The organism is Acidobacteriota bacterium (assembly GCA_030697165.1).
GTDB lineage: Bacteria > Acidobacteriota > Vicinamibacteria > Vicinamibacterales > UBA2999 > 12-FULL-67-14b.
In genome coordinates this window covers 1-115,343 of the sequence record JAUYQQ010000004.1, presented here as the reverse complement: position 1 = coordinate 115,343, position 115,343 = coordinate 1, and the positions used below count along the sequence as shown (strand labels likewise).

Annotated in this window: 90 protein-coding genes (1 of these 90 running past the window's edge); 56 read left to right on the top strand and 34 right to left on the bottom strand. The window is 66.4% G+C overall.

The annotated features are described in order from the left end of the window. From Q8T13_04410 to Q8T13_04395, 4 genes are all read left to right on the top strand, one after another. A protein-coding gene (locus Q8T13_04410; protein MDP3716994.1) for an acetylornithine deacetylase/succinyl-diaminopimelate desuccinylase family protein crosses the window boundary here: on the top strand, positions 1-280 show its 3' portion. Its footprint begins 989 nt before the window's first position; the window shows 280 of its 1,269 coding nt (coding positions 990-1,269); its start codon lies beyond the left edge, outside the window; the stop codon is at positions 278-280. Between the two features lie 132 nt (positions 281-412). After that, a complete protein-coding gene (locus Q8T13_04405; protein ID MDP3716993.1) occupies positions 413-1,720 on the top strand; it encodes an aminotransferase class III-fold pyridoxal phosphate-dependent enzyme in 1,308 nt (435 codons plus the stop codon). Between the two features lie 183 nt (positions 1,721-1,903). Continuing rightward, positions 1,904-2,146 (top strand): type II toxin-antitoxin system prevent-host-death family antitoxin, encoded by a 243-nt coding sequence (locus Q8T13_04400; GenBank protein ID MDP3716992.1) that lies wholly within the window; start codon positions 1,904-1,906, stop codon positions 2,144-2,146. Beyond that, positions 2,143-2,532: a type II toxin-antitoxin system VapC family toxin gene (locus tag Q8T13_04395; protein MDP3716991.1), complete on the top strand. Its 390-nt coding sequence runs from the start codon at positions 2,143-2,145 to the stop codon at positions 2,530-2,532. The genes Q8T13_04400 and Q8T13_04395 overlap by 4 nt, the downstream gene beginning before the upstream one ends. Before the next feature lie 57 nt (positions 2,533-2,589). Here Q8T13_04395 and Q8T13_04390 read toward each other — a convergent pair whose 3' ends face one another. Beyond that, complete coding sequence (locus tag Q8T13_04390; protein ID MDP3716990.1) at positions 2,590-5,379, bottom strand: VWA domain-containing protein; 2,790 nt, start codon at positions 5,377-5,379, stop codon at positions 2,590-2,592. A 78-nt stretch (positions 5,380-5,457) separates the two neighbouring features. On the opposite strand from Q8T13_04390, the gene Q8T13_04385 reads away from it, so the two are divergent. Together Q8T13_04385 and Q8T13_04380 are read left to right on the top strand one after the other, a co-directional pair. Beyond that, the gene (locus tag Q8T13_04385) at positions 5,458-6,456 is read left to right on the top strand and encodes a YpdA family putative bacillithiol disulfide reductase (GenBank protein ID MDP3716989.1); all 999 of its coding nucleotides are present in this window, start codon (positions 5,458-5,460) and stop codon (positions 6,454-6,456) included. A gap of 12 nt (positions 6,457-6,468) precedes the next feature. Then, the gene (locus Q8T13_04380; GenBank protein MDP3716988.1) at positions 6,469-7,653 is read left to right on the top strand and encodes a thiolase family protein; all 1,185 of its coding nucleotides are present in this window, start codon (positions 6,469-6,471) and stop codon (positions 7,651-7,653) included. A gap of 9 nt (positions 7,654-7,662) precedes the next feature. Here Q8T13_04380 and Q8T13_04375 read toward each other — a convergent pair whose 3' ends face one another. From Q8T13_04375 to Q8T13_04340, 8 genes are all read right to left on the bottom strand, one after another. Further along, positions 7,663-9,780 (bottom strand): 3-hydroxyacyl-CoA dehydrogenase NAD-binding domain-containing protein, encoded by a 2,118-nt coding sequence (locus Q8T13_04375; GenBank protein ID MDP3716987.1) that lies wholly within the window; start codon positions 9,778-9,780, stop codon positions 7,663-7,665. A gap of 6 nt (positions 9,781-9,786) precedes the next feature. Continuing rightward, positions 9,787-10,917 (bottom strand): ABC transporter substrate-binding protein, encoded by a 1,131-nt coding sequence (locus Q8T13_04370; GenBank protein ID MDP3716986.1) that lies wholly within the window; start codon positions 10,915-10,917, stop codon positions 9,787-9,789. A gap of 174 nt (positions 10,918-11,091) precedes the next feature. After that, positions 11,092-11,802 (bottom strand): ABC transporter ATP-binding protein, encoded by a 711-nt coding sequence (locus Q8T13_04365; protein ID MDP3716985.1) that lies wholly within the window; start codon positions 11,800-11,802, stop codon positions 11,092-11,094. Next, on the bottom strand, positions 11,799-12,551 hold the full coding sequence (locus Q8T13_04360; GenBank protein MDP3716984.1) for an ABC transporter ATP-binding protein: 753 nt from the start codon (positions 12,549-12,551) through the stop codon (positions 11,799-11,801). The genes Q8T13_04365 and Q8T13_04360 overlap by 4 nt, the downstream gene beginning before the upstream one ends. Beyond that, positions 12,551-13,504 carry a branched-chain amino acid ABC transporter permease gene (locus Q8T13_04355; GenBank protein ID MDP3716983.1) on the bottom strand — a complete coding sequence of 318 codons (954 nt, stop codon included), beginning with the start codon at positions 13,502-13,504 and terminating at the stop codon, positions 12,551-12,553. The genes Q8T13_04360 and Q8T13_04355 overlap by 1 nt, the downstream gene beginning before the upstream one ends. Then, positions 13,504-14,364 (bottom strand): branched-chain amino acid ABC transporter permease, encoded by an 861-nt coding sequence (locus Q8T13_04350; protein MDP3716982.1) that lies wholly within the window; start codon positions 14,362-14,364, stop codon positions 13,504-13,506. The genes Q8T13_04355 and Q8T13_04350 overlap by 1 nt, the downstream gene beginning before the upstream one ends. A gap of 183 nt (positions 14,365-14,547) precedes the next feature. Next, entirely contained in the window at positions 14,548-14,991 is a 444-nt protein-coding gene (locus tag Q8T13_04345) for a MaoC family dehydratase (GenBank protein MDP3716981.1), read from the bottom strand. 40 nt (positions 14,992-15,031) lie between these two features. Beyond that, on the bottom strand, positions 15,032-16,780 hold the full coding sequence (locus Q8T13_04340) for an acyl-CoA dehydrogenase family protein (GenBank protein MDP3716980.1): 1,749 nt from the start codon (positions 16,778-16,780) through the stop codon (positions 15,032-15,034). An 81-nt stretch (positions 16,781-16,861) separates the two neighbouring features. Here Q8T13_04340 and Q8T13_04335 point away from each other — a divergent pair, with 81 nt between their 5' ends. From Q8T13_04335 to Q8T13_04325, 3 genes are read left to right on the top strand one after another with little or no spacing between them, the layout of a single operon-like run. Beyond that, positions 16,862-17,641 (top strand): glucose 1-dehydrogenase, encoded by a 780-nt coding sequence (locus Q8T13_04335; protein MDP3716979.1) that lies wholly within the window; start codon positions 16,862-16,864, stop codon positions 17,639-17,641. A 34-nt stretch (positions 17,642-17,675) separates the two neighbouring features. Next, positions 17,676-19,343 (top strand): long-chain fatty acid--CoA ligase, encoded by a 1,668-nt coding sequence (locus Q8T13_04330; protein MDP3716978.1) that lies wholly within the window; start codon positions 17,676-17,678, stop codon positions 19,341-19,343. Next, entirely contained in the window at positions 19,336-20,532 is a 1,197-nt protein-coding gene (locus tag Q8T13_04325; GenBank protein MDP3716977.1) for an acyl-CoA dehydrogenase family protein, read from the top strand. The genes Q8T13_04330 and Q8T13_04325 overlap by 8 nt, the downstream gene beginning before the upstream one ends. Positions 20,533-20,539: 7 nt before the next feature. Here Q8T13_04325 and Q8T13_04320 read toward each other — a convergent pair whose 3' ends face one another. Continuing rightward, entirely contained in the window at positions 20,540-20,848 is a 309-nt protein-coding gene (locus Q8T13_04320; GenBank protein ID MDP3716976.1) for a YciI-like protein, read from the bottom strand. Between the two features lie 2 nt (positions 20,849-20,850). Continuing rightward, positions 20,851-21,909 (bottom strand): branched-chain amino acid aminotransferase, encoded by a 1,059-nt coding sequence (locus tag Q8T13_04315; protein MDP3716975.1) that lies wholly within the window; start codon positions 21,907-21,909, stop codon positions 20,851-20,853. Positions 21,910-22,274: 365 nt separating this feature from the next. On the opposite strand from Q8T13_04315, the gene Q8T13_04310 reads away from it, so the two are divergent. The 15 genes from Q8T13_04310 (at position 22,275) to Q8T13_04240 (ending at position 41,698) form a co-directional block, all read left to right on the top strand. After that, complete coding sequence (locus Q8T13_04310; protein ID MDP3716974.1) at positions 22,275-24,554, top strand: glutamine amidotransferase; 2,280 nt, start codon at positions 22,275-22,277, stop codon at positions 24,552-24,554. A gap of 10 nt (positions 24,555-24,564) precedes the next feature. Then, complete coding sequence (locus Q8T13_04305; GenBank protein MDP3716973.1) at positions 24,565-25,356, top strand: DUF4159 domain-containing protein; 792 nt, start codon at positions 24,565-24,567, stop codon at positions 25,354-25,356. A 57-nt stretch (positions 25,357-25,413) separates the two neighbouring features. Continuing rightward, positions 25,414-26,436: a MoxR family ATPase gene (locus Q8T13_04300; GenBank protein MDP3716972.1), complete on the top strand. Its 1,023-nt coding sequence runs from the start codon at positions 25,414-25,416 to the stop codon at positions 26,434-26,436. A gap of 74 nt (positions 26,437-26,510) precedes the next feature. Next, complete coding sequence (locus Q8T13_04295; GenBank protein MDP3716971.1) at positions 26,511-27,419, top strand: DUF58 domain-containing protein; 909 nt, start codon at positions 26,511-26,513, stop codon at positions 27,417-27,419. Between the two features lie 2 nt (positions 27,420-27,421). Beyond that, a complete protein-coding gene (locus Q8T13_04290; GenBank protein MDP3716970.1) occupies positions 27,422-29,560 on the top strand; it encodes a BatA and WFA domain-containing protein in 2,139 nt (712 codons plus the stop codon). A 74-nt stretch (positions 29,561-29,634) separates the two neighbouring features. Further along, positions 29,635-33,315, top strand: coding sequence for a hypothetical protein (locus Q8T13_04285; protein ID MDP3716969.1), 3,681 nt, complete (start codon positions 29,635-29,637; stop codon positions 33,313-33,315). Further along, a complete protein-coding gene (locus Q8T13_04280) occupies positions 33,312-34,154 on the top strand; it encodes a DUF4159 domain-containing protein (protein ID MDP3716968.1) in 843 nt (280 codons plus the stop codon). Before Q8T13_04285 ends, Q8T13_04280 begins: the two co-directional genes overlap by 4 nt. 27 nt (positions 34,155-34,181) lie before the next feature. Beyond that, entirely contained in the window at positions 34,182-35,012 is an 831-nt protein-coding gene (locus Q8T13_04275) for a DUF4159 domain-containing protein (GenBank protein MDP3716967.1), read from the top strand. Between the two features lie 39 nt (positions 35,013-35,051). Further along, positions 35,052-35,261, top strand: a complete 210-nt coding sequence (locus tag Q8T13_04270) for a hypothetical protein (protein MDP3716966.1) — start codon at positions 35,052-35,054, stop codon at positions 35,259-35,261. Continuing rightward, positions 35,258-35,863: a nucleotidyl transferase AbiEii/AbiGii toxin family protein gene (locus Q8T13_04265; GenBank protein ID MDP3716965.1), complete on the top strand. Its 606-nt coding sequence runs from the start codon at positions 35,258-35,260 to the stop codon at positions 35,861-35,863. Before Q8T13_04270 ends, Q8T13_04265 begins: the two co-directional genes overlap by 4 nt. Positions 35,864-35,943: 80 nt before the next feature. Then, complete coding sequence (locus Q8T13_04260; GenBank protein MDP3716964.1) at positions 35,944-37,122, top strand: S1 RNA-binding domain-containing protein; 1,179 nt, start codon at positions 35,944-35,946, stop codon at positions 37,120-37,122. A 482-nt stretch (positions 37,123-37,604) separates the two neighbouring features. Then, positions 37,605-38,186 (top strand): hypothetical protein, encoded by a 582-nt coding sequence (locus Q8T13_04255; protein ID MDP3716963.1) that lies wholly within the window; start codon positions 37,605-37,607, stop codon positions 38,184-38,186. A 127-nt stretch (positions 38,187-38,313) separates the two neighbouring features. Then, positions 38,314-39,033, top strand: a complete 720-nt coding sequence (locus Q8T13_04250; protein MDP3716962.1) for a TIGR02391 family protein — start codon at positions 38,314-38,316, stop codon at positions 39,031-39,033. Positions 39,034-39,386: 353 nt separating this feature from the next. Then, entirely contained in the window at positions 39,387-40,160 is a 774-nt protein-coding gene (locus Q8T13_04245; GenBank protein ID MDP3716961.1) for a hypothetical protein, read from the top strand. A 1,004-nt stretch (positions 40,161-41,164) separates the two neighbouring features. Further along, positions 41,165-41,698, top strand: a complete 534-nt coding sequence (locus tag Q8T13_04240; GenBank protein ID MDP3716960.1) for a hypothetical protein — start codon at positions 41,165-41,167, stop codon at positions 41,696-41,698. Positions 41,699-41,990: 292 nt separating this feature from the next. Here the strand turns inward: Q8T13_04240 and Q8T13_04235 are convergent, their stop codons facing one another. The 4 genes from Q8T13_04235 to Q8T13_04220 all read right to left on the bottom strand — a co-directional run bounded on the left by Q8T13_04235 (position 41,991) and on the right by Q8T13_04220 (position 46,392). Then, on the bottom strand, positions 41,991-42,629 hold the full coding sequence (locus tag Q8T13_04235; GenBank protein ID MDP3716959.1) for an LON peptidase substrate-binding domain-containing protein: 639 nt from the start codon (positions 42,627-42,629) through the stop codon (positions 41,991-41,993). A gap of 64 nt (positions 42,630-42,693) precedes the next feature. Beyond that, positions 42,694-43,992 carry a hypothetical protein gene (locus Q8T13_04230; GenBank protein MDP3716958.1) on the bottom strand — a complete coding sequence of 433 codons (1,299 nt, stop codon included), beginning with the start codon at positions 43,990-43,992 and terminating at the stop codon, positions 42,694-42,696. Positions 43,993-44,057: 65 nt separating this feature from the next. Then, positions 44,058-45,581 (bottom strand): magnesium chelatase, encoded by a 1,524-nt coding sequence (locus Q8T13_04225; GenBank protein MDP3716957.1) that lies wholly within the window; start codon positions 45,579-45,581, stop codon positions 44,058-44,060. Between the two features lie 7 nt (positions 45,582-45,588). After that, the gene (locus tag Q8T13_04220) at positions 45,589-46,392 is read right to left on the bottom strand and encodes a hypothetical protein (GenBank protein MDP3716956.1); all 804 of its coding nucleotides are present in this window, start codon (positions 46,390-46,392) and stop codon (positions 45,589-45,591) included. A gap of 68 nt (positions 46,393-46,460) precedes the next feature. Here Q8T13_04220 and Q8T13_04215 point away from each other — a divergent pair, with 68 nt between their 5' ends. The 5 genes from Q8T13_04215 (at position 46,461) to Q8T13_04195 (ending at position 52,308) form a co-directional block, all read left to right on the top strand. Then, positions 46,461-47,270 carry a glycerophosphodiester phosphodiesterase gene (locus tag Q8T13_04215; protein MDP3716955.1) on the top strand — a complete coding sequence of 270 codons (810 nt, stop codon included), beginning with the start codon at positions 46,461-46,463 and terminating at the stop codon, positions 47,268-47,270. Between the two features lie 2 nt (positions 47,271-47,272). Next, complete coding sequence (locus Q8T13_04210; GenBank protein MDP3716954.1) at positions 47,273-48,229, top strand: threonine dehydratase; 957 nt, start codon at positions 47,273-47,275, stop codon at positions 48,227-48,229. Next, the gene (locus tag Q8T13_04205; protein ID MDP3716953.1) at positions 48,226-49,167 is read left to right on the top strand and encodes a DUF2157 domain-containing protein; all 942 of its coding nucleotides are present in this window, start codon (positions 48,226-48,228) and stop codon (positions 49,165-49,167) included. Before Q8T13_04210 ends, Q8T13_04205 begins: the two co-directional genes overlap by 4 nt. Then, a complete protein-coding gene (locus Q8T13_04200; GenBank protein MDP3716952.1) occupies positions 49,164-50,327 on the top strand; it encodes a hypothetical protein in 1,164 nt (387 codons plus the stop codon). The genes Q8T13_04205 and Q8T13_04200 overlap by 4 nt, the downstream gene beginning before the upstream one ends. Positions 50,328-50,400: 73 nt before the next feature. After that, positions 50,401-52,308: a PAS domain-containing protein gene (locus Q8T13_04195; GenBank protein ID MDP3716951.1), complete on the top strand. Its 1,908-nt coding sequence runs from the start codon at positions 50,401-50,403 to the stop codon at positions 52,306-52,308. A 31-nt stretch (positions 52,309-52,339) separates the two neighbouring features. Here the strand turns inward: Q8T13_04195 and Q8T13_04190 are convergent, their stop codons facing one another. Beyond that, positions 52,340-53,068: a uracil-DNA glycosylase gene (locus Q8T13_04190; GenBank protein ID MDP3716950.1), complete on the bottom strand. Its 729-nt coding sequence runs from the start codon at positions 53,066-53,068 to the stop codon at positions 52,340-52,342. Positions 53,069-53,201: 133 nt separating this feature from the next. Here Q8T13_04190 and aceE point away from each other — a divergent pair, with 133 nt between their 5' ends. The 6 genes from aceE to Q8T13_04160 all read left to right on the top strand — a co-directional run bounded on the left by aceE (position 53,202) and on the right by Q8T13_04160 (position 64,375). Continuing rightward, positions 53,202-55,880, top strand: coding sequence for a pyruvate dehydrogenase (acetyl-transferring), homodimeric type (gene aceE, locus Q8T13_04185; protein ID MDP3716949.1), 2,679 nt, complete (start codon positions 53,202-53,204; stop codon positions 55,878-55,880). A 2-nt stretch (positions 55,881-55,882) separates the two neighbouring features. Further along, entirely contained in the window at positions 55,883-57,244 is a 1,362-nt protein-coding gene (locus Q8T13_04180; protein ID MDP3716948.1) for a 2-oxo acid dehydrogenase subunit E2, read from the top strand. 128 nt (positions 57,245-57,372) lie between these two features. After that, positions 57,373-58,782 carry a dihydrolipoyl dehydrogenase gene (lpdA, locus tag Q8T13_04175; GenBank protein MDP3716947.1) on the top strand — a complete coding sequence of 470 codons (1,410 nt, stop codon included), beginning with the start codon at positions 57,373-57,375 and terminating at the stop codon, positions 58,780-58,782. 65 nt (positions 58,783-58,847) lie between these two features. Continuing rightward, complete coding sequence (locus tag Q8T13_04170; protein ID MDP3716946.1) at positions 58,848-61,325, top strand: DUF1592 domain-containing protein; 2,478 nt, start codon at positions 58,848-58,850, stop codon at positions 61,323-61,325. A gap of 3 nt (positions 61,326-61,328) precedes the next feature. Further along, positions 61,329-62,714 carry a DUF1552 domain-containing protein gene (locus tag Q8T13_04165; protein ID MDP3716945.1) on the top strand — a complete coding sequence of 462 codons (1,386 nt, stop codon included), beginning with the start codon at positions 61,329-61,331 and terminating at the stop codon, positions 62,712-62,714. Next, positions 62,711-64,375 carry an ankyrin repeat domain-containing protein gene (locus tag Q8T13_04160; GenBank protein ID MDP3716944.1) on the top strand — a complete coding sequence of 555 codons (1,665 nt, stop codon included), beginning with the start codon at positions 62,711-62,713 and terminating at the stop codon, positions 64,373-64,375. The genes Q8T13_04165 and Q8T13_04160 overlap by 4 nt, the downstream gene beginning before the upstream one ends. A 103-nt stretch (positions 64,376-64,478) precedes the next feature. Here the strand turns inward: Q8T13_04160 and lipA are convergent, their stop codons facing one another. After that, positions 64,479-65,357, bottom strand: coding sequence for a lipoyl synthase (lipA, locus tag Q8T13_04155; protein ID MDP3716943.1), 879 nt, complete (start codon positions 65,355-65,357; stop codon positions 64,479-64,481). A 179-nt stretch (positions 65,358-65,536) separates the two neighbouring features. On the opposite strand from lipA, the gene Q8T13_04150 reads away from it, so the two are divergent. Next, positions 65,537-66,232 (top strand): metal-dependent hydrolase, encoded by a 696-nt coding sequence (locus Q8T13_04150; GenBank protein ID MDP3716942.1) that lies wholly within the window; start codon positions 65,537-65,539, stop codon positions 66,230-66,232. 4 nt (positions 66,233-66,236) lie between these two features. Here Q8T13_04150 and Q8T13_04145 read toward each other — a convergent pair whose 3' ends face one another. Continuing rightward, positions 66,237-67,502 carry a response regulator gene (locus Q8T13_04145; protein ID MDP3716941.1) on the bottom strand — a complete coding sequence of 422 codons (1,266 nt, stop codon included), beginning with the start codon at positions 67,500-67,502 and terminating at the stop codon, positions 66,237-66,239. Positions 67,503-68,119: 617 nt separating this feature from the next. Between Q8T13_04145 and Q8T13_04140 the strand changes: the two genes are divergently transcribed. Continuing rightward, positions 68,120-69,025, top strand: coding sequence for a hypothetical protein (locus Q8T13_04140; GenBank protein MDP3716940.1), 906 nt, complete (start codon positions 68,120-68,122; stop codon positions 69,023-69,025). A gap of 48 nt (positions 69,026-69,073) precedes the next feature. On the opposite strand, the gene Q8T13_04135 is transcribed toward Q8T13_04140, so the two are convergent. After that, positions 69,074-73,054 carry a lamin tail domain-containing protein gene (locus Q8T13_04135; protein ID MDP3716939.1) on the bottom strand — a complete coding sequence of 1,327 codons (3,981 nt, stop codon included), beginning with the start codon at positions 73,052-73,054 and terminating at the stop codon, positions 69,074-69,076. A 99-nt stretch (positions 73,055-73,153) separates the two neighbouring features. Then, on the bottom strand, positions 73,154-73,738 hold the full coding sequence (locus Q8T13_04130; GenBank protein MDP3716938.1) for a TetR/AcrR family transcriptional regulator: 585 nt from the start codon (positions 73,736-73,738) through the stop codon (positions 73,154-73,156). Between the two features lie 106 nt (positions 73,739-73,844). On the opposite strand from Q8T13_04130, the gene boxC reads away from it, so the two are divergent. The 3 genes from boxC to Q8T13_04115 all read left to right on the top strand — a co-directional run bounded on the left by boxC (position 73,845) and on the right by Q8T13_04115 (position 77,827). Then, entirely contained in the window at positions 73,845-75,503 is a 1,659-nt protein-coding gene (gene boxC, locus Q8T13_04125; protein ID MDP3716937.1) for a 2,3-epoxybenzoyl-CoA dihydrolase, read from the top strand. Between the two features lie 12 nt (positions 75,504-75,515). After that, positions 75,516-76,943 carry a benzoyl-CoA 2,3-epoxidase subunit BoxB gene (gene boxB, locus Q8T13_04120; GenBank protein ID MDP3716936.1) on the top strand — a complete coding sequence of 476 codons (1,428 nt, stop codon included), beginning with the start codon at positions 75,516-75,518 and terminating at the stop codon, positions 76,941-76,943. 80 nt (positions 76,944-77,023) lie between these two features. Next, on the top strand, positions 77,024-77,827 hold the full coding sequence (locus tag Q8T13_04115) for an enoyl-CoA hydratase/isomerase family protein (protein ID MDP3716935.1): 804 nt from the start codon (positions 77,024-77,026) through the stop codon (positions 77,825-77,827). Between the two features lie 21 nt (positions 77,828-77,848). On the opposite strand, the gene Q8T13_04110 is transcribed toward Q8T13_04115, so the two are convergent. The 6 genes from Q8T13_04110 to Q8T13_04085 all read right to left on the bottom strand — a co-directional run bounded on the left by Q8T13_04110 (position 77,849) and on the right by Q8T13_04085 (position 85,102). Continuing rightward, positions 77,849-78,274 carry a hypothetical protein gene (locus Q8T13_04110; GenBank protein MDP3716934.1) on the bottom strand — a complete coding sequence of 142 codons (426 nt, stop codon included), beginning with the start codon at positions 78,272-78,274 and terminating at the stop codon, positions 77,849-77,851. A 15-nt stretch (positions 78,275-78,289) separates the two neighbouring features. Further along, positions 78,290-79,108: a DUF5777 family beta-barrel protein gene (locus Q8T13_04105; GenBank protein ID MDP3716933.1), complete on the bottom strand. Its 819-nt coding sequence runs from the start codon at positions 79,106-79,108 to the stop codon at positions 78,290-78,292. Positions 79,109-79,129: 21 nt separating this feature from the next. After that, the gene (locus Q8T13_04100) at positions 79,130-79,528 is read right to left on the bottom strand and encodes a cupredoxin domain-containing protein (protein ID MDP3716932.1); all 399 of its coding nucleotides are present in this window, start codon (positions 79,526-79,528) and stop codon (positions 79,130-79,132) included. 236 nt (positions 79,529-79,764) lie between these two features. After that, a complete protein-coding gene (locus Q8T13_04095) occupies positions 79,765-81,129 on the bottom strand; it encodes a sigma-54 dependent transcriptional regulator (GenBank protein MDP3716931.1) in 1,365 nt (454 codons plus the stop codon). Positions 81,130-81,153: 24 nt separating this feature from the next. After that, the gene (locus tag Q8T13_04090) at positions 81,154-82,911 is read right to left on the bottom strand and encodes an ATP-binding protein (GenBank protein ID MDP3716930.1); all 1,758 of its coding nucleotides are present in this window, start codon (positions 82,909-82,911) and stop codon (positions 81,154-81,156) included. A gap of 49 nt (positions 82,912-82,960) precedes the next feature. Next, complete coding sequence (locus Q8T13_04085) at positions 82,961-85,102, bottom strand: protein kinase (protein MDP3716929.1); 2,142 nt, start codon at positions 85,100-85,102, stop codon at positions 82,961-82,963. Positions 85,103-85,190: 88 nt separating this feature from the next. Between Q8T13_04085 and Q8T13_04080 the strand changes: the two genes are divergently transcribed. From Q8T13_04080 to Q8T13_04065, 4 genes are all read left to right on the top strand, one after another. Continuing rightward, positions 85,191-85,952 carry a helix-turn-helix domain-containing protein gene (locus Q8T13_04080; protein ID MDP3716928.1) on the top strand — a complete coding sequence of 254 codons (762 nt, stop codon included), beginning with the start codon at positions 85,191-85,193 and terminating at the stop codon, positions 85,950-85,952. 84 nt (positions 85,953-86,036) lie between these two features. Continuing rightward, entirely contained in the window at positions 86,037-86,297 is a 261-nt protein-coding gene (locus tag Q8T13_04075; GenBank protein ID MDP3716927.1) for a ferredoxin family protein, read from the top strand. 99 nt (positions 86,298-86,396) lie between these two features. Further along, positions 86,397-87,911, top strand: coding sequence for an aspartyl protease family protein (locus Q8T13_04070; GenBank protein MDP3716926.1), 1,515 nt, complete (start codon positions 86,397-86,399; stop codon positions 87,909-87,911). 44 nt (positions 87,912-87,955) lie between these two features. Next, entirely contained in the window at positions 87,956-88,426 is a 471-nt protein-coding gene (locus tag Q8T13_04065) for an acyl-CoA thioesterase (GenBank protein MDP3716925.1), read from the top strand. 71 nt (positions 88,427-88,497) lie between these two features. Here Q8T13_04065 and Q8T13_04060 read toward each other — a convergent pair whose 3' ends face one another. Continuing rightward, positions 88,498-91,602 carry a hypothetical protein gene (locus Q8T13_04060; protein ID MDP3716924.1) on the bottom strand — a complete coding sequence of 1,035 codons (3,105 nt, stop codon included), beginning with the start codon at positions 91,600-91,602 and terminating at the stop codon, positions 88,498-88,500. A gap of 263 nt (positions 91,603-91,865) precedes the next feature. Here Q8T13_04060 and Q8T13_04055 point away from each other — a divergent pair, with 263 nt between their 5' ends. The 4 genes from Q8T13_04055 to Q8T13_04040 are packed head-to-tail and all read left to right on the top strand — an operon-like array spanning position 91,866 to position 94,076. Next, positions 91,866-92,390, top strand: a complete 525-nt coding sequence (locus tag Q8T13_04055; protein ID MDP3716923.1) for a sigma-70 family RNA polymerase sigma factor — start codon at positions 91,866-91,868, stop codon at positions 92,388-92,390. Positions 92,391-92,400: 10 nt separating this feature from the next. Continuing rightward, on the top strand, positions 92,401-93,162 hold the full coding sequence (locus Q8T13_04050; protein MDP3716922.1) for a zf-HC2 domain-containing protein: 762 nt from the start codon (positions 92,401-92,403) through the stop codon (positions 93,160-93,162). Between the two features lie 4 nt (positions 93,163-93,166). Beyond that, complete coding sequence (locus Q8T13_04045) at positions 93,167-93,820, top strand: TlpA disulfide reductase family protein (GenBank protein ID MDP3716921.1); 654 nt, start codon at positions 93,167-93,169, stop codon at positions 93,818-93,820. A 31-nt stretch (positions 93,821-93,851) separates the two neighbouring features. Beyond that, positions 93,852-94,076 carry a hypothetical protein gene (locus Q8T13_04040; GenBank protein MDP3716920.1) on the top strand — a complete coding sequence of 75 codons (225 nt, stop codon included), beginning with the start codon at positions 93,852-93,854 and terminating at the stop codon, positions 94,074-94,076. Here the strand turns inward: Q8T13_04040 and Q8T13_04035 are convergent. Next, positions 94,073-95,233, bottom strand: a complete 1,161-nt coding sequence (locus Q8T13_04035) for a HAMP domain-containing sensor histidine kinase (GenBank protein ID MDP3716919.1) — start codon at positions 95,231-95,233, stop codon at positions 94,073-94,075. The two genes, Q8T13_04040 and Q8T13_04035, sit on opposite strands and share 4 nt — an antisense overlap. A gap of 299 nt (positions 95,234-95,532) precedes the next feature. Here Q8T13_04035 and Q8T13_04030 point away from each other — a divergent pair, with 299 nt between their 5' ends. The 3 genes from Q8T13_04030 to Q8T13_04020 are packed head-to-tail and all read left to right on the top strand — an operon-like array spanning position 95,533 to position 101,236. After that, entirely contained in the window at positions 95,533-96,585 is a 1,053-nt protein-coding gene (locus Q8T13_04030) for a histidine kinase dimerization/phosphoacceptor domain -containing protein (protein ID MDP3716918.1), read from the top strand. Next, positions 96,582-99,338 (top strand): histidine kinase dimerization/phosphoacceptor domain -containing protein, encoded by a 2,757-nt coding sequence (locus Q8T13_04025; GenBank protein MDP3716917.1) that lies wholly within the window; start codon positions 96,582-96,584, stop codon positions 99,336-99,338. The genes Q8T13_04030 and Q8T13_04025 overlap by 4 nt, the downstream gene beginning before the upstream one ends. Beyond that, entirely contained in the window at positions 99,335-101,236 is a 1,902-nt protein-coding gene (locus tag Q8T13_04020) for a response regulator (protein ID MDP3716916.1), read from the top strand. The genes Q8T13_04025 and Q8T13_04020 overlap by 4 nt, the downstream gene beginning before the upstream one ends. Positions 101,237-101,289: 53 nt before the next feature. Here Q8T13_04020 and Q8T13_04015 read toward each other — a convergent pair whose 3' ends face one another. From Q8T13_04015 to Q8T13_04000, 4 genes are read right to left on the bottom strand one after another with little or no spacing between them, the layout of a single operon-like run. Beyond that, a complete protein-coding gene (locus Q8T13_04015) occupies positions 101,290-102,480 on the bottom strand; it encodes an ABC transporter permease (GenBank protein MDP3716915.1) in 1,191 nt (396 codons plus the stop codon). Beyond that, positions 102,481-103,629, bottom strand: coding sequence for an FtsX-like permease family protein (locus tag Q8T13_04010; protein ID MDP3716914.1), 1,149 nt, complete (start codon positions 103,627-103,629; stop codon positions 102,481-102,483). Then, positions 103,626-104,312, bottom strand: coding sequence for an ABC transporter ATP-binding protein (locus tag Q8T13_04005; GenBank protein ID MDP3716913.1), 687 nt, complete (start codon positions 104,310-104,312; stop codon positions 103,626-103,628). The genes Q8T13_04010 and Q8T13_04005 overlap by 4 nt, the downstream gene beginning before the upstream one ends. 58 nt (positions 104,313-104,370) lie before the next feature. Then, entirely contained in the window at positions 104,371-105,591 is a 1,221-nt protein-coding gene (locus Q8T13_04000; GenBank protein MDP3716912.1) for an efflux RND transporter periplasmic adaptor subunit, read from the bottom strand. 217 nt (positions 105,592-105,808) lie between these two features. On the opposite strand from Q8T13_04000, the gene kaiC reads away from it, so the two are divergent. The 4 genes from kaiC to Q8T13_03980 all read left to right on the top strand — a co-directional run bounded on the left by kaiC (position 105,809) and on the right by Q8T13_03980 (position 113,493). Beyond that, positions 105,809-107,527, top strand: coding sequence for a circadian clock protein KaiC (gene kaiC / locus Q8T13_03995; protein MDP3716911.1), 1,719 nt, complete (start codon positions 105,809-105,811; stop codon positions 107,525-107,527). Then, entirely contained in the window at positions 107,524-107,811 is a 288-nt protein-coding gene (locus tag Q8T13_03990) for a circadian clock KaiB family protein (GenBank protein MDP3716910.1), read from the top strand. The genes kaiC and Q8T13_03990 overlap by 4 nt, the downstream gene beginning before the upstream one ends. Further along, entirely contained in the window at positions 107,808-111,044 is a 3,237-nt protein-coding gene (locus Q8T13_03985; protein MDP3716909.1) for a PAS domain S-box protein, read from the top strand. Before Q8T13_03990 ends, Q8T13_03985 begins: the two co-directional genes overlap by 4 nt. Before the next feature lie 127 nt (positions 111,045-111,171). Further along, the gene (locus tag Q8T13_03980; GenBank protein MDP3716908.1) at positions 111,172-113,493 is read left to right on the top strand and encodes a PAS domain S-box protein; all 2,322 of its coding nucleotides are present in this window, start codon (positions 111,172-111,174) and stop codon (positions 113,491-113,493) included. On the opposite strand, the gene Q8T13_03975 is transcribed toward Q8T13_03980, so the two are convergent. Continuing rightward, positions 113,450-113,653, bottom strand: a complete 204-nt coding sequence (locus tag Q8T13_03975) for a hypothetical protein (GenBank protein ID MDP3716907.1) — start codon at positions 113,651-113,653, stop codon at positions 113,450-113,452. The two genes, Q8T13_03980 and Q8T13_03975, sit on opposite strands and share 44 nt — an antisense overlap. 5 nt (positions 113,654-113,658) lie before the next feature. Then, positions 113,659-114,552: an SPFH domain-containing protein gene (locus tag Q8T13_03970; protein MDP3716906.1), complete on the bottom strand. Its 894-nt coding sequence runs from the start codon at positions 114,550-114,552 to the stop codon at positions 113,659-113,661. Between the two features lie 194 nt (positions 114,553-114,746). Here Q8T13_03970 and Q8T13_03965 point away from each other — a divergent pair. Then, a partial coding sequence (locus Q8T13_03965) for an extracellular solute-binding protein (protein MDP3716905.1) occupies positions 114,747-115,343 on the top strand: 597 nt, incomplete at its 3' end.

Here is a 115,343-nt window from a genome sequence, read left to right as displayed (position 1 = left end):
AATGATCGTCGAGCCGACCCGCGCGCCGGATGACGCGCCGGTGATCGCGGCGCTGACCGGCGCCATTGCCCGCGTGGTGGGCCGGCCGGCGTCGCTCGTGGCGAGTCCCGGCACCTACGATCAGAAACACGTCGATCGCATTGCCGGCGTGCCGCAGTGCGTGGCGTACGGTCCCGGCGACCTGGCGCTGGCGCATCAACCTGACGAGTACTGCTCGATTGCGGATATTGTGATGGCGACGAAAGTATTGGCGCTGGCGGTTCTGACGCTGGCGGAATGAGAACGCTACCACGAAGGCCACGAAGTGAATCTCGAAGGACACGAAGGTGATTTGGTTTTCTTGAGAAAGAGTTCTTCGCGGTCTTCGTGGCTAATCTTCGTGCTCTTCGTGGTTGCAGTTGGGTGAGGACTTATGACTGGACAAGAAATGGTGGCGCTGTCGAAGCAGCACTCGCTCTACGAGTGGTCAGCGCAGGCGCACGTCGATCCCATCCCCGTGGCGAAAGCGAAGGGCATTCACTTCTGGACGCCCGAGGGCAAGCGCTTCATCGACTTCAACAGCCAGTTGATGTGCGTCAACATCGGCCACGGCGATCCGCGGGTGATCAAGGCGATCCAGGATCAGGCGGCGACGCTGGCCTACGCCAACCCGTTCATGGCCACCGAGGCGCGCGCCCGGTTGGGGCAGAAGCTGGCCGCGATCTGTCCCGGCGACATCGACGTCTTCTTCTTCACCAACGGCGGCGCCGAAGCCAACGAGAACGCGATCCGCATCGCGCGGCTGGCCACCGGCCGCCACAAGATCCTCGCGCGCTACCGGTCGTACCACGGCGGCACCGGCGCCAGCCTCACGGCGACCGGTGATCCGCGACGCTGGGCGATGGAGCCCGGCATGCCGGGCATCATCCACGTGCCGCACCCGCATCACGGGTTGAAGCGCGGTACGCTCTCCGGCCCCGACGCGCTCGCCGAACTCGAAGAAGTGATCATGCTCGAAGGGCCGCAGACCATCGCGGGCTTCCTGATGGAGACGGTGACGGGCACCAACGGCATTCACGTGCCGCCCGACGGCTATCTCGAAGGCGTGCGTGCGCTCTGCGACAAGCACGGCATCCTGCTGATCTGTGATGAGGTGATGTCCGGCTTCGGCCGCACCGGCGAGTGGTTCGCGGTCGATCACTGGAAGGTGGTCCCCGACATCCTGGTGATGGCCAAGGGCCTGACGAGCGCCTATGTCGCGCTGGGCGCCGTCGGCCTCCGCCGTTCGATCGCGGATCACTTCAAGGACAAGGTGTTCTACGGCGGCCTGACCTACAACAGCCACCCGCTTGGCTGCGCCGCGGCGCTGGCCACCATCGCGGTCTACGAGGAAGACAACCTGATCGAACGCGCCAAGAAGATGGGCGTGGTGATGGGGAAGATGCTGGCCGAGCTCAAGGCCAAGCACCCGTGCGTGGGCGATGTCCGCTCCATCGGCCTGTTCGGCATCGTCGAACTGGTCAAGGATCGCAACACCATGGAACCGCTGGCGCCGTTCAACGGCACGTCGCCGGCCATGCAGGCGCTCGGCAAGTTCTTCCGCGAAGAAGGGCTCTACACGTTCGTGCGGTGGAACACGTTCTTCACCAACCCGCCGCTGTGCATCACCGAGGCGGAGCTGGCGGAGGCGTTCGCGATTATCGACAAAGGCTTGTACCTGACGGACGGGGCGGTCGCCTAGCGGCGACCGTGGGGCTCGCGCGCTTCCACCTTCGCCCTGCGGGCTACGGCGGACAAGTCGCGCTCTCGTCGGGCTCGCGGCGCCGCCGCTCGTGGGGCGCGCCTCCGGCGCGTGGGCAGGGTCTGGTATTGACGGCGCCACCGGGTCTTGCTAGACTTAGTCCAGTTAGCTTAGTCCGATCAAATGGCCACCATCACCGTCAACATCCACGAAGCCAAGACCCAACTTTCGAAGCTCGTGGAGCGAGCGTCGAAGGGGGAGACCATCATCATTGCCAAGGCTGGTAAGCCCATGGTGAAGGTCACCGCGATCGATGCGCCGAAGAAGGCGAAGCGATTCGGCTTCCTGGCAGGGCAGATCAAGGTCCCGGACGACTTTGACCGCCTGGATGCCGAGGTGGCGAAGTTGTTCGGGATTGAGGAGTGAGACTCCTCTTGGACACCCACCTGCTTCTGTGGGTGGCGGAGAGTCCGCCTGGCAGGCTCTCATCCACCGGACGCCGGCTCCTCGCCGACGAGGGTAATGAACTGGTGTTCAGCGCCGCTAGTCTCTGGGAGATCGCGCTCAAGGCCCACGCCGGTAAGGCCGACTTCGGTGTCGATGCAGGCGCACTCCGACGTGCGCTGCTCGACAGCGGCTATGTCGAATTGCCCGTCACCGGCGAGCATGCTGCCGCTACGTCCACCTTGCCCGCGATTCACAAGGATCCGTTCGACCGGTTGCTTTTGGCGCAAGCCACCTGCGAAGGTATTACGCTCGTGACCGCCGACGAGACGCTGGCCAGCTATCCGGGACCCGTCCGAAAAGTGTAAACAGCGGGCCGCCCCACGATTCGCCACGTCGCTTGTCTGTCCGGCCAAAGCCGGACTCTACTTCAGTGACTGCACGTGCTGAACCCAGGCGGACACTAACGGCTGCATCGCGCCCTTGGCCGCCGTGTAGGCCTTTGACCACTTGGCGACGTTGATCTGGTCGGCGGCCAGCGTCGCCGGCTGTGCCGCGTTCAGGTGGCGGATGTAGGTGCCGAAGATCGCCGCCAGTTGCGCCGACTGATCGCCCGGGTTGGTCTCCAGGTACGGCGTCAACACGGCCACCGCCTCGGCGGGCCGGCCGCCCAGCACGTAGGCCATGCCCATCAGCTTGCGCGTGCGCGCGTCCACGCCGGGTTGCTGCATCGCCAGTTCGAGCGGCGCGATGGCGAGCACCGGCTGTCCGGCCTTGATCCACTCCTCGCCGGCGAGCCGCGCTACCACGGCGTTCGGCGGCGTGTTCGCCGCGCTTTGGATCAGCCCGGCCGCCTCCTTGTGGCGGTTGGCCGCCGCGAGCGACGCGCCCAGGTACAGGCGCGCCGGCGTGAACCCCGGCGCGATCTGCATCGCGCTTTGGAACTGCACGGCCGCCTTGTCGAGTTGCGAGAGCTGCAGCAGCTCGAGTCCCTTGAAGAAGGCGGCCAGCGCCTGGTCGCCGTCGCCAAGCGCGGTCATGGCCGCCGAGCCCAGGTCCCCGCCGCGCGCTTCCTTGACCGCAGCCACCGAGGCGGCGGGTCGGCCTTCGGCAGCGGCGAACATCGGGGTTAGCGCGGCCGGCGTGAGCAGTTCCTTGGAGTTGAAATTCTCCAGCCCGCCGAGCAGCACCGCGATCATCTGGGCAGGCAGCGGGCCGCCCGACGCGGCCACCGGCACGCCGTCGTTCAAGGCGGGCGACTCGGTGACGATGCGGAAGGGGCGAGTCATGTGGCCCTGGGCCTTGCCGGCCTGCCGAATCGTGCTGCGCGCCAGGTAGCGGCCCGGCGGCAGTGCCGTGGTGCTGAACTGCGCGGTGCCGGCGAGAATCTCGGGCGACGCCCCGGCGCCGATCCGCATGGCGATGGTGGCGAGCGGCGGGGCATCTTCGTTGACCAGGATCTCGAGTGTGGCTTCGAGTCCGGCCAGTTGCGCCGGCGAGCCATACATTTCAACGAGGGCGGCCATCTGGCCGCCGCCGACCGCGGGCTCGATCGCGGGCACGAGCGGCGCGGCTTGCCCGGGCGTGAGGCCGCCGACGACCAGGTCCCCCATGGCCAGCGCCGGTCCATCCATCTGCCACGCGGTGACCAGGCGGGACACGCTGCCGACGCGGCCCTCGCTGTCGGCCATCGACAGAATCAGCCGGTACTCTCCCGGGTCCACCGCCATTGAGGCCGAGAACACCGCGGTGCCGGGATCGCCGGCCTTCTCGGCCAGCGTTCGCGGCGCGACGGCTGGCGCGAGGCCTCGTCCCGCTTTGTTCACCAGCAACAGGCCGGTGGTGTAGCCGAGCGGTTGACCGGCCAGGCGTTCCGCCTCGGCGGCCACCAGCACCCGCACCTTCGAACTGCCCGGTTCCTTGTAGGTCCAGGTCGCCAGGCGCAGCGGCAGGTCGTTGATGGGCAGCAGCGACTTGAGCGCGCGCGTCACGGCGTCGGCCGGCGTGGTGGCCCTGGCCGATACCGAGGTCAGGAAGGTGCGCCGCGAGCGAATGGTGACGCCGCGGCGGCCCGACTTCACCGAAATGTTGTGGCGGCGGCCGTTGCGGTCGTCGGGCCGCGCCTCGACGCCCAGCAGGTAGAAGCCGTCGATGCCACGCGAGATGCGGTCGAACGCGAACCCCGCCGTGGTGTTGATGCGGTACAGCCCGCCGCGCGACGCGCCGGCCAGCATCTCGAGGCCGGTGACCTGCAGGTCGCGGTCCTCGCGCTGGGTGTTGGGGCGCTCGCGCTGGGCGGCATCAAAACTCGGCACATCCATCAGCAGCACGTCGATGCTGGCTTGGGCGTCGGCGGCCGCCGCCGCCAGCTCTTCGGTCTCGCCGCCCAGGCCTTCGAAGACCAGCCCTTCCGACATCAGGATGATCGACTTCGGTCCCTCGATGCCGGCCAGGCCCTGCATCACCGCGCGCATGCCCGCCACCGAGGCGTTGGTTCGTTGCCGGACATCGGCGGCAATCTGTGCGGCATCCTGTTCCACCTCGCGCTCGCACCGTTCGGCGTCCACCGACGTCCCGCACTCGCGCTTCAGCACTTCGATCGCCAGTTGCAGGTTGTTGTGGGTGTACAGCGCCATTGCCTCGGTCACGCCGAGGTTGAACCGGCCCTTCATCGGGTCGGAGCCGCCGACAATGCGCAGCAGCGACTCACGGACCTTGTCGTGATCGGTGGTGAAGTCGACCAGTTCGCCGGGGCCAGGCACCGCGATCACCGCGACCCGATCCTCGGGCGTGAGCGTGTCGACGAATTGCTTGGCGCTGTTCATGACCGCGCGCGCGGCGCCGGTGCGGATGTTGCCCTGGTCGACGAGCAGCATGATCAGCCGTCCACTGGGCGCACCCTTGGCGTTGGAGGTGAAGAACGCCTCGTCTGGCGCGGCCACCACCTTGCGCGGCGCGCCGATTACGCGAAACGGATCGACGGAGCGAATGTATTCGGCCGACACGACCTGCCGGGCATCACCGTCAACCTGGACGAGGAAGTCGGTGGCGGCCAGGTCGGTGACCTGTCGGCCGTTGCCGTCGAGTGCAGTCACGTCCACGCTGATGAGCTCGACGCCGGCCCGGAACACCGGCTGCGACGCGGGAGCCTGCGGCGCCTGCGCCGACAGCAGGGAAGCGGAGGTGACGATGGCCGCGACGATCAGGAATCGCATGACGAACCCTCGCGCGCATCTTAACCGACTCCCGACTCCCGACTCCCGACTCCCGACTCCCGGCTAGAATCAGTAGACATGTCTGTTCGCGACGTCATCATCATTGGGGCCGGTCCGTCCGGGCTCGCCACCGCCATTGCCGCCAAGCACTTCGGCCTCGACTACCTCGTCCTCGAAAAAGGGTCGCTGGTCGACGGCATCGCGCGGTTCCCCATCAACATGGTGTTCTTCACCACTCCCGAGCTGCTGGAGATTGGCGGCATTCCCTTGACCACGCCGTACGACAAGCCGACCCGGGCCGAGGCGCTGCAGTACTACCGCAAGGTCGTCGACACGTTCCAGCTGCAGGTGTCGCTGTTCGAAGAGGTGACGGAGGTCAAGCCCGCCACCGCCGACGAAGCAGCTGAGGTGGGTGCGCTGACTCTCTTTCGCGTCTACACTCGCAACGCGCGCGGCGTGACGCGCGTGCGCGAGGCGCGCAACGTCGTGCTGGCCATGGGGTACTACGGCGCGCCGGTCATGTTGAACATTCCCGGCGAAGACCTGCCGCATGTCTCGCACTTCTACAAGGAAGCGCACCCGTACTACCGGCAGCGCGTGGTCATTGTCGGCGGCAAGAATTCCGCCGCCGAAGCGGCGCTCGAGATCCACCGCGCCGGCGGTCACGTCACCATCGTCCATCGCGGCGCGGCGTTCGGTGATTCGATCAAGTACTGGGTGAAGCCCGACATCGAGAACCGCGTGAAGGAAGGGTCGATCGCGGCGCACTTCAATGCCAATGTCGTGGAGATTCGGCCGACCGCGGTCGTGCTCGACTCCGGCGTCACGCTGCCTGCCGAGGGCGTGCTGCTTTTGACCGGCTACCGCGCCGACCCGGACTTCATGCGCCGCGCCGGCATCGACATCAACCCCGAGACGCTGGAGCCGGCGTATGACGCCGAGACCCACGAGACCAACGTGCCCGGGCTGTTCGTGGCCGGCGGGCAGGTCGCCGGCAAGAAGACCGGCAGCGTGTTCATCGAGAACGGCCGGTTCCACGGCGAGGTGATTGCCAAGACGCTGGCCGGGCGCATGTAGAATTGCTGCATCATGCGCGAAGCCGTCATCGTCTCGAGTAGCCGCACGCCTCTGGCCAAGTCACAACGCGGATCCTTCAACATCACCCGGCCCGACGACCTGGCCGCGCATTGCATCGTTAGTGCCCTGGCCAAGGTGCCAGGGCTGGAACCGGCCGAGATCGAAGAAGTGATCCTCGGCTGCGGGCAGCCGCATGGCCCGCAGGGGCACAACGTCGCGCGCGTCGCGGCGTTGCGGGCCGGGCTGCCGGTCTCGACGCCAGGCGTGACGGTGAATCGCTTCTGCAATTCCGGCCTGCAGGCCATCGTCCAGGCGGCCCACATGGTGCTGCAAGAGGGCGTCGAGGCGGCGATTGGCGGCGGCGTCGAGTCGATCACGATGATGCAGCGCGACAACTCGCCCAACCCGTGGGTGCAGGAGCACCATCCCGGCCTCTACATGGTGATGGGCGAGACGGCGGAAGTGGTGGCCAAGCGCTACGGCATCAGCCGGCTGGCGCAGGACGAGTACTCGGTGATGAGCCAAATGCGGACGGCGAGCGCCCAGCAGGGGGGCGCGTTCGCCGACGAGATTGCCCCCATTGATGTCCGTCGCGCCATTCTCGACAAGAAGACCGGCGAGAAGACCGGCGAAGAAGACGCGCGGGTCGACCGCGACGAGTGCAATCGCGCCGACACCACCCTCGAGGTCCTGCAAAAACTGCCGCCCGTGTTCGACAAGACCAGCGGCCAGGGCAGCGTCACGGCCGGCAATTCGTCGCAGCTGTCGGATGGCGCGTCGGCCACACTGGTGATGTCCATGGCGCGCGCCAAGGACCTGGGCCTCGCGCCGCTGCTGGTGTTTCGCGGCTATGCGACCGCCGGATGCGAACCGGATGAGATGGGGATTGGGCCGGTCTATGCCGTGCCCAAGCTTCTCAAGAACCAGGGGCTCACGGTCGATGACATCGACGTGTGGGAGCTCAACGAGGCGTTTGCGTCGCAGGTGCTCTACTGCCGCGACCAGCTGGGCATCCCGATGGAGCGCCTCAACGTCAACGGCGGCTCGATTGCGATCGGCCACCCGTTCGGCATGACCGGGTCGCGCCTGGTCGGCACGATCGCCTACGAGATGCAACGTCGCCAGGCGCGCTACGGCGTGGTCACCATGTGCGTGGGCGGCGGGCAGGGCGCGGCCGCCCTGTTCGAGCGCGCCTAGTCGCCGCTGTTACGAGTGGAAGCCGCGGCCCTCGGCCGCGAGCTTCTCGAGAAGTGCGGCCGGCCGCCAGTAGTCGCCGCAGCGTTCGCGATACTCTTTCACCCGCGCCAGTACCGTTGGCAAGCCGACCGTGTCGGCGTAGAACATCGGCCCGCCGACGTGCCGCGGGTAGCCAAACCCGTAACAGTAGACCGCGTCGATGTCGCTGGCGCGCGTGGCGTAGCCCTCCTCGAGAATGCGGGCGCCTTCGTTGGCGAGCGCCGTCATGATCCGGGCAATGATTTCCGCGTCGTCCACCTTGCGTCGGGTGATCCCTCGCTTCGCCGCTTCGGCGGCCGCGAGTTCGTCGACGATCGGATCCGGGATGCGCGTGCGGCTGCCGGCCTCGTACCGGTACCAGCCGGCGCCGGTCTTCTGTCCGTATCGGCCCATCTCGTAAAGACGGTCCGGCACTTCCGACTGCGGACCTTCGGCGCGCGTCTGGCCGGTGAGCTTGAGATGCTGGCGAATGCGCCAGCCCACGTCAATGCCGGCAATGTCCTGCATGCCGAACGGACCTACCGGCATTCCAAAGGCGGTCAGCGCGCCATCCACCTGCGACACCGTGGCGCCCTCCTCCAGCAGCAACAGCGCCTCGCGCATGTAGTACGCCAGCATCCGGTTGGCGACGAACCCGAAACAGTTGCCGACGACTACGCCCACCTTGCCGAGCTTCTTGGCGAGGGCGAGCGAGGTCGCGATGGCTTCTTTGCTGGTCTGCTTGGCGCGGACGATCTCGAGCAGCTTCATCACGTTCGCGGGGCTGAAGAAGTGGTGGCCAATCACCTGGCCGGGCCGACCGCTGGCCAGGGCGAACTCGTCGATGTCGAGCGTTGAGGTGTTCGAGGCCAGGAGGCAGGACGGCTTGGTTACCCGCGCCAAATCCGCGAACGTGGTCTTCTTCAGGTCCATGTTTTCGAAGATCGCTTCGACCACGATGTCGGCCTGATCGAAACCGTCGTAGGTGGTCGTCGGCGTGATCAGGGCCATGGTGCGCTCGAGGGCCTCGGCCGTCATGCGCCCCTTGGCGACCGTCGATTCGTAGTTCTTGCGAATGGTGGCCATCCCGCGTTGAACGGCCGCATCGTCCACATCCTTGAGGATCACCGGAATGCCGGCGTTGGCATAGGTCATCGCGATGCCACCGCCCATGGTGCCGGCGCCGATGACGGCGGCGCGGGCGATTGGCATCACCGGCGTGTCCTTCGGTACGTCGGGCACCTTGGCGGCTTCGCGATCGGCGAAGAACATGTGCACCAGTGCGCGGCACTCGACCGACGTGACGCAGTCGGCGAACAGCTCGCGCTCGCGGGCCGAGCCGGCGTCGAAGTCGAGCGAGAGCGCGGCTTCGATGGCGTCCACCGCCTTGAAGGGGGCGGTAACGCCCTTGGCCGTGCTGGCCAAGGATTTGCGAGTGGCGGCGCAGGCCGCCAGGCCGGCCTCGCGGTCGGCGATCTTCGAGGACAGGGTGCGCGTCCTTCTGGCATCACCCGCGGCGGCCCTGGTGGCGGCAAACGCGATGGCGTGATCGAGCAGCGATCCGGTGATGACCTCATCGACGATGTCGGCCGCGTGCGCGCGGGAGGCGGATACCGGCTTGCCGCCGGTGCACATCTCGAGCGCCATGGCCGCGCCGCAGAGGCGGGGCAGGCGTTGGGTACCGCCGGCGCCGGGAATGATCCCCAGCATCACTTCCGGCTGGCCGATCCTGGCGTCGTGCGCCATGACCCGGTAGTGACACGACATGGCGATTTCGAGGCCGCCGCCGAGGGCGTTGCCATGAATCGCGGCGACCAGCGGCTTGGCGGCGTCCTCGATGCGCCGGAGTCGCGCGTGCGTCGCTTCCGATCGCGCCAGCGATTGCTCGCGCGTCTTGAGGGTACCGAAGATCTTGATGTCGGCGCCCGCGACGAAGGTCGACCCGGCGCCGATCAGCACCATGGCGTCGACGGCCGGGTCGGCGTCGGCGCGGGCGACGGCCTCTTCGATGCCTTCGAGCACCCCGGGTCCCATAGCGTTAACGGGGGGGTTATCGACCGTGAGAATCGCGATGCGGTCGCGGACGTCGTAGCGAATCAGCTGTGCCATGGGTGCTTAATCAATTGTCTTGAGGTACAGGGGAACGAACTTGCCGCCGACCACGTGCGCGGCGACCGTGGTTTGCTCCAGGTGGCCGCTGGCGTCCACGCCAAGCAGTTCCGACGGCTTGGCCTCGTCTGGCAGGGTCTTGGCGGCCTCGTCCAGCACGGCGTGAATCGCCCTGGCGTCGGTCGTCGTGCCGGCCAGTTCCATGGCTCGGGCCAGGATGCGCATGGCGCCGTAGGTGAGGCTGACCTCGCGCGGCGGGTCGCGATCGGCGCCCTTCTTGGCGCGGTACTTCTCCACGAACCGTGCGGCGCGGAAGTCGGGGTGGTGCACCGTCGGCATCACCCCGACGGAGTGTTCGAGCATGGCCATCGGCACCAGCTTGTTCATTTCCTCGAACTTGGCCTGGTCCATCACGACGAAGCCGCCCTTGAACCCCTGCTCGCGTGCCGCCTTGATCACGAGCGCCGTCGCCTGCGACGGCCCGCCGACGAACAGCACGTCCGGCCTCTCGGAGAGCGCCTTGCTGACGACGCTCGAGAAATCGGTGGTGGTGTTGTAGTCAACCTCGTTGTTGGTCAGCAGGGTGCCGCCCTTGCCCTCCCAGACCGCCGAGAAGCCCTTCGTCCACTCTTTGGCGTAGGCGTGCGCGCCGGGAATGCGGCCCAGCCGCTTGCCGTGGCCGTCGAGCATCGTCTGCGCGAAGGCATCGAAGTAGATCGGGTATTTCGGCGGAATCATCAGCGTCAGGGGATTGCCGCTTTCGACGATCTGCGGCTCGCTGCTGTAGGCGCCGACGATGAACGGCGGGTCCGAGCCGTTGAAGCCCTGGATGGCGAGAATGCCGCCGCTGTGCGGGCAGAACACCGCGGGCGCGCGATTCTGGTGCACGAGCCGCTTGGCGTTGGTGGCCGATTCGTTGGGGAAGTAGCGATCGTCGAGCGGCGTCACCGACACCCGCACCGGCCGGCCCGCGACGGTGATGCCGCCGGCGGCATTGATGTCCTCGATCGCCATCTCGAGCCCATCGAGCACGTTGCGGCCATAGAGCGCCGCGCCGCCGCTCAGCGGCCCCGTGAATCCCACCGTGACGGTATCGCCGGCCGGAGTCGACGAGCAACCGGCCAGCGCCGCGAGCAAAACGGCAGCGACTGATAGGCGAGCAACTAACGTTCGACTCCTACTCATTCACAGCTCCTTAGCACCCCAGGCACCCCAGGCACCCTAGGCACCCTAGGCACCCTAGGCACCTTAGGCACCCTAGGCACCCTAGGCACCCTAGGCACCTGAGGCACCTTAGGCACCTTAGGCACTCTAAGCCCCCATATACGCCCGCCGAACCTCGTCGTGCGTCATCAACTCCGCCGCCGGTCCTTCAATCACGATGCGGCCGTTCTCGAGCACGTAGCCGCGGTGGGCAATCTCGAGCGCCGCGTAGGCGTTCTGCTCGGCCAGCAGCACCATTGTACCGGCGCGGTTGATCGCCGCAACCGCATCGAGCACCTGTCGCACCACCTTGGGCGCGAGACTGACCGACGGCTCGTCGAGCAGCAGCAGGCGCGGCTCGGCCATCAGCGCCCGGCCAATCGCCACCATCTGCTGTTGTCCGCCGCTGAGCGCGCCGGCCGGGTCGCCGGTGCGCGTCGAGAGCGCCGGAAACAACGACAGGACGCGCCCGAGCCGTTGTTCGACCGCGTGGCGGTCGTGGCACAGGTAGGCGCCGAGGCGCAGGTTGGTCAGCACCGAGAGCGCCGGAAACAGCTTGCGGCCTTCCGGGCAGTGCGACAGCCCGGTAGCGACAATTTCGCGCGGGCTCAAGGTCGAGAGCTCTCGACCCGCGAACTGGATGCCGGCGCCGGCATCGGCGCGGAGCAGTCCGCTCACGGCGCGGAACACCGTGGTCTTGCCGGCGCCGTTGGCGCCGAGCAGCACCACCAGCTCGCCTTCACGCACCTCGAGGTTGACCTCGCGGGTGGCTTGAAAGCCGCCGTACGACACGGTGAGGTTCGAGACCTGCAACGTCATTTGTGACCCAGGTACGCCTCGAGAACGGCCGGCGCGAGGCGAATGTCGTCGGGCGTGCCCTCGGCGATCTTCTTGCCGTAGTCGAGCACCATGATTCGCTGGCACAGGTGCATCACCGCCTGCATCTGGTGTTCGATCAGGCACACTGTAACGCCGGCGGCGGCAACGCGCTCGATCAAGGCAATCAACCCGCGGGACTGCTCGGCGTTGATGCCGGCGAACGGTTCGTCGAGCAGCAGCAGCCGCGGTTGCGCGACCAGCGCGAGGGCCATCGCGAGCCGCTTCTGCTGCTCCTGTGTCAGGCGGTTCGCGAGCCGGTCGGCGCGGTCGCCAAGGCCCACGAGCTCGAGCGTCGCTCTCGCGGCCTCGTGCGCCTCGCGCTCTTCGCGGGCCAGCCGGCGGCTTCGGACCAATGCGTCCCACAGGCCCGACCGGGTCCGTTGCCGGTAGCCGACCAGCACGTTCTCGATCGCCGTCGCGTCGGCAAACAGGGTGGTGGCCTGGAAGGTGCGCGCCATCCCGCGGCGCGCCATCTGGTGCGCGGCCAGGCGCGTCACGTCCTCGCCCTCGAAGACAATGCGGCCGCTCGTCGGCGGCAGCGCGCCGCTGATCAAGTTGAAGAAGGTCGTCTTGCCGGCGCCGTTGGGGCCGATGATGCCGGTGATCGTGCCCGCCGCGACGGTGAGGTCCACACCTTCAACCGCGCGCAGCCCGCCGAACGCCTTGGTGAGGCCGTGGGTCTCGAGCATCATGACTTGTTGGCCGGCTTTAGCCGGATAGACCAGGATCGAATCAAGCCCGCGAGTCCGGTCGGCATGAACAGGATCAGCAACACTAGCCCCAGGCCGAAGATCACCATCTGGTACTCCTGTAGGACCTGGAGGACCTGCGAGAGGCCGTAGACGATGAACGTGCCGGCGACCGGGCCCGACAAGGATCCCATCCCGCCAACCATCACGTAGAGCAGCGAGTTGAACGTGACCTCCACGTTCGACGACTCGGGCCCGAGAAAGCCGATGAAGCCCGCATACAGCCCGCCCGCCAGGCCGGCCAGCGCCGCCGACACGGTAAAGGCCAGCCGCTTGGCGGCCATCACGTCGAGCCCGACCGCGGCCGCCAGCGGTTCGCTCTCGCGCACGGCCATCAGCGTGCGGCCAACCGGCGAGCGCAGCAGTCGCGCCGTCGCGACCAGCGTCAGCGCCAGGAACGCCAGCGCCAGGTACGAGCGCGCCATGCTGGAATCGAACTGAATCGGACCGATCGGTCCTGGGCCCGGGATGCCAATCACGCCAACGTGACCGTGGGTCAGAGATTCCCACTTCTGGATCACGATGTGGATGATCAGGCCGACGGCGAGCGTGAAGATCGAGAAGTAGTGCCCCTTGCTGCGCAGGCAGATCGATCCGATCGCGTGTCCGCACGCGGCCGTCAGGACGATGCCGGCCGGCAAGCCGAGCCAGAACGCCACGCCCGCCTTGGTGGCGAGTAACGCGACCGTGTACGCGCCGATCCCGAAGAATCCGGCGTGCGCCAACGACAGCTGGCCGGCGAAGCCGACGATCACGTTGAGGCCGCAGGCCAGGATGGCGAAGACGTACCCCTGCGTCAGGATCTGCAGGTAGTACTCGTTCGGCACGACCAGTGGCAGCCCCGCGCCCGCGGCCAGCGCCACGCCCGGCGCGAACCGCTTGAGCGACGACACTACGCCGCCTCCTTGAACAGGCCGCTCGGCTTGAACGTGAACACGAGCGCCAGCACGACAAACGCCACCAGGTCCTGGTAGGTCGCCGAGATATAGGTGCCGCCCAGGCTTTCGGCGAGGGCCAGCAGGTAGCCGCCCGCCAATGCGCCGGGGACGCTGCCCATGCCCCCGACCACGACAATCGCAAACGCCTTCAACGTGATCATCGTGCCCATCGAGGGATACACGAGGCTGATCGGCGCAATCAGCGAGCCGGCCACTGCCGCAAGCGCGGCGGAGATGGCAAACGTCGCCATCGCCACGCGGTTGGTGTCGATGCCGACCAGCAACGCGCCCTCGGGATTCTGGGCGGTGGCGCGAATGGCCGAGCCGGCGACCGTTCGCGTGAGAAACAGCAGCAACCCGACCATCAGCGCGGCCGCGGCCCCGGCCAGAATCAGCCGGTGCCCGGTGACCATCATCCCGAAGACCGAGACCACCCCGGTGTGGGGCGAGTCGACGTGCCGGAACTCTTCGCCCCAGATCTTCTGTGCGACCGCCTCGAGAAAGAGCATGACGCCGAGTGCGGCGATCATCGCGTTGAGGTGGGGCGCGTGGCGCAGCGGCCGGAAGACCAGCCGTTCGAGCGCGGCGCCGATGGCGGCGAGCACCGCGACCGAGACGGCCATGGCCGCCCAGTAGTTCAGGCCGGCGCTGGTCACCAGCGTGTACGTCAGGTACGCGCCCAGCATGTAGAGGTGGCCGTGCGCGAAGTTCGGCACGTGCATGGTCCCGTAGATCAGCGTCAAGCCGAGCGCGACCAGGCTGTAGACACTGCCGGTGACCAGTCCGTTCAGGACCTGCTGCGCCAGCAATTCCATGGGTCTAATGGAGTGTCCGGTTGACGGAAACTATCGTTCCTGTTGATAGCTTCACTTCAGGGCATCTCACAAATGCTTCACACTGAAGCACAGAATCACTGAAGCGCCGCAGCTCCTTTTGGCCAAACGAGGTGACGTGATTTCTGTGTTTCCGCGGTTCTGTGTGATGCATGGTGGTGAACACTAGTGGTAGTAGCGGACCAGCCATTCGGCGGCGCAGCACGGCTTCGTGCCGCCGTCTCGTTCGACCAGTACCATCCAGGTCGCCTGCTCGCCACCCTCGACGGGATCAACGCGCGCCAGCGTGCAGCGGCCGCGCACCCGAGAGCCGGCCGGCAGCGCCGACGGGAACCGGACCTTGTTCAAGCCGTAGTTGATGCCCATCCTGGTGCCGTCGATCGCGCCGACGGCGTCGCGCAGCAGGCGGCTCACCAGGGCGAGCGTGAGAAAACCGTGCGCGATGGTGCCGCCGTACGGAGACTCGACGGCGGCCCGTTCGGCATCCAGGTGGATCCACTGCCGATCACCGGTGACGTCGGCGAACTGGGTAATGGCCTCCTGGGTGACGACGTGCCAGGGTGACACCATTTCCTTGCCGACGAGATCGCGCAATGACGCCGGGTTCATTTTCGCTGCCCGCCCGTCCAAAATGAACCCGGCGTCTGTTTCACAGCGGATACCGATTCGCATCGATGACCATGTCGGCAATGCGCCGGCGGGCGGCAATGGTCTTGACCGGCCCATAACGCAGCAGCGCGTGGACCCGCTCGACCAGCGCCGACGCGTCGCCGGGCTCAATCGCGGCCAGCGCGTTCTTGGCGGCATGCTCCAGGCGATCGGCCGCGTCCGCGGCAAACACCTGCACCATGTCGGCGGCGGTCGCCGCGTGCCCGGCGCCACTGGCCCGCATTTTCTCGGCCCGGAGGATCGCGCTTTCGAGCGCGTAGACCTCGATCGCCATGTCGGCCAGGCGACCCACCACTTCCTGTTCGGCTGACAAGCCTTTGCCAAAGACCTGCGCCGCGCGCCCGAGTGCGAAGGCGGTGATTCGTTTTGCCCGCGCGAGCAAGGCCCGCTCGGGTGAGGCGTCCGGCGCTAGCCGGACCTCGTCCAGTCCGCGCGCGGCTTCGGCGGCAATGGCGGGCGCCACGAGCGCGCTCTTCACCAGCCTGGTGCCGATGATCAGGCGGTTAATCTCGTTCGTGCCTTCGTAGATCCGCGTGATCCGCGCATCGCGGTAGGCGCGTTCCGCGGGGAACTCTTGCGAATAGCCGTTGCCGCCGTAAATCTGGAGGGCCTCGTCGACCGCGTAGGCAAGGGCCTCGCTGGTCCACACCTTGTTGATCGAGCACTCGACCGCAAACTCTTCGATCGTCTTGAGCACCGCGGGCACATCGTCCGGGTTGACCGCGGCCAGCGCGCGATCGACCTCGCCAAGGGCCCGGAACACCATGGCGTCGCCGACGAAGCAGCGCACGGCGATCTCGGCAATCTTGTGCTTGATCAATCCAAAGCTCGAAATCGCCTGCCCAAACTGACGGCGCTCTTTCGCGTAGCGCACCGCCCCGGTCAGCGCCTGCTTGGCGCCGCCGATGTTGCGGGTGCCCAGCTTGACGCGACCGAAATTCAGGATGTTGAACGCGACCTTGTGCCCTTCGCCGATGGTGCCGAGCACGTTCTCCACCGGCACCTTCACATCGTCGAACATCAGCGCGGTCGTGGACGAGCCGTCGAGTCCCAGCTTGTGCTCGTCGGCGCCGTTGATCACGCCCATGCCGCGTTCGACGATGAAAGCGGTGAAGTGGGTGCCGTCGATCTTGGCGAAGACGGTGAAGATGTCGGCGAAGCCGCCGTTGGTGATCCAGAGCTTCTGGCCACGGAGGCTGTAGAACTTGCCATCGGGCGTGAGCGTGGCGGTGGTGCGGGCCGACAGGGCATCGGAGCCGGCTTCGGGCTCGGTGAGGGCGAAGGCGCCAATCAGTTCACCGCTGGCGAGACGGGGGAGGTAACGCTCCCGCTGATCGGCGTTGCCGAAATACACGATCGGCAGGGTGCCGATGCTGGTGTGCGCGCCGAGCGAGCCCGCGAACGACGGGTTCAGGCTCAGCATTTCACCGACGCACGCCGTGCTCACCTTGTCGAGCCCCAGCCCGCCATAGGCCTCCGGGATCTCGAGGCGCGTGAAGTCGCGGTCGGCGGCCTTCTGGATCAGTTCCCGGGTCAGGACCCAGTCGTGTTTGTAGAGGTCGGCTGCGCGCGGCAGCACCTCGACGCGCATGAACTCCTCGGCGGCTCGCCCGAAGAGGAGCTGCTCGTCGGACAGATCCTCGCGAGTGAAGACGGCGCCGGGATCGGAATCGGCAACCAGGAAGCGGCCGTTGCCCGCGCGGGCCTCGGCATCAGTGGGTACGGCCATGGGGCGGTAAACATAGCACCGGCGGTGGCGCGTCACAAGACGCGAACGTCGGGATGCGAGTCGGTGTAAGCTTTCCGGCCAATGACGGCACGGCCCTTGAGCAGCCTGTTCGATCTCACCGGCCGCGTCGCCATCGTGACCGGCGGTTCGCGCGGCCTGGGTGAAGAGATGGCCGAGGGCCTCGCTGAAGCCGGTGCCGCGCTCATGCTGTGCGCCCGTCGCGAACAGTGGCTGACGCCGACCTTGGACCGGTTCCAGGGCCGTGGCTTCCGGGTTGACGGACTGGTCTGCGATGTGACCCAGCCGGAACAGGTGCAGGCGGTCGTTGACCAGACGATGTCGGTCTTCGGGCGCGTTGACATTCTCGTGAACAACGCCGGCGTCACGTGGGGCGAGGCTCCGGAAACGATGCCGTTCGACAAGTGGCAGCGAGTGATCGACGCCAACCTGACTGGCGCATTCCTCTTCTCGCAAGCCGCCGGCCGCGAGATGCTGAAGCAGCAGTATGGGCGGATCATCAACATCGCGTCGGTCGCGGGCTTGCAGGGGTCGGTCCACGGCGCGCACTACGCCGGCTACGCGGCCAGCAAGGCCGGGTTGATGGGGCTGACGCGCGAGTTGGCGGCGTCGTGGGGCAGGAGCGGCATTCGCGTGAATGCCATTGCGCCGGGCTTCTTCCATTCGCGCCTCGCCGATCCCGCGATCGGCCAGGCCGAGCCGCAGATCAAGGCGACCAGTCCCATTCCGAGGGTGGGCGAGGCCGGCGAGCTGAAGGGCGTCGCCGTGTTTCTTGCGGCCGACGCGTCGAACTACATCACCGGCCAGACCATCGTGGTCGATGGCGGGCGGACGATCACGTGACGGGCGCACTGAAGTGCGCCCCTACGGTGAACCGATGACTCTCCGCTCCGATCGTCCACGGCCGTGGCTCGACCACTACGACTACTGGGTGCCGCGCCACACCAATTACCCGCGGCGGCCGCTGTACGAGATCTTGCGGCGAGCGGCGGCGGAGCGCCCCGAACTGCCGGCGACAACGTTTCTCGGTGCGGACCTGACGTTTGGCGAGCTGAAGGAGCAGGTCGATCGACTGGCCACGGCGCTGGCGCGCCTGGGAATCGTGCCAGGCGACCGCATCGGCATCATGCTGCCGAACTGCCCGCCGTATGTGATTGGCGTGTTCGCCGTCCTGCGATTGGGCGCCACCGTCGTCAACATCAACCCTGCGTTTACGCCGCCCGAGGTCGGCTTCATTCTGCGCGATTCGGGTGTGCGGATGGTCCTGACCCTGGACGTGCTGGCGCCGGTGTTGTCGGCGCTGAAGCCGGGCACGGCGCTCGAGACTATCCTGATCACGGCGCTCAGCGAGTATTCGCCAGCGGCCACTCCGCCGGCCGCCGCGCCGGACGTGATGCGCCTGGCGGATCTGATCGCCGGTGCCACCGAGAGCGATCTGCCTCGCGTGGCCATTGATGCGGATGTGGACGTGGCGGTGCTGCAATACACGGGCGGCACGACGGGCGTGCCGAAGGCCGCGATGCTGACCCACCGCAACATCTTCGCCAACACCATCCAGACCGAGTTGTGGCATTCCCGCAGCATCGAGCGTGGGCAGGATCGCTTCCTGCTGGTGATCCCGTATTTTCACATCTACGGCCTGACGGTCGGCATGATGCGTGGGATCTGGCAAAGCGCGCGGCAGATCCTGATCCCCAAGTACGACGTCGAGGCCGTGCTGGCGGCGTTGCGCGATTACCGGCCGACCTACTTCCCGGCGGTGCCGACGATCTTCGTCTCGCTGCTCAATCATCCGCGCCTGCGCGAGTTCCACCTCGATCGGGTCGGCACCTACAACAGCGGCTCGGCGCCATTGCCGGTCGAGGTGCTGGAGAAGTTCGAGCGCCAGGTCAACGTGACCCTGAACGAAGGCTATGGGTTGTCAGAGGCGTCGCCGGTCACCCATTCGACCCCGCACCTGGCCCGCCGCAAGCCGGGCAGCATCGGCCTGCCCATGCCGGACACCGACCTCAAGATTGTCGATCTCGAGACCGGCACGCGGGAGTTGCCGATCGGCGAGGAAGGCGAGTTGTGCGTGTCGGGGCCGCAGGTGATGAAGGGCTACTGGAATCGCCCTGACGAAACCGCCATCGCGCTGCGCGCCGACGCCGATGGCGTGGTCTGGCTGCACACCGGCGACGTCGCGCGTCTGGACGAGGACGGCTACACTTTCATCGTGCAGCGCAAGAAGGACATGATGATCGTCGACGGCTACAACGTGTATCCGTCAGAGGTCGAAGCGGCGCTCTACACGCATCCGGCGGTGATGGAGGCGGCAGCGTACGGAGTGCCGCACGGCTATCACGGCGAGGTGGTCAAGGTGGCCGTGGTGCTGAAGCCGGGGCAGGCGGCCGTGCCCGACGAACTGCGCGCCCACTGCGCCAGCCGGCTCGCCGAATACAAGCGGCCGCGCGTGATCGAGATCCGTGCGAGCCTGCCGAAGTCAACCGTGGGCAAAGTGCTCTACACCAAACTGCGAGCCGAGGCGGCCGTCCCGAATGCTTGAGCCATCATCACGATCACGCGAGTTGCGCGAGCGCCTGCTCGCATTCTTCGATCAACATATCTACCCGAATGAAGCGCTGTTTCACCAGCAGATCCACGACCATCGATGGCAGGTCCCGACGATCGTCGAGGCACTGAAGATCAAGGCGCGGGCCGAGGGATTGTGGAACCTGTTCCTGCCGGCCAGCGATCACGGCGCGGGCCTGACCAACCTCGAATACGCGCCGCTCTGCGAGGTGATGGGACGCTCGCTTGCGTTCGGGCCCGAGGTGTTCAACTGTGGGGCGCCAGACACCGGCAACATGGAAGTGTTGGCGCGCTACGGATCGCCGGAGCAGCAGGCGCGTTGGTTGACACCGCTCCTCGACGGCCGCATCCGGTCGTGCTTCGCCATGACCGAACCCGACGTCGCCTCGTCTGACGCCACCAACATCCGCTCGACCATCGTCCGGGACGGCGACCACTATGTCTTGAACGGCCGGAAGTGGTGGATCTCCGGCGCGGGCGACCCCCGTTGCCAGATCGCCATCTTCATGGGACAGAGCAACCCCGATGCGGCGCCCCACCAGCGCCAGTCGATGATCCTGGTCCCGATGGACACCGCGGGTGTCACCATCCAGCGCATGATGACCGTGTTTGGCTACGACGATGCGCCGCACGGGCACGCGGAGATGACGTTCGAGAACGTGCGGGTGCCGGCGGGGAACATGCTGCTTGGCGAAGGCCGTGGCTTCGAGATTGCGCAGGGCCGCCTCGGGCCCGGCCGTATCCATCACTGCATGCGGTTGATCGGCCTGGCCGAACGCGCGCTCGAAACCATGTGCCGGCGCGTCAAGTCGCGCGTGGCCTTCGGCAAGACGCTGGCCGAGCAGGGCACCATTCGCCGCGACATTGCCGATTCGCGGATCGAGATCGATCAGGCGCGGCTGCTGACGTTGCGGGCGGCGCACCTGATGGACACGGTGGGCAACAAGGCCGCGCGGCTCGAGATCGCGATGATCAAGGTGGTGGCGCCGAACGTGGCGCTGCGCGTGCTCGATCGCGCGATCCAGGCGCACGGCGCGGCCGGGGTCAGCCAGGACACTTTTCTCGCCCACGCGTGGGCCTCGGCGCGCACGCTACGGCTCGCCGACGGCCCCGACGAAGTGCACCTGGAGAGCGTGGCGAAGCTCGAACTGCGAAAGGGCTAAGCGACGGTCACTTCGGCAGGCCGGGCGGCGTCTCTGACGGGTCCTGGCCAACGACGACCGTCCACGGCCGCACCGACCAGCTCTTGACGAGTCCCTCGTTGACGTAAGGGTCGGCCTTGGCGAAGTTCTCGGCGACCGACTTGTCCGCGCCGCGGAAGACCAGCAGCGCGCCGGCCGGTTCGCCGAGCGCCCCGGCCATGACGAGCTCGCCGCGCGCGTGCGCCTCGCGCACACCGCTGATGTGCGCGGGGCGAAACGGCGTCCGCTTGTTGATGAAGTCGTCCACGACCTCGTAGGTCAGCGCAAAGTACGGCATCGCTAAATCGTCATCAGCCAGCCGTGGCGGTCGGCAATGCGGCCCGAGCGGATGCCTTCGAGTTCGGCGCCCACCTTCGCGAGCACCGAGTCTGGCGTCATCGCCTTGACCGTGATCTCGCGGTCCTTGTGACGCAGGCGGCCGAGTGGCGCAATCACGGCCGCGGTGCCCACGCCGGCCGCGCCGTCGAGCGCGCCCTTGGCGTGCGCCTCGAACACTTCATCGATCGAAATGCGGCGCTCCTCGATCGGCACCTTCATGTCGCGCAGCAGCGTCAGCACGCTGTCGCGCGTGATGCCGGGAAGGATGGTGCCGCCGAGGGGCGGCGTGACGACGGTACCGTTGATCACGAACATGACGTTCATGAGGCCGGCCTCTTCGACCCACTTGTGCTCGATGCCGTCGAGCCACAGCACGTTGTGAAAGCCCTTCTTCTGCGCCTCGAGCGCGGCCAGCATGCTGCCGGCGTAGTTGCCGCCGCACTTGGCGGCGCCGGTGCCGCCGGGGAAAGCGCGCACGTAAACGTCTTCGGCAATCAGGTCAGCAGCGCCCGAGAAATAGGGACCGCTCGGGCAGGTCTCGATGATGAAACGGAAGGTGTCTGACGGCCGCACGCCGAGCGGCTCGCCGGTGGCGAACATGACGGGACGAATGTAGAGGGCCGCGCCGTCGCTTTCGGGAATCCAGTTGCGGTCCAGTTGCACGAGCGCCGCCGTGCCATCGATGAAGATCGAGGCTGGAATCTCGGGCATCGCCATGCGCTGGCAGGTCCGGTTCATGCGGGCGTGGTTGGCGTCGGGGCGGAACAGCACCGCGCCGCCGCCGGGCCGCGGAAACGCCTTGAACCCCTCGAAGATGCCCTGGCCGTAGTGGGCCACGGCCGGCGCAGCGGCCATCATCTGGGCGCCGTAGGGAACAATCTTCGGATCGCCCCACTTGCCGTTGGCGTAGTCGGCCATCAGCATGTGATCGCTGAACACGGCGCCGAACGCAGATTTGTCGCGGATTTCCGGCGTCAGCCGGGAAGCAGTGGTCTTGATGACGGGAATGGTAGCGAGCATGTAGCAGCTTATCACCCAGTCGACGGACCAAGACAGGCCACCGATTAGCAACTGATTAGTCACCGATTATTGGGATGAACACGGCGGCCCGACCCGCGCCGGCCCTCCGGGCCGGCCGCGGCCAGCGAACTCGGGATCGAGAGAACTGATCGCTTTGGCCCGAGTTCTCTCGACCCCGAGTTCGTTGGTCGCGAGTAGCGCCGGGCGGAGCCCGGCGTCGCGGGTCGGGCACCTGATCTGTGTCTAATCTGTGATTAATCTGTGGCTTCTCGTTAGTCCGTGGCACGGCCATCGTGGCAGCGGGGCCGTCTGACGGTTAGCTGTGGCGTGGCGCCTGCCTAACCGAAGTAGAATCCGAGCTATTCGTGTTCGACGCCCTTTTTAGATTCTTTTTCGAGCTTTCCCCGGTGGTGTTCAGCCAGGGGGAATTTCGCTTCGCCGCCTCCACGGGTTCGTACGTGGCCGCCGTCGCGGTGGCGGTGGCGGTCGGCCTGACGGTGATGGCGTACCGCTCGGGCCGCGGCCACGCGCGCGACCGCGCCATCCTGGCGACCATTCGCACTGCGCTGCTGGCCATCCTGCTGGTGTGCCTGTTCCGCCCGCTGCTGGTCGTCAAGGCCGCGGTGGCGCAGCAGAATTTCCTGGGCGTGCTGCTGGACGACTCGCGCAGCATGCAGATTGCCGACCGCAACGGCCAGCCGCGCTCGTCGTTTATTGCCGAACAGCTCACCGGCCCCAATGCGGCGCTGCTGGCGGCGCTGTCGGAACGCTTCACCGTCCGCACCTTCCGCTTCTCGGCGGCGCCGGCGCGCACGACCGAGCCGGGCGACCTCACCTTCGGTGGTTCGCAAACCCGAATTGGCGCCGCGCTGTCGGGCGTGCGCCAGGAATTGGCCGGCCTGCCGGTGGCCGGGCTGGTGATGGTCAGCGACGGCGCCGACACGGCCGACGCGGCGCTCGGTGACGCGCTGCTCGGCCTCAAAGCCGAGGGGCTGCCGGTGTTCACCGTCGGCGTCGGCCAGGAGCAGTTGTCGAAAGACATCCAGGTCGGCCGCATCTCGACGCCGAAGACCGCCTTGAAAGGCACCACGTTGATGGTGGACGTGGTGTTGTCACAGTCGGGGTTCGATGGCCAGCCGGTCACGCTCGACGTGGAAGACGAAGGCACGCTGGTCAGCACGCAGCAGGTGACGTTGCCCGATGCCGGCACGCCGGCCTCCATCCCCGTGCGGTTTACGGTCACCGAGGCCGGCCCGCGCGTGCTGCGCTTCCGGGTGTCGCCACAGCCAGGCGAGCTGGTTACCGAGAACAACGCGCGCGAAGCGTTGATTGACGTTCGCGACCGCAAGGAGAAGGTCCTCTACTTCGAGGGCGAGCCGCGCTTCGAGATGAAGTTCATCGGCCGCGCCGTCAAGGACGACAGCAACCTGATTCTCACGGTCCTGCAGCGCACCGCCGACAACAAGTACCTCCGCCTGGGCGTTGACACACCGGACGAGTTGGCGGCAGGGTTCCCGAAGACGCGTGAAGAGCTGTTCGCGTACCGCGGCCTGGTGCTCGGCAGCATCGAGGCCGGCGCCTTCTCCGGCGACCAGCTGCGCATGATTGCGGAGTTCGTCGATCGCCGCGGCGGCGGATTGCTCACGCTCGGCGGTCCGCGCGCCTTCGCCGAGGGCGGCTACGCCGGCACCGCGGTTGCCGACGTGCTGCCGGTGGTGCTGGATCGGACCCGGACCCAGGCCAAGGACACCGTGTCGCGGCTCACCGTGAAGCCGACCCGCGCCGGCAGCGCCACTGCCGTGACACAGCTCGCGGCCAACGAAGCGGCGTCAGCAGAACGCTGGAGCACGCTCCCCGGCATTACCGCGGTCAATCGCGTCGACGCCGTGAAACCCGGGGCCACCGTGCTGCTGAGCGGCACCGACGAGGCGCGCGCGGAACGGCCGATGCTGGCGTTCCAGCGCTACGGCCGCGGCAAGGCCTTTTCGTTTCTGCCGCAAGACTCCTGGATCTGGCAGATGCACCACAGCATTCCCGTGGAAGACATGACCCACGAGAACTACTGGCGCCAGTTGCTGCGCTCGGTCGTGGACGATGTGCCGGACCAGGTGGAGCCGAGTTTGACGACGGAACGGGTGGAGCCGGGCGAGGCCGCGACGCTTGTGGCCAACGTGGTCGATCCCTCCTTCGTCGAACTGAACGACGCCGTCGTCATGGCGACCATCACCGGTCCCGACGGCCAGGTTTCGGACCTGCCCATGACCTGGGACGGGGAGCACGCGGGGCGCTACTCGGTCGCGGTGCCGACCAGGGCGCCGGGCTGGTACGAGGCCAAGCTCGATGCCATGCGCGGCGGCAAGATGATCGGCAGCACCGTCACGCACTTCCGCGCCGCGCCGGGCGAGGCCGAGTTTTTCGACGCCACCATGAAGGCCGCGACGCTGAAGCGGATTGCCGAAGAGACCGGCGGGCGCTACTACGACGCGGCCAACACCGCGACCCTGGCCGATGACCTGCGCTATACCGGCCGCGGCGTCACCAGCGTGGAAGAGCACGATCTCTGGCACATGCCGATCGTGCTGATGCTGCTGGTGGGCCTGCTGTGCGCCGAATGGGGGTACCGACGTGTTGTCGGCCTCGCGTAGCGTGATTGTCGTGCTGGCCATTGTTGGTGGAGGCAACCCCTTCTTCCTGTCCACCGAAGCGCTGCGCGCGAAGGTGGAGGGGTTGCCTGCGGCCACGGTGGAGCAGGACTTTCCTGGCTTCCGCAGCCGTCGCCCGCCGCCCGTGATTGAGCTGGGGCAGGCCGAGTACGACGGCCGCTTCGTGTTCACGCGGTTGCGCTACCCGTCGGCCGACCTGCGGATGATGCGCCGCGAGCCGCCGTGGGCGCACGACTTTCCGCGCGCTGATTTCAACTTCACGAAGATCCTGGCCGAGCTCACGTTCGTCCGGACGTTTGCGGACAAAGGTAACGTGCGCACGCTCGACGATCCCGACCTGGCGATGTTTCCGGTCGCCTACATGTCGGAGCCGGGGTTCTGGACGCTGAGCGACCCGGAAGCGGACGGACTGCGGGCGTACCTCCAGAAGGGCGGCTTCATCATCTTCGACGACTTCCGCGAGGACCACCGCGACAACCTGGTGCACCAGATGCGGCGCGTGCTGCCCGACGCGCGCTGGGTGCCGCTCGACGTCTCGCATCCGATCTTCCATTCGTTCTTCGAGATCGATTCGCTCGAGGTCGAGGGCTACTACGGCCCCACCGAGTGGACCGGGATCTTCGAGGACAACGATCCGGCGCGCCGGTTGCTGGCCGTGGCCAACTACAACCACGACCTGGGCGAGCTGTGGGAATACTCGGACACGGGCTATGTGCCGGTGGATTTATCGAACGAGGCGTACAAGTTTGGCGTGAACTACGTCATCTACGCGATGACGCACTAGCCAGTTGAAGAGTTGGTAGTTGGTAGTTAGGCACGACGTGACGTGAGAGGAGCCTCCGTGGACACCGTTGACATGAATTCGCCGGATGATCTCGCCCTTGCCGACCGCATGAAGGACGGCCGCGACCAGATCATCCGCGAGTTGAAGAAGCTGATCGTCGGGCAGGATGAAGTCGTCAATCAGGTGCTGCTGACCTTGTTCGTCGGCGGCAACAGCCTGCTGATCGGCGTGCCCGGCCTCGCCAAGACGCTGTTGATTCACACCATGGCCCGCGTGCTGGACCTGAAGTTTTCGCGCATCCAGTTCACGCCCGACCTGATGCCGTCCGACATCACCGGCACCGACATCATCCAGGAAGACGCCGCCACCGGCCGCCGCCAGATGGTGTTTTCACCCGGGCCGATCTTCGCCAACATCGTGCTGGCTGACGAAATCAACCGCACGCCGCCCAAGACGCAGTCCGCCTTGCTCGAAGCCATGCAGGAACACCGCGTCACCATCCAGGGCCGTACCTATAAGCTCGAAGAGCCGTTCTACGTGTTCGCGACCCAGAACCCGATCGAGCTCGAAGGCACGTATCCGCTGCCCGAAGCACAACTCGATCGCTTCATGTTTCACATCGTCATGGAACACCCGCCGGAAGAGGAAGAGTTCCTGGTCGTGAAGACGACGACGGCGATTCTCGAGCCGACGTTCGAACGGCCGGTGAGCGGGCCTGACCTGGTGGCGTTCCAGCGCCTGGTGCGCCGGGTGCCGGTGGCCGATCCGGTGATGCGCTACGCGCTGTCCCTGGTTCGCGCCAGTCGCCCGAAGTCGCCGACCTGCCCCGACAACGTCAAGAAGTGGGTGGCGTTTGGCGCCAGCGTCCGCGCGGCGCAGTTCCTGGTGCTCGGCGGCAAGGCGCGCGCGCTCACCAGCGGCCGCTACCACGTGAGCTTCGACGACATTCGCGCGATCGCCCACTCGGTGCTGCGTCACCGCGTGCTGACCAACTTCCATGCGCAGTCGGAAGGCGTCACGAGCGACGTGCTGATCGACCGCCTGATCGAGGCCGTGCCGTCGCCGCGTTCGGGCATGTAGGGCGGGTTGGGCAGGTCAGGCGAGTTGGCAGACAGAGCCAGGAGGGCGGAACTTTAGTTCCGCCTGGGAGAACAATGTCAGTACACCAACCAATTCCCGGCGCGCGCTTCGTGGACCCCGTGGTCCTGTCGCGCATCGGCAACCTGGAGATGGTCGCCAAGACGGTGGTCGATGGCCTGATCAACGGCACCCATCGCTCGCCGTTCTTCGGCGCGTCGGTGGATTTTGCCGAGCATCGCGGCTATGTCGCCGGCGACGACATCCGGCGGGTGGACTGGCGCGTCTACGCGCGCACCGACAAGTACTACATCAAGGAGTTCGAGGCCGATTCCAATGCCAACTTCTCGGTGCTGCTCGACGTCTCGAAGTCGATGAGCTTCGGCGAGAAGCTCTCGAAGCTCGACTACGCCAAGACCCTGGCGGCGTGCCTGACGTATCTCGCCAACCAGCAGCGCGATCGGGTCGGCCTGGTGACGTTCGATGAGGGCATCGTCGAGCACGTGCCGCCGTCGGCCAAGCACATGGATGTGGTGCTGCACACGCTCGACCGGGCGAAGGCGGAGAAGCCCGGTCACCTGGTGGCGCCGCTCAAGCGGCTGGCCGAGCACTTCGGCCGCCGCGGCATCATCGTCGTGATCTCGGACTTCTATGCCGAGCCCGACGAGATTTTCGATGCGGTGGGGCTGCTCCGGTTCCGCGGCAACGATGTCGTGCTGTTTCACGTGCTCGATCCGCAGGAGGTTGATTTCTCGTTCGTGGAGCCGTCCAGCTTCGAGGACCTCGAGAGCGGCGACCAGATTCCCGTCGTGCCGGCGGCCCTGGCGGACCAGTACCGATCGCTGGTGGCGGCGCACATCGAGGCCCTGACCACTCGCGCGTCACAGCAGCAGATTGACTACATGCTGCTCAATACCAGCCAGCCGCTCGATTACGCGCTGTTCCGCTTCCTGTCGATGCGCGAACGCATGGCCCGCACGAGGTAACCGTGTCGTTCCTGACGCCCCTCTTCCTGCTCGGTCTCGCGGCGCTGGCGATCCCGGTGCTCGTGCACCTGACCCAGCGCGAGCGCAAGTCGGTGGTCGCGTTTCCGTCACTGATGTTCCTCAAGAAGATCCCCTACGAGTCGGTGCAGAAGCGCCGCATTCGCGACTGGCTGTTGCTGGCCATGCGGCTGGCGGCGCTGGCGCTGATCGTCGCGGCGTTCGCGCGGCCGTTCCTGCGCGGGTCGGAGATTGCCGCCGCGGCCGGCGGCGCCCGCGAGATCGTGGTGCTGCTCGATCGCTCGTACAGCATGGGTTACGGCGATTCGTGGTCGCGGGCGCAGCGGCTCGCCGCCGACGCGATTGCCTCGGCCACGCCGGCCGATCGCGTGTCACTGGTGCTGTTTGCCGACCATGCCGAAGTGGTGTTGCGCTCGACGCCCGATCGGTCGCGTGCGGTGGCCGAGATCAACGCCGCGTCGCCCGGTCCCGGCGCGACCAAATACGGACCGGCGCTGAAGCTGGCCGGCAGCGCGCTGGCCGAGTCGCTGTTGCCGCGGAAGGAAGTGATCGTGGTGTCCGACTTCCAGCGCAGCGGCTGGCAGCCCGACGACACGTTGCGCCTGCCCGGCGGCACGGTGATCACGCCGGTCATGGTGGAAGGCGCCACCGGCCCGAACCTGGCGCTGACGCCCGCGACGTTGCTGCGCACGCGCGATGCCGGCCAGCCCGAACGGGTGACCGTCACCGCCGGCGTGCTGAACCGCACCACCGCACCGGCGGCCGCAGTGCCGGTGCAGCTGGAAATGGACGGCCGCATCGTCCAGACGCTGACAGTGGATGTCGCCGGCAGCGCCTCGGCGACCGTGACCTTCGCGCCGGTGTCGATCGCCGCGACCACGACCCGCGCGACCGTGCGCCTCGGCAGTGACGCGGCCGCCGGTGTGGCCGTGCAGACTGGCATCGCGCCGGCTTCGTCATCGATCGACGCGCTGGCGCGTGACAACGTGTTCAACTTCGTCATTACGCCGAGCGCGCCGGTGCCGGTCACGGTGGTGACGCAGGGGAGCCGCGGCGACGCCAACTTGTATTTGTCGCGCGCGCTCGAGATTGGCGAGGCGCCGCGGTTCGAGACGTCGTTGCAGTCGGTCGAGGCCCTGGCCGGCGACGCCGTGAATCGCGCGCGACTGCTGATCGTGAACGATCTCGCGGTGCCCGAGGCCACCGCGGCCCGGCTGGTCACGTTCGTCGAAGGCGGCGGCGGCTTGCTGATGGCGCTCGGCCCGCGCGCGTCGTGGCCGTCTTCCCGCGAAGCGTGGCTGCCGGCGGTGATCGGCGCGCCGGTGGATCGCACCCGCGGCGCGGCGGCCAAGTTGAGCGGCATGGACTTCGGGCACGCGGTGTTCGAACCGTTCCGCGCCCCGCGCAGCGGCGACTTCTCGACCGCGCGGTTTTACTCGTACCGCGGCTTGAAGGCGGCCAAGGATGCCACCGTGCTGGCGCGCTTCGATACCGGCGAGCCCGCGTTGATCGAAAAGGCCGCTGGCCGCGGTCGCATCGTCATGTTCGCCTCGACCATCGATCTCAGTTGGAACGACCTGGCGCTGAAGCCGGTGTTCCTGCCGTTCGTGCACCAGCTGGGCCGGCACCTGTCGGGCTTCCGCGAGCAGCCGGCGTCCCTGACGGTGGGTGAAGTGCTCGACATCACGGCGGCGGAGATTGCCGCCGGCGCCACCTCGACGGCCGGCGCCAATAGCGAGGCCGGCCGCACGGTGCTGGCGCCGTCGGGCCAGCGTCGTGATTTAAGTGTGAATTCCGAGGCGCCGACGTCCGCGGCGGCGCTGGAACTGGTCGAACAAGGTTTCTACCAGGTCCGGCCGGCGGGACGAGAGGCGGGACCGGTGATTGTCGCGGCCGCCAACGTCAACCTGGCGGAATCGAACCTCGACCGGATGGACCCGAAAGAGTTGGTGTCGGGCGTGACCGGCAACGGGGTGTCCGGCCCGGCCGGCGCCCAGGACGTCTTACCGGATGAGGCGCAGGAACTGGCGCAACGGGTCTGGTGGTATCTGCTGTTCGCAGGTATCCTGCTGCTAATCGCCGAGACCGTGTTGGCGCAGCGACTATCGCGCGCCACACGATAATGTTGGAACGTCCGGCTTCTTGACCACCGTAGCCATGGCGAAGGTGGTTAGCCGGACCGAAGGGGAACCGCCCAATGGGTGAGCTCAATCCGCGCGCGCAACTGCTCGAAGTCGTCCGGCAGGTACGCCGGCGTTGGCGGATCAAGCTGGCGCTGCGCGGCGCGGTCGGTTTCCTGATCGCCGGCATCGCGGTCCTCGTCGCGATTGCCTACGCCCTCGAGGCGCTCAAGTTCACCCCCTCCGCGATCTTCTGGTTCCGCATTGCCACCGGCCTGTCGCTGGTCGCCGCCGGCGCGTGGTTCTTCGCGCGGCCGCTGTCGCGCAAGGTCACCGACGAGCAGGTGGTGCTCTACCTCGAAGAGAACGAGCCGACGCTCGACTCGACCATCCTGAGCGCCATGGAGGCGTCGGAGCGGCCGGGCGACTGGTCGCCGGTGCTGATCAACCGCCTGGTCGAGAACGCCCTCGAGCGCGCGCATGAGATTCACGAGGGCCAGCGCATCGAGCGCGACTCGCTGAAGCGCTATGCCTGGGTCTCGGGCGGGGTCGTGCTGGCAGCCGTGGCGCTGTTCACGTTTGGTCCCGGCTACCTGCGGCACACGCTGACGGCGATGTTCGATATTTCGCGCGACGTCGAGGCGGCGGCGCCTTATCGCATCGAGGTGACGCCCGGCGACACCAAGGTCCCCAAAGGCGCGGACCAGATGATCAACGCGACCATCTCGGGATTCGACGCCGCCGACGCCACCATCCTGATTCGCAAGGCGTCGCAGTCGGCGTTCGATCGCGTGCCCATGGTCAAGAGCGAGAGCGGCGCCTACGAAGGCATGCTGTTCGACCTGGCCGAACCCCTCGAGTACGTCGTCGAAGCGGCCGGCGTGCGATCGCCGGTGTTCAAGCTGAACGTGGTCGAACTGCCGTACGTGAAGAAGCTCGACCTCGAGTACACCTATCCCGCCTATACCGGCCTCGCGCCGCGAACGATTGAAGACGGCGGCGACGTCGCCGTGCTGAAGGGCACCGACGTGCGCGTGACGGTCACGCCGACCATGGCCTCGCAGGGCGGCCGCGTGGTGCTGGGCCCGCCTTCGCTCGCGCGGGAGTCGTCGGCGAGCTCCGGCGAGGTCTCGCCGAAGCGGCCTTCGGCCGCGAAGGCGGACGACAACATAAGCGTACCGCTTTCGCTCAACGCCGACGGGACGCTGACGGCGCAGTTCAAGGCGCAGCACGACGGCTTCTATCACGTCGAGCTCGACTCGGCCGGCGGCGAGCGCCTGCCGGCGTCGCCGCAGTACACGGTGGACCTGCTGTCGGACCTGATGCCGACCGTGAAGCTGTCGAAGCCGGGCCGCGATACCGACGCGACGCCCGTGCAGGAGTTCTTCGTCGAGGCGCAGGCAGACGATGACTACGCGGTGAAGAACCTGCAACTGGTGTACTCGGTAAACGGGGGCCCGGAGAAGACCATCCGCCTGTTCGACGGCGTGAAGCCGGTACAGGAGGTCACGGCCGGCCACACCTTCTACATGGAAGAACTCGGCGTAAAGGCCGGCGATTCGGTGTCGTACTACGCCAAGGCGACCGACAACGACGCGGTGGCCGGCGCCAAGCAGGCGACGAGCGACATCTTCTTCCTGCGCATCCGGCCGTTCGACAAGAACTTCAAGCCGGCCACCTCGCAGGCCGGTGGCGGGGGCGGCGGGGGCGGCGGAGGCGGCCAGGAAGTGGGCGCGCTGTCGCAACAGCAACGCCAGATCATTTCCGGCACCTTCAACATCCAGCGCGATCGCAAGACGCTCAAGGCCGACAAGTTCCGCGCCGACATGGTGGTGCTGACGCTGGCGCAGAGCAAGCTGCGCGACCAGGTCACGGGCCTGGTGCAGCGCATGAACAGCCGCCTGGTGGTCTCCGATCCCTCGTTCAAGAAGATTGCCGAGCTGCTGCCCAAGGCCGCCGAGCAGATGACGCTGGCCGAGAAGCAGCTGCAGGCCCAGAAGCCCGACGGCGCGCTGCCGCCCGAGAACATGGCCCTGCAGTTCCTGCAGCAGGCGGAAGAGGAGTTCGAGCTGCAGGTGCAGACCGGGCGCCAGGCCGGCGGTGGTGGCGGCGGTGGCGGCGCGGGTTCGATTGCGGAAGATCTGGCCGACTTGTTCAAGATGGAAATGGACAAGATGGCGAACCAGTACGAGACCAACTCGCAGGCCTCGTCCCAGCAGCAGGATCAGCAGATCGACGAGCTGGCCGAGAAACTGAAGGAACTGGCACGCCGGCAGGAGCAGGAGATCGAGCGCCAGCGGCGCCAGGCGGCCGGGCAGTCGGTCGGCGGTGGTGGTGGTGACTTGCAGCGCGCGCTCGCGGAACAAGCCGAGGAGGCGGCGCGGCAACTCGAACGCCTGTCGCGCGATCAGCAACGGCAGGATCTCGCCGACACGGCTCGTCAGTTGCGCAGCGCCGCCGAATCCATGAAGCGGGCCGCCGCCTCCGGCGATCCGTCGGCTGCCGGCCAGGCGTCGGCCGCCGCCGACCGGCTGCGTGAAGCGCAGCGGCAGCTGACCAGCAACCAGCAGGCGCGCGGCGAACGCGACGTGCGCGAGGCGCAACGGCAGGCCGAAGAGATTGCCGAAGAGCAGAGGGACATTGCCGGCGACGCGCGCGGCTTGCCGCAGGCCGGCCCCGACCGCCTGCAGCAGGCGCAGTTGCTGGGCCAGCGCAAGGACGCGCTCGAAAACAAGGTCGCCAATCTCGAGAAGCAGCTCGATCGCATGGTCGGCGAGCAGACCCGGGACGCGAAGGACACCGCCCGCAAGTTGTCGGAAGCCGCCAGCGGCATTCGCGACAACAAGGTGAAGGAAAAGATCCGCTACTCGAAGAGCCTGCTGGGCGCGGGTGCGCCGGAACAGTACGCGCGCAATTTCGAGGAAGAGATCGGCGCCAACATCGAAGCGTTGCGCAAGAAGCTGGATGATGCGGCCAGCACGGTGGGCCGGCAAGGTCGCGATCGCAGCACCGAGGCGCTCGACAAGGCGCGCGAGCTCGCGCGCGGCATGGATTCGATGGGCCAGCGAATGGCGGAACGCTCGCGCGAAGGTGCCAACGGTCAGCAACAAGGTGCCAAGGGTGCCAAAGGTGCCGAAGGTGCCAAGGGTGCCGAAGGTGCCAAGGGTGCTGAGGGTGCCAAAGGTCAAGAGGGCCAGGCCGGTAAGGAAGGCCAAGGCGGGCAGCAGGGCCAAGGCGGGCAGCAGGGCCAAGGCGGCCAGCAGGGTCAAGGCGGCCAACAGGGTCAGGGCCAGCAAGGTGGCGAGCGCGGTGGCGGTGGCCGCGACGACATGAGCGGCCGCGCGACCACCGGCGGCTTCGGTGATGGCGGGTGGAACGGCAGCGACCGCAGCCCCGGCCGATTCTCGCCCGACGACATTCGCCAGTTCCGCGGCGAGGCCCGGCGCTGGGCGCAAGAGGGACAGGCGCTGCGCAACATGCTGCGCGAACAGAACATCGATGCGAAGGAGCTCGACGAGATCATGAAGCGCCTGCGCGAGCTCGACTCCGAACGCGTCTACCAGGATGTCGCCGAACTCGAGCGCCTGCAGACGTTCGTGGCCGAAGGCATGAAGCGCTTCGAGTACGGCCTGCGCCGCCAGGTGGGCGACGAAACCGACCGCGCGCTCGTCAACGGCTCAGACGAGGTGCCGGCCGAGTTCAAGGCGCTGGTCGAGGAATACTACCGGTCGCTGTCGAGGCAAAAGCAGCGTCAATGAGCCTTCGCCTCGCCGCGGGCCTCGTGGTCGCGATTCTGCTGGCAACATCGCTGGCAGAGGCGCAGCGCGGGTTTCGCGGCGGCCGGGGCCGCTTCGGCAGCGAGTCGGGGGCGCCGCCGCGGTTTGCGAGCCAGGCCGACTTCGACGGCAAGTTCCACATCTGCCGGCTGATGTACACGCAGGTGCGCCAGCAGAATCTCGGCATGGGATGGGGCACCGACTATCCCTTCGCCGAAATCAACCTCTCGATCCGTCTCTCGGAACTCACCAAGACCACGGTGGCGTTCGATGGCGAGCGCAATCCCGTCAACCTGGTCGTGCGGCCGACCGACGATGCGCTGTTTCAGTGCCCGGTCGTGATTGCGTCTGATCCCGGCAGCGCGGGATTCTCGGCGGCCGACGCCGATCGCCTGCGCGAGTATCTCGACAAGGGCGGCTTTCTCTGGGTGGATGATTTCTGGGGCAGTTACGCGTGGGATTCGTTCGCCAGCGAGATTGGCAAGGTGCTGCCGCCCGGTGAGTTTCCGATCAAGGACCTCGAGCCCGGCCACGCGATCTTCCGCACGTTGTTTCCAGTGGCCGAGATCCCGCAAGTGCCCTCGCTCAACTTCTGGCGCGGCAGCGGCGGCGAGACGTCCGAGATGGGCATCGAGAGCGAGAAGGCGCACATGGCTGCCATCACCGACAAGCGCGGCCGCATCATGGTGTTGATGACGCACAACACCGACATTGCCGACTCGTGGGAGCGCGAAGGTGACGATCCGAACTTCTTCTTTCACTTCTCGCCGAACGGTTACGCGGTAGGGCTGAATACCATGCTCTACGCGATGACTCACTAGTCCGACCCCCTAGTCCGGCCCACGCCCATGCTCCGCATTGCCCGCGCCTTCGTCGTCGCCCTGGTGTTGGCGGCGTCGGTTGTGTCGGCGCAGGATCGCTGGGGGCGCGGCTGGGGCGGGCGCGGCCGGTTTCCGCCACGCCATCCGACCGTCACCAGCTTCGACGGCGGCTTCAACTTCTGCCGCCTGATGTACAACAGCGACCGCTCCGAGCGCGGCGGCTCGGGCTGGTCCACGGACTACTGGGACGCCGACATCAACTTCAGCACGCGCCTGGGCGAGCTGACCAAGACGACGATCAGCCGCCGGCCCGACGGCACGCCCAATCACCTGACGGTGCGCCTTAACGATCCGTTGCTGTTTCAGTGCCCGTTCCTGAGCGCCACCGATGTCGGCACCGCGTTCTTCTCGGATGACGAGGCCGAGGTGCTGCGCAATTACCTGCTCAAGGGCGGGTTCCTGTGGGTGGACGACTTCTGGGGGCCCTATGCCTGGGATAGCTGGGTGAACCAGATCAGTAAGGTGCTGTCACCGGCGCAGTTCCCGATCCGCGATATCGGCCTCGACCACGCGATTCGCCGCACGCTGTTCGAGTTCACGGACCTGCCGCAGATTCCGTCGATCAACTTCTGGCGCGAGAGCGGCGGCGAGACCTCCGAGCGCTACGAGATGAGTGCCCAGCCGAATTTCCGCGGCATCGCGGATGAGCATGGCCGCCTGATGGTGGTGATGACCCACAACACCGATATCTCGGATGCGTGGGAGCGGGAAGCTGCCGACCCGCAGTTCTTCTTCAGCTTCTCGCCGCAGGGCTACGCCGTCGGCCTCGACGTCGTCCTCTACGGCATGACCCACTGAGTCGGGGGCTTACTCAACGTGAGGAAGTAGACTATCGCCGTGTCTGATCCCCTTCGCCTGATTGAACGGTTTCACACCGCGGTCGACCTGTGGGTCACCGGTGTGACGCTGCGCCGCCAGGCGATTCGCCGCGAGCGTCCCGAGGCGACGCATCAAGAGGTGGAGGACTTGCTCAATTCATGGCTGCAGGAACGACCCGGGGCTGAGACGGGCGATGGACCGCAGGCCGGCAGGCCTGAGCGCCCGTGAGCGAGCCTGCTGGCGCGACGCGGTTGCTATCGGCGTTACGCCAGACCGCCCAGATTCTCGATCAACGGCACCAGCCCTGGGCGCTGGTCGGCGGCCTCGCGGTGTCGGTTCGCGTCGAACCTCGATTTACGAGGGACATCGACCTGGTGGTCGCCGTCGCCGACGATGCCGTCGCCGAAGTACTGGTTGGCGTTCTTCAGGCTGCCGGTTTTACGCTGAAGGTGTCCCTTGAGCAGCAGGCGCTGGGCCGGCTGGCCGCCGTCAGGGTCGTGCCTCCCGGACAGCGTGAAGAGGGCATCGTCGTTGATCTGCTGTTCGCTTCCGCCGGTATCGAGCCCGAGATTTGCCGGGATGCCGAGCGCGTCGAGATCGCGCCCGGCCTGATCGTGCCAGTGGCCCGGGCCGGCCACCTGGTGGCGATGAAAGTCCTGGCGCTCGCCCCGGATCGCCCGCAAGACGGCATCGATCTCCGCGCACTGGCGGCACAGCTGGGGCCGGAGGAACGCGGGCGTGCCGTGGCTGCGGTCGCGCGCATCGAAGAGCTGGGCGCCAATCGCGGCAAGGCCCTGGGTGCCGAACTTGCCCGGTGGCTGGGGGGCTGACACAGATTCCGGTGTCGCCATTGGCCCGGCCGCGGTACCATTGCCTGTTGGCCTTCGGGCAATGTTTTGAGGAGTACGCCGTGAGTGAGCCGGAAGTAGAAGATTTCGCCGCGATGTTCGAGGCGTCGGTCAAGACCAGGCGCTTTGCCAGGGGACAGTCGATCGAGGGCACGATCGTGGCGATTGGGCCCGATACGTCGCTCGTCAACGTCGGCGGCAAGGGCGAGGCGGTGATCGAGACCGCCGACCTGAAGGATCACGAGAACGACCTCGAGTTCGCCGTGGGCGATCGTATTCAGGCGATCGTGATCGGCACCACCGGCGGCATCACCCTGTCGCGCAAGGGCATTCGGGGCGCGGCCTCGCTGCGGCAGCTCGAGAACGCCTACCAGGCTGGACTGTCGGTTGAAGGCAAGATCGAGCGCGAGGTGAAGGGCGGCTACGAAGTTCGCGTCGCCGGCCAGCGCGGGTTCTGCCCGTTCTCGCAGATCGACACGGTCCGCGCCACCGATCCGGCCCAGCACATTGGCCAGACCTACGCCTTCCGCATCATTGAGTTCAAGGAAGGCGGCAAGAACCTGGTCGTCTCTCGCCGTGCGCTGCTCGAAGACGAACAGAAGGCCGGCGCCGCCGTCCTGCGCCAGTCGCTGGCGGTTGGCGATACTGTCACCGGCCGCGTGGCCTCGGTGCGCGAGTTCGGCGCGTTCGTTGACCTCGGCGCCGGCGTCCAGGGATTGCTGCACGTATCCGAGATGGGCTGGTCGCGTGTGACCGATCCTGGTTCAGTGGTCAAGGTCGGTGAAGAGATCACGGTCCGCGTCTTGCGAGTGGACAACGACGGCGAGCGCATCGCGTTGGGCTTGAAGCAGCTGCTGGCCGATCCGTGGGTCGCCGCCGCATCGAGCTACGAAGTGGGGCAGGTCAGGACCGGCCGCATCACCCGCATCGCCGACTTCGGCGCGTTCGTGGAGCTGGAGCCTGGCGTCGAAGCGTTGGCGCACTTCTCGACCTTCGCGCCGACGGGCCGGCAGGAAGACTGGAAGCGCGCGGTCACCGTCGGCGTGACGGCGCCGTTCGAGATCGTCGCGATCGATGTCGACAAGAAGCGCATCGGCGTGGCGATGGTGCAGGACGGCGCGGAGATTCGCGATGGCAAGAAGGTCGACGAAGTGAAGGAGTACCGCGATCGCCAAGTCCCCGCTCCATCAGGTGGCATCGGCTCGCTCGCCGACCAACTCCGCGGCGCCCTCAAAAAGTAGGGCCGCACCTTTAGGTGCGTCCGACGCCGATGGCCGAGGCATCTCGCCATCGGCCTCCGCGCTCGCTTCGCGACGGCTTTCAACTCGCAGCTCAGGCCCAACTGTCGCCCTGCCTTCGCAGCGAGTTGTCTGTAAGTAACCTGCCCGTCGGGGCGCTGTTGATTCCCTCTGTCCAAACAGTAATCGGTCGCCCCGACTCCCGCCGGCTGCGCTCGCGCTCCACCCGACGGCGAGATGCCTCGGTGTCTGCCAGGAGGTGCCAGTGTGGGGCTGCTCAGCGGGCCTCCGCGTCGCCTCGTTGATGCGTTATCAAGCAAGTGTGCCGTCGTGTTATCAAGACAGAGTTAACACGGCAGAAAGAGGCGACCCGCAGCGAACTTGCGAAACAGCGTCAGCCTAAGCCGGGGTCAGGTTAGGATTCACGCAGCTCAGTAACTAATTGGGCATTTTCGAGAGCTCCGATGTTACTCACAGTGCACGCCGTGGATCGCCAATCAGTGGAGCGCTCGATCGCGTGGATCAGCCTGCAGCCAGATGGTGCTATCTCAGTCGGCTTGACCGATCGCGCCTTCGTGTCGCCGCGATTTCACGCGCGTCAATTCGTTTGGAACGCGTATAACCGCGTCACCCTGGAATACCTAGTCCCGCACAGCCCGCACGAGCTCCAGGCCGTGACGAATCCCCATCTCACATTTCACCCGCCGGTCTACTTCCACCTGCGCGCGAATGGTGATTCAGAGTTGTTTGCCGGGATCGCCGAGGTTGAGATCATGCTTGCGCAAGAGGGGCACGTGCCTTGGATTCGGTTCGTGTCGAAGCCGGTCAGCCAGATCTCACGCTCGGGTAATCCCCGACACTCGAACCGTACTGAATCGGTCAAGGTGCCGGTCGAGTCGAGCGATGTGTCCATCGGAGTTGCCATTGATTTTGTGCTACCCGGTGCCGCCGGAGCCGCCGAGGCGGTCGCGGAGCGATTCGTTGACTGTGGCCAAAACCGCCTTCACATTCGGTGCGAGCTGCTCCCCCCGCAAGAGCCAACGTTGGCTTGGTACCATCAATACTAGAAGGGATGCCTAACCAGCCGCTGCAACCGACGAGCGGCGGATGGTTTAGACTCCTTCGCGTGACCGTGCCCGCCGCTCGCGTCTGAGCGGCAATGCGTTGGGCCGATCTCCTCGAGTGAGGACAATCTTGCAGATTACGAAAGCTCTTCCCACCGTTGAATCAGTTCTTCAGCTTGAAGCAGAGGAACTTGCCCCTTATCTGCTTGAACACCTTGCAGGCAATCCTAGCCACCTGAATCTGACCAACTTTCTTGAATCTAGCGTGGGCGACACAGTCATGGCCCACTACGGAAAAGACGTCCGAGTTGACGAAGCCTTTCGAGAAGCGTGGTCGTGGCTTGAACGCGAAGGGCTTCTAGTGGCCAAGTCACACCGTTACTTCATCTCGCGGCGAGGACTGCGGGTTAGAGGCCGACAGGACTTCGAAGCGTTCAGGCGCTCAAATGTTTTGCCCAAGGCGTCGTTACACCCTGTGGTTGCTGAGCGCGTATGGTCAAGCTTCGTTCGGGGCGAGTATGACATCGCTGTTTTGCAAGCGTTCAAGGAAGTCGAGATCGCCGTAAGAGCGGCGGGCGGTTTCCCCGCTGTGAAGGTAGGCGTGGCGCTCATGGGCGAAGCGTTTAAGGCGAACGTCGGACCACTCACGGACAAGTCCCTGCCGGAAGCCGAACAACTCGCGATGTTGAGCCTGTTCTCCGGGGCTATGGGCCTGTTCAAGAATCCGACCAGTCACCGGCACATCGGGCTCACCAACGGGAGCGAGGCGGCGGAGATGGTTGCCCTGGCGAGCCTCCTGATGAGAATTGTTGACGCTCGCTCCAATTCCGCGGCTCCTGCAACGGCCTAACCACGGCTTGCAGCCGACGGCGCACAGGGGGATACTTGGCCGCGCGCGGCGGCTGAAGCCTGGCGTCAGGCCGACTTGGGCCGGGTGCGCTCGTCGACGCAGAACGGGCGCTGCCACAACAGCGCGAAGCCATGTAAGCTGAACCGGCTGTGTTGAGATCGAGCTGGGGAGTACTCGTGTCTGCGACATTTGCTGTCGCCACGTGGCTGACTCCACCCGACTGGCTGGGGTCGTGGCGGCGCCCGGTGTGGGCGGTGGCGCTCGTCGTCTTCCTGCTTGCGTGCTCAGGCTGGCTGTTCGCCCACGCACCTGGACTCACCCCGTTCGCGCGCCACCGAAGGGCCAGTCATCCGATGAGCCTAGCATTCATCTTCGTCTTGGGAGGACTCCTGGCGGTCGGTGTCTGGCTGCTGGTAGTCCGCGGCGACGCCCAGTCGGTTCCGTTGTCGCCATCAGCGGGCACCCAAGTGTTGCTTCTGCCCGCCGCGAACACCATCGTGGGAGTCGAGTGGGTCCCCAAGCGCAGCTATGCGGTTCAGGTGAAGGCCATGGACACGACCGGAGCGGTCTTGGAGGATAGTAGACCTCTAATGCGGTTGAAAAACATCGGACCGTTGCCGGTTACTGACATCGAGATCTCCTGGCTGGTGCCAGGCGCCCCAATAAGCGAGGTATTTCTGCACTCCGATGTACTGCGTCCATACAGGCCACGCGTTGTGGACGAGTACCTCTATTTCCTCACCGATCCGGATGCACCTCGCGAGATCGGCATACCGGTGTCTGATGAGGCCATCAGCCTTGTGCCGTTCGCGCCGGCAACGCCAACCTCAGATGATGCGACGACGTTCCCCTTGCCTGGTGAGATCCTGAACAACATCGTGCTCAGGCTCCTGTGTGAGATGCCGCGCCCGAGAACCTGGCAGTTCTTCCTCTCCGGTCCTGATGTGCAGGCGAGCGTCCGCTATAGGATCGGAGCTGCTGAGCAGCGAGCCGAGTTCACGGTTCGGCCAAAGGTCATGTACTTCGCAGATACCGCGGGCGGGCTTGGGGCACCAACTCTGATTCCACCTGAGTTCGCGGAAGCCAACTTCAGAGGGAATATCACGTTCGAGGTCACAACGCGGTAAGCGCGGCCTAACCAGCGGTTGCAGCCGAAGGCGGCGTGTATCCACCTGACAGTGCGAGGTGAGCCGCCGCGGCTGAACCGCGATCGTTAGGCCCTTAACTACAGTGGATCAGGTTCAATGAGTATTTGGCTTGAGCGTTTCGCCCTTGCAGTCCTAGCGACAATTTTCGGAGCTGCGGTGCTGACGAATCCCTGGCAGCTCGACCGAGTTCAACGAGCCGCGCTCGTTGTTGCGATTGTCGGCTTGTCTGTGTTTGCTGCCCGAACAATCGAGAGGTCAAGAGCGGCCGCGTCGGACGCCAGTCATGGTTTACCGATCGCCAGTTCTGACTCGACACCGCCGGATGGGCGGGGCGGTCTCGGCGGTGGCGGAAACGCAGTGGGCAAGGACAGTATCGTTCTCGGAGGCACCGGCGGAAAGGGTGGCAGCCCAGGCGGAGGGCGCGGCGGAGATGGAGGCGGAGGGGACGCTGTCGGAGAGGGTGCAATGGTCATTGGTGGGGACGGCGGGGGCGGCGGCCGTTCCGATGGTCGCGGAGGGGCTGGCGCCGAGAGTCCCCTTAAGAAGCTATCCCCCGAAGCACTGAAATCGTGGGGCCTAACGGGCAAAGAAGGGTACGGTCAGGGCGGACGCGGCGCAAACTCGCCTGAGTACGATCGAAGGCTCAGAGTCCTGAGCCTCCTAAGCGCCGATTACACCTCAAAGTACCCCAAGAGCCAGATGGTCCCAATGCCTGGAGTCCTCATGCCTCCAGTTGATTGGGTAAACGGCCGTCTCACGCAGATGAGAGAGGTGTTTCGAGTCGAATTCACCGACAATCAGACTGATTTCGTGTTGCATCACGTGTCTCGGGACTAGCGGTTTCACGCGATCAGTTCTGTTCGCAACGAACGGCCTAACCAACCGCTGCAGCCGACGAGCGGCGGATGGTTTAGAGTCCTTCGCATGACCGCGCCATGCCGCTCGCGGCTGAGCGGCAGGCGTTAAGTTGCAGAACGCCCTTGATGCTCAAGGTCATGTTCGATACGAACGTGTTCAATCGCATTCTCGATGGCATCGTGCCGGTTCAGGCGTTGGCTGGGCATGTTGAGGTCTTCGCAACCCACATTCAACTCGACGAACCCCAACGAACCAAGGATCAAGAGCGGCGCGCCGCTCTTAGCGCAATCTTCGCGGCTGTGATCACGGAGGCAGTGCCAACCGGTTCCTTTGTTCTTGACGTATCTCGTCTTGGCCATGCTCGGCTCGGCGGCGAGCGTTTCGTCCCAACGGCTTCAGCTGTGTTTGGGATCTCGAACTTTGGTCAAGCGAGCTATTCGTCGAACGACAACCTGTACGCCGCCCTCAAGACACGCCTTGATTTCCTAAACGGGGCTAAGCCAAATAACGTACAAGACGCCCTGATCGGCGAAACGTCAATAAAAGCCGGGCACGTCCTCGTGACGGACGACACGCACCTCACTGTGGTCGCGAAGGAGTATGGCGGACAGTGCGTTTCGGTGGGCGAGCTGTGGGCGCGATGCGGGGCTGCAACCTAACAGCTGCTGCAGCCGACGAGGGAACATCCCGGCGCGCGCCGGTGTTGAGGCGGCAGCGTTAGCCAGCCCGACAGGCACAGGCCGTCCGCCATCAGGTGGAGCCCGAACGCAAGTCGGCGCCCCTCGACTCCGCTCGGGGCGACCTGAGCATGTCGAAGGTCGGGAGTCGGGGCGACCGATTTCTGTTTGGACAGAGGGAATCAACAGCGCCCCGACGGGCAGGTTAGTTACAGACAACTCGCTGTGGAGCGTGAAGCTGCCCAGGCAACCCCAAGAAGGGGTCGCCTCCACCTCAGTGAACTAAGCCGGCGTCGCCGGCGGAGTTCTTCAGCAGCGCCTTCATCTCCAGCAACTCGATCATCGACCGGCAGCGGGCGAGCGGGCCCAGGCGCTCAAGGAGTGCCTGCTTCTCCATCGGATCGAAATCCAGGTACTGCGCCAGCGCGTTAATCAGGTCATCGTCTGGCATGTTCTGCGGCAGGCGACTCTCCATGGTCCCCTCGAACAGCGGCTCCAGCAGCCCTTCGAGCTTGCGGCGGGCCTCGCGCAGGGGGTCGCGGTCGGCCTTGGGGACGGTCTCGTCGATCGGGGTGATGAAGGCGCTGCGGTACAGCCGGCCTACTGCCGGGTCTTCCTCACCCAGGATCGTGAACTTCTCCAGCCCACGCAGCACCAGGTTGAACCGGCCATCGTCCAGCTTCTCGGCGTGCGTGATCAGCCCGGTGCAGCCAGTGCCGTAGACCGGTGGCCGGCCCTCGTAGTCGGCGTCGTTGCCCGGACGTAGCAACACCATGCCGATCAGCCGATCGCCGGCCAGCGCGTCGGCGGTCATCTGGCGGTAACGCGGCTCGAAGATGTGCAGGGGCAGAAAGACGTTCGGGAACAGAACGACCGTCGGCAACGGAAAGATCGGCAGCGATGATGGAAACATAGGTAGATGAACTCGACTCCCGACTCCCGATTCCCGACTCCCGACTCCCGACTCCCGACAAGAATCAGTGAATCGTCTTCGTCTTCTTGTCCATGTAATCCATCAGGACGTATTCGCCGAGGGTGTAGGGCGTCGTGAAGTAGGCCTTGCCGCGGCACATATGCGCGACCCGGCGGACAAACGCCACCAGGTCGTAGTCGCGCGCCAGCATGAAGGTGTTGATCATGATGCCGGCCTTGGCGCACGCCGAGACCTCCGACAGCGTCTCGCCGATCACGAACGGGTCGAGGCCGAACGGGTTCTTGTAGATCAGGCCGTCGGGCTGCGTCAATGCCGACGGCTTGCCGTCGGTGATCATGATGATCTGCCGCATGTCCTTGCGCTGGCGCTCGAGGATGCGGCGGGCCACGCGCAGGCCCTCGCGGGTGTTGGTGTAATACGGCCCGACCCGCACGCGGCCGAGCTCGCGTAGCGGGATCTCCTCGGCGCTGTCGTGGAACAGCACCGCGTGCAGGGTGTCGCCGGGATACTGCGTGCGAATGAGATGCGACAGCGCCATGGCCACGCGCTTGGCCGGCGTGAAGCGATCCTCGCCGTAGAGGATCATGCTGTGGCTGCAGTCGAGCATCAGCACCGTGGCGCAGGAGCTTTGGTACTCGCCCTGCGCGACCATCAGGTCCGAGTAGTCGATATCGATCCCCGATGCCAGAGGGGCCGGGGCTTCAGCCCCGGCCGAGCCGGTCGATTCAGACGCGCGCTGGACGGCGTTGAGGATCGTCGCCGTGGCGTCGATGTTCATGACATCGCCAAATTCATACGGCTTTGGCGCCCCGCTGGTCTCGATGCCGGTGGAGAGATCCCGCGTGTCGTGGCGGCCGGTGCTGCTGTGGCCGGACGAGCCGAGCAGATCGCGCAACGCGCGATAGCCGAGAAAATCCAGCGCCTTGTCGGTGACCTCGAACTTCACCTCGCCGGGCTCGCCCTCGCCGGGGCCGCCGCCCTGGGCCCGCCGCGCCTTCTCGGGATCCAGGTCGGGCGGGGTGGTGATGTAGCCCGACTCTTTCATGCGCTCGATGATCTCCTGGATCAGTTGCTCGAGCTGTTCGCGCATCTGTTCCTGGGTACCCTCGGCTTGATCGCCGAACAGCTTCTCGAGCGTGTCCTCGGGCAGCACGCCGCCGTTGAACAGCGCCTCGAGAATCGCGTCGTGCAGTGCCTGCATGGTGCGGTCGCTATCGTCGCCGGTGTCGCGCGGGTTCCCAAACCCGCTCGACATCAGCAGGTCCGACAACTTCGACATGAGCTCGTCCATGTCGAGGTCGTCGAGCAGATTGGGGACGTACTTCGAATATTTGTATTTCATGGCCTGCAGCGACGGCTAAAGCCGTCGCTCTCCGAACGTCGGAGGGCGATGGCTTCAGCCATCGCCTAGTTGTAGTATTTCTTCTTCTTCTTTCCCGTCGGGCTGTCATCGTCCAGATCATCCGGGGTCAGCACGGGCGTTCGCGACTGCTGCTGCTGGGGACGACGGACGGGCTCGGTGGCGAAGTAGCCGCGCTCGTCGCTACGGCTGATCTTCTTCTGCGAATACATGCCTTCGAGGGCGAAGTCGATGCCGGCCGCCAGCACCGGCACCGGCGCATCGGGCGCCGTGCCGACGAGGTGCGCCAGTTCCATCAGGCCCTGCACCTTCTTCGCCTGGGCGACCAGGTTGTCGGAAGAGGTGGTGTCCGAGAGGCTGAGCGCACCGCCGAGGTCGAACCACTCGATCACGGGCTTGAGGTCGCGGTCGCGGACGTAGCCGTCGAACACCTGCGACACCGCCGACCGCACCAGGTCGCGCGCCACCTGGTCGGCGCCCTTCAGTTCGCCCTCGTACTCCAGTTCGAACTTGCCGGTCATCGACGGCAGCGCGGCGTAGATGTCGGTGACGCGGGCCACGGTCGGCGTGTCACCGGTGGCGAGGGCGCGCCGCTCGGCGTTCGAGACCGTGGTCTCGAGCACGCTGATCGGCAGGCGCTGGCTGACCCCCGAGCGCTTGTCGACCTTGCGCTCGCCGCGCGCCTGGAACGCGACCTCTTCGACCACCTCGCGCACGAACCGCGGCACCTCGATGGCCCCGCCGCGCTCGGTCCACGCCTCCTGCGACGTAATCTCGATCGCGTCCACGCGGTTCTGCATGTAGTGGGTGCGGATCTCGGCACCAATGCGGTCCTTGAGCGGCGTGATGATCTTGCCGCGCGCCGTATAGTCCTCGGGATTGGCGGTAAACGCGATCAGCAGGTCGAGCGGCAGGCGAATGGGGTAGCCCTTGATCTGAACGTCGCCCTCCTGCAGGATGTTGAACAGGCCCACCTGGATCTTGCCCGCCAGGTCGGGTAGCTCGTTGATGGCAAAAATGCCGCGGTTGGCCCTCGGCAGCAGTCCGAAATGCATCGACAGCTCGCTGCCCAGTTGCAGGCCGCCTTTCGCCGCCTTGATCGGATCGATGTCGCCGATCATGTCGGCAATGGTCACGTCGGGCGTCGCCAGCTTCTCCACGTAGCGCGTGTCGCGGTGCATCCAGCGGATGGGCATGTCGTCGCCCTCGGCCTTGACCTTGGCATGGCCGTACGCCGACAGCGGCGCGATCGGGTCGTCGTTGATTTCGCTGCCAGGCACCGCCGGCAGCCACTCGTCGAGCAGCGTCGTCAGGGCGCGCAGGATCCGGGTTTTCGCCTGGCCGCGCAGGCCCAGCAGAATGAAATGGTGCTTCGCCAACACCGCGTTGACGAGCTGGGGCACGACCGTCTCGTCGTAGCCGATGATGCCGGGGAAGAGCGTCTCCTTGCGGCGCAGCCGCTCGGCGAGGTTCTCGCGGACCTCGTCGCGCACGGGACGCCGGCGCACCTCTCCCCGGGCGATGGCGGCCTTCAGTTGTCCAAGAGTGTCGATGCGTGGCGGAGAGGGCATGTCGCCATTATGACTCGTTCGGCGGGGGTAACGGTTCAGCCACCGGGCCGCGCCGCCGCGGCGGGTACGGCCGCAGCGGTGGCATGTCATAGGGCACGCCTTTTCGCAGCACCTCGAGGGTCTGCAGCACGGTCAACGGATAGATCGTGCGGAGGCCGTTCGGCGTGGGCCGGTCAAACGACTGGCCCAGCGTAAACCAGCCCTCGTCGGTAATGACAAATGTGCCCGGGGTCCAGCCGGCCTTGCGGCGCGCCGCCACGATCACGAAGTCGGCACCGGGTAAATCGGCCCAGGCGGCGGGGTAGCGGCGATCCGGCTCGTCCGCGCCCTCGGCCGCCAGGCGCTCGCGTTCGGCCGTGCGCGTGACGGCCGTGCCGCGGAGGCGGCGGATCAGGCTGTCGATAGCCGTGAGAATCGGGTCCCCGAATGGTTCGTCGATCCAGCCGGACACGGCGCGCGCCAGTCCACTGCCGACCAGGTAGATTGAGAACAGCCCGAGCGGCGTGAAGAACGCGAAGGCAACCGGGGCCACCATCCACACCGTCGACGGCACGGCGCTCACGGCCGCGGTTTCCGGAAGTCCACCCGTGATCTGCTGTTGAGCCACCGCGATTATCGACCCGGCCGCCGATCCGCGCATGCGCTCTAGATAGTCGAAGAATCCGCGGATGCCGAGGGCGGCGCCCGCGACACTGGTGAGGACTCCCGCGACCGGCGCCATCACGTGCAGGGGCAGCTGATCGAACGCGCGCCAGTGCCGTCGGGGCAGTAGCGACACGGCCAGGGCGCCGAGCGTGTCGAACATCCGCATGGCGCGAGTATACGCAGGCCTGGCGACAACCCTTTTAGGTTTGTCGCACCCCATGCGAACATACCCCGGTGCGCGTGCCCGTGTTCCGGTCGCCTCGTCCCCTGGTGTTCGCGCACCGCGGCGGCGCGCGGCTGGCTCCCGAAAACACCATGGCTGCGCTCGACCACGGCCTGGCTCTCGGCGCCGATGGCCTGGAACTCGATGTCCAGCTGTCGGCTGACGGCGTGCCCGTCGTCATTCACGACAAGACGCTCGATCGCACGACCGACCACGTGGGGCCGGTCCGCAACTTCACGGCCGACGACCTGGCGCGCGTCGATGCGGGCTACCGCTTCGAGCGCGAGGGCACGCACCCGTTCCGCGGCCAGGATCACGGCGTCCCGACGCTGGCGGCCGTGCTGGCGCGCCATCGCGAGGCCCGGGTGATCATCGAGATGAAGGGGGGCGAGCCGGAGCTGGCCCGCGCGGTCGCGCGTGACGTGCGCGCGGCCGGCGCGGTCGAGCGGGTCTGCGTCGGCTCCTTCCACCAGCGCTCGATCGTGACGCTGCGCGAAGAGGCTCCCGAGATCGTGACCAGCGCGTCGCAGCCCGAGGCCCGCTGGGCGCTCCATCGGTCGTGGGTGCGCTGGCCGTGGATCGGGCCGCGGCCCTACGTCGCGTTCCAGGTGCCCGAGCGCGCCGGCCGCCTGCGCGTGGTGACGCCGGCGTTCATCGACCAGGTGCACGCCGAAGGCCAGGTGATCCAGGTGTGGGTCGTCAACGAGGAAGCCGACATCATCCGCCTGCTCGAGTGGGGCGTCGACGGCGTGATCTCTGATCGGCCCGACATCGCCGTCAAGGTAATGGCCGCGTGGTATAACGAGCGCCAACCTGAATGAACATGACGCCGCCGACCCTCAACGACATCTACGCCGCTCGCGAGCGGATTCGGCCGCACCTGGGTCCGTCGCCGCTGCTGAAGCATCCGTTGCTCGACCAGGCGACCGGCCTGTCGGTCTGGGTGAAGCACGAGAACCACAATCCGACCGGCGCCTTCAAGGTGCGCGGCGGCCTCAACCTGGTCGGGTCGCTCAGCAACGAAGAGAAAGCGCGTGGCATCGTGACCGCCAGCACCGGCAACCACGGCCAGTCGATCGGCCTGGCGTCACGGATCCACGGCGTCGCCTGCACGGTCTTCGTGCCGCTCGGCAACAACCCCGAGAAGAACGCCGCCATGCGCGCCTACGGCGCGACCGTCGAAGAGGTCGGCCGCGACTTTGACGAGGCCCGTGAGCAGTGCGAGCAGCGCGCGGCCGCCACCGGCGCGCGCTATGTCCACTCGGCCAACGAGCCGCTGCTGCTGGCCGGGGTCGGTACCTATGGTCTCGAGGTGTTTGAACACCTGCCTCACGTGGACGTGGTGCTGGTCGCCATCGGCGGCGGGTCAGGTGCGTGTGGCCTGATCACCGTGCGCAACGCCCTCGGCGCGAAGACGAAAATCATCGGCGTGGGGGCGGCGAATGCCGATGCGGTGGAGCGCTCGTGGCGGGGGCCGGACCGCGTGGTCGGCACCTCCGCCAATACCTTCGCCGAGGGCATGGCCACGCGCGTGACCTTCGACCTGACCTTCGGCATCCTGAAACAGCACCTGGACGACTTCGTGTCGCTGACCGAAGAGGAACTGGCCGACGGGGTGCGCCTGGCGCTGCGGACGACGCACAACCTGGCCGAGGGCGCCGGGTCGGCGTCGCTAGCCGCCGCGATGAAGCTGAAAGACCGGCTTGCGGGCAAGCGCGTGGTCTGCATCATGAGCGGTGGCAACCTGGACCAGGTCAAGCTGAAGTGGGTCCTCGGGTGACCACGCTCGAACGGCTCGAGGAGTGGAGGGCCGTGGGCACCATCACCCCGGCGCAGCACGACACGCTCGCCGCCCTGGTCCGCCGGGAGCGCGTCTCGGTCTATGTCGAGTTGAGCGCGCTGCTGTACATCGGCGTGCTGGCGTTCGTCGGCGGGCTCGGCTGGACGATGCGTGCGTATGTGGCCAATCTCGGTGATGCCGCGATCCTGTCGCTGCTGACCCTGATCGTCGCGGCCGCATTCTCGTACTGCTTTGCGAAGGCCGCGCCGTACGCCAACACCGAGGTCGAGTCGCCCCACCTGTCGCTCGACTATGTGCTGTACCTCGGCTGCCTCGTGTTATCCGCCGAGATCGGCTTCATCGAATACCGGTTCCAGATTTTCGCCAACTGGCATCACCACCTGCTGATCGTCAGCGTGCTCTTTGGCGGGCTGGCCTACCGCTTCGACAACCGGTTCGTGTTGTCGTTGGCGCTCTCGTCACTGGCCGGCTGGCTGGGCATTCGCGTGTCCGGGCTGGACGTGGTGGCCGCCGACCCGCTGCGGGCAACCGCCTTGATCTATGGCGCGTTCGTCGCCGGCATCGGCACGTGGCTCTACCGGCAGGGCGTCAAGGCGCACTTCCTGGATGTCTACCTCCACCTGGCGGCCAACGTGGTGTTGGCGGCGATGGCGTCGGGGATTGGCGAACCCGGAATTGGCCTGGCGTATCTCGGCGCGTTGCTGGCCCTGTGCTCGGCTGCGATTCTGCTCGGGATTCGTCACCGGAAGTTTGCGTTCGTCACTTACGGCATCCTCTACGGCTACGGCGCGATCAGCTTCAAGCTGCTCGACGTGCTCGGCGGGCCGACGGCGATCTTCTTCTACGGCCTGGTCACCGGCACGCTGGTGTTGATTGCACTGGTGGCGCTGGCCCGCCACGTCGGACGGGACGAATGAGCGCCTACGACCTGGACGATGAGCGCGCGATTCGCACCGGCCGGCTGGTGGAAGACTGGACCAAGTCGGGCCTGCTCAATCAGGAACAGCGCGACATCCTGATCCCGCAAATGGCGGTGGACTTGCGGCGCACCAACAAGTTCCTGCGCATTACGCTGTTCGTGTTCGGCGGCATCATCCTGCAGTCGGCCCTGGGCCTGTTCGCCGTGGCGCTGTTCGACGTGTCCAACGCCGCGGGCGCCGGTGTGCTGTGCCTGGTCGTCGGCGCCGGTTGTTTCTGGCTGGCGTCACACCTGGTCAGCCGCTACCACCTGTATCGCTTCGGCGTGGAAGAAGCAGCCGCGCTCAGCGCCGCCGGCCTGGTGGCGGCGGGGGCGGCGCTCCTGATCACAGATGTGGGCGTCGGCGACTGGCCGCTCGTCATCGGGCTGGCGACCGCCGCCGCCATGCTGTTCGTGCTGTTTCGCCACTTCGGCTATGTCTACGCAGCGGTGTTCGCCCTGGTGGCTGCCGCGGCGTTGCCGTTTCAACTCGGGTCGTCCGAGCCCATCGAGCGACTGCTCGCCGTCGTCATCCTCGCCGCCGCCGCGGCCGCGGCGCGGGCGGCGCGCGCGGAACACGGCGACGAGTACCCCGGCGACGGCCTCATGGTGATCGAGGCGGCAGCCTGGCTGGGCATCTACGTGCTTGTCAACCTCGTGTTGTCGAGCGGCGTTTCGCGCGTCGACCGCGGCTCGGTCGTCCACTGGATCACCTACGCTGCCATCTGGGTGTTGCCCGCGATCGTGTTGTGGCTGGCCATCCGCGGACGGGAACGGCCGCTGCTGTGGAGTGGCGTGGCGATGGCGCTCGGGACCTTGCTGTCGAACAAGGAGTATCTCGGCAGTCGACGGCACGAGTGGGATCCCATGGTGTTCGGCCTGCTGTTGATGGCGATTGCGGTGGGGGTGCGGCGCTGGCTCGCGGCCGGCGAGGACGGCCGGCGTCGCGGCTACACGGCATCGCGCCTGGTGGCCTCTGACCGCGATCTGACCGGCCACCTCGCCCTGGTGTCGGCGGCCCAGGTCGAAGTCCCCGTGACGGCATCGACGCCCACGCCCGATCCGTCGATCGGCGGCGGCGGCCGTTCGGGCGGCGCCGGCGCCGGCGGCACGTTCTGAAGCAGGCGCCTCGTACCGGCGGTCGCGGACACGCGTAGCAGCTGTCGTGCTGGCGCTATATAGTGTTCACCGGATGTGGGGTCGATGGGCGGGACCGCTGGTGGCCGCGGCGATGACGCTGGCGGCGCTTGGGTATGGCTACTACGGTACCGAGTCCAGGCAGATCCGCCGGGAGCGCTACCAGGCGATCGCCGCCATTGGCGCGCTCAAGGCCGACCAGTTGGACCTGTGGCGGCAGGCGCGCCTCGATCACGCGGCGGCCCTGTCGCGGGCGCCCACGGTCAGCCGTGAACTCGCGGCCCACCAAAGTGACCCCGCCGCCGACCTGACGAATGCCCGAGCCGTGCTCGACACCGGCGTTCGGACCTATGGCTATGCCGGCGCGTTCGTGATCACCCCCGCCGGGCAGGGCCTGCTCGCAACCGGCGGCCAGGCGGCTTCACTTCCCGAGCGATCGCCGGCCGTGATCGCTGCGCTCTCCGGCAACGACCCCGTCATGGGCGAGTTCTTCCGCGGCGGCGATGGCCGGGTCTACGTCGACACGGCTGCGGCCGTGCGAGACCCGCTCGGCCAACCGATCGCCGTGGTCGTGCTCCGCACCGACGCGCAGAAGCTGCTGTTCCCGATGCTGCAGACCTGGCCGACCCCCAGTCCAACCGCGGAGACCATGCTGGTGCGGCGGGACGGCGACGAGGTGATGTTTCTCAACGAGATGCGCCATCAACACGGCACGGCGCTGACGATTCGCCAATCGATGGGCGAGCCGGAGGCGGTCTCGGTCATGGCCGTTCTCGGCACCGAAGGCCCCACCGAGGGCACCGATTATCGCGGCGTCGCGGTGCTGGCCGACTTGCGGCCGGTGGCGAACACCGACTGGTTCCTGGTCGCCAAGCTCGATGCCGACGAAGTGTGGGCCGAGGCCCGCTATCGCGCCGGCGTGGCCGTGATCCTGATCACGTTGATGATCCTCGTCGGGGCGGGCGGCGTGGCGGCGTTCTATCGGAAGCGGCAGGCCACCCAGTTCAAGGGGCTCTACGAGTCGATGCGCGAGAACGAACAGTTGCTGAGCGAGGCCGAAGCAGTGGGGCAACTGGGCAGCTTCGTCTTCGATATCCCGGGTGACACATTCACGAGCTCGGTGAATCTCGATCGTGTGCTCGGTATTGGCCCAGATCACCCGCGGACCGGCGCCGGGTGGCGCGAGGTAGTCCACCCGTCCGACCGTGACGAACTCGACGCCGCTTTCGAGCGCGCGGTGGCCACGCGCGGCCACTTCGAGCATCAGTACCGGATCGTCCACCCCGACAAGTCAGAGCGCTGGGTGCACAGCCGCGCTCGCATTGACTACGCGCCGAGCGGCAAGCCGCAGCGCATGGTCGGCATCATCCAGGACATCAGCGGCGCCCGGGCCGTGGAAGCGAACCGCCTGGCCGAAGATCAGCGCTACCAGCGCCAGCGCAATGCCCTGATTCAGCTGGCCAGCAACGCGCTGCCCAACGACGACGAGTCGCTGGCCGAGGCGTTCCATCGCATCACCGAGGTCGCCGTGCGCACGCTCGAAGTGGAGCGCGTCAGCATCTGGCGCTACAACGACCAGCGCACCGGCATTCGGTGCCTCGACTTGTACGAGCGGACTGAAGATCGTCACTCGTCCGGCAGCGAGATTTCCGCCGCCGACAACCCGCCGTACTTCCAGGCGCTGCTCGAGGCCGACGTGCTGGCGGCCGACGATGCCCACCGTGATCCGCGGACCCGGCAGTTCGCGGAAGGCTACCTGACGCACCTCGGCGTGACTTCGATGATGGATTCCGTGATCCGGGTGGGCGGCGGGGTCGTGGGCGTGCTGTGCTGCGAGCACACCGGCCGCGTGCGTCGCTGGTCTCACGACGAGCAGACGTTCGCCGTCGCGCTGGCCAACCTCGTGGCCATGTCGCTCACCGGCTTCGAGGGTCACCGCCCGCCGACGGCACCGCCGCGCTAACGGCTCGCCCTGGGTGATCACGCGGAGAATTCTACCGGAGCGCGCCCTTGACCCGCCGCAGCACCGCGTCGTACATCGCCGGCGTTACCGTCCCCGTGTTCGTGTTTTGTCGAGACGGGTGGTACATCCCAACCAGAGTGCTTGGGTGCTGAGGTGCTCGGGTGCTGACGTGCGCGATCGCGCCGTGCGAGAAGACCGGACGCGGGCGGGGGAGTGTGACGCTCTGCTGGACCAACACCTTCAACCACGCATCCCAGGCGATCTTGCCGAGGGCCACGACGAGTTGCAGGCGCGGCAGGGCGGCCACCTCGTTCACGAGATGCACGAGGCAGCGATCGACCTCCTCGGGCAGCGGCTTGTTCGCGGGCGGCGCGCAGCGGACGGCCGCCGCGATGTAGGCATCCCTCAACTCGAGCCCATCGTCGGCGCGCTGGGACGTGGCGCGGTTGGCGAAGCCGGCGCGCTTGAGGGCGGCCATCAGGAAGTCGCCGGAGCCGCCGGTGCCGTCGCCGGTAAAGACCCGGCCGGTGCGGTTGGCGCCGTGGGCGGCTGGCGCCAGGCCCAGAAAGAGGACCCGGGCGTCAGGGTCGCCGAACCCCGGCACGGGCCGGGCCCAATAATGGTCCTGGCGATAGGCGGCCCGTTTTACCCGGCCCACCTCCTGGCAGTAGTCGCGCAGGCGGGGGCAACGGTTGCAGCTAACGATGGCGGTCTGAACGGCCGAGAGAACAAGGGGACGATTAGCGCGAGAAGGGCTCATGTGTAGGCGTTGCAACATGTTACAAGCCGTTCGCCCCGGTCCGCCGCTTTCATTTGCCCCCCAAGCCCGGTAAAATGGTCCGGTTGTCCAAACGACGAGAAGTTCGCTCCTATCAGGAAGGTAATAGTCGGCCATGAGAAACACCGCCCCTACCGATGCCGCCCAGCTCGAAGCCCTCGAAACCCGGGAGTGGCTCGATTCGCTGGACGACGTGATGAAGCACGGCGGGCCCGCGCGCGTGGGCAGCCTGCTTCGCGAACTCGGCATCCACGCCCAGAAGTCGGGTGTTCGCCTCCCGTTCACGGCCAACACGCCGTACATCAACACCATCAACGCCGACGAGCAGGTGCCGTATCCGGGTAGCCGCGAGATCGAGCGCCGCATCAAGAGCCTGGTGCGCTGGAACGCCATGGCCATGGTCGTGCGCGCCAATCGCGTGGAAGACGGCATTGGCGGCCACATCTCGACCTTCGCCTCGTCTGCGACCCTGTACGAGGTGGCCTATAACCACTTCTTCCGCGGCCGCGAAAACGGCAACGAAGGCGACGTCGTGTTCTTCCAGGGTCACGGCTCGCCTGGCATCTACGCGCGCGCGTTCCTCGAAGGGCGGCTGTCGAACGAGCAGCTGGTGAACTTCCGCCGCGAGTTTGCGAAGGGTGGCGGCCTGTCGTCGTACCCGCACCCGTGGCTGATGCCGGACTTCTGGGAATTCCCGACGGTGTCGATGGGCCTCGGCCCGATCATGGCCATCTACCAGGCGCGCTTCAATCGCTACCTGGAAGATCGCGGTTTGAAGCCGAAGACGGATGCCAAGGTGTGGGCGTTCCTGGGCGATGGTGAAACCGACGAGCCCGAATCGCTCGGTGCCATCACGCTCGCATCGCGCGAGAAACTCGACAACCTGATCTTCGTCGTCAACTGCAACCTGCAGCGCCTCGACGGCCCGGTGCGCGGCAACGGCCAGATCATCCAGGAACTCGAAGCCATCTTCCGTGGCGCGGGCTGGAACGTGATCAAGTGCATCTGGGGCTCGGAGTGGGATGCCCTGCTCGAGAAGGACACCGACAACCTGCTCGTGAAGCGCATGGGCGAGATCGTTGACGGCGAGTACCAGAAGTACGCCGTCGAATCGGGCGCCTACGTGCGCAAGAACTTCTGGGGCACCGACCCGCGGCTGCTCGACATGGTCAAGCACCTGTCGGACGAGCAGCTCAAGAAGCTCACGCTCGGCGGCCACGATCCCGAGAAGGTCTTCAACGCCTTCAAGCGCGCCACCGAAACCAAGGGCATGCCCACGCTCGTGCTCGCCCGCACCATCAAGGGCTACGGCGTCGGCGAGTCGGGTGAAGGCAAGAACGTCACCCACCAGCAGAAGAAGCTCAACGACGACGAGGTCAAGGCCTTCCGCACGCGCTTCGGCATTCCGATCTCGGACGAAGACGTCAAGGACGCGCCGTTCTACCGGCCGGCCGAAGACAGCGTCGAGATGAAGTACATCCAGGAACGCCGCAAGGCGCTGCACGGCTCGGTGCCGAGGCGCGTCGTCCGCGTCGAGCCGATCAAGGCCGAGTTCGGCGACACCTTCGACGAGTTCCACAAGGGCACCGGCGACCGCACCGCGTCGACGACGATGGTGTTCGTGAAGATGCTGTCGAAGCTGCTGAAGGACGAGCAGATCGGCAAGCAGGTGGTGCCGATCGTCCCAGACGAGGCGCGCACCTTCGGCATGGAGGCGCTGTTTCGCCAGGTCGGCATCTACGCGCACGCCGGCCAGCTCTACGAACCGGTCGATCGCGACACGCTGCTGTACTACAAGGAAGCGACCGACGGCCAGATTCTCGAAGAGGGCATCAACGAGGCCGGCGCGATGTCGTCGTTCATCGCCGCGGGCACGGCCTACGCCACCCATGGGATCAACATGATCCCGTTCTTCATCTTCTACTCGATGTTCGGCTTCCAGCGCGTCGGCGACCTGATCTGGGCCGGCGCCGACATGCGGATGAAGGGCTTCGTGGTGGGCGGCACCGCCGGCCGCACGACGCTCAACGGTGAAGGCCTGCAGCACGAAGACGGCCAGAGCCACGTGCTGGCCATGCCGGTGCCGACCTGCCAGTCCTACGATCCGTCGTTTGCGTATGAGCTCGCGGTGATCATCGAGGACGGCATCAAGCGCATGTATCAGGATCAGGAAGACATCTTCTACTACCTGACCGTGATGAACGAGCAGTACCAGCACCCGGTGATGCCGGACGGCGTGAAGGACGGCATCCTCAAGGGGATGTACGTCTGCAAGCCGACCAGCAAGCCGAAGGCCAAGCTGCGCGCCCAGTTGTTCGGCAGCGGCACCATCCTGCTGCAGGCGCTCGAGGCGCAGAAGATCCTCGAGGAGAAGTACCACATCGGCGCCGACGTGTGGAGCGTCACGAGCTACGTGAACCTCTATCGCGACGGCCACGCCTGCGACCGCTGGAACCGCCTGCACCCGACCGAGGCGCCGCGGGTGCCGTACGTCACCCAGGTGACCAAGGACGCGCCGGGCGTGTTCGTGGCGGCGTCGGATTACCTCAAGACGCTGCCGGATGCGATTGACCGCTGGTTGCCGCGTCCGCTGCAGTCGCTCGGCACCGATGGCTTCGGCCGCAGTGACACGCGCGCGGCGCTGCGCGACTTCTTCGAGGTGGACGCCCGCTTCATCGTGCTCGCAACCCTGCACGCGCTGATGCAGGACAAGCAGATTGAGCCCAAGGTCGTGGCTCAGGCGATTAAGGACCTCGGCATCGACGCCGAGAAGTCGAACCCGGCGGTGAGCTAAACGTGGCCGATTTCATTCTCCCGAATCTCGGTGATGGCGTCGCCCAGGGCGACGTCCTCAAGGTGTTGGTGAAGGTCGGCGACGTGGTCAAGGTGGACCAGCCGATCGTCGAACTGGAAACCGACAAGGCGACCATCGAAGTGCCGTCCGACGTGGCCGGCACGGTCAAGGAAGTCAAGGCCAAGGCCGGCGACAAGCTGAAGCCCGGCCAGGTGGTTCTCGTGTTGGAAGGGGCGGGTCAGGCGGGTGGGGCTGGTCAGACGGCTGAGGCGCCGAAGGATGACGCGCCGAAGGCGGAAGCAGCCGCACCCAAGGCACCTGAGGCACCCAAGGCCCAAGCGGCGGCCGCGGAGCGGCCGAGAGCGTCAGTCGTTGATATCGCGGCCGGGCGTCCGGCTCCGGCTCCCGCGGCGGCACCAGCACCGGCGGCGGCCTCGGTCGTCACCGCGGCACCCGCCGCACCTTCCGTGCGCCGGCTCGCGCGCGAAATTGGCGTGGACGTCAGCCAGGTCACCGGCACCGGCCCCGGCGGACGCATCACGCAGGATGACGTGAAGGAATTCGCGAAGCGGGTGATGGCCAGCTTCGGCAGCGGCGGCCAGGCCGCCGCGGCGTCGCGTCCGGCCGGCAGTGGTCCCGTGCTTCCGGATTTCTCGAAGTGGGGCGAGGTCGAGCGCAAGGCCATGTCGGGCATTCGCCGCAAGACGGCCGAGCACCTGGGCAACGCGTGGAACACCATCCCGCATGTCACGCAGTTCGACAAGGCCGACATCACCAACCTCGAGGCGATGCGCAAGAAGTATCGCGGCGAGGCCGAGAAGGCCGGCGGCAACCTGACCGTGACCGCCGTGGCCGCGAAGGTGATCGCCACCGCCCTCAAGGCGTTCCCCCAGTTCAACGCGTCGGTGGACGCGGCGGGCGAGGCGATCGTCTACAAGAAGTACATCAACGTCGGCATTGCGGTGGATACCGACAACGGCCTGCTGGTACCGGTGATCCGCAACGCCGATCAGAAGAACCTGATCCAGTTGTCGGTCGAAATCAACGTCCTGGCCGAGAAGGCCAAGGCGCGCAAGCTGACGCTCGACGAGATGTCGGGCGGGTCGATGTCGATCTCGAACCTGGGCGGCATTGGCGGCACCTCGTTCACGCCGATCGTCAACTGGCCCGAGGTCGCCATTCTCGGCATTTCGCGCGGCGCCTACGAGCCGGTGTGGAATGGCACGTCGTTCGAACCGCGGCAGATGCTGCCGTTGTCGCTCAGCTACGATCACCGGCTGATTGACGGCGCGGACGCGATCCGCTTCCTGCGCTGGGTCGTGGAAGCACTCGAGAACCCCTTTACGCTCGCGTTGCGAGGATAACGCTGCTGTGAATGCACACACGGAATCACTGAACCACTGAAACCACGCTTTACCTTCACGCTGTGGTTCCGTGATTCTGTGGTTCCCTGTGATGCATCGCGTGACCGCATGAAGAGCCCGAAACCACCATGTCAAAACATATTGCGGTAATTGGAGCGGGCCCTGGCGGGTACGCGGCGGCGTTCTATGCCGCTGACCTCGGCCTGAAGGTCACCCTGATCGACAACGAGAAGAACCCGGGTGGCGTGTGCCTGTACCGTGGCTGCATTCCGTCCAAGGCCTTGCTGCACGTCGCCAAGGTGTTGGACGAAGCGAAGCATGCCAAAGACTGGGGCATCGAGTTCGCCGCGCCCACGATCGACATCAACAAGGTTCGCGACTACAAGAACCGCGTGGTCGAGAAGCTGACCAGCGGCACCGGCCAGGTGGCCAAGTTCCGTAAGGTCAACTACATCCAGGGCTGGGCCTCGATCGTCGATCCCAAGACGATCAAGGTGAAGAAGGCCGACGGCGGGGAAGAGACCGTCAGCGTTGACTACATGATCGTGGCGACCGGCTCGACGCCCACCAAGATTCCGTCGCTGTCGATCGACTCGCCGCGCGTGCTTGATTCGACTACCGCGCTCGACCTGCCAGAGATCCCGAAGACCATGCTGGTCGTCGGCGGTGGCTATATTGGCCTCGAACTGGGGTCGGTGTACGCAGCGCTTGGGACCAAGGTGTCAGTGGTCGAGATGACCCCGGGCCTGCTGCCCGGCGCCGACCGCGACCTGGTGAAGATCCTGGCGCAGCGCATCGAGAAGATCTACGACAAGGTGATGCTCTCGACCAAGGTCACCTCGCTAAAGGCCGCGAAGGACGCGGTGACCGTGACCTTCGAGGGCGAAGGTGCGCCGCAGGAAGCGACCTACGACTACGTGTTGTTCGCGATCGGCCGGCGTCCCAACGCCACCATCGCCGGCCTCGACAAGACCAAGGTCAAGGTTGACGCCAAGGGCTTCATCGAGACCGACGGCCAGCGCCGCACCGCGGAACCGACGATTTTCGCGATCGGCGACGTGGCGGGCGAGCCGATGCTGGCGCACAAGGCGTCGCACGAAGCGCGGGTTGCCGTGGAAGCGATCGAAGGCCACAAGGCGGTCTTTGAGCCGGCCGCGATTCCCGCCGTGGTGTTCACGGATCCGGAAATTGCGTGGGCGGGCCTGACCGAAGCCGAGGCCGAAAAGCAGGGCATCAAGGTGGACGTCGCCAAGTTCCCGTGGCCGGCTTCGGGGCGCGCGATTGCCATCGATCGCACCGACGGCCTGACCAAGCTCCTGATCGATCCCGCCACCGAACGCATTCTCGGCGTCGGCATTGTCGGCTCAGGCGCCGGCGAGCTGATTGCTGAAGGGGTGCTGGCGATCGAAATGGGCGCGACCGCGTCGGACGTGAAGCTCACCATCCACGCGCATCCGACGCTGTCGGAAACGGTCATGGAAGCGGCCGAGATGTTCTTCGGCCAGGCGACGCACGTTTACAAACCCAAGCGAAAGTAGGGGCGCACTTTAGTGCGCCCCGTATTGGTGCCTTAGGCACCCCAAACGTCTTATACTTCTGCGCAGTGAAACGCGTTCTTACGGTCCCGGTACTCGTCTGCCTTGTTGCATTGCCCCTTTCGGCCCAGGCGCAGGCTCCTCCGACGCCGGCCATTGCGCCCGTGGCGTCCCACAGCCAGGCCATCGGCCCGGTCGCGCAGGCCGAATTCGTGTCGCAGTACTGCGCCACCTGTCACAGCGAACGTGGCAAGGCTGGCGGATTGTCGCTGGCCGGGTGGGACACGAAGCAGGCCGCCGTCGAGCGTGACGTTACCGAGAAGATGATCCACAAGCTGCGCGCTGGCATGATGCCGCCGGCCGGCGCGAAGCGACCCGCCCCCGCGGTGATGACGCAGTTTGTCGGCGCGCTCGAGTCGCGCATGGATGCGCTCGCCGCGGCGGATCCCAATCCCGGCTGGCGCCCATTTCAGCGGCTGAACCGCGCCGAGTATGCGCGCGAGATCAAGTTCCTGCTCGGCCTCGACGTCGACGTCACCGCGTTCCTGCCGGCCGACACGATCAGCGACGGCTTCGACAACGTCGCCGACGTGCAGACGTTCTCGCCAACGTTGATGGAAGGCTACCTGCGCGCGGCCAGTCGCATTGCCATGCTCGCGATCGGCGATCCGGAAAGCACCGCGACGCAGGCCACGTTCAAGCTGCCCAAGACCGCGTCCCAGATGGAGCGCGTCGAGGGCGCGCCGCCGGGCACGCGCGGTGGCCTCTCGGTGGAGCACGTCTTCCCGGCCGACGGCGAGTACGTGTTCAGCATGGACTTCTTCGCCGAGCCGCTCGGGTTCCTGTTCGGCAACACCGCCCCCGGCGAGCAGATCGAGGTGTCGGTCGACGGCGCCCGCGCCGCGGTGTTCGACATCAACCCGCGGATGAGCGAAGAGAAGACCGGGCTGACCATCAAGAGCGCGCCGATCAGCGTCAAGGCCGGTCCCCGTCGTGTCACCGCCGCCTTCATCCAGCGCCACGAGGGCCTGATCAACGACCTGATCGCGCCGATCGATCACACCATGGCCGACACCGAGATCGGCATCGCGTTCGGCATCACCACCTTGCCGCACCTGCGCAGCCTCAGCATCGTCGGGCCGCACACGGTGACGGGGGTGTCCGACACGCCCAGCCGCCGCGCGGTGTTCACGTGCCGGCCCACGTCGGCGGCGGACGAAGACGTGTGTGCGACGCAGGTGGTCCGCAACCTGGCGACCCAGGCATTCCGGCGGCCGGTGGCCGAGAAGGACCTGGCGCGGCTGATGTCGTTCTACGCCCGCGGCCGCAAGGACAAGAACTTCGAGTTCGGCGTCACCAAGGCGCTCGAGGCCATTCTCGCCAGCCCGCAGTTCCTGCTGCGCGTCGAAGAGCAGCCCGCCAGCCTGCCTCGCCGTAGCTCAACGAGCGAAGGCGGGACGGCTGCCAGCTACCGCCTTGCGGATTACGAACTGGCCTCGCGGCTGTCGTTCTTCCTCTGGGGCACCGGGCCCGACGCCGAGCTGTTGAAGGTCGCCGGCCGTGGCGGACTGAGCGTGCCCGGCGGCATGACCAGGCAGACGAAGCGGATGCTGGCGTCGCCGCGGGCCGATGCGCTGGCGACCCGGTTCGCGTCGCAGTGGCTGCGGCTGCAGGATCTCGAGCGCGTGATCCCCGATCCCATCCTCTACCCGTATTCCGACCAGACACTCTCGCTGGCGCTCAAGAAGGAGACCGAGCTCTTCTTCGACAGCCTGGTCCGCGAGGATCGCAGCCTGCTGGAGTTGCTGACGGCCGACTACACCTTCGTCAACGAGCGGGTCGCGCGTCACTACGGCATCCCGAACGTGACTGGCCCGGCCTTCCGCCGCGTGACGGTGCCCGACGAGCGCCGAGGCATCCTCGGCCATGGCAGCGTGCTGACGCTGACCTCGATCGCCGACCGCACCTCACCGGTGATGCGCGGCAAGTGGGTGATGGAGGTGCTGCTCGGTTCACCGCCGCCGCCACCGCCGCCCAACGTGCCGGCCCTCGAAGAAACCAAGGGCACGGCCGATACCGGCCGCGTCCTCTCCGTGCGCGAACGCATGGAGCAGCACCGCAGCAACCCGGCCTGCACCTCGTGCCACAAGGTGATCGATCCGCTGGGCCTGGCGCTGGAGCCGTTCGATGCGACCGGCAAGTGGCGGGTGAAGGATGGCGGCACTGCAGTGGATCCCTCGGGCGTGCTCTACGACGGCACCTCGATCAACGGTCCCGCCGGGCTTCGCGCCGCCTTGCTGCGTCACCAGGACGCGGTCCTCCTGAGCTTCACGCGCAGCCTGATGACCTATGCCCTCGGCCGCCGGGTCGAACCGGGTGACATGCCGGCCGTGCGCAGGATCATCCGCGCCGCCGAGGCGCAGAACTACAAGATGAGTGCCTTCATCAACGGCGTGATCCAGTCGAGCGCGTTCCAGATGGCGCGCACGCCAGCTGCCGAGACTTCAACCACGACGATGGCGCCGGCATCGGGCCGCCAGGACTAACCCATGTTTATTACCCGTCAGCATCTCTCTCGCCGCGCCGTCCTCAAGGGGATGGGCGTCACCGTCGCGCTTCCGTTCCTGGATGCGATGACCCCGGCCGGCACGCTGTTCGCGCAGGCGGCTAAGCGTCCGGTCCGCCTGATCGCCATGGAGATGGTGCACGGCGCCGCCGGCAGCACCACCTACGGCATCAAGCAGAACATGTGGGCGCCGGCGCAGGTGGGGAGCGCCTTCGATTTGAGCCCGACGGCCATGAAGTCGCTCGAGCCGTACCGGGACTACCTGACGATTGTCAGCAATACCGACGCCCGCAACGCCGAGGCGTTTTCCGCGCCGGAGATTGGCGCCGACCACTTCCGCACCGCGGCCGTGTTCCTGACGCAGGCGAAGCCCAAGCAAACGCAGGGCTCCGACGTGTTCGCGGGTACTTCGTTCGACCAGATTTACGCGCAGACCAGCGGTCAGGCGACGCCGATTCCGTCCATGCAGTTGTGCATCGAGAACGTGGACCAGGCCGGTGGCTGCTCCTACAACTACTCGTGCGTCTACACCGACACCATCAGCTGGGCCTCGCCGACCGATCCGCTGCCGATGATTCGCGACCCACGCGCGGTGTTCGATCAGCTGTTCGGCGTTGGCGCCACTCCGGAAGCGCGGCGCGCCCGGCGTAAGGACGATCAGAGCATTCTGGATTGGGTGTCTGAATCGGTGGCCGACCTGAGCAAGCGGCTCGGACCCGCCGATCGCGCGCGGTTGTCCGACTACCTGGAGGACGTGCGCGAGATCGAGCGCCGCATCCAGAAGGTGGAGGCGTCGAACCAGAGCGGCGAACCACGCGAACTGCCCGGCGCACCCGTCGGCGTGCCCGACTCGTTCGAAGAGCACGTCAAGCTGATGTTTGACCTGCAGGCGGTGGCCTTCGCCGCCGACACCACGCGGATCTTCTCGTTCAAGTTCAGCCGCGACGTTTCGAACCGCGTGTTCCCGGGCAGTGGCTCGAACGCCGCCTTCCACACCGGCTCGCACCACCTCGATCGCGACGAGCGGATCGCCGACTTCCAGAAGATCAACACCTATCACGTCGGACTGGTGCCGTACCTGCTCGCGAAGCTGAAGGCGATTCCCGACCAGGACGGCAACGCGCTCGACAACTCGCTCATCATCTACGGCTCGGCGATGGGCAACTCGAACCTGCACAACCACAAGCGTTGCCCGCTGTTCTTCGCCGGCCACGCCGGCGGCGCGCTGAAGGGCAACCGTCACATCCGCGCCGAGGACGGCACGCCGATGGCCAACGCCATGCTCACGGCGCTGCAGGCCATTGGTGTGGACGTCAGGCAATTCGGCGACAGCACCGGCGCCCTCGACTTGAACGCGGTGCAATCGTGACTCTCGTGACCGTGCGGAGGGCGGCGGCTTTAGCCGCCGCCACGGCGATGCTCGCAGTGACGGTAATGGCCAGCGGCGACAGCACGGTTGCGGAGGCGGCCAAATCCGGCGACGCCGCCGCCGTCAAAGCCCTTCTCAAAGCCGGCGTGGACGTCAACGCCGCGCAAGGCGACGGCATGACGGCGCTGCACTGGGCCGCCACCAACGGCGACGCGGCCATGACCCAGATGCTGCTGTCGGCCGGCGCCAACGTGCGCGCGACCACCCGGCTTGGCGGCATCACCGCGCTGCACCTGGCCACGCAGGGCGGCCAGGCGCAGGTGGCCGCGGCCCTGATTGCCGCCGGCGCCGACGCCAACTTGGCCACCGCCACCGGCGCCACGCCGCTGATGCTGGCCGCCCGATCCGGCAACACCGAAACGGCCACGCGGCTGGTCGAGGTGGGCGCCGACATCAACGCCAAAGAGAACACCTACGGCCAGACCGCGCTCATGGTTGCCGCCGGCCTCGATCGCGCGGACGTCGTCCGGCTGCTGCTGGCGAGGGGCGCTGACTGGAAGACGGCGTCGAAAGTGGCGGACCTGAAGGCGCTGACCGCGCCGGCCGAGGGCGAGGGCCGTGGCCCGGCGGCGGTGGCGGGACGGGTTGATGTGCCCGGCGTGACCCGTGGCTATCGATACAACGAACTGATCGGTGCCCAAGGTGGCCTCACAGCACTGCACTTCGCCGTTCGGCAGGGGAGCGCCAACGCGGTTCGGGCACTCGTGGAAGGCGGCGTCGACCTCAACACCCCCAGCCCCGGCGACCAGGCCACACCGCTCCTGGTGGCGCTGATCAATGGTCACTTCGATATCGCCGCGTCGCTCGTTGATAAGGGCGCCGACCCAAACCTTCCGAGCGATGCCGGCGTGTCGCCGCTCTACGCCACGCTGAACGTGCAGTGGGCGCCGATTGCCGCGTACCCGCAACCGCGGGCGCACCTCCAGCAGTCGCGGTCGTATCTCGACGTGATGAAGTTGTTGCTCGACAAGGGCGCCGACCCGAATGCGCGCGTGCGCCGCAAGGTGTGGTACTCGGGCTACAACTTCGACCAGTCAGGTGTCGATGAAGCCGGCGCGACCCCGTTCTGGCGCGCTGCTTACGCCGCCGACGTGGCGGCCATGAAGCTGCTGGTCGCGCACGGCGCCGATCCGTTCATCCCCACCATCAAGCTGTTCTCGCGGCGCGGACCGGAAGACCCGGCCGCGGGCACCGACAAGTCGGGCTTGCCCGTGCTGCCGATTGGCGCTCCCGGCGCCTCGGCGCTGCTGGCGGCTGCCGGCCCCGGCTACTCGACCGGCTTCGCGGGCAACTCCCACCACACCGCGCCGGGCGGCATGCTGCCGGCGGTGAAGTATCTCGTGGAGGACCTGGCGTTTGACGTGAACGACGTTGACCAGGCCGGCAACACCGTCGTCCACAACGCCGCCGCGCGCGGCGACACCGAGATGGTGCGCTACCTGGCGTCAAAGGGCGCGGACGTGAAGCGCCACAATCGCGCCGGCCAGACGACCATTGATGTCGCGAACGGTCCGGTGCAGCGCACGCAGCCGTATCCAGACACCATCAAGCTCCTCGAGAGCTTAGGTGCCGTCAATAATCACAAATGCGTTACTTGCTAGGAGCCTGACGGGAGGGCACCTCTTGTCGGGAGGGCACATCTTGTCGGGAGGGAACTTCCCGTCGGGAGCGCAATCCTTGACGGGACCGTCACGGGCGACTTAGCTAGCGGGCGAGAGCCGCCGTAGCCGCATCTGCCTGTTCGTGTGCGTGGTAGGAACTGCGCACCAACGGGCCGGCTTCGACGTGGGCGAAGCCAAGGTCCATGGCCATGCGCTTCAACTCGCGGAACTCGTCGGGGGTGTAATAGCGCGTCATCACCGCGTGTTCGGTTGACGGGCGCAGGTACTGGCCCAGCGTCAGGATCGACACGCCCACGTCGCGCAAGTCCTTGAACACCTGCACGACTTCGTCCTGCTCCTCGCCGAGCCCCATCATCATGCCGGTCTTGGTCGGGATCCCCGGCGCGTAGTTACGCGCGCGGGCGAGCAGTTCCAGCGTGCGCGCGTACTTGCCGCCTGAGCGGACGGCGCGATACAGCCGCGGCACCGTTTCCGTGTTGTGGTTCAGCACGTCAGGCTTCGCGTCCAGCACGGTCTCCAGCGGACCGGCGTCGCCCTTGAAGTCGGGGATCAGCACTTCGACGCGGCACTCGGGCAGGCGCGCCTTGATCTCGCGAATGGTCTCAGCGAAGATGCCGGCGCCGCCATCAGGCTGATCGTCGCGATCGACGGAGGTGATGACGGCGTATTTCAGCGCCATCTTCTCAACCGCTTCACCGACCCGCCGCGGTTCATCAATGTCGAGCGTCGCGGGCCGGCCGTGCGCCACCGCGCAGTAGGTGCAGGCGCGCGTGCAGACGTCGCCCAGGATCATGAAGGTCGCCGTGCCGTGATGCCAGCACTCGCCGATGTTGGGGCAGTGCGCGTCCTCGCAAACGGTGTTCAGCTTGAGATCGCGCATGATGCCGCGCAGGCGCAGGTAGTTCTCAGACCCCGGGGCGCGGACCTTGAGCCACTCCGGCTTGGGCTCGCGGGGTTTCACGAAATGTAACGGCGCTTCCACCATGCTCCCTCAAGTGTAGCTGAATTGGCAGAGGGCCCTAAATGCCCGCCACGGAAGCACAGAAGCCCCGAAACACAGAATTGCGTTTGGTCTCGTTAGCAAAGGGTGGTTCCGTGTTTCCGTGGTTCTGTGTGATGCTTCCGAACCGAGGACAACGTATGCAGAATCTGGCAATTACCTGGTTGGGTCACTCCTCGTTTCGTGTCCGGACGCCGGGCGGAAAAGAGCTGCTCTTCGATCCCTGGTACACCGGCAACCCGGTCTTTCCCGAGTCGGCGCGGCCGACCAAGGCCGACCTGATCCTGGTCTCGCATGGCCACTTCGACCACTTCACCGATGTCGCGGCCATGGCCAAGTTGACCGGCGCGCCGGTCGTCGCCAATTGGGAGATCTACCGCCACCTCGAAGCCAAGGGCCTGAAGAATTTCGAACCCATGAACAAGGGCGGCACGATCACCGTGCAGGGCCTGCGCATCACCATGACCGATGCCCGCCACAGCAGCAGCTTCGAGGACAACGGCGTGCACTACCTGGGCGAAGCCACGGGGTTCGTGGTGAAGCTCGAGAACGGCCAGACGATTTACTTCGCCGGGGATACCGCGCTGTTCGGCGACATGAAGCTGATCGCCGAGCTGTACAAGCCGGACATTGCGTTCCTGCCCATTGGCGATCGTTTCACGATGGGCCCCGACACCGCCGCGATCGCGGCCAAGTGGCTGGGCGTGAAGCAGGTGGTGCCTATGCACTGCGGCACGTTTCCGATGCTGAGCGGGACGCCGGAACAGCTCGAGCAGCACCTGGCCGGTTCGGGGATTGAAGTGCTGAAGCTGAAGCCCGGCGAGACCGCCCAGTAACCGTTCAGGGTTCGTGCGGCTCGCGGGGAATCGGTGGCGGGACGGGCGGGATCGGATCGAAGGTGAAGAAGACCGACTTCGCGGCCTCTTCTGGCGTCATGGCCGCCAACCGTTCCAATGACGGGCGCGGCGGCTGATGCGGGGGAGGCGGCTGCGCGGGAACCGGCTCTGCCGGCACGGGAACCGGCGCCACGGGCGCGGGCGCCTGGACCGGCGGAGGCGTCGGCTGCCTCGCCGGGACGGCTGCGACGCGTTCATCTGGGCCGCGGCGTCCGCGCTCGGCGAGGGCCGATCGCAAACGGTTCGCCTGATCAGCCAAGGCCGTCCCCAGCAACACGACCGCATCCCGCAACGGCTCCAGTACGCTCGTTCCGCTTGCGTCCGACACCTCGGCGGGTGGGCCCGGGTCGGGCAGCACTAAGCGCGGCGCCGCGAATGGGTTCTGAACCACTTTGCGGGGCTCGCCGGCCTCGACTGGGCGCGTGCTGTCGTGTTCCTCGAACGCGAAATCGTCCACGCCCATTTCCGCCGTCAGGGCAGCGTAATCGACCGTCTCGGCAGGCGGCGCCGGCTCGAACCCGATGTCATCCAGGCCCATGTCGCGTTGTAACTGCTCTCGTGCCAATCGCCCTGGCGTCGGCGGCGCAACGCGCGGCGCCTGGCCGCGCCCGATCGCCTCATCGCGACCGGGCGCCGCTGCCAGGTTGCGTTCTTTTTCGTACGCCGCAATGGCCTGTGTGACAGCGTCGTTGACGATTCGCGCCAGCGCTTCTGGCGTGATGGCGAGTTCGTTGGGGTTCGCCTTTCCGCCGAACACCTGGCTGGTCATGGACGCATCGATGGCGTCGAAGGCCGTGACCAGCTGCCCGAGCACGTCGGGTTGGCCGAGGTCGGGCGCCGAGAGCATCAACACTTCCTTCACCCTCGCGATGACGATACCCGGCTCGATCGGATGGCAAATGAATCCCCTGGCACCAGATTGTTTCATCCGGTGGGTGTCGGCGGGACTGACGGTTGCCGTCACCAACAACACCGCCACCTTGCTTAGATACGGCCGTTGCGAGACATAGTGCGCCAGGCCATACCCGTTCACGCCCTGCGCGGCCGTGCTCGCCAGGACGACGTCCGGGCGAGTCGCTTCGATTTGGTCCAGCGCCCGATGGCCGTTGGCCGCCACGCTCACCTGGATCGGCTCGTCGGCAAGCGCCGCCCGAATCTCTTGCTCAACCGTGATGCTGTCGTCGACGATCAACAGCGTATGCGTGTACATGTGTAGGGCTCGGTCATCGGCCGCACCGGCCTTGCCGACCTTCTGATTATATGGACGGAGGACCCGAGAGCGAAATCGCGCTCGGCAGGACACCCCGGTCTGATTCTTGTCAGTGACACGCCGAAGCCTGCGGTCAAGGTAATCTTGTCGCTCTCGTGGTTCGTTGGACGACTGCCTCCTGCCTTGCCCTGGCTCTCGCCGCCCCTGCCGCTCCCGGGTCGGCGAAGCAAGCCACGCCCGTGGCCTGCTCCGGTGTCGCCGAGTGTCGTGCGCAAACTGAGGCGGCCATCGCTCACGGAGAATTCGAGCGCGCCCACGACCTGGCCTGGCGCACCGTCCAACAAGGCCCGCGTAACGACCGATCGTTGATGTTGCTGCTGGCGCGAACGCAGGCGCTCAGCAATCGTCCCGACGATGCGCTGGTGATGATTCGACGGTTAGTGGAACTGGGCGCGACTGTTGATGCGAGTGGAGAGGAGTTCGCACGCACGCGCGACCTGCCTGGATGGCCAGCCGTAGAGGCAGTGATCCGCGAAGGCGGGTCCACAGCACCTCTGGCATCCGCCTCCGCTCGCAGCGAGCCAGCCGAGCTACGGCGGGACAAGCCCCTGGCACCCGTGGCACCCCTGGCACCCAAGGCCCCTGAGGCCCCTTTGGCACCCCTGGCACCTTTGGCCATCGAAGAGGCCGGGCGATTTACCAGCGCCGCGTTCGCGCCCGGGGGCCTGGTGTGCGATGCGGTGTCGAAGCGCTTCGTGTTCGGCGACCGGCCCGGCCGCAAGTTGCAGATCGTGGCCGAAGGCAGCGATCACGCCACCGACTTGACGCGCGCCGAGGTGGCCGGCTTCCTGGACGTCACGGCCCTCGACATCGACACGACCAACGGCAGCCTCTGGGTCGCCACCGCGGAAGGCGATGGCCGCGGCGCCACCCTGCATCGGGTGCAGCTCATCTCCGGCCGGCCGCTGGCAAGCTTCGCGGTTCCCGAGTCGCTCGTGCCCGCGCAGCCGGTCGATGTGGCGATGGCGGGGTCTGGGGCCGTACTGGTGCTCGACACCGCGCAGCGCCGCGTCCTGGTACTGAGGCCAGCCGCTACTCAGTTGACGGTGTTGGCCAGCCTGGGCGACGTCGTGCCGCTCAGCCTCACCCTGGGCCGCCGCGACAACGTGGCCTACGTCTCGCATCGCGACGGCTTGCTGGCCATCGATCTGCGCACGCGGGCGGTGAGCCCCGTGACGGCCCCGAAGACGATCGCGCTGGCCGGGTTCGATCGGCTGCGCCGTCATGGCACCGGGTTCGTGGGACTGCAGACCACCGCGGACGGTGTCCGCCGCCTCGTCCGGCTGACTCTCGATGCGAACGGCCGGGCGGTGACGCGCCTGCGCGCAATCGACGTGACGCTGCCGGTTGGCGCGGCGCCCATGCCCATGGCCGTGTGCGGCGACACCCTGGGTTTCATGCAGGGCGAAGCCGCCGGCGAAGACACCGTGTGGACGATTCGGCGGGTCCGGCTCAACCCCTGAGGCCGGAGGAAACCCTCCGGCCCCTGGTGACCGTCGCGGTCGTGTTCGCTACTTGCGGCTGTGCGGCACCGTGATGGCCACCGACGACTGGGTGGCCTGGCCCGCCGCATCGGTGGCCGTGATCGCCACGGTGTAGATGCGCCCCGCGCCGCCGCCGGCGCGTTCCGCCCGCAACCGGATCAGGTTGGCGTCGATGACTTCCCAATCCGGAGCGGTGTTGCCGTCACCGGCGCCGTTGATCGGCTCGTTGCTCGTCACCGACAACCCGGTCACCACCAGCCCACACTGATCGGCGGCGGTGTAGCGGATGATGACATCGACCATCTGGTGATTGGCCGGCCAGAGCACCGACGTGCTGGTCGTGATTCCGCTCAACGTGGGCGGGGCATTGGTGACCACCACCGAAGCGGCGGCGCTGTTGTTAGCCGGCCCCGGGTCGGCCGTATCGGAGACGACTGACGCCGTGGCGGTGAACAGCGTGGCGTTCGGTGCATCGCAGCCGACCAACGCGCTGAAGGTGAACGTTTCCACGGCGCCCGCCGCCATCGATGCGTAGGTGGTGGTCGTGGCGTTCGCGCTCACGACCACGTTCTGCGCGGGCGAGCCGCCGTTATTGGTCACGGTCACCGTGTAGGTGACCGAGCCGCCCGCGGCAGCCGTGGCCGCGTCGGCGACGATGCTGACCGCCAGGTCGGCAGAGGGCGGCGGGAAGCGGAAGTAGGCGACCGGCATGTCGTGATCCGAGGATCTCTCTGGCCGCGTCGGGTCGGCAGTGAACGCGGCGCTGGCCGGGAAGTCCGCGTTGCCGCGTGCGATCGCGTAACCCTGCAGGTAGCCGTTCGCGACGGTATTGACCAGGACGTGATCCAGCGCCTGCGGCGTCCCCTCGAAGATGAAGCTGTAGCGCTCGCCGGCCGGGAGCCCGCCGGTCAGGTTGATGTAGTTGGGATCGACCAGGTCGGGGCTGGCATCGACGACGATCTGGTCGTCGGGAGTGGGTGAGCCCGTGATGATCGACATCGGGTCGGTGTAGCCGTCGTTGAACTCGTAGGCGTTGTAGTCGCCCACCGAGATCACCGCCACTCCCGGGTTGTCGGTTTGCAGGTCCTGCAGCAACTGCGCCGTGGCCTCAGCCTGCGCCGTGCGCTTAGCTCGCACCCGATCGCCTTCGATACCCACCACCGCGATGCTGATGAACGAGCGCAAGTGATTGACGACCACGATCATGGGACGGGGGTTGACGCCCTCGGCGTCAGCCGTTGCCCGCAGCACCAATGGCGGGCGGTCATACAAGACCGCCGACGACGTGCTGCCGGGAGGCGTGTACGAGCCAGCCGGCTCCTGGCTCACCGAGTCGATGCGCACGCGCGAGGTCTTGACGAGGAAGCCAAGGTTCTGCACTGACGGCTGGCCATTGATGGGCGGGCCGAGGACCAGTCGCGCCTGATAGTTGGGATCGGGCTCACCCGCGGCGATCGCGTCGTGGTTCACCTGGTCGGCCAGCGCCTGCAGTGCCGCCTCGTTGAGGATCTCGATGTGGCCGATGACGTCGGGCGAGCGCATCAACTCGCGAATCGCGCGCGACGCCTTCTGCAGGCGAGTCGCGTCGCCGCCGAAGTTCTCGATGTTGAAGCCGGCCACCGTGAACTCGCCAGCCAACGGCGTCGGCACTGGCACGCCAGTCATGTTGGCGCTGACGGTGGGCGCGACCTCCGGCAGGATCTTGTAGGCGCCGAAAGAGAAGTCCAGCGGGCCCAGGACATTCCCCAGCGTGACGTTCGACGTCACCGAGGTCACCGACATGCCGGCGAGACCTTCGGTGTCGATGAAGATGCGTTCCGGATTCCCATCAAACCGCGGAATGCAGCAATCGGGCACGCCGGAGGTCGGATCCGGCGGCACCGGATCCGACAGCGGAATGCCGGGCTCCCGCATGGGCCGTGGCACACCGGGAAGCACGGCGGCGATCTCGCCGAAGCCGTCGGTTGGCGCCACCGAGACGAGCGCGGCCGCGGCGATGCGCATGCCCTCGTAGGGCTCGAGCTGCTGCGGCGCACCGGCTGGATCGAGCATGGCCGCCGTCAGCGTGATCGGGGCCGGCAGCGCGTTCCCTGTCGACACGATCGTGAGGTCGCCGGGCAGCGAGGCTTCGACCTGGGTCAGCGAGAAGTACTCGGTGGCGGTGCCGCGGGCGGTCACCTCGTCACCGGCCACGACCGCGGGCGTCGCGCCGGTGAACACGAACAACGCTTCCGACGTCATCGGGTCGGCGTCGTATCCGGCCGGCGGCGACTGCATGAAGAAGCCGTTGCTCTTCTTGCCGGTGACGATGCCGGTCGTGAGCACGTCCTGATCGAAGAACGGCGTGGTCAGGCCGTTGCCCTGGAGGTCGTGGATCGCCACGGTGATGGGCGTGCAGCTGCGCGCGGGCGAGGCGCTGTTGCGCGGGCCCGGTTGGTTGATCGCGAAGTCGACGTTGTTGTGATCGGAGTCGTAGCAGCCGCCGCGCTTGCGGAAGCCCGCAGTGGTATTGCTCGGCGCCGCCGCCGCCGCCGTGCCTTCAAAGCAGTTGGCGGTAGTACCGTAGCCGACCAAATCCACGACACCGCTGACCGGACACGCGCCGGCAATGGCCGTCGTCGAGGACACGAGGGCCACCTTGCCGGCGCCGGTCGCCATGCCGATGGTGCCGATCGCATCGGGTGTTATTGGCAGCGCCGGGGCGCTCGGGTTGCCGGGATTGACCGCCTGCTGGACCAGGTAGTACCCGCCAGGGGCAATGGTGCCGGTCAAGTTCGTGACGGACCAAGTCGTGCCCGTCGCGCTGGCGTACTGGACCGACCAGTCTGCCAGGCTGACCACGGAGGTGCCGGCGTTGAACAGCTCGATGAAGTCGCGGCCGAGCGGCGCACCCGAATTGCCGCCACCGCCGTAGACCTGGCTGATCACGACGTCCGACACCACCGGCGGCGCCACATCGTCGTTCGTGATGGTGCCGAGACCCTGGCCGTCGGCAATCGTCGCGCCGGTGACGCCCGAGAGATTGACGAAGAAGATTTCGTGGGCTTCGACCGTGGTGTCGCCGTTGATGGTGACGTGGAACGTATAGGTGGTGTTGCCTGCCGCGATCAACTGGTCCACTTCGGCGCGAGCGACGTAGTCGAAATCAGCGACCTGGGCGGGCGCGATGCCTGTGCCATCGGCGGTGGCGATGTCGAACGAGATGCCGGTGTGGAGCACGGTCGAGGCCGTCACCGTGAAGGTGGCGGTCTGGGTGCCGCTGTCGCCCTCCATCACCGCAACGTCGTTGATCGTCAGCGAGGGCAGCACCGGGCCGTCGCCGCGCGGCGTGATGCTGAAATCGTCCACGGCCAGGCCGTCATCGGAACCGGTGGGATTGAAGTCGGTCCAGCGGATCCGGAGCCTGCCGCCAGGCGCGATGCTCAGTGCAATCGATCCGCTGATTAGCGTGCGGTTCGGGGCGGCGTTGCCGTCGAGCGCGCCGGTGGGGCCGGTGGTGACCGGCGCGACGAAGTCGAGCGCGTCGACATCGGTCCACGTGCCGGTGTTGAGGCTAGCGGCGTCGAGACTGTACTGGAAGTCGAGCCGGTCGAGGCGGCCGGCGGCGCCCAGGCGCCACTGTTCGCCGACGTAGCTGACATCGAGGCTCGTAATCGGCTGGCCCGTGTTATTGACGAACACGGCGCCGATGGTGGGCATGTGGGTATTGCTCTGCAGCCCGCCAAAGGCTCGTTCCGAGCTGAAGTTCGTTCCGAAACTGTAGGTGTCGCCAGCGGTACCGGCGCCGTTGCCGGCGGTATACAAGCCGTTAACAGCCCCTGACGTCCCAGTCTCGACAAACTCCCACCCGGCCGGCGTGGTATTCGAGGTGTCCGAGGACGCCAGGGTGTTGAAGTCTTGGGTGTACGGCACATCGAGGGCCGAGAGGCTGGCCTGGCCCGCGGCGTACGGCGTTACCGCGGCATAGAGGAACAGCGCAAGGATCGAGCAGGTTCGGAACAGCTTCATGAGGCCTCGTGGCTGAAGGGGGAAAGTCTGCGCTGGTGAATTATTGATCCGGCGTGTGACGTTCGGGCCGCGAGAGTACGAAATTAGTGCAACCGATTGCTAATTTTTGAGGAGGCCACCGACCAGGTAGTCGGCAAACGCGTCGCCGATCTGGTCGGAGGTGGCGGGGCCTTCCGGGGCGAACCACTTGGGGATCCAGTTGATTGCGCCCATCATGGCAAATTCGATCAGCTTCGGGTCACCGGCCTTGAACTGGCCCTCGTCGATGCCCTGCTGGATGATCGCGCGGACGCCCTGGTCGAACTGGTCGCGTTTTTCGATCACGCGCGTCAGCAAAACCGGCGACAACGCTTCAGGATCGAGCGTCAGCGCGGTGCCGTGCAGTTCGTCGAGAATCAGGTGCACGAATGCCAGCACCAGCCGGCGCAGCTTCGCCTCGGGGCTCGCGGTGTCAGCCAGCACGTCGGTCATCAGTGCCAGCAGCAGGTCGAGCGAATACTCGTGGCAGGCGAAGAGAATCTCTTCCTTGTTCTTGAAGTAGTAGTAGAGGTTGCCCTTGGTCATCTCCAGGGCCGAGGCAATCTCATCGACGCTGGCGCCGTAATAACCGCGGCGGCGAAAAGCGGCCGCAGCGCTCTTCAGGATCTCGGTTCGGCGGTCGGACGCGGCGGCGGGTTTGGCCATATGGAATGACGCCGGGTTGAAATTCCAAGGACAAGAGGAAATTCAACCCGGCGTCTTTTATAGCATACATTTGAACGAGCGTTTAAGAACGTAGTAAACTCCCTGCGTGGAACAAACCGTAACGGCCCCGTCGGTGACTTTCGAAACATCCCCCGAGCAGTACAAGCACTGGAAGCTCTCCGTCGAGGGCAACGTCGCGACGCTGGCGATGGACGTGCGCGAAGACGCCGGCCTTCGGCCGAACGACTACAAGTTGAAGCTCAACTCGTACGACCTGGGCGTTGACATCGAGTTGGCCGACGTGCTGCAGCGCCTGCGCTTCGAGCACCCCGAGGTCCACGCGGTGGTGCTCAGCAGCCTCAAGCCGCGCATCTTCTGCGCCGGTGCCAACATCTTCATGCTCGGGTCGTCGAGCCATGCCTTCAAGGTGAACTTCTGCAAGTTCACCAACGAAACGCGGCTCGGCATGGAAGACATGAGCGCGCACAGCGGCATCAAGTTCATGGCGGCGGTGAACGGCATTTGCGCCGGCGGCGGCTACGAGCTGGCGCTGGCCTGCGACGAGATCCTGCTGGTCGATGATGGCAGCGCCTCGGTCGGCTTGCCCGAGACCCCGCTCCTCGGCGTGCTGCCCGGCACCGGCGGCCTGACCCGCGTGGTTGACAAGCGCAAGGTGCGCCGCGACCTGGCCGACGATTTCAGCACCCTGACGGAAGGTGTGCGCGGCAAGCGCGCCGTCGACGGCCGCTTCGTTGATGCCGTGTATCCCACCAGCAAGTTCCAGGAGGCCGTGGCCAAGCGCGCGCAGGAGCTGGCGGCCCTGTCGGACCGTCCGAAGGCCGGCCCCGGCATCACGCTCGGCCCCCTGTCGCCCACGATTGATGGCGACACCATTGCCTACAAGTATGTGAAGGGGACGATCGATCGCGCCAAGCGCGTGTGCGAGTTGACGATCAGCGCCCCGGATTCGCCGCAGCCGGTGACCGCCGACGAGTTCCAGAAGGCGGGCGACCAGTCGTGGGCGATTCGCGCGTTCCGCGAACTGGACGACACGCTGCTGCGCCTGCGCCTCAACGAGCCGGAGATTGGTACCGTGGTCCTGCGCGCGACCGGCGACCCGGCGGCGGTGCTCGCGGTTGACGCGTCGCTTGACGCCAACCAGGCCAACTGGCTCGTGCGCGAGATCATCAGCTTCATCCGCCGCACGCTGAAGCGCGTGGACCTCACCTCGCGCAGCTTCTTTGCGCTGATCGAACCCGGCAACGCGTTTGCGGGTACCCTGTTCGAGCTGGCCCTCGCCGCCGATCGCGTCTACATGCTCGATCACCCGGACGAGCCCAACACCATCCAGTTGTCGGTGATGAACGGCGGCGCCTACCCGATGAGCAACGGCCTGTCGCGGCTGCAGGTGCGGTTCCTCGGCGAGCCCGAATCGGTCGACAAGGCGCTTTCGCACGGCGGGCCGATGGACGCGCCACAGGCGCTGGCCGCCGGCCTCGTGTTCTCGGCGCCCGACGATATCGATTGGGACGATGAAGTGCGCATGGCGCTCGAGGCGCGCGCGGCGTTTTCGCCCGATGCGCTCACCGGCATGGAAGCCAACCTGCGCTTCGCCGGACCGGAGACCATGGAGACCAAGATCTTCGGCCGCCTGACGGCGTGGCAGAACTGGATCTTCCAGCGGCCCAACGCCGTGGGCGAACGTGGCGCGCTCATGACCTATGGCCGCGAAGGCCGCCCGACCTTCGATTTCAAGCGCACTTAAGAGGGGACGCTCATGATTTCAGCGGAGAAGATCCCGAACAACGTTGACCTGGCCGGCAACAAGCGCCTGCAGCGGGCGCTCGAGCACTGGCAGCCCGCCTACCTCGATTGGTGGCGCGACATGGGCCCGCCCGGGTTCCAGGACAGCCACCAGGTCTACCTGCGGACGGCCATCAGCGTGGATGCCGCCGGCTGGGCGCACTTCGATTTCGTGAAGCTGCCCGAGTACCGCTGGGGCATCTTCCTGGCCGAGCCGGTTCCCGATCGTCGCATCGGCTTCGGCGACTTCAAGGGCCAGCCGGTATGGCAGGAGGTGCCGGGCGAATTCCGCAACCAGCTGCGCCGCCTGATCGTCATTCAAGGCGACACCGAACCCGCCAGCGTCGAGCAGCAGCGCTCGCTCGGCGCGCACTGCCCGAGCCTGTATGACCTGCGCAACCTGTTCCAGGTCAACGTCGAGGAAGGCCGCCACTTGTGGGCGATGGTCTACCTGCTGCACTCGTACTTCGGCCGCGACGGCCGCGAAGAGGCCGAGGCGCTGCTCGAGCGCCGCAGCGGCAACGACGACACGCCCCGCATGCTCGAGGCGTTCAACGAGCCGATCGACACCTGGCTCGACTTCTTCGCCTTCACCATGTTCACCGACCGTGACGGCAAGTCGCAGTTGCTGTCGCTGTCGGAGAGCTCGCTCGATCCGCTGGCCCGGACGACCAAGTTCATGTTGACCGAGGAAGCCCATCACATGTTCGTGGGCGAGACCGGCATTGCCCGCATTCTCGAGCGCACCTGCCAGTTGCTGCGCGAGACCGGGTTCTCGGGCGATGTCCGCAAGCACGGCGGCATCGACTTGCCGCTGATCCAGAAGTTCGTCAATTTCTGGTTCAGCCAGAGCCTGGACCTGCACGGCAGCGAAGTGTCGAGCAACGCCGCGGCGTACTTCTCGAATGGCCTGAAAGGCCGCGCCGAAGAAGACAAGTTTGACGATGACCACATCCTGGCGGGCAACATGTACGTGCTCGACCTGATGGACGACAGCGGCCTGATCATTCGCGAGGAAGTGCCCATGAGGAACGCCCTCAACGAGGTCCTGCGCGACTGGTACGTCGGCGACTGCCAGGCCGGCGTCGATCGCTGGAACAAGCGCGTGCTCGAAGCGCACGGCATGTCCGAGCGCATCACGCTGCCGTCGCGCAAGTTCAACCGCAAGGTTGGCGTCTACGCCGCCAAGCACTTCGACCCGTACGGCAACCAGCTGAGCACCGAGGACTGGGAACGCCGCAAGTACGAGTGGCTGCCGTCGCCCGATGACAAGCGCTACCTGCACAGCATCCAGGCCACGCCGGTCTACCAGCCGGGGCAGTTCGCCAACTACATCGCGCCGCCCCAGCGCGGCATCAACCGCCAACCGATCGATTTCGAGTACGTCAGGACCGAACAATAATGCCGGGAGTCGGGAACCGGGAACCGGGAGTCGAGAGACCCCGACTCCCGACTCCCGACTCCCGACTCCCGACTCCCGATATGACCCACAACAAGATTCAGTATGCCGTCGCCGACGGTGTCGCCACCATTACGCTGGTTGACCCGCCGGCGAACACGTACTCCTACGAGATGATGCAGGAGCTGGACGCCGCCGTGCTGACGGCCCGCATGGACGCTGCGGTCCACGTGATCGTGATCACGGGCGCGGGGGAGAAGTTCTTCTGCGCCGGCGCCAACATCGGCATGCTCAAGGACGCCGATCCCACCTTCAAGTACTACTTCTGCCTGCACGCCAACGAGACGCTCAATCGGCTGGAGCAGACGCCGAAGCTGGTGATCGCTGCGCTCAACGGCCACGCCGTCGGCGGAGGACTCGAAGTGGTGATGGCAGCCGACATTCGCATTGCCCGGCAGGGCGGCGGCAAGATTGGCATGCCCGAAGTGGCCCTGGGCGTGTTGCCAGGGACCGGCGGCACCCAGCGCTTCGCGCGCATTGTCGGCAAGGCCAAGGCGATTGAGACCATGGCGCTCGGTTCGCTCTTCAGCTTCGAAGAGGCGCGCGACATGGGGCTCGTCAACCACGTGTGGGGCGAGGCCGAGCTGGCGGGCCGGTCCTTTGCCGACGCGGTCCACGACTACGCGAAGCAGTTCACGCCGCCGAACAAGGCCAGCAAGGCGGTGGGGCACATCAAGCGCGCGGTGCAGTCGGGGCTCGAGGTGGGCTTCCACGAAGGCCTGGCGCTCGAGCGCGAGCTCCAGCAGCGGTTGTTCGAGAGCGAGGACGCGCGCGAGGGCATCGCCGCCAATCTCGAGAAGCGCCAGCCTGACTTCACGGGCCGCTAAGACGATCGCGGCCGTTCACGACTACTGAATGATGATCGTGCCCTTCAGGCCGGCATTGTCGGGCAGGTTGTGATCGTGAAAGCTGCAGGTGCGGGCGGTGTTGAAGTTGCCCGAGGTGCGCTGCTGACCCGCCGTCAGGAACCCGATCTGGTTGATCTCGGTGCACTGCGTGTGCTCGGGGTGCGGATCCGACGCCATGTCGTGCGACCGGCTGTCGTTGTTGATCATGGTGACCCGTCCGCCACGGGCGATGGTGACGCTCGACGGGCTGACCGCGCCATTCGCACCGATGGTGATCGTCGCAGTGCTGCTCGGCGTGCCGCCGGCCGGCGGCGTCGGAGTCGGGGTGGTCGGGGTTGACCCGCCGCTGCTGCCACCGCCGCAGGCCGCCGCCGTCATGGCCACGATAATGGCTGCCGCCAAGCCCATTCCAATCGTTCGGTTCATCACCATCAGTATCCCTCAGAAGAACTTCCGCGCCAGGTTGAAACCAAGGTACCAGTCGTCGTACGCCGTGCCGCCGCGTGCCACCTGGGCCAAGGTGGTGCCGTGGCCGTTCGAGAAATTGAGCTGGAACAGGTGCCCGCCGGCGCGCTGCTCGAAACCAAAACTGATCAGTGTCACGCCAGGTTTGTAACCGGCCACCCTGGGCGAGAGTTCGAGGAACAGGTAGGTGTTCCGGGCCGCACGCAGCCGGGCGCCGATGCCGGTCATGACCGTGTAGTCCTCGTCCGAGGGCGCCACGCCGATATTGACGTTAGACACGTACGACGGCTCGAAGTAAAAGGCGCCCCGCTGGCCAAGTTCGCGCGACAGCACCAGCGCCACGCCGGGCGAGAAGTCGTCGGTGAAGTTGCCGGTGCCATCGACGTTGACGTTGAGGCCGAGGCCGACCGGCGCGTCCTTCTGCGACACGACGTCGAACTGCCCCGAGAACTGGACGGTGCGATCGGAGGTGCGGTAGATGCCGACGCTCGTGCCGCGGAACAGGCCGTACTTCAGGTCGAGCCCGATCTGCGCGCTGCTGTCGAACCCGAACAGGCGCGCCGCCAGGTCGCTGAAGTCGCCGTCGCCCATCGGCTGCAGGAAGCGGTGCGTCAGCCGGAAGGCAAACTTTCCCTTGGGCAGTCGCAGGTTCGTGGGCATCGTCGCCACGTAGTAGTCGGGCTGCGCATGGTTCTGATCGAGATCCGGGTCGTCGGCCGGAGCCTGGGCGGCCGCCGGGACGGCGGCACACGCCACCAGCAGGGCCGGCAGCAGGAAGCGGAGCGAAGGCATCATCAACAACGGGTTCTCCTGCAGCTACTGTTTCCGCGCGGCCACGACCAGCAGGCCCTTCATCTCGTCGTGGCCATTGCCGCAATACTCGGAACAGAGGATGGGGAACTCGCCTGCCGCCGACGCGACGAAATCGATGGTCACCGGCGTGCCGCCGCGCGGCACGGTCTTCTCGACGCGAAACTTCTTGATGCCGACGCCGTGAACACCGTCCGCGGACGTTACCACGAGACGGACGTGCTCGCCTTCGGTTACCTCGATGCGGGCGGGCTCGAAGGCGAATCGCTTGGCCACCACCTCAATCACGCGTGGCTCGGTAACAGAGTCAGAGGGCCTGCCCTGAGCGAGCCTGTGAGCGGCGGAGCCGCTCGCAGGCGAGTCGAAGGGCGCAGAAGCCGCGGCGGGGTCCTGCTGGGAAGACATTGCTGCCACCCCCAGCAGGAGCGCCGTCCCCGCCGCGGCAACTGCATCAGCTAAAGAGGACAGGATCGACGTCACCTGGCAGGACCTAAGCAAGGGTGATGCCCAACTGGTGCCGCGGCATTCCGGCACTCGCGCAGGGGCCGGGCCGGCCGCCGGCGCTCGCCCGGTTCCTTCGCGCGGCGTAAGCGCTTACGCTGTGCGTAAGCGGCACTCGCGCGACGAGAGGCGCCCGGCGGCTAGTCTTCAAGGCGGTACTTGGCTAGGTAGTGGCTCAGCGCGCGCTGGCTGATGCCCATCAGTTCGGCGGCGTCCTTCTTGACGCCGCGCGCCTGTTCGAGCGCCCGCCGCATGGTTTCGCGTTCGGCCCATTCGAGGTTCTGGTGCAGCTTCAGTGACGGCACCGCCGCGGTCGCCGGTGTGGCCGTGGCGCTCATGAGCCACACCGACTGGCTGGTCAGCCGCGATCCGGTCGAGAGCACCACGGCGCGTTCGATGGTGTTCTCCAGTTCGCGCACGTTGCCGGGCCAGCCATAGCCCGAGAGTTCCACCATGGCCTTCTCGTCAACGCCGTCAATCTTCTTGCCGGTGCGTTCGGCGAATCGCCGGACGAAATGGTCAACCAGCAGGGGAATGTCATCCGGCCGATCCCGCAGCGGCGGCATTTCGATGGGGATGACGTTCAGGCGATAGAACAGGTCTTCGAGAAACTTGCCCTCGGCGACCAACTGCCGCAGGTCGCGATTGGTCGCGGCGATGACCCGCACATCCACGCGCTGGGTGCGTTCGGCGCCGAGCGGCTCGAACTCGCGGTCCTGCAGCACGCGCAGCAGCTTGGCCTGCACGCTCAGGGCGATGGTGCCGATCTCGTCGAGGAAGATGGTGCCGCCGTCGGCCAGGGCGAAACGTCCTTTCTTCGTGAACGACGCGCCGGTGAACGCCCCGCGCACGTGGCCGAACAGTTCGGACTCGAGCAGCGTCTCGGGAATGGCGGCGCAGTTCACCTTGATCATCGGCATGTGGCGCTGCGCGCTGCGGGCGTGAATGGCGCGCGCGACCAGTTCCTTGCCGGTGCCGGTTTCGCCGGTCACGAGCACCGTGCTCTTCGACTCGGCGACCAGCTCCGCCCGGGTGATGACGTCGCGAATCGGCCGGCTGCGGCCGATGATGCCGTAGTGATCGAACTCCGCGTCGCGCTCACTCAGCAGGTAGCGCAGCCCGGTGCGCGCCCGCTGGTCGTCGAGGGCGCGCCGGGCCAGGAGCAGCAGCTGGTCCACCTCGAACGGCTTCTGCAGGTAATCGCAGGCGCCGAGCTTCATGGCCTCGACCGCGCTGTCAATGCTGCCATGGGCGGTCATCATGACAATCGCCGGCCGCTCGGTGTCGGGCGTCGCGGCGGCCAGGTCGCGAATCACGTCGAGGCCGGTGCGATCGGGCATCAGGAAGTCGATCACCAGCAAGTCGAAGGCGCGCTCGTTCAGGCATCGCGTAGCCTCCCGCGCGTTCGCCGCCGTCGTCACCTCGTGCCCATCGTCGCGCAGCGCGCGCCCGAGCGTCTTGAGGATCTTCTCTTCGTCGTCGGCGAGGAGGATGCTGCCTGCCATGTGCCTTTAGCCTACTGCCTGGGCCTATCCCTCGGCCCGCCCCGGCGCGTCGCCCAGCTCGATTCGAAAATCGGTGCCCACGCCCGGCCGCGTCGCCACCGTAATGGCGCCGCCGAGCCCTTCGATGATGTTCTTTGCAATGGCGAGGCCAAGGCCGGTGCCGGCGCGGCGGGTGGTGAAGTAGGGATCGAAGATGCGCGCCAGGTCGTCGTCTGCGATCCCGGCGCCGCCATCACTGACGACAATGGCGACGCGGGGGCCGCCGAGCGCGGTGGTCTGCAGACGGACCCCGGCGCCGGGCCGTCCGGCCACCGCATGCTGGGCGTTGGTCAGCAGGTTGACGAGGACGGTGCGCAGCCGTTCGGCGTCGGTGACCAGCACCGGCGAGCTGGGCGCGAGTGCGAGCGTCACCGGACATTCGGCCCCGGTGGCGGCCGCCGCCGCGGCATCGGTGCACACGCGATTGATGTCGGTCGGCTCGGGATCGAACCGGATCGGCCGGGCGACGTCGAGCACGTCGTTGACCAGCCGGTTCAGCCGATCGATCTCCTCGTCGATGTCCTTCGCCGCATCGCGGACATCCGCGGCGGTGGCGCCGTCGCGGGCGAGGGTGCGCAGCGATCCCTTGATGATCATCAGCGGGTTGCGGACCTCGTGGGCGATCACCGTCGAGAGCCGCCCGAGCGACGACAGCCGCTCGCGTTGGCCGGCTTCACGCTGGAACCTCACGATCGAGTCGGTCAGCAGGTTAAACGTGGTCGCGAGCATATGGGCATCGTCATCGTCCCACCCGCCCTGGCGCTGGATCGGGATCTTGCGCGTGAGGTCGCCGGTGGCGGCGATCTGCCGCATGTGATCGGTGATGGTGGCGAGCGGGCGCGAGATGGTTCGCGCCACGCCGTAGCTCACGACGATGGCGAGCAGGGTCGCGCCAAGCGCGATGCCGCCGAGCGCCGCCTGGATGTCGCCGAGCGAGCGCAACCGCTCGCTGCGCGAGCGCAGCACGATTGCCACCGGATCGGCCGCGGTCGTGCCCGGCCCGAGCGGCTGGGTGAGCGCGATGTACTCTTCACTGCCGATCATCACGGGGGTCGGCGCAGTCGCCGTCAGCAGCGGCGCGAGGGCGGCGCGCGGCCCGGGCAGCGTCGAGGCGCGCGCGGCGCCGCCCATGGCAAAGGCAATGTCGGCGCCGGTGAGCGCCTTGAACTGCGCGGCACGGCGGTCGTCGAGCAGGTAGCCGACGCTCAACACCCCGAGGACATGCGGACGCTCGAGTCCCACCAGGACCCGGACACTGACCACTTCCATGATGCCGCGCGGGTGCGGCCAGAACGCCGGCACGACGCGTCCGGCAAGGGTGGACTGAAGGGCCGCGCTGACGTCGGCGTCCGACGGCGTGGCGGGCTCCCCGGCGCGAGCCAGCAAGGTGCCGAGGCTGTCGGTCACCATCAAGAGATCGGCGCCGGCCTGCACCTGGTAATCGGCCGCGATCGGCGCGAGGGTGGGCGGGTCGGCCAACTCGACGACCGCCTTGAACTTGGGCAAGTCGGCAATCAGCAGCGCGATGCGGGCGATGTTGTCGAACTGCGTGCGGCGCTGTTCGCTGACAAGCGTGGCGGCCTCGGTCAGGTCGCTCTGCAACTCGGCTTCGGTTTCCCTGGTCATGCGACCACTGATCAGGAACACCGCGGCCCCAATCGAGAGCATGGCGAGCAGCGCACTCGCCAGGAAGATGCGATTGGTGATCGAACCTAGGACGCGCATCAGGACCCGGCGCCGCACCTCAGCACCCGGAAAGTATAATGCCCGCGTGGCTCGAGATTGAACGGGCTTAGCGCCGGTTCATCCGGCGCTGGGCCTCCGCATAGCGCGAGGAGCTCTGCGGGACTTTCGCGTACGCCTCCTTGGCCTTCACCTGATCGTTTAACCGGCGGTCGTAGATCTCGCCAAGCCGGAACCACACGTCCATCGGGTTGTCGGGGTAGCGCGCACCCAGTTCTTCGAGCGCTTGCGCCGCCTCCTGGTGCCGGTTCATGCCGGTCAGCATGGCGGCCAGCCGATTGCGCGCCGGCATCGACTGCGGCGCGTCGGGGAACTGTTCAATTATCGTCCGCAGCGTGACCATGGCCGCCGGCACTTCGATCTGCATTACCGGGTCGAGCTCGCGCAGGTCCTTGCGGTCGTTCTCGACCTTCAGCTTCGTGTTGAGCGCGGCTGCCGCTTGCGGCGTTCCGGGAAACTCGCGCGCCACCTCGCCCAGCAGTTCGCGCGACTGGATCTGCGCGCGCGGCTGCCGCGCGCGGCCCAGCATCATCGCCCGGCGGAGCTTGCTGTCGGCGGTCCGTCGATCGCCGGCATACCGGCTTTCGAATTCGACCAACGCCGCCATCGACTCGTCGGTCCGGCCGGCGCGTTCGTGAAGGTCGGCCATGAGCAGCGAGGCCTCGGCGCCGGCGCGCGAGCCGGGGTAGTCCACAACAATCTGCCGCAGGTCCACCAACGCCTGGTCGTTCAGGTTGTTCGCCACCTTGGCGCGCGCAACTTCGAGGCGCTGCGTGGCCTCGGCCTCGCCCGACACGGCGGCGGGCGCGGCGGCCGGGGCAGCCGGCTTGGACCCGGGGCGGGGTGTCGCCGGCGCGCTGCCGGCGGGTTTGGCCACCGCGGTATTCGGTGGCAGTACTGGCTTGGTGGTCGAAGCCGGTGCACCCGCAGGCGGAGGAATCGGTGACGCCGTGCTCGCGTTCGTCGCCGTCGCTGGCGCCTCAGGAGGCGGCTCGGAAGCCATCGCCGTCTGTTCCGCCGGGTCGGTCGCGGCCGGGGCGGCGCCTCGACTGGCAAAGTACGCTCCCAATCCGGCGGCGAGGGCGGCAACCAGCACGACGCCCGCGCCGACGCCTAATGCCCAGGGCTTGGTGACGCCCGACTGCAACACTGCCGGCGGCACCGCCGGTCCCTGCGAGCCGGGTGCGACGGGCGGTGGCATGGCCGGCGGCGCGCCCGATCCCTTGGCGACCTCGGTGCTGCCCGAGGGCAGCACCACCGTCGGCGCATCGGGATTGCTGGACATGAGGGCGACGTTGATCTGGCGCGAACCGGAATCGCGCCTGAGCCGCTTCAGATCGGCGCCGATGTCGGCGGCCGTCTGGTAGCGCATCGAGCGATCCTTCTCGAGCGCCTTCGACACAATGCGGTCCAGTTCGCCGGGCACCGACTGATTCAGGCTGCTTGGCGCCGCCGGCTCGCGATTCAGGATCCCGTCAAACACGACGGCGGTCGTTTGGCCGGGAAAGCTTTGCCGGCCCGTGGCCATCTCGTACAGCACCACCCCGAACGAGAACAGGTCAGTGCGCGGATCGACCTCGTCGCCGCGCGCCTGCTCCGGCGACATGTAGGCGATGGTGCCCACCGTGGTGCCCGCCACGCTCGTGAAGTGCTCGGGGACCCGCGTTTCGTTCCTGGTGTCGAGCTGCCGGGCCGAGCGCCGGTACTCGGGTGACAGCTTGGCGAGACCGAAGTCGAGCACCTTCACCGGGCCGCGCCGCGTGATGAAGATGTTCGCCGGCTTCACGTCGCGATGCAGGATGCCTTCGGTATGGGCCGCGTCGAGCGCGTCGGCGACTTGCGCGGCAATGTCGAGCAGGAGCCGCAAGTCGAGCGGCTTGCCCGACAGCTTGCGATCGAGTGGTTCGCCGTCGAGCAGTTCCATCGCGAGATAGAGCTGGCCCTCGTGCTCGTCGAAGCCGTAGATCGTGCAGATGTTCGGGTGGTTCAGCGCCGACGCCGTGCGCGCTTCACGTTTGAAGCGTTCGATCGCCTCGTCGTTGTCGCTGCTGGCGGCCGGCAGCACCTTGAGCGCCACCTGGCGGCCGAGCTTGAGGTCCTGTGCGCGGTACACGACCCCCATCCCGCCAGCGCCCAGCTGGTCGACGATGCGGTAGTGCCCCAGAGTCTGGCCAATTAGTGAATTCGCCACGATGCGGACGTTCATCCTATTCCTGTAACGCCTTGACAGGGAAGGGGCCTAACGGTAGAGTCAGTATTCTGAAACGTCGTTCCGTATAGTGGAATCTCCTCAGCCCTCACCTCATTCGAATTCCGCCGTCACGTCCATCGACAAGGCGCTCGAGGTGTGCGAAGTGCTGAGCGGCGTGCCGCGCGGCATGACCCTGTCGGACCTCGCCCGCGCCCTGCGCCAACCGGCCTCGACGGTCCACCGCCTGCTCGGCGTCCTGAAACGTCGCGGCTACGTGCGTCAAGACGACGAGTCGCAGCGCTACGGCCTGACCTTGAAGATGCTCGACCTCAGCTTCCGCTCGCTGGGCCAGTCGGAACTGCGGCTGCACGCCTACCCGATCATGCGTGAGTACGTGTTGCGGACGCCGTACCGGGGTTTCATCGCGATTCCGGCGACCGGCGAAGTGACCTATGTCTGGAGCACCGGCCCGGACGAAGTGGCCATGCGCACGGTCTACGGCAAGGAAATGCCCGGCCACTGCGCGATCTACTTCTCTCCCAAGCAGGCGACGCGCCGCTTGAGCTGCCTGCGTCTGGCCACCGCCGGCGAGCTGGCCCGGCCTGAGGCCACGGTGGTGCGCATGGGGCCGCCGCCCATGGAGCCAGACGCCCTGCAGCGGTTGTTCTGCACCTGCGCGCCGGTCCGCGATTACACCGGCCATGAAGTGGCCCGGGTAGGGGTCTTCGGCCACGGCGCCGACGACGCCCCGATCCTGACCGAACACCACCGCGGCGCCTGGGACCTGGCGCGCCGCATCTCGATGCGCCTCGGCCACGTTCCGGCCAGCGCCCTCGAGAGCACCGCGTAACTGAAACTGAAACTGAAACTGAAACTTGCAACTACAACTACCAACTTTCAACTCTTGAACTTTCAACTGACAAGGATCGCGTAAATGGCCTACATCATCACGGAACCCTGCATCGGCACCAAGGACTCGGCGTGCGTCGACGTGTGCCCGGTTGACTGCATCCACCCGCGCAAGGACGAAGGCGACTTCGAGGCGGCCACCCAGCTCTACATTCATCCTGACGAGTGCATCGACTGCGGCGCGTGTGTCCCGGCCTGCCCGGTCGAGGCGATCTTCGCCTTGGATGAGGTGCCGGAGAAGTGGAAGAACTACATCGACATCAACGCCAAGCACTTCCAGAAATAGGGGGCGACAGGGGTCGGACCCATTGGAGTAGAATCGGCCCATGACTCCCGGGACTGCGCCCCCCGGGTAAGGTTCGCTTTACTTCTGGTGAGAGGTCCTATGTCGTTTCGACCCCGCATGGCGTTGGTGGCTGCGGCCCTGCTCGCGGCGCTGGTTTCAGGTGTTCAGGGGCGCGTCGCTGGCGACGACGATGCCGCGTTGCAGTTGCAACTGGGCACCTTGCTGTTCGAAGAGTCCCGGTATCGCGAGGCGCTCGAGGCCTTCAGAAAGGCGCTGAAGGCCGACACCAAGTCGATGGTCGTCCAGGCCCGCATTGGCGTCGTCAAGTCGGCCCTGCGGCTCGGCGAGTTCCTGGAAGCCCAGAAAGAAGCCGAGACGCTCAAGGCGCAGGAACCCCGCAGCGCCGAAGTCCGGTCCGTCCATGCCGACGCGCTCTGGGCCGCCGGCCTGTTCGACGAGGCGCACGCCGAGTTTCAGGACGCGCTGGCGCTCGAGCCCGGCCTGTCGCGCGGGCACCACGGCCTGGCGCGCGCGCTGGCCTCCCAGAACAAATTGGCTGACGCGCTCAACTCAGCGCAGGCCGCGCTCAAGCTGTCGCCGCGCGACGAAGAAATGCACCACACGGTCGGCTCGATCTTCGAGCGGATGCGCCGCTACGAACAGGCCGCGGTGGCGTACGGCAATTACGTCAACCTCCTGCCCAACAAGGATCGCAGCGAGAAGGCCTCGTGGTCGCGATCGCAGATTCGTTTCTTGCGCTCGTTCGGCGAGCGCGAACCGATCGCGATGACCGAAGAAGCCGCCGCGGGCCTGCACACCGTCGACTTCCGCGTCGTCGACGACAAGGTCATCGTCAAGGCCAAGGTCAACGGCGGCCGCCTGCAGGACTTCGTGCTCGACACCGGCTCGGAGATGACCACCATCTCGCGGCAGACCGCGTCGAGCGGTGCGGTGCGCCCCATCACTTACACGCTCAGCGCCGGGGTCGGCGAAGTCGGCTTGCGCGGCCTGCAACTGGGCCGGCTCGACTCGCTCGAGATCGGCACCATGAAGCTGAATCACGTGCCGGCCTTGATCAAGGCGCCGGCGCTGCGCGGCATCCCCAAGCGCGAAACCGAGAGCTTCTCGCCGCTCGGCCTCGGGCTGTCGATGACTATCGACTACGCGACGCGCAAGCTGACCATGGGGCGCCACTTGCCCGAGGAGCCGGCCGAGTTCACCATGCCCATGCGCCATCACCGTCTGTCGATGGTGCGCGGCATGATCAACCAGACCCGCCCGACGTATTTCGTGGTCGATACCGGCGGTGAAGTGATTTCGATCAGCACCGCGACCGCGGGTGACTTGGACCACGACCTGCCCCGCAAGATTGCGTTGCGCGTCTACGGCACGTCGGGCTGGGACCGCGACGCGTTCCTGATGCCGGGCCTCAACCTGAGGTTCCAGGACATCGCCTTCGATAATTTCGCGGTGGTGGTGTTGAACCTGCAGGCGCCGAGCGTGCTGCTGGGCTTCCAGGTCGGCGGCATTGTCGGCCACAAGTTCCTGAGCCCGTACCGCGTGTCGCTCGATCTCGATCGCAGCGAACTACGGATGACCAAGGCGACGAACTAGTCAGGGATCAGGGATCAGGGATCAGGGATCGGGGATCGGGGTTGGTGAACGTGAAACGTTGGCAGGACTCTGCCTCTGAAACCGTACAAGTCGTGCTACCGAACGACTCGAACCCGCTGGGATTCATTCTTGGCGGCACGGTGATGCACCTGATTGACATCACCGGCGCCATCGCCTGCCATCGTCACACCAACATGCTGGCGTTGACTGCTGGCGTTGATTCACTCGATTTCATTCATCCGATCAAGGTCGGCGACCTGATCATCCTCAAATCGCGTGTGACGTGCGTGTTCAGCACGTCGCTGGAAGTTGCGGTCGAAGTGTTTTCGGAAGAGATTCAGACCGGCGAACGCAAGCTGACGAGCAAGGCGTTTCTGACGTTCGTGGCGCTTGACAAGAATGGCAAGCCCTCGAGAGTGCCGCCCCTGTCGATTGAAACACCGGAAGATGAACAGCTGTGCCGCGACGCGGCCGTGCGTAGAGCTGACCGCCTGAAAAGGAAAACCGGGGCCTGACGCTCAAGCCCCGGTCCCCGGTCCCTGATCCCTGATCCCTGATCCCTGATCCCTGATCCCTGATCCCTGTCCTACCAATCGTAACCAATCCACATCGCGAACTTGACCTTGCGGAACGCCTCGCTGCCGCCCGACTGGGCGAAGACGACGTCTTCCCATCCCTGGTTCATCAGCGTCTTCCACGACCAGTCGAAGTGGAGCGGGAAGCCGAGGGCCATGGTCGAGAGCCCAATGCCGTAGGACGCGCGGGCATCCACAAACCGTCGGCCCGAGACGAGCACCGGGGCGCCGTAGATCGGATTGCCGCTGAGGTCGTAGTTGAGGATGGGCCGCTCGATGCTGTCGCCGCTGGTGAAGATGTTGAAGGGCGTGTTACCGAAATGGGCGCCGCCCAGGCCAGCAAAGAGCGTCGCTCGGACGCCGCCGAGCACCCCGATGGGCGTCGCCATGGCGTCGATCAGCGGGAAGCGCAGTTCGGCGTTGGTGAAGAAGGCCTTCTGGCCGACGAACTGCAGGTACTCGTAGCCGCGCAACTCGGCGTTGCCGCCGAAGTAGGTGAAGTCGGGATTGTTGCCCCAGCTGTTGAAGCCGCGCCCGCGCAGCGCCAGCAGGCCGGTTGACCCGATGCGGAAGTACTTGCGGGCATCGAGATCGAGCGTCTGACGGGTCAGGGAGTTGCCGATCTTCGGCGCCACGGAGTAGGCGAGTCGCATGGTGCTGCCCGACAGCGGTCCGAACTCGCGGAAGATGGTGGTCTCCTGCACGAACGCGGCGCCGACCGGCACCATGTTGCCGTTGTTGAACAGCGACTGCCCGAACTGCTGCTGCTGATACTGGTCGGCCACGAACGCGACGTTCGGATCTTCGTAGCGCTCCTGGTAGCGGGTGAAGCCGCCGAACACCTCGATCCGGCGGTAGCGGTTGAACGGATAGATGCCGAACATGGTGCCGCCCTGCATGGTGCGGGTGGCGGTGGCCAGGTCGCGATCGATCAGGCCGTTGTAGGCCGGGTCGTAGAAGATGCTGTCGAGCTGCCCGTAGAAGAACTGGGTGCTGTTGTAGGCCTGCATCGCCCACTGCAGCCGCCGCTCCATGTTGATCCACGAGAACTGCATGGTGCGGTACTGCGATACCGACGAGATGAACATGTTGAACTGCTGGTCGCCGAGCACGTCGGTGAACACGATCTGGGTGCCGCCGAACACGTCGCCGCCGCTCGTCACGCCCAGCGCCACCGGCGGCCGGCCCTCGAGGAACATCTTCTCGAAGCGGCCCTTCTTCTTCTTGTTGTCGGCGACCAGCTGGTGGCTGATCGGCGCCTGGAAGTCGACAATCGGGCCGGGCGAGCCGAAGTCGGCACTGGCGACCTTGGTCAGCTCGTCGCGGCGGTCGAGGGTGTGCAGCCCGTACTCGCCCTTGAAGTAGGTGACAAACGCAAGGCGGGTGTTGGCACCGTCGCGCAGCACCACCGGCGACAGGTTGCCCGACAGCGCGTCGGTGAACTGTTTCAGCTCGGCGGTCTTGAGGTCGAGGGTCCAGAGGTTGTAAATCTGCCCGTTCTTGGCGACCTCCGGATCGATCGGCTCGGCCGGGTTGACGGCGGTCGAGGAGAAGACCAGCGTGTTGGCATCGAGGAACTGGGCGCCGCCCTCGTCGTGGGTGCCGAAGGTGAGCTGCGTCGGGTTGCCGCCATCGGCGTCCATCCGGAAGATCTTCTCGTTGCCGCTGACGCGCACCAGGTAGACCAGCGACTTACCGTCGGGCGCCCAGGTCGGCGCGTAGTTCGAGAAGCTGTCCTTGGTGAGGTTGACGACCTCCTTGGTCTCGAGGTTGACGGTGAAGATGTCCGCCTGGCTGTCGCGCATCGCCGAGAAGGCAACCAGCTTGCCGTCGGGCGAGAAGTCGGGTGACTCTGGCGCGTCGACCGTGTTCAGCTGGATCCGGACCTCAATCTTCCGCGACACCACGTTCTGCACGATCAGCGAACGGTCTTTCTCGGTGCGGACGAAGTAGGCAATGCGATCGCCGGTCGGCGACCACGACAGCCACGGCACCGAGTTCCAGCGGCCGCCGGGCGTGGCCACGTACTCGAAGCCCATGCCCTGGTCGAAGCCGCGGGTGAGGTTGCGCACCACCGAGCCGTCCTTGGCCGAGATCAGGACGATGTCGTACTCGCGGTCGCGGCTGTTGCCGGTGATGCCGGCAATCAGGTCGCCCGAGGGCGATGGTTCAATCGACAGCATGTTCGAGAAGGGGCCCTTGCGGGGATCCGGCGACAGGTCGCGGCCGTAGTCGGCCGGACGCTCCTTGTCGCGGAACGGCTTGAAACGCTCCTTCAAGTACCGGTCGAACTGCTGGTCCCATTCATCGGGACCAATCTGGAACGCTTCCATGTAGGCATCGTCGCTGCCGCCGATCACCGAGCGGCGCAGCGCGAACACGTAGGCGCGCACGCCTTCCTTGCCCCACTTCGACTCGATGAACTCGAACGCGGCGTGGCCCAGGTTGTAGATCAGGCGCGGGTTGCTGAAGCCGCCGTAGTCCTGCATCTCGCTCATCTTCGGAACGATGTCCGAGACCGCGGCGTCGCGCACGGTCATCATGTCGAGCGGCCGCCAGTAGCCGGTCATGTAGTCGGACATGCCCTCCATGGTCCAGAGCGGCATGTTGCGGCGGATCAGGCCGGTCGGGATGATGTCGAACTGGAACTGGTGGGTGAGCTCGTGCACGATCAGGCGGTAGAGCAGATCGGGCGGTTCGTCGATCGGCATCACCATGCGGTAGCGGCCGGGTTCGGCGAAGGCGCCGACGCCTTCCTGGGCCGCGCCCGGAATCACGTTCTGCTGCCAGAACTCGCTCGCGGTCGAGAACAGGATCAGCGGCAGCTTCATCGACAGGTCGTGCTTCAACTCGGAGCTGACGTGCTGGTAGGCGCTTTCGGCATAGCCGGCAATGCGCTCGAGGTGCGGCTCAATCTCGGGGTAGTAGTAGATCTCGAAATGCTCGGTCTGGTAGGTGTGCCAATCGAAATTGTCGTAGCGGATCTGGTTTTTCCCGAAGTACGGAACGTAACCGGTCTGCGCCTCCGCGACGGCCGGGGCCAGGGCGGCAATCGCCAATAGTGAACCGAGGGCCCAGGCCAAGGGGGTCAGGGCGTTCCGCTGCGGGGTGCGCATAGTCTCTCCTTGCTGCATCTTACCGATCCTCTGACGATGGCCGCAAACCGCAGGCCTTGCGGCTCGCGGAGCAAGATTCGATCCGTCGATCTTCGTCCTATACTTGGGACGCGGCGCCTGCTGGATGGATTCACGTCCCGGCCCGTCCCCACCGGGAATAAACGGGCGTCCCCGGGGGTTCATGTAATAGTCAGCCCTGTTTCCGCATGTTTTCCGGGCGACATTCGGCCAGTCGGGACGGTCACGACGAGGATGACTTCTCGGTGGCGGCGCTCGATTTCCTGGATCAGCTGTACGGCGCCGCGTTGCGACTGACGCGAAACGCGGACAGGGCCCAGGACCTGGTCCAGGACACGTACCTGAAGGCGATTCGGGCCCGGGCCCGGTTCGTGCCGGGGTCGAACCTGAAGGCCTGGCTCTACACGATTCTCCATAACACCTGGAGAAACCGGGTGCGCGACCGGGCGCGGTCGCGGGTCGATTTCGATTCGGACGCGGTGGAGGAGGCGGCCGAGGGCGCCAGCCTGGGCCCGGCCGGGCCGGTGGACAGCCCCGAGACCCTGCTGCTGCGGGCGACCATCGACCCCGACCTGCAGGCGGCCCTCGACGCCATGCCCGACATGTTTCGTGAAGTGGTGTGGCTGCGCGACGTCGATGAGCTGTCGTACCAGGAGATTGCCGACGTGGTGGACGCGCCCGTTGGCACGGTCATGTCGCGCCTGTCGCGGGGCCGCAAGCAGCTGTACGACCGGCTGTCGATGCAACGTGAACGTAACGGCAGCGTCTAACAGAATGAACATGGACTGCACGCAGATTGAAGCGAGCCTGGCCGCGGTGGCCGACGGTGGCGCGTCGGCGGATGACGCCGAGCAGGTGACGCGGCACGTCGCGTCGTGCGAATCGTGCCGGCAGCGGCTGCAGGCGCAGGCCGCCGCCCGTGCGGTGCTGCGCGCGCGCGCGCCGCAGTTGGCGGTGACCGCGCCGCCGGGCCTGCGCACGCGCATCCTGGCCACCTCGCGCGCCGAGCAGGCGGCCCCGGCCGGCATTCTCAGTTGGGGCGGACGGCTGTCGGCGTTCTCGGCCGCTGCGGTACTGTTCCTGGTGCTCGGCGGGGCGTTGCTGCCGGTGATGACCTCGCGCTCGACGGTGTTGCTGGCGGCGCAACTGGCGCTCGATCACATCAAGTGCTTCGGCATCGACGGCCACGTCCACGGCGAGCCGATCAGCAAGGCCGAGGCCGAGGCCACCATCAAGCGCGAGTACGGATGGACGATCAGCGTGCCCGACGCGGCGGCAGCCGAGGGCCTGACGCTCGTGGCGGTGCGGCGCTGCCTGTACGGCGACGGACTCGCGGCACACCTGTTGTATCGCGCCAACGGCGCAGCGGTGTCGCTGTTCATCATGCCGGGCCTGCAGCGTCCCGACGCCTCGCTCGACGTGCTGGATCACGAACAGATCGTGTGGACCGAGGGCGACCGCACGTTCATGCTCGTCGCCAGGGCCGGGGCCACGGATGGGTTGGCGCGCATGGCGTCTGACCTTCGAAATGAGGCAAAATAGCCTCATGGAACAGCACGACGGTCCCCTGGACTCGACTTCCGCGCCGCCTCAGCCCCAGAGTTCGAAGATGCGGCTGGTCGCCGTGATCGCCACGGCCATCGCGCTGCTCGCCATCAGCATTCCCTTCGTGTGGCAACCGCACGCGGAGTCCGGTCCGTCGGCGGCGCTCGCCGGTGACGTGACCCCGGCTGCTTCGCACGACAGCACCGCGGCGTCAGAGGAAACCAGCGCGTGCATGGCCAACGCGAAGCCGGCGAACTTCGACTTCACCATCAAGGACCTCGACGGCCGGGAGGTGGCGCTCTCCTCGTACAAGGGCAAGGTCGTGCTGCTGAACTTCTGGGCCACCTGGTGCGGCCCGTGCAAGGCCGAGATCCCCGGCTTCGTGGAACTGCAGGAGAAGTACAAGGACGACCTCGTCATTGTCGGCTTCTCGGTTGACGATACCGCCGACAAGGCCAAGGCGTTTGCCGCCGAATACAACATGAACTACCCGATCCTGCTCGGCGAAGGCCGCGAAGACGTGCAGGACGCCTACGGCCCGATCTGGGGCATTCCGGCGTCGTTCCTGATCAGCAGGGACGGCCGGGTCTGCCGCAAGCACCTGGGCATTGCGCCCAAATCGGTCTTCGAAAAAGAAATCGTCGCGTTGCTTTAGCGGTGCGGGTCGGTAGTATGATCAACCCATCATGCTGAAGGGATTCGCGCACGCTCGTCTCGCTTGCGGGTGCCGGCTCGGGTTTCGAGACGGGTTGTCGGGAAGCCCCGTCCTGGTCATGCTCGAGACCAAGTCCACCGGCTGCGTGAACCCACGGCACGTGTCGGGCTTGCCGCTGTACGACTACCGTGAGGCCTTGCGCCCCTCGACCCGCCTGGGCCCTCCGGGCGAAGAAGAATTCGAAGAAGAGAACTAGCCCCGCGGCAGCCGGATCGTAAACGTGGTGCCTTCTCCGGGCGCCGACACGAACGAGACGGTGCCTCCCAGATAGCGGCTGACCAGAAGGTGCGCGCTGTAGGTGCCCAGCCCACGGCCGGTGCGTGCCTTGGTACTGAACGAGCGCTGAAAGACCTGGTCTTGAACCGGCGCCGGCATGACCGCGTCGTTGTGCACCGCGATAGCCACCGCGCCGGCTGAGGCCGTGACCCGAATGCGAACGGTCTCGCCCGGCCTGGCTGCTTCGAGCGCGTTCTTCAGCAGGTTGCCCACCGAACGCGACAAGTGAACCGCAGACGTGAAGACCTCGTCGTCGCCCGCGGCCTCGACCTCGATCGTGCGCCCGTCTCCGAACCGGCTGCGGCGATAGAGGTCGGCCACGCGGGCTGCGATGAGCGACGGATGCTCCGGCTGACGGGGCACCTCGAGGCTCCCGTCCTCGGCCGCCAGCAGGTCGCGCTGCGTCTGGATTTCTCCGACCAGGGTCTTGGCATTTTCGCTGACGACGTCAGCCAATGCGTTCTGCTCGGCCTGGTCCTCCATGAACGGGATCAACTCGGCGGCGCCTTGCACGGCCTGGGCGGTGTTCAGCACATCGTGAAAGAAGATGTTCTCGAGCGATTCACGCCGGCGGGTGGCGGTCAGGTCAGCCAACGAGCAGAGGCGCAGGGGCCTGCCGTTGACGTTGAGCGGGCTGAGGTGCACCGACAGCGTCAAGGCCTGTTCGGCAGCGCCCTCCCCGGCCCGCAACCGGATTTCGCCATCGTAGTGACCGGGCTTGAGGCCAAACGCGCGATTCGCCTTGCCGAGTCCGCACTGCCGGCATTGCGGGGCAGTGCCACAGCCATCGGGCCCGTGTTTCACGAACACGCAGCCGAGCGCCTCGCCAATCCGCAGGCCCTCGGGATCAGTGTGTCCGCCAAGCTGCAGCAGCGTCGAGGCCGCCTGGTTGCAGACCACGATCTGCCGGTCGTCGTTCAGCAGGACCGTCGGCCCGGGTAGGCCGCTCAGCACCGCATCGACCCAGCCTGCGCCGCGCACGTGCGCAGCCTCGGTGTGAACGTCTTCAAAAGAACTGCGACCGGGACGATCGAAGTAGGTGAGCAGCGGAGGCGCGAGGTGTGCGGGGGACGCCATGATGGGCGCTGCTGCAATTGGTTCGCCAGCGTCTTATGTGGAGAAACCGCGCAGTTCCTGCCGGCGTGACTCGAATTGGGTGTGCGCACACTGAGCGCTCCGCTACCGCACACCCCGGGTGGCGACCCCCTGCTACCGAACCAGCAGCGGAACGATCCCGCACTGTCCACGAACTTTTGCGCAGCGTGACCGTGCGATCCCGCCGGTTTCGGCCCGATCGCCGTGGCACCGATGTTGCCTTAGCCTCAATCGTCGGGAGCCGTTCGCGTTCGGCCCACCGCCAGATTAGATGAGGCACCATGCCGCGTTCGGACACGACCATTCTCGTCATAGACGACGACCCCGACCTGGCCGACGCGACCGCCTTGGTCCTGCGCGGTGCCGGATTCACGGTGATGCTGGGGCACAGCGCGGCCGAGGCCCTGCGGTTGACCCGGCTGCATCGGCCCGCCCTGCTGCTGCTCGACGTCAACCTCCCCGACGGAAACGGAGTCGAGGTCGCCAGGCAAATCAAAGCCGATGCCGACCTCGAGAGCGTCCTGGTGGTGATGGCATCGGGTCAGAAGACCACCCCGGAAGACCAGGTCATTGGCCTGGATGAAGGACGGGCCGACGGTTATATCGTCCGGCCGGTGACTGGGCCCGAACTGCTGGCCCGCGTTGATGCCTTGCTCCGCCTGCGAATCACCCAAGAGAGCTTGCGCGCCGCCCTTCGCGAAAAAGATGCGCTGGTGAGGGAAGTCCACCACCGCGCCAAGAACAACCTGATGCTGATCACCAGCCTGTTGCGCCTCGAGGCCCATCAAGTGGATCACGTCGCGGCCCGCGCCGTGCTCCAAGACATGGAGAACCGCATTCACCTGCTCGCGCAGTTGCACGAGATGCTCTACCAGTCGAACCGGGTCACCGACGTTGACCTTGGGGCGCACCTCTCGCAGGTGGCCGAGTACCTGTTCCGCTCGCTGTCCGTCGCCGACGCCGGCGTGCGGTTGCGCCTTGATGTGGCCAGCGTCGTCGTCAGCACCCAGCAGGCCATCACCTGTGGCCTGCTGGTAAACGAACTGGTGACCAACGCCCTGAAGCACGCCTTTCCAGGTCAGCGTAGCGGGGAATTGCGTGTCTCCCTGCAGCCCGAGGGACCGCAGGTCCGCCTGGTGGTGAGCGACGACGGGGTTGGCTTGGTAGCAGGCCTCGCCACTCCGCGTGCCCAGACGGTAGGGCTGCAACTGGTGGCCGACCTCGCTCATCAACTGGGCGGCAGCCTTGAAGCGGGACCGGGCCCCGGCGAATCTGTCAGCCTGGTGTTTACGCCTCGAACCTTCTCGCAAAGTGAGCCAGCGAGTACGCCGTGACGCCGCGCCGCCTTCGTTCACTTCGAGCGACGACGCTCGCTCTGGCCGCGGCGTCAATAGCCGCGGTCGGTGTGGTGGCGCTGCTTGGCTGGGTCCTGGACGCGCCGGCACTAGCCACCTGGATCCCCGGAGCGTTTCCGATGGCACCGGCCACCGCCGTCTTGTCCATGCTGGTCGGTGCGGCCCTCTGGTTCAGCGCTCGCGGCGAGGGCGGCCGTCGGTCCCTGAAGCTGGCCACCGCGCTCGCCTCGGCCGGCATCGCGGCAAGCTCGCTGTTCTTGCTGCTGCGGGTATCCGGGACCTATTGGCCCGCGGAGCTTCTGGGCCTTCGGCTCAGCGGACCAGCCGCCCTCGATCCCACCGCCGGCTTCGTCTCCCCGATTACCGCGGCTGGATTTCTGCTGGTGAATGCGACGCTGCTGCTGGCGGCACCGGGCAGGCGGCGAAACGTCGACAGCTGGGTGCGGCACGCGGTGGGTGGTGCGGTGGCGGTCGCGGGCTTCGTCCTCCTCCTCGTAGGCCTGTTCGGCCCTCCGCTTCTGAGCAGTGCGGGGATCGTGCCCGTAGCGGTGAACACCAGTGTCGTGCTGTTGATCATGGGGCTGGGCTTGTTAGTCGTCGTAGTCGGTCCCGCAGTCGAGCCATGCGCCAATCCGGCAACCATCTGGCGGGGGAGGGCAGTCTACACGTCCATTTTCGCTGCCGCCGCCGTGTTGGCCGTGGCGGCAGGTTACGCCTTTTACCGGACGGAAGAGCGGGAGATTCGCGGGGAGACCGAGCACGAACTCGACATGATTTCGCAACTGAAGGTGAGCCAACTACGGGAATGGCGGCAAGAGCGGTTGGCCGACGCCGGCCTGATCTACTCCAACCCGCTGGTTTCAGGGCTTGCCCGGCGCCTGATCAATCAGCCGGACGACGGACCCGTCCGCCGTGAGTTCGAGGCCTGGTGGCGCGATAATCAGGCACACCTCCATTCAGACGCGTTCGCCCTGACCGACGCGCATGGCTTGGCAGTTTTCTCTATGCCGTCGGTTGCGATGTCGCCGCCTGAGGTGGTCGCCGCCGCGCGGCGCACGGGCGAAGTGAGCCTGCTGGATTTCTATCTGGACGAACGCGACCAGCGCGCCTCTCTGGCGACGATCGTGCCCATCAAGGACGCGGGCCCCGCGGGCCGCCTCATCGGCGTCCTGATGATCCGCCTCGAGCCGCAGCGATTCCTCTATCCGTTCATCGCCCAGTCGGTTGGCCGCAGCACGACGGCCGAAACGCTGCTGGTGCGCCGCGACGGCGACTCTGTTCAGTTTCTCAGCCCGTTGATGTTCGATCCCGTTTCGCCGTTGCGCAAGCGCATCAGCCTGGACGAAGGACGCTTGCTGGCGGTGAAGGCCGTCCTCGGACAGACCGGTCTGGTTGAGGGGCTGGACTATCGCGGCGAGCCGGTGATTAGTGTCGTCCGCGCGATTCCCGAATCCCCGTGGTTCCTGATTGCCCGCAAGGACACGGCCGAGTTCCGCGCCGCCTTGTGGCGCCGCTTCTGGCTGGTCGCCACGTTCGCCACCGTCGTCTTGTTCGCGACGGCCGCAGGCCTGGGTCTGGTGTGGCGGGACCAGCGTGCGCGGTTCTACCGCAGCCAGGCAAACCTGGCGAACGATCTGCGGCAGAACGAAGAGCGCTACCGACGCTCGATCGAAAGCGCTGCCGACGCCACCGCGGCCGTCAAAGAACGGCTCGAACTGGCCACCGGCGCGGCGAGCATAGGCATTTGGGACTGGGATGTCGCCACCAAAGGAATCATCTGGGACAGCCGCATGTTCGAGCTCTATGGCTTGCCTTCGGATTCGATCGACGTTGACTACGAAAGGTGGATGGCGTGCGTGCATCCCGACGACCGTGAGCGCGTCGACGGCGACGTCCGCCGGGCGCTGTCGGGTCTTACGTCCTACGTCTCAGAGTTCCGCGTGGTATGGCCCGACGGAACTAGACGGAGAATTGCTGCGGTCGGTCACGTCACGACCGATGACCACGGGCGAGCGGCCCGGATGCTGGGCGTCAACTACGACGTCACCGCCCGATGGGTCGCCAACAACCAGCTGCGGTCGCTGGTGTTTGAGAAAGAGGCGTTGCTGCGCGAGGTCCACCACCGGGTCAAGAACAACTTGCAAGTCATCATGAGCCTGCTCCGCCTGGAAGCCGAGCGGGCTGGCCAACCGACGACCATCCAGGTGCTCCGCGAGATGCAAGGGCGAATCTTCGCCATGGCCAGCCTGCACGAGTCGCTATACCGGTCGGACCAACTCGATCGCGTGGATCTGTCGGACTACATCCGGCGGGTTTGCACCCAGTTGTTCCAGTCCGCGTCGATTGCGCCGAGCGCGGTCCGGCTGCTCTTCGATCTCGAACCGGTCTACCTCGAGCTTCACCAGGCCATTCCCTGCGGTTTGCTGGTGAACGAGCTGGTGTCCAACAGCTTGAAGCACGGCTTTCCGGACGGCCGAACCGGAGAGATTCGTGTCGAACTTCACGCTGCCGACGATGGCACCCTTCAGCTCGCGGTCAGCGACAGCGGCGTGGGTCTGCCCGCCGACTTTGACAGCCGCCGGAACGGCTCACTGGGGTTGCAACTCGTCGCCGATCTAGCTCGGCAGTTGAACGGCGTTCTCGAAGTTGACGCCGGCCCCGGAGCGGCATTTTCCCTCGCATTTATACCGGTCTTGGCTAATAGTGCCGAACTGGCTGCGAAGAGCGCATGACGGGAATTGAAACCCTGATCGTCGAAGACGAGCTGATCATTGCCAGGGACATCGAGCGGCAACTGGTCGCGCTTGGTCATCGGCCGGTTGGCATGGCCACCTCGGGCGAGGAAGCCGTGGCGCTCGCCGCGGCGCTGCAGCCGCAGCTGGTCCTGATGGACATCCACTTGTCAGCCGGGATGGACGGGATTGAGGCGGCGCTGGCCATGAGGGCCCGCACCATCATCCCGATCATCTTTCTCACCGCCTACACCACCGAGGACGTCATCGCCCGCGCCGCGCTCGCGGAGCCGGCCGGCTATCTGGTCAAGCCGTTCGAGCCCGTCGCCCTCCGCACCACCATCGAGATCGCGATGTACAACCATGGCCTGGCGAGCCAGGTCCGGCTGCAGAGCGCCGCGCTCGACGCCGCCGCCAATGCCATCGTCATCACCGATCGGAACGGCGTCCTTCAGTGGGTGAATCCCGCGTTCTTGCAGATGTCCGGGTACAGCGCGAGTGAAGCGATCGGCAAGAACCCACGCGACCTGCTGCGGTCGGGTGTGCACCCGCGCGAGTTCTACCAGCACATGTGGCTGACGCTCCTCGCGGGGAAGGCCTGGGAGGGGGAGCTGACGAACCGCCGCAAGGACGGCACCCAGTATGTCGAAGGACAGACCATCACACCGGTCAAAAACGGTGCCGGCGAGATCACGAACTTCATTGCGATCAAGCGTGACCTGACCGAGCGGAGGCGCTTGCAGGCGCAGTTCCTCCACGCGCAGAAAATGGAAGTGGTCGGGCGGCTGGCCGGCGGCGTGGCGCACGACTTCAACAACCTGCTGACCGTGATCAACGGCACGGCCGACCTCGCGCTCATGGACCTGCCCGACGACCACCCGCTGCGCCAGGAGTTTGCGCACATCAAAGACGCGGGCGACCTGGCCGCCCGGCTCACGCGGCAACTGCTGTCGTTCAGCCGCAAGCAAATCGTCAACCCGGTCGTCGTGAACCTCAGCGACAACGTCAATCACATGGCGGGCATGCTGCGCCGGCTCATTGGCGAGGACATCGAGCTGACCGTGGTTGGACCGGCGAAGGTGGACCCGGTCCTCATCGATCCCGGCCAGTTCGAGCAGGTGCTGCTCAATCTCGCGGTGAATGCCCGTGATGCCATGCCGCAAGGCGGCGTGCTCACTGTCGAAACCAGCAATGTCAACGTGGACGCCGGGTTTGCGGCCGCGCACCCTCCTGCGGTGGCTGGTGCGCACGTGATGGTCAGCGTCACCGACACCGGTGTCGGCATGACCGCCGAGGTCCGCCGGCAGATGTTCGACCCGTTCTTTACGACCAAGGAACTCGGCCGCGGCACGGGCCTCGGCCTCGCCACGGTTGATGGCATCGTGAAGCAGGCCGGCGGCTGGATCGTGGTCGAAAGCGAACCAGGTAAGGGCGCCTCGTTCCGGGTCTTCCTGCCGACCGCGGCTCACGGCGCCCCTGACGTCGCGCCGGCGGTGCCACAGCCGGCCCGCGGCACCGAAACCATCCTGGTGGTGGAAGACGAAGACGGTCTCCGGCAGGTCGTCACGCGGATGTTGAGAGGCGCCGGCTTTACGGTGATTGCCGCGAACGGCGCGAAGCAGGCGCTGGCCCTGCTGGAAAGCCCCCAGGACCAGGTGCACCTGGTGTTCACGGACGTCGTCATGCCGGACATGAGCGGCGTTGACCTCGTCACGGCCATCGCCGCCGCCCGTCCCGGCATCAAGGTGTTGTTCGCCTCGGGCTACACCGATGACGCGACGATGGGTCAGGTGGCGCTCGCGCGCGCCCGGAACTTCATCGCCAAGCCGTACACGGTCGCGGGTCTCAGGAAGAAAATCCGCGAGGTGCTTGACGCGGGAGGAATCGGCGATGGCTGAAGCCATCGCCCTCCGGACGACCGGAGAGCGACGGCTTCAGCCGTCGCTGACGCTCACAACTCGCGCAGCGCCGTCGGAATCGGCAACCGTGCCGCCCGCACCGCCGGGAACAGCCCGCCGACCAGTCCCATCACCAGCGCGTAGATCAACCCCATCACCAGCAACTGCGGCGTGACCTGGAACGCGAACGCCACCTGGCTGAAGGTGGAGAAGTTCATGGTCGAGGTCTGGTAGCCGTTGAACGCCAGGTACGCCGTGATGCCGCCGATCACGCCGCCAATGGCGGCGAGCGCCAGCGATTCGGCCAGCACCGACACCACCACCGACGTGGTGTTGAAGCCAAGCGCGCGCAGCGTCGCGATCTCACGCGACCGCGTCGACACCGCCGTGTACATCGTCAGGATGGCGCCGAACACCGCGCCAATGCCCATCAGCGCAGCAATGGCGAAGCCGACGCCCTGGATCAGGCCGCTGAGCGCCCGTGACTGCTGCGCGTAGTAATCGGCCTCGCGTCGCACCTGCACGTTGACCTGCGGGTTGGCGGTCAGCCAGTCGCGAAACGTGTCGAAGCTGTCGCTCGAGTCCAGTTGCGCCAGCAGCGACTGGTAGCTGTTGCCGCGGCGGTAGGCGCCCTGCAGCACGCGGGCATCGCACCAGATCTCGGTTTCGCTGACGCCGCCGTCGGCCTCGAAAATGCCGACGACCTTCCAGGTGTCCTGGCCCGACTTGAACTCGTTGCCGACGGTGAGGCCGGCAAACTGCCCGCTCGCGCCACGGCCGACGACGATCTCGTTGGTGCCGAACTGGAACATCCGCCCCTCGACGATCGAGGCTTCGTTACGCACCGCCAGCGCCATCTCCTGCACCCCGCGCATGGGCACGTTGGCCGAGGTATTCGTGGAGATCTTGGGGATGTCGATGATTACGTAGAGCTCGGCCGAGGCGACCGCGGTCTGGCCGTCGCGGCGCAGGCCGGGCGCCTGCTTGATGACGTCGACCTCGGCGCCGCCGAGGCCGCTGGTCATCTCGCTGTCGGCGCCGCTGCGCATCACGAGGGCGCGCGACGGCGACCCGGAGCCTTGCATGGCCGCCGAGAAGCCGGCGGCAATGGAGAGCACCGACACCAGTACTATCACCACGCCGGCAATGCCGACAATGGCGACGCCCGACGAGCCCAGGCGCTGGGGAATGGTGCGGAGGTTGAGCGCGGTGACCGCAAGGGTCTGTCCGATCCAGTTGAACACTTAGGCTCTCCTCAGGGCATCGGTAATGTTCAGGTTCATCGCGTTCAGGGCCGGCAGCATCCCGGCAAGCAGGCCGAGGCCGAGAACCAACGCGCCGCCGAGCGCGACGTCGCGTGTCGGCAGCACGAAGATGGGCAGCATGCCGCCGGTGGGATCACCCTGCTGCACGAACGCCCACGCCGCGGCGAGGCCCAGGCCGCCGCCGATCACCGCGATCAGCACCGATTCACTCAACACCAGCGCGAGAATCGAGAGGTTGGAGAACCCCAGTGTCTTCAGCACGCCGACCTCGCTGGTGCGTTCGCGCACCGACTGCGCCATGGTGTTGGCGGCGACCAGGATCATCGTGAACAGCACCGCGATGGTGATGGCGATCATGATGGCGCCGATGTCGCCCATCTGCTTGGCGAAGCCCTCGACGAACCCCTTCTCGGTGGTGGTCTTGGTTTCGGCCGACGAGTTGGCGAACATCTCGTCGAACTTCGCGCTCATCTGCTGGGCCGCGCCGGCATCGTTGATCTTGACGATGTACCAGCCGACCGCGCCCGCGCCACCGGCGCGGTTCTCGTCGAGATAGTCGTAGCGGAAGAAGAACTGGGTCTTGTCGATGCCCGGCTCGCCGTCGTAGAGGCCGGCGATGTTGAACTCCCACACCTGGCCCTGCTTGGGCTGCCAGATGGTGCCGACAATCGGGATGCGGTCGCCGACCTTCCACCCGAAGCGGTTAGCCAGGTCAACGCCCACCATCACGCCCTGGCGGTCGGCCAGCCACGCCTGCATGTGTTCCGGCGATACCTGGTACTCCGGATACAGCTTCATGAACGGCTCCGGCTCCACCGCGATCTGCGCGAAGAAGTTCGACGGATCCTGGTAGACGCCGCCAAACCACGTGTTGTGCGTGGCCAGCGCGACGCCTTCGGTGCTGTTCAGGCGCGGCAAGTACGACACCGGCAGCGGCATGATCAGGCTGACCTTGTGGATCAGGATCAACCGGTCGAGGCCGGCAATGTCGATGCCGAACGAGAAGGCGCCGCGAATGGTCATCAGCAGCCCGAACAGCAGGAACGCGACGAACACCGAGAGCAGCGTGAAGATGGTGCGGATCTTCTTGCGCCACAGGCTGCTCCAGAGCAAGGGGAGGAACTTCATGCGTGCACTCCCTCCAGCAGCACGCCCTTCTCGAGGTGCAGCGTGCGCTTGGCGCGCTCGGCCGCGCGCGGATCGTGCGTCACCATGACGATGGTCTTGCCGTGGTCGCGGTTGAGGGCCTGCAGCAGGTCGAGAATTTCATCGCCGGCCTTGCGATCGAGGTCGCCGGTCGGCTCGTCGGCCAGCAGCAGCGTCGGGTCGGTCACAATCGCGCGGGCAATGCCGACGCGCTGCTCCTGGCCGCCCGACAACTGGCGCGGGTAGTGCTTGGCGCGATCGGCCAGGCCGACCACCTTCAGCGCAATCTCGACGCGCTTCTTGCGCTCGGCCTTCGACAGCTTGGTCAAGAGCAACGGCAGGTCAACGTTGCGCTCGGCGGTCAACACCGGCAGCAGGTTGTAGAGCTGGAAGACGAAGCCGATGTTGTTGGCCCGCCACTTCGAGAGCATTCCGCCCGAGAGCGCGGCGATGTTCGTGCCGCCGACTTCAATGGTGCCGGCCGACGGCTGGTCGAGCCCGCCCATCAGGTTGAGCAACGACGTCTTGCCCGACCCGGACGGTCCCATCAGCGCGAGGAAGTCGCCCCGGGGGATCTCGAGATTCACGCCCTGGAGCACGTCGATGCGCTCGCTGCCGCGGGTGAAGTACTTGTGGACGCCGTTGACTTTGACGAGTGCTTCCATGTCTGACTCCTATTGCCGGCCGGCACTAAAGTGCCGGCCTCTGGCACGCCTTCCGGCATCATTTGACGATGATCTTCACGCCCGCGGCGAGTTCGGGGGGCGGCGCGACGACCACGCGGTCGCCGCCCTTCAAGCCGGCCGTCACTTCGAGCCGGTCGCCGTCGGTGCCGCCGGTCTTGATCGCGCGGCGCTCGACGGTGTCTTCGGTGACGAGGAACACGTAGCTATTGGCGCCGTCGGACTTCACCGCGCCCTTGGGCACCAGCGTCACCGCCTGCTGCGCCACCGGCGCGGCGGCATCGGCCTCGCGCAGGAACGTGACCTTCACGCCCATGTCGGGCAGGATCCGCGGGTCGAGCTGGTTGAACCCGATGCGCACCAGCACCGTGGCCTTCTGCCGATCCGCCGTCGGCACCACCGCAATCACCTTGGCCGGAATCTGGAAGTCGGGATACGCGTCGAGCACCGCCGTGACCGGTTGGCCGGCACTGACGCGGTTGATGTAGCTTTCGTTCACGTCCACCTCGATCTCGAGCGAACGCATGTCCACGATGGTGCTGATGCCGGTGCGGGTGAAGCCGCCGCCGGCCGAGACCGGCGACACCATTTCTCCGGGCTGCGCGTCCTTGGAGAGCGCCACGCCGCTAAACGGCGCGCGAATCACCATGTCGTCGATGGCCGTCTGCTGCAGCGCCACCTGGCTCTGCGCCACGTTAATCTGCTCGCGCAACGAACTGATGCGCGCGACGAGCGAGTTGACCTCGGCCTCGGCCTGATCAATCGCCGACGGCGTGGTCAGGCCGTCCTTCATCAGCCGCTGTTGCCGCTGCAGGTTGAGGCGCGCTTCTGTCAGGCGGACCTCGCTTTCGGGGATGGCCTGCCGGGCGGCCTCCAACTGCGCGCGGGCCAGGACCATGCCCGCCTGCAGAGACGAGTCGTCCAGTCGCGCCAGCACCTGGCCTTCGCGCACGGCCATGCCCTCCTCGACGTTCACCTCGATCACTTTGCCGGTGACCTTGGACGAGACGGTGGCCCGGCGTCGCGCCGTGACGTAGCCAGAAGCGTTCAGCACCGAGGCCTGGGTGCCGGCGGCACGTTCGGTGACCGCCACGACCTCGACTTCGATCGGGCGCTCGCGATCCAGCCAGTACCAGGCGCCGCCACCGGCGCCGCCCAGTACCAGCAGCAGGATCACCCACTTCACCGAGCGGCCGCCGCTGGTGTTCAGCGGCTCGCGCTCAATGCGGAGGGCGGACAGGTCGTTGATTGAATCAGTCACAGGATCAGATTCCCCTGGAAACCAGCCATGGTATGCGAACAAAAGGCGAAGATCAATGTCTTCGTCACTTGACATTACCTATGACGTCGTCTGGCAGGCGACCAGTTCGACGTCGGCAGGCGAGCGGCGGTAAACACGGATCTACTGGCGGGATTGGCTCACCGAATGATTGCGTGCGGACTCTTGCAGCTTACGGATAGAACCATAATGATGCCACATGAGCTTAGGCGCCCGTTCGTTGGCGAAGTCTCTGACCGGCATTGGCGGGCTCGATTCGATGACCGGTGGCGGGTTACCAACCGGGCGCGTCACCCTGGTCGAAGGCGGGCCGGGCGCCGGCAAGACGTTGCTGGCCCTGCAGTCGCTGGTCAATGGCGCCCAGCAGTACGACGAGCCCGGCATCTTCGTGGCGTTCGAGGAGAGCGCGTCGCGGATCAAGGCCAACGCCGCCACCTTCGGGTGGAACCTCGATTCCCTGCAACGCAAGAAGTTGTTCTTTCTCGACGCCAAGCCCACGCCCGACCTGGTGCAGGCCGGCGCCTTCGATCTCGGCGGCATGCTGGCGGCGATCGACGCCAAGGCCCGGCAGATTCGCGCGAAGCGGATCGTGTTCGATGCCCTCGACGTCGTCCTGACGCTGCTCAACGATCCCGAGGCCGAGCGCCGCGAAATCTACCGCCTCCACGAATGGCTGTTGGACCGGGGCCTGACCGCCATCATCACGGCGAAGGCCGTCGTCGGCGGGGCGCCCGCGCCGGGCAGTCAGCTGCAGTTCATGGTCGACTGCGCAATCGCCCTGTCCCACCACGAGGTCGAGGGCGTGTCGCAGCGTGGACTGCGCATTCTCAAGTATCGCGGGTCGGAGTTTGCGGAGAACCGCTCGCCGTTGGTCATTACCTCGCACGGCGTGGAGGTGGCCGGCCTGCGCCGGCTGGCCGACGGCTACCTGCCCGTGGTCACCGAGCGGGTGTCGTCGGGGGTCGCGCGCCTCGACACCATGCTCGGGGGCGGCTATTACCGCGGCGCCAGCATCCTGATCACCGGCGCGCCGGGGACGGCGAAGACCACCCTGTGCGGTGCCTTCGTGGAGGCGGCGTGCCAGCGGGGCGAGCGCGCGTTGTTCGTCAGCTTCGACTCGGACACCGGTGAGATCGTTCGCAACCTGACGTCGGTCAACATCCGCCTGGAGCGCTATCGGCGGCGGGGGCTGCTGCGCCTGACGTCGGCCCGGGCCGGCGCCAGCAGTGCCGAGGTGCACTTCAGTCACATCAAGCAGATGGCGCTCGAGCAGCGCGCCCGCTGCCTCGTGATCGACCCGTTGTCGGCGGTGTCAAGACAGGGCAACCAGCTGACGGCGAACGGGGTGATCGAACGGTTGACCGACTGGGCCAAGCACGAGGGCATTACGCTGCTGTGCAGCAGCCTGCTGGACGGCCTGCTCCCCGATGCCGAGCGGAGTCCAATCCAGATTTCAACCATCGCCGACACCTGGATCCATCTGAATTACCTGGTTCACGGCGGCGAGCGCAATCGCGCGCTGACGATCGTCAAGTCGCGGGGCACGGCGCATTCCAACCAGGTGCGCGAACTGGTGCTGAGCGGCGCAGGTCTCACGCTGACCGACGTCTACACGGAGGGCGGCGCCGTCCTGATGGGCGCCCTACGTTGGGAAAAGGAGCAGGCTGCGATGGCCGACCGGCAACGGCAGGCGGCCGAATCGCGCCGTCGCCTGTCGGAGCTCGACAAGCGTACCGCGCGACTGTCGGCGCAGAAAGACGCGCTGGAGCAGGCGCTCGATGCGACGCGTGGCGAGCGTGCCTCCTTGGGCGAGGTGACGGCGGACCTCGAGACCGTCAGGCGCTCCGGCAAAGCCTCGTTGCGGAACCTGCGCCGGGCTGACGCGACTCCCGCTCGAAAAAAGAAGGCGCGATCGTGAAGGCGGCGCCGATCGTCCGGTTCCGTCTCTACGTGACCGGTGACGGCCCCAATTCGTCTCTGGCGGTGGCCAATTTGAAGGCTCTGTGCCAGGCCCATCTCGCCAAGCGTCACCAGATTGAGATCATCGACCTGCTTCTCCATCCGGACCGGGCACTCGAGGACCAGGTGATGCTGACGCCGACGCTGGTCAAGCTGTCGCCCCGGCCGGTCCGCCGGGTGATTGGTAATTTGAGCCAGGAGGCGACAGTGCTGCAGGCGTGCGGACTGACCGTGTCCCGATGACGCGCCGGCCTTCGGCCCCCGACGCCCGCATCGCGGAGCTGGTTCGAACCCTCAGGGCGGCCGAGCAGGAACTGCAGGCGCTTACAGGCGGACAGCTCGATGCCGTGGTGGGTGGTGGTGACGATGCGTACCTGCTGCAGGAGGCCCAGCAGCGACTGCGCGCCACCGAGGCGGCCCAGCGCCAACTGGCCGCGAGCCAAACCGCGATCCTGGATGCCCTGCCGGCGCACGTGGCGCTCGTCGATGCCAACGGCGTCATTCTCACGGTCAACGAATCGTGGCGCCGGTTCGCCGCCGCCAACCTGTTGCAATCGCCCGAGTTTGCCGTGGGCCAGAACTACCTGGCCATCTGCGAGCACGCCAGCGGCGATTGTGCTGAGGAATCCCGGGAGGCGGCCGCGGGCATCCGGCGTGTGTTGACGGGCCAGGCGCCGATGTTCACCCTCGAATATCCCTGCCATTCGCCGACGGAGCAGCGCTGGTTCCGGCTCATGATCTCGCCCCTGCGCGCGGGCGCAGGGGGCGGCGCCGTCATCATGCACGTCGATATCACGGCCCGGAAACTTGCCGAGTTGGCGCTCCGAGCGAGCGAGCAGCAGTTCGCCAAGGCCTTTCAGTTCGCACCGATTGGCGTGGCGCTGGTGTCGCTCGACGGCCGCTACTTTGCCGCCAACCGGGCGTTCTGCGGCATTGTGGGCTATGCCGCGGCCGAGTTGCTCGGGAAGAGCTTCGAGGAGATTACCCACCCCGAGGATTTGGCGGCCGACCAGGCCAACGAGCAGCGCTTGATGGACGGCGTCACCAACGCCTACCAGATAGAGAAGCGCTACATTCGGAAGGACGGCGAACACGTTTGGGTGCTGCTCAGTGTGTCGCTGGTTCGCAATGACGCCGGCGAGCCGGTGCACTTCATCTCACAGGTGTTGGACCAGACCGAGCACCGCCAGGCCTCGAAGGCTCTCCACATCCAGGCCCACATGCTGGACCAGATCGGCCAGGCGGTGATCACTACCGACATGCAGGGCACCATCACTTTCGCAAACCGCTATTCCGGTGAGCTGAACGGTTGGACGCCAAGCGAAATGCTGGGACGTTCGATCATGGACGTGGCCATTCCTAAGGCAAGCAAGTCGCCAGCTGAGGCCATCATGGAGCAGTTGCGCCACGGCCAAACATGGCATGGCGAGTTCATGGCCCGCCATCGAGACGGCCGGGAGTTCCCGGTCCTGAGCACCATTTCCCCCATTCTCGACGAGACCGGCCAGCCCGCCGGCATCATCGGCGTCTCCATTGACATCAGCGAGCGGAAGCAGGCCGAGGCGACGCTGGCGCGCCTGGCCGCCATCGTCGAATCATCAGACGACGCGATCATGGGCAAGGACCTGGACGGTGTGATCACCAGTTGGAATCGGGGCGCAGAGCGAGTCTTCGGTTTCACCGCAGCCGAGATGGTGGGCCGGTCGATTCAGCCCCTGATTCCCGAGGGCGCCGACAACGACGAGGACGCCCTGGTCGAGCCGATTCTGCGTGGCGAGAGCGTCGGCCGCATCGAGACCCGGCGCGTGACGAAGGAGGGTCGGTTGATCGACGTATCGATCACGATGTCGCCGATCAGGGACGAGGCCGGGACCGTGATCGGGCTGGCCAAGATTGCCCGCGACATCACCGAACGCAACGCCGAAGAAGCACGGCGACTGGCGACCGAGCGGCGGTTCAGGCGGCTGGTTGAATCCAACGCGCAGGGCGTGCTCTTTTTTACATTCTCGGGCGCCATTACCGACGCCAACGATGCGTTGTTGCAGTTGCTGGGTTACACGCGCGAAGAGTTGGCGGCCGGTACGCTCAAGTGGACGGAACTGACGCCGCCGCAGTACGGCCCACTGGACCAGCAGGCCCTGGGCGAGTTGGCGGCCCACGGTGTGGTGAAGCCGTACGAGAAGGAGTACATGCGAAGAGACGGCAGCCGTGTGCCGGTTCTGATCGGTGCGGCGAGGTTTGAGGACCAGCCCGACGAAGGCGTCGCGTTCGTCGTTGACCTGACCGAGCGCAAGAAGCTGGAGCAGCAGTTCATGCGCGCGCAGCGCATGGAAAGCCTCGGGACGCTGGCCGGTGGCATCGCCCACGACCTGAATAATGTGCTGGCGCCGATCCTGATGTCGGTGGAACTGCTCAAGGAGATCAACCCCAGCACCGAGAACACCGAAATTCTCAATACCCTGCAAATCAGCGCCGTCCGGGGCGCGGACCTGGTCAAGCAAGTGTTGTCATTTGCGCGTGGCGTGACCGGCGACCGAGTTTCGGTCGCATTCTCGCACCTGATGCGGGACCTGGTGAAGGTGATGCGCGACACCTTCCCGAAGTCGATCGACGTGCACCTGGAGAGCGCGCACGATTTATGGAGCGTGACCGGTGATCCCACTCAACTGCACCAGGTGTTCCTCAACCTGTGCGTCAACGCCCGCGATGCCATGCCGCACGGGGGCCGCCTGCAGCTCAGCATGGAGAACGTCGTTCTCGACGACATCTACACGGCCTTGAATCCCGACGCGCAAGCCGGTGCCTTCGTCGTGGTGACGGTTGCCGACTCGGGCACCGGTATCCCGTCCGCCTTGCGCGAGCAGATCTTCGAGCCGTTCTTCACGACCAAGGAGCTCGGCAAGGGGACCGGCCTCGGCCTGTCGACGACCATGGCGATCGTGAAGAGCCACGGCGGGTTCATCAACCTCTACAGCGAAATGGGCAAGGGCACGAAGTTCAAGGTCTACTTGCCGGCCAACACGACCGCGGCGCTGGCCGACAATGTCGCGATCGCGCAGAGTGGCCTGCCGCGTGGACACGGCGAACTGGTGCTGGTGGTGGACGATGAAGACGGTGTGCGCGAGATTGCGCGGCGCACGCTCGAGCGGTATGGGTACCGCGTGGCGCTGGCCGCCAATGGCGCGGAGGCCGTCGCCATCTATGCCCAGCACGGGGCCGACATCGCGGTGGTACTGACCGACATGGCCATGCCGATCATGGATGGCCCGGCGCTGATCGTGGCGCTCAGAGCGATGAACCCCGCGGTCACCATCATCGGCTCGAGCGGGTTGACGTCGAATCACGGCATCGCGCGGGCCCTTGGCGCCGGCGTCGCCCAGTTCGTGCCCAAGCCCTACACCGCCCGCGTCCTGCTGACCACCCTGCGTGCCGCCATCGCTGGCGAAGGGCCGGCGCAGTCTCCGCACCGGCACTGACGCACGCCGGGCACGGGACGGCGTGCGAATACCGGGCGAACAGCCATCAAGACCACCAATGGAGAAAGTCGGCGGTCGGGCGCCGATGGCCCTTGATATCTCGGGGCACTGGTCCCATCATGTCGCTGTGACACAGGCGCCCCCTCCGCCCGACGCCGGTGGTGGGGCGGATTTGCGGCAAAGGGCCCCGCGGCGGCAACTCCATGCGCACCTGCTGGATCAGATCGCACAAGCGGTGATCACGACCGACCTGGCCGGCACCATCATTTTCGCAAACCGCCACGCCGGTGAGTTGTATGGCTGGCCCCCCAGCGAGATGGTGGGGAAGTCGATCATGGACGTGACCGTCACGCAAGCGACGCAGGCGCAGGCCGAAGCCATCATGTCGCAGTTGCGGCGCGGTCAGCCGTGGCACGGCGAGTTCGTGGTCCGCAACCGCGCCGGCCGTGAGTTCCCGGTCGAGATCACCAATACCCACATTTTTGACGACCACGGCGAGCTGGCCGGCATTGTCGGCGTGTCCATCGAGATCAGCGAGCGCAAGCAGGCCGAAGCGGCGTTGGCGCGCCTCGCCGCGATCGTCGAGTCGTCAGACGACGCGATCCTGGGACGGGACCTGCACGGCACCATCACCAGCTGGAACCGGGGCGCGGAGCGGATTTACGGCTACACCGCGGCGGAAATGGTCGGCCGGTCCATCGACCCACTGGTTCCGGCTGCCGCCATCGACGAAGAGGTAGCTTCGTTCGACCGGATCCGACGCGGCGAGCTGGTCCATCACCTTGACACCAAGCGCCTGACCAAGGACGGGCGGTTGATCGACGTCTCCATCACGCTGTCGCCCATCAAGGACTCGCACGGAAACGTGATTGGCGTGTCCACGATCGCCCGGGACATTACCGAGGCCAAGCGGGCACAAGCGCAGCTGGTGGCCAGCGAGAGCCGATTCCGACGGCTGATCGAATCCAACGCCCAGGGCGTCTTGTTCTGGCACGCCTCCGGAGCCATCGTCGACGCCAACGACGCCCTGCTGGCCATGCTGGGGTTCACGCGCGCCGATCTCGATGCCGGTGGGCTGTCGTGGGTCGACATCACGCCACCCGAGTATGCCGAGCTCGACTTTCGGGCGGTCGCGGAAGTGGCCGCCAACGGGCTCTGCGCGCCCTATGAAAAAGAGTTCCTCGGCAAGGACGGCCGCAGAGTCCCTATCCTGATTGCCGGGGCGAGGGTCGATGACGCGCCCGATCAGGGGGTGGCATTCATCACCGACTTGACCGAGCGGAAGAAGCTTGAGAAGCAGTTTCTCCGAACCCAGCGCATGGAGAGCATTGGCACCCTCTCCGGAGGGATTGCCCACGACCTCAACAACGTGCTGGCGCCGATTCTGATGGGGCTCGAGCTGTTGAAGGAGAACAACCCCGGCAGCGAAGCCCAGGCGATGCTGGCGACGCTCGAAACGAGTGCCAAGCGGGGCGCTGACCTGGTGAAGCAGGTGCTGTCCTTCGCCCGCGGGGTCGAGGGCCAGCGCGTCACCGTGACGATGACCCACCTGATGCGGGACCTGCTCAACGTGGTGCGCGATACGTTTCCGAAATCCATCGACGTCCACCTGGAGAGTGCGACAGACCTGTGGAGCGTCTTGGGCGATCCGACCCAGTTGCACCAGGTGGTCATGAACCTGTGCGTGAACGCCCGTGACGCCATGCCCCACGGCGGCCGCCTGCAGCTGGCGATGGAAAATGTCGTCCTCGATGACACCTACACCGCCCTGAACCCGGACGCGCATCCCGGGCCCTATGTCATGGTCAAGGTGGCCGACACCGGGACCGGCATTCCGCCCGAGATCCGCGACAGGGTGTTCGAGCCGTTCTACACCACCAAGGAGATCGGCAAGGGGACCGGCCTCGGCCTGTCGACCACCATGGCGATTGTGAAAAGCCACGGCGGGTTCATCAGCCTCGACAGTGAAATGGGCAAGGGAACGAGGTTCACGGTCTACCTCCCGGCCAACACGACCGCGGAGCTGGCCGAAGATGTCGCGGTCGTGCAGAGTGGCCTGCCGCGCGGACACGGCGAGCTGGTCCTGGTGGTGGACGATGAAGACGGCGTGCGCGAGATCGCGCGGCGCACGCTCGAGCGGTATGGCTACCGGGTGGTGTTGGCCGCCAATGGCGCGGAGGCCGTCGCCGTCTATGCCCGCCAGCACACGGACGTCGCGGTGGTATTGACCGACATGGCCATGCCGATCATGGACGGCCCGGCGCTGATCGTGGCGCTCAGGGCGATCAACCCCGCGGTCAAGATCATCGGCTCGAGCGGGTTGACGTCGCATCTCGGCATCAGCCGGGCACTCGGCGCCGGCGTCGCCGAGTTCGTGCCCAAGCCCTACACGGCCCGCGTGCTGCTCACGACCCTTCGGAAGGCGATCGACGGCGCGCCTCCGGAGTAGGCCCCCGGTCCTCCTTCGTGCGGCCCGCCTGCTGGACCGCCTTGCGCAGCACGAACTCGATCTGCCCGTTGAGGCTGCGCAGATCGTCGTTCGCCCAGCGCTGAAGCGCCTCGAGCAGGGCGGGGTCGACGCGGAGCAGGAACGGTTTACGCTCGGCCACGGGACCTACTGATAAATCGTCCCGGTGTTGATGACCGGCTGGGTATTCCGGTCGCCGCACAGCACCACCAGCAGGTTGCTGACCATCGCGGCCTTGCGCTCGTCGTCGAGTTCGACGATCTTGCGTTCCGACAGACCGATCAGCGCCGCCTCGACCATGCTCACCGCGCCCTGCACGATCTTCCGGCGCGCGCTGATGATGGCTTCGGCCTGCTGCCGGCGCAGCATGACCTGTGCAATCTCGGGTGCATAAGCCAGGTGGCTGATCTTGGCTTCTTCCACGGCCACACCGGCATTGATGAACCGGGCCTGCAGTTCGGCCTTCAGCGCGGCCGCGGCGGCGTCCCCCGAGCGCAGCGTGGTTTCGCCAGATGCCATGTCTTCGCCTTCGTCGTAGGCAAACTGCGTGGCCACGTGGCGGATGGCGGCTTCAGCCTGCACCTTGACGTAGTTTTCGTAGTCGTCGACATCGAACACCGCCTGCGCCGTGTCCTGCACCCGCCACACGACCACGGCGCTGATCTCGACCGGGTTGCCGCGTTTGTCGTTGACCTTCAGCGTGCTGGCATTCAGGTTGCGCGCACGCAGCGAGATGCGGCGCTTCACGTACAGCGGGTTGGCCCAGCGCAGCCCGGCGCTGCGGTCGGTGCCGGCATAACGCCCGAACAGCGTGAGGATGGCCGCTTCGTTGGGCTGCAGCATGTACAGGCCCATCAGCACGAACAAGCCCACGGGAACAATCAGCGCCCGCAGGCCCATGCCCAGCGGCCCGCCGGCCACCGGCGCGGCAAAAAAGCTGGCTACCGGCAGCAGGATCAGCAAGGCCCCCACGGCTGCCATCGCGTAGCCGCTGGAGGTCTGGCGCGGGATCTCTTTGGTGACGGTGTCGTCGGGCTGCATGCGGGCTCCGCGAGGGAAATCAAAGTGATATCACTTTAGGGCAAACGGGTCTCTCCTGTCCAGGGGTTTTCGCGGGCCTGTGTCGACGCAGGACGGGCCCGCCACGCCGCCAGGCTATGCAGCCGGCGACATATCGCCGTCTGCCGGGCCACCACCAACAATCGTCCACCCACCACTTGTTCACTGTCTGGACCATGCGAGCTTTGCCGAGCCAAGCCAACCGTGCCCTGCTGCGCCGCCTGTTCGCCGCCCTGGCCCTGTGCACGCCGGCTGCCCCGCTGCTGGTGCCCACGCTGGCGGCCGCGCAGAGCCCCTTCATCGTGATGGCCAGCACCACATCCACCGAACAGTCGGGTCTGTTCAAGGCACTGCTGCCGGCCTTCAAACAAGCCACCGGCATCGACGTGCGGGTGGTCGCCGTGGGCACGGGTCAGGCGCTGGACACCGGCCGCCGTGGTGATGCCGACGTCGTCTTCGTGCACGACCTGGCCGCCGAGCAGAAGTTCGTCAGCGAAGGTTTTGCCACCGCCCGCCGCAACGTCATGACCAACGACTTTGTGCTGGTGGGCCCGAAGGCCGACCCGGCCGGTGCGAGGGGCAACAACATCGCCGCCGCGCTGAAAAAACTGGCCGGTGGCAACCAGCCGGTCATCAGCCGCGGCGACAAAAGCGGCACCCACGCCGCCGAACTGCGCTTGTGGACGGCGGCTGGCGTGGACCTGGCTTCGGCCAAACCCACGGGCTACAAGGCATGTGGCTGCGGCATGGGCCAGGCGCTGAACCTGGGCTCT

What these genes read in the sequence shown, in the direction of transcription:
- Q8T13_04405 (MDP3716993.1), top strand. Translation starts at nt 413, where the DNA reads ATGACTGGACAAGAAATGGTGGCGCTGTCGAAGCAGCACTCGCTCTAC.
- Q8T13_04400 (MDP3716992.1), top strand. Translation starts at nt 1,904, where the DNA reads ATGGCCACCATCACCGTCAACATCCACGAAGCCAAGACCCAACTTTCG.
- Q8T13_04390 (MDP3716990.1), bottom strand. Translation starts at nt 5,379, where the DNA reads ATGCGATTCCTGATCGTCGCGGCCATCGTCACCTCCGCTTCCCTGCTG.
- Q8T13_04385 (MDP3716989.1), top strand. Translation starts at nt 5,458, where the DNA reads ATGTCTGTTCGCGACGTCATCATCATTGGGGCCGGTCCGTCCGGGCTC.
- Q8T13_04380 (MDP3716988.1), top strand. Translation starts at nt 6,469, where the DNA reads ATGCGCGAAGCCGTCATCGTCTCGAGTAGCCGCACGCCTCTGGCCAAG.
- Q8T13_04375 (MDP3716987.1), bottom strand. Translation starts at nt 9,780, where the DNA reads ATGGCACAGCTGATTCGCTACGACGTCCGCGACCGCATCGCGATTCTC.
- Q8T13_04365 (MDP3716985.1), bottom strand. Translation starts at nt 11,802, where the DNA reads ATGACGTTGCAGGTCTCGAACCTCACCGTGTCGTACGGCGGCTTTCAA.
- Q8T13_04360 (MDP3716984.1), bottom strand. Translation starts at nt 12,551, where the DNA reads ATGCTCGAGACCCACGGCCTCACCAAGGCGTTCGGCGGGCTGCGCGCG.
- Q8T13_04350 (MDP3716982.1), bottom strand. Translation starts at nt 14,364, where the DNA reads ATGGAATTGCTGGCGCAGCAGGTCCTGAACGGACTGGTCACCGGCAGT.
- Q8T13_04345 (MDP3716981.1), bottom strand. Translation starts at nt 14,991, where the DNA reads ATGAACCCGGCGTCATTGCGCGATCTCGTCGGCAAGGAAATGGTGTCA.
- Q8T13_04340 (MDP3716980.1), bottom strand. Translation starts at nt 16,780, where the DNA reads ATGGCCGTACCCACTGATGCCGAGGCCCGCGCGGGCAACGGCCGCTTC.
- Q8T13_04335 (MDP3716979.1), top strand. Translation starts at nt 16,862, where the DNA reads ATGACGGCACGGCCCTTGAGCAGCCTGTTCGATCTCACCGGCCGCGTC.
- Q8T13_04330 (MDP3716978.1), top strand. Translation starts at nt 17,676, where the DNA reads ATGACTCTCCGCTCCGATCGTCCACGGCCGTGGCTCGACCACTACGAC.
- Q8T13_04325 (MDP3716977.1), top strand. Translation starts at nt 19,336, where the DNA reads ATGCTTGAGCCATCATCACGATCACGCGAGTTGCGCGAGCGCCTGCTC.
- Q8T13_04320 (MDP3716976.1), bottom strand. Translation starts at nt 20,848, where the DNA reads ATGCCGTACTTTGCGCTGACCTACGAGGTCGTGGACGACTTCATCAAC.
- Q8T13_04315 (MDP3716975.1), bottom strand. Translation starts at nt 21,909, where the DNA reads ATGCTCGCTACCATTCCCGTCATCAAGACCACTGCTTCCCGGCTGACG.
- Q8T13_04295 (MDP3716971.1), top strand. Translation starts at nt 26,511, where the DNA reads ATGTCAGTACACCAACCAATTCCCGGCGCGCGCTTCGTGGACCCCGTG.
- Q8T13_04285 (MDP3716969.1), top strand. Translation starts at nt 29,635, where the DNA reads ATGGGTGAGCTCAATCCGCGCGCGCAACTGCTCGAAGTCGTCCGGCAG.
- Q8T13_04280 (MDP3716968.1), top strand. Translation starts at nt 33,312, where the DNA reads ATGAGCCTTCGCCTCGCCGCGGGCCTCGTGGTCGCGATTCTGCTGGCA.
- Q8T13_04275 (MDP3716967.1), top strand. Translation starts at nt 34,182, where the DNA reads ATGCTCCGCATTGCCCGCGCCTTCGTCGTCGCCCTGGTGTTGGCGGCG.
- Q8T13_04245 (MDP3716961.1), top strand. Translation starts at nt 39,387, where the DNA reads ATGAGCCTAGCATTCATCTTCGTCTTGGGAGGACTCCTGGCGGTCGGT.
- Q8T13_04240 (MDP3716960.1), top strand. Translation starts at nt 41,165, where the DNA reads ATGCTCAAGGTCATGTTCGATACGAACGTGTTCAATCGCATTCTCGAT.
- Q8T13_04235 (MDP3716959.1), bottom strand. Translation starts at nt 42,629, where the DNA reads ATGTTTCCATCATCGCTGCCGATCTTTCCGTTGCCGACGGTCGTTCTG.
- Q8T13_04230 (MDP3716958.1), bottom strand. Translation starts at nt 43,992, where the DNA reads ATGAAATACAAATATTCGAAGTACGTCCCCAATCTGCTCGACGACCTC.
- Q8T13_04225 (MDP3716957.1), bottom strand. Translation starts at nt 45,581, where the DNA reads ATGCCCTCTCCGCCACGCATCGACACTCTTGGACAACTGAAGGCCGCC.
- Q8T13_04220 (MDP3716956.1), bottom strand. Translation starts at nt 46,392, where the DNA reads ATGCGGATGTTCGACACGCTCGGCGCCCTGGCCGTGTCGCTACTGCCC.
- Q8T13_04210 (MDP3716954.1), top strand. Translation starts at nt 47,273, where the DNA reads ATGACGCCGCCGACCCTCAACGACATCTACGCCGCTCGCGAGCGGATT.
- Q8T13_04200 (MDP3716952.1), top strand. Translation starts at nt 49,164, where the DNA reads ATGAGCGCCTACGACCTGGACGATGAGCGCGCGATTCGCACCGGCCGG.
- Q8T13_04195 (MDP3716951.1), top strand. Translation starts at nt 50,401, where the DNA reads ATGTGGGGTCGATGGGCGGGACCGCTGGTGGCCGCGGCGATGACGCTG.
- Q8T13_04190 (MDP3716950.1), bottom strand. Translation starts at nt 53,068, where the DNA reads ATGAGCCCTTCTCGCGCTAATCGTCCCCTTGTTCTCTCGGCCGTTCAG.
- aceE (MDP3716949.1), top strand. Translation starts at nt 53,202, where the DNA reads ATGAGAAACACCGCCCCTACCGATGCCGCCCAGCTCGAAGCCCTCGAA.
- lpdA (MDP3716947.1), top strand. Translation starts at nt 57,373, where the DNA reads ATGTCAAAACATATTGCGGTAATTGGAGCGGGCCCTGGCGGGTACGCG.
- Q8T13_04165 (MDP3716945.1), top strand. Translation starts at nt 61,329, where the DNA reads ATGTTTATTACCCGTCAGCATCTCTCTCGCCGCGCCGTCCTCAAGGGG.
- Q8T13_04150 (MDP3716942.1), top strand. Translation starts at nt 65,537, where the DNA reads ATGCAGAATCTGGCAATTACCTGGTTGGGTCACTCCTCGTTTCGTGTC.
- Q8T13_04145 (MDP3716941.1), bottom strand. Translation starts at nt 67,502, where the DNA reads ATGTACACGCATACGCTGTTGATCGTCGACGACAGCATCACGGTTGAG.
- Q8T13_04135 (MDP3716939.1), bottom strand. Translation starts at nt 73,054, where the DNA reads ATGAAGCTGTTCCGAACCTGCTCGATCCTTGCGCTGTTCCTCTATGCC.
- Q8T13_04130 (MDP3716938.1), bottom strand. Translation starts at nt 73,738, where the DNA reads ATGGCCAAACCCGCCGCCGCGTCCGACCGCCGAACCGAGATCCTGAAG.
- boxB (MDP3716936.1), top strand. Translation starts at nt 75,516, where the DNA reads ATGATTTCAGCGGAGAAGATCCCGAACAACGTTGACCTGGCCGGCAAC.
- Q8T13_04115 (MDP3716935.1), top strand. Translation starts at nt 77,024, where the DNA reads ATGACCCACAACAAGATTCAGTATGCCGTCGCCGACGGTGTCGCCACC.
- Q8T13_04110 (MDP3716934.1), bottom strand. Translation starts at nt 78,274, where the DNA reads ATGAACCGAACGATTGGAATGGGCTTGGCGGCAGCCATTATCGTGGCC.
- Q8T13_04105 (MDP3716933.1), bottom strand. Translation starts at nt 79,108, where the DNA reads ATGATGCCTTCGCTCCGCTTCCTGCTGCCGGCCCTGCTGGTGGCGTGT.
- Q8T13_04100 (MDP3716932.1), bottom strand. Translation starts at nt 79,528, where the DNA reads ATGTCTTCCCAGCAGGACCCCGCCGCGGCTTCTGCGCCCTTCGACTCG.
- Q8T13_04095 (MDP3716931.1), bottom strand. Translation starts at nt 81,129, where the DNA reads ATGGCAGGCAGCATCCTCCTCGCCGACGACGAAGAGAAGATCCTCAAG.
- Q8T13_04075 (MDP3716927.1), top strand. Translation starts at nt 86,037, where the DNA reads ATGGCCTACATCATCACGGAACCCTGCATCGGCACCAAGGACTCGGCG.
- Q8T13_04070 (MDP3716926.1), top strand. Translation starts at nt 86,397, where the DNA reads ATGTCGTTTCGACCCCGCATGGCGTTGGTGGCTGCGGCCCTGCTCGCG.
- Q8T13_04060 (MDP3716924.1), bottom strand. Translation starts at nt 91,602, where the DNA reads ATGCGCACCCCGCAGCGGAACGCCCTGACCCCCTTGGCCTGGGCCCTC.
- Q8T13_04050 (MDP3716922.1), top strand. Translation starts at nt 92,401, where the DNA reads ATGGACTGCACGCAGATTGAAGCGAGCCTGGCCGCGGTGGCCGACGGT.
- Q8T13_04045 (MDP3716921.1), top strand. Translation starts at nt 93,167, where the DNA reads ATGGAACAGCACGACGGTCCCCTGGACTCGACTTCCGCGCCGCCTCAG.
- Q8T13_04040 (MDP3716920.1), top strand. Translation starts at nt 93,852, where the DNA reads ATGCTGAAGGGATTCGCGCACGCTCGTCTCGCTTGCGGGTGCCGGCTC.
- Q8T13_04035 (MDP3716919.1), bottom strand. Translation starts at nt 95,233, where the DNA reads ATGGCGTCCCCCGCACACCTCGCGCCTCCGCTGCTCACCTACTTCGAT.
- Q8T13_04030 (MDP3716918.1), top strand. Translation starts at nt 95,533, where the DNA reads ATGCCGCGTTCGGACACGACCATTCTCGTCATAGACGACGACCCCGAC.
- Q8T13_04020 (MDP3716916.1), top strand. Translation starts at nt 99,335, where the DNA reads ATGACGGGAATTGAAACCCTGATCGTCGAAGACGAGCTGATCATTGCC.
- Q8T13_04010 (MDP3716914.1), bottom strand. Translation starts at nt 103,629, where the DNA reads ATGAAGTTCCTCCCCTTGCTCTGGAGCAGCCTGTGGCGCAAGAAGATC.
- Q8T13_04005 (MDP3716913.1), bottom strand. Translation starts at nt 104,312, where the DNA reads ATGGAAGCACTCGTCAAAGTCAACGGCGTCCACAAGTACTTCACCCGC.
- kaiC (MDP3716911.1), top strand. Translation starts at nt 105,809, where the DNA reads ATGAGCTTAGGCGCCCGTTCGTTGGCGAAGTCTCTGACCGGCATTGGC.
- Q8T13_03985 (MDP3716909.1), top strand. Translation starts at nt 107,808, where the DNA reads ATGACGCGCCGGCCTTCGGCCCCCGACGCCCGCATCGCGGAGCTGGTT.
- Q8T13_03970 (MDP3716906.1), bottom strand. Translation starts at nt 114,552, where the DNA reads ATGCAGCCCGACGACACCGTCACCAAAGAGATCCCGCGCCAGACCTCC.